The following is a 112511-nucleotide window of genomic DNA, read 5'->3' on the forward strand; positions in this document are numbered from 1 at the left end:
GGGAGAGGGAGCAGAATCAGCGCGGCAGTTCGATGATCGCGTCGAGGCCGCCTTCGGCTCGGTTGACCAGACGGATCTCCCCGCCGGCCTCGCGCACGATCGCCTGCGCCAGCGCCAGCCCCAGCCCGATCCCGCCCGTCTCGCGGTTGCGCGAACTCTCCAGACGCGTGAAGGCGTCGAACACGTCGCCCATCCGGTTCTCCGGAATGCCGGGGCCCTGGTCCGCCACGACGATCGCCACCGACTGCGCACCGGCCTCGACGCGCACCTCCGCCGACACGCCGTATTTCACCGCATTCTCGATCAGGTTGCGCACCGCGCGGCGCATCAGCGACGGGCGCAGGCGCATCCGCAACCGGTCCGCTTCGACGAAGCTCACCTCGCAGCCGAGATCGCGGAAATCCTCGACCACCGCGTCGACCAAAGCGGCCAGATCGACATCGGTCGGTGGCTCGCTCGGTCGGCCGAGCCGCGCAAGCGACAGGATGTCGTCGAGCGTCCGGTTCATCTCCGCCACGGTGTCGATCATCTTCGCGCGATCGGTATCGTCCTCGACCGACTCGATCCGCACCCGCAAAGCCGCCAACGGCGTACGGAGGTCGTGCCCGATCGCGCCGAGCATCCGGTCCTTCTCGTCGAGCATCCCCGTCACGCGCAGCCTGAGCGCATTGAACGCGGTGATCAGCGCGGCGACGTCGTCGGGGCCGCGTGCGGGGAGCGGCGGGCTCGGTTCGCCCGGCCGGAACCGCTCCGCCGCCTCGCGCAGATCGCGCAGCGGTCGCGACATTCGCCGGACGATCCACAGCACCGGCAACAGGACGACGATGTAGAGGATCGCGGTCTGGCTCAGCAATGCGACCAGCAACCGCCAGCCCGGCTGAGGCCAAGGCGCGGTGATCGTCAGCCAGCCGCGGCCGGGCTGTTCGACCGACATCAGCAACGTGGCGCCATCGCGGTTGCTACGGCGGACCCCGGCCCGGCGGCGGGTGTCGCGATCCCAGTCGGTTTCCGCCGTCGTCGGCGGCTGGAGCCCGGTATCGATCCGCCCGACCGTGACGCCCTGGTCCGCGAGTTGGCGGCGCAGCTCCGCGGCCACCTCGGGGTGACGCTCATACCCCGATGGCGGGATCGGATTGGCGGCAAGCCGGCGAACGCGACCGCGGTCTGCAACGAGGGGACGACCGCCATGCGCCTCCCGGTCGAGCGCATCGGCGATCCGCGTCGCGACCGGGCGGGTGGCTTGAGAAAGACGAAATTCGATCCGATCGCGCAGAACCAACCCGAAATTGATCGCCTGCGCGACGAACAGCGCGAGTGCGATCAGTAGCGCCATCTGGCCCGCGAGGCTTCGCGGCCACGGCCGGATCATCGGTAGGGGATCACAGGCGGGTCACTTCCGCGGCGAGCGTATAGCCGCCGCCCCACACCGTCTTGATCAACTCGGGCGTCTTGGCGTCCGCCTCGATCTTGCGGCGCAATCGGCTGACCTGGTTGTCGATCGCGCGATCGAACGCGGCCGCCTCGCGCCCCTGCGTCAGGTCGAGCAACTGGTCGCGGGTGAGCACCTGGCGCGGCCGGGTGACGAGCGCGAGCAGCAGGTTATACTCGCCGGTCGACAGCGGCACCGACACGCCCTCGCGGTCGACCAGCGCGCGCTCGCCCGATTTCAGCACCCAGCCGGCAAAGGCATAGGCGTTCGCCTCGGGCGCATGCTGGCGCGCTCCGCCCGCGGTCGCACGCCGCAGGATCACCTTCACCCGGGTCGCGAGTTCGCGCGGCGAGAACGGCTTCACGACGTAATCGTCGGCGCCCATCTCCAGCCCGATGATCCGGTCGGTCTCCTCGGTGCGGGCGGTCAGCAGGATCACCGGCACGTCGCTGGTCGCGGCGATGTGGCGGCACAGCGACAGCCCGTCCTCGCCCGGCATCATGATGTCGAGGATGACGAGATCGATCGCATACGCGGTCAGCCGCGTCCGCGCGCTCTCCGCATCGCCCGCCTGCGTGACGCGAAACCCCTGTTTGGTGAGGTACGCGGCCAACGGCTCGCGGATCGAGCGCTCGTCGTCGACGAGCAGCAAATGCGGCATATCTCCCATCGGGGCAGTGTCTAGCATGGCGGCTGTCCAGGGGAAGCACCGGGTCGCGGTGCTTCCCCCCTTTCCGGATTATCGAGCAGGGGCGGGCGGGGTGACGCCCTCGCGGCGTTCGCGCCGGTCGACGCGGCGCATCTCGGCGGCATTGGCGCGCTCGGTCGCATCGATCGTGCCGTCGCGGTTGGCGTCCATCCGGTCGAACCGCTTGAGCGCGCGGGCCTCGAACTCCTCGCGCGTCACGCTGCCGTCGCGGTTCGGGTCCATCCCGCGACCCATGCCGTCATGCTTGCGACCGCCCGGCGGGGGCACGGGCACGTCGCGACCGTTCGCCACCATCCGGTCGTGCATCGCGGTGCGATAGGCGCGCATCTCGCCGGCGCTGACGCGGCCATCGCGGTCGGTATCCATCTGCGCGAACCGGGCGTCGGCCTGCGCGATCGCCTCGGCGCGCGTGATGACGCCGTCGCGGTTCGCATCCTGCCGCATCGGCGGACGCGGGTTAGCGGGGCCAGGAGCGGGGGCAGGGGCGGTCTGCGCGCTGGCAGCGGACGTGATCGCGCTGGCGGCGAGCATCAGGGTGAGGACGGTCTTGCGCATGTCGGACTCCGGCTGTGTGGGACGAATTCCCACTGAATGACGCCGGTCTAAACCCCGGTTGTCGCAAGCGTCTGCCGCCGGGCCGCCAATGTGTCGCAAGATATGTCGGGCGCGCAGGGCCCCCCGCCGGCGTCAGGCGAAGATCGCGACGCTCTGCATCTGTTCGGCGACCGGCGTGCCGTCGGCGTTCCAGATCGCCATCCGCTGGCTCGAACTGCCCTCCCGCGTGTAATCGGTGGTCGCGCGCAGCAGCCACCAGCCGTCGCGAGTCACCGGCCGAGGCCCGAGGATGTTGAGCAGCCACGTCATCGAACTGAGCGGGGCGGGGCCGCCGAGCAGCTTCAACGCAGCGGGCGGCAGGCAATCGGCGAGCGCGACCAGTTCGACCATCGGATCGAGCCCGTCACGCTCGACCAGCCGGGCCCAGCGCAGCCACTCGGCGGGGCCGACGCTGTCGTCGCGGCGGTCGAGCAGGTCGAAATTGCGCGAGAACGCCACCGCGCTGTGGCCTCGGAAGGTCTGCGTGTCCGGTCCGGGCATCGGGAAGTCGGGCGCGCCGCCTGTCTGATGATCGACGCGCGATTCGATGGCGCCCATGAATACGAAGGTCGCGCGCAGGCCCAGCCCGGCCGCGCTCTCGACATCCGCCTGGACGAACGCCGCGTTTCGACCGCGCCGCAGCCGGCTCGCACGGATCGTGATGTCACCCGATAGTGGCCCGACGAACGACACCTGCGCCGATCGCAGCGGCGGCAGGTCGGTGTCGGATTTTTGCGCGGCATGGAGCGCGAGCGCCGCGGAGAATCCGCCATAGGCTGTGCGGCCCTGCGTCCAGTTCTCCGGCACGGTGCCGCGCCAGCCGTCCTCGGTCGGCTCCAGGGCGTCGATCGCCTGTTTGAGGGTGGTCATGGGTTTGGCTTTCTCGTCTGCGGGAAATTGCGCGCGTAGAATTCCGATTTCGCCTCCGTCGTCATCCTGACGAAAGTCAGGACCCAGAGCCAAGGATCGGAGCGCTTGTGGCCCTGGGTCCTGACTTTCGTCAGGATGACGGGACTGTCGAGGCGAGCCGGTCGCGGAGTTCGCGCTTCAGGACTTTGCCGATCGCGCTGCGGGGTAGTTCGTCGGCGGCGTGGAGCGCGGACAGTCGCTGCGTCTTGCCGAGCTGCGCGTTCGCCCACGCCAGGATCGAAGGCGCATCCTCGGTCGCGCCATCGCGCGGGACGTAGAAGCCGACCGGCGTTTCGCCCCAGGCGTCGGACGGCATTCCGATCACCGCGCAGTCCGCGACCGCGGGATGCTGCGCCAACACCGCCTCCAGGTCAGACGGATAGATGTTGAACCCGCCCGAGATGATCAGGTCCTTCTTCCGGTCCATCAGCGTGAGGAAGCCGTCCTCGTCGAACCGCCCGACGTCGCCGTGGCGGATGTAGCGATTGCCGTCCGCGTCATACCATTCGGCATCGCGCGTCGCCTCGGAGCGGCCGTGATAGCCGTTCATCATCGCCGGGCTGCGGCCGACGACTTCGCCCATCTCGCCCGACGCGACCTCGTTGCCGTCGTCGTCGATCAGGCGGATCTCGTGGCCGGGCATCGGCTGGCCGACGGTGTGGAGCTTGGTCGGATGCGCGGTGGCGTTCAGCGCGCAGCTCGCGCCGCCCTCGGTCATGCCGTAGAATTCGACCAGGACGCCCGGCCAGCGCGCGACCACGTCGGCCTTCAGCGCGGCGGAGAAGGGCGCGCTGGTGCTGGTCTTGAAGCGGAAGGCCGACAGGTCGAAATCGTCGAAATCGGGCAGCGCCATGATCCGCTGATACTGGACCGGGACCAGCATCGTGTGCGTGGCGCGGTACCGCTCGGCGAGTTCGAGATACGCACGTGCCTCGAACTTCTTCATCAGTACGACGGTACCGCCCCAGCCCAGCGTCGGCAGGAAGCTGACAAGGGTGGTGTTCGAGTAGAGCGGGGTGGCGATCATCGTCACGGCGGTGTCGAACCCGGCGGCAGTGTTGCGCGCGATATGCGCCCAGCGCATCGCGTGGCTCTGGACTATGCCCTTCGGCGTGCCGGTGGTGCCGGACGAGTAGATGATGTTGAACGGGTCTTCGGGGGCGATCGCGACGGGGGTTGGACCTGAGTCTTCCGGAGCGAGCCAGTCCGAGTAAGCTTGTTCCCCCGCGAAGGCGGGGGCCCAGTCTGGGCTCCCGCCTTCGCGGGAGAACAAGATGGCTCGGGCTGAAAGCGTTTGCCCCGCCAACGCCCGCGCATTCTCCGCGTCGAGGAACACCAACGGAGCGCCACTATCGGCGATCATCGCCGCGATCGCCGCCGGCGTGGCGGACGGCGCGATCGGCGTCGCCACGCACCCCGCGCGTACCGCACCAAGGAAAGCAGCCGCATAGTCCGTCGTCGGCGCCGCGACGATCGCCACCGCGGTCGCCGGTGCCACCCCGTCGCGCTGCAATGCCGCCGCGACCCGGTCCATCGTCGAATCGAGCGTCCGATAGTCGATACTGCTCTGCGCGTCGGCAACCGCAGGGCGATCCCCCCGTTCGAGCGCATGCGCATGGATCAGATCGGGCAGGGTGGCGAAGCCCGTGGCGAGCATGTCTGCGGCAGTCGTCATCCGCGCATCGCTAGGCGAACCCGTCCGGCAATGCCATACGGTATATTCGAAAACCGGAATCGAGGAGAGACGGATTTGCTGTTCTACGATAGCGCGCTGCCAGCGCCCAACCCGCGTCGCGTCCGCATCTTCCTCGCCGAAAAGCATGTCCGCGTGCCGATGGCGCAGATCTCGATCCCCAAGGCAGAGCACAAGTCGGCCTCGTTCCTGTCGGTCAACGCGCTGGGTCAGACGCCCGCGCTGGCGTTCGACGACGGCCGCGTGCTGACCGAGAGCGTCGCGATCTGCCGCTATTTCGAGGTGCTGCATCCCGAGCCGCCGCTGTTCGGCCACGGCGCGCACAACATCGCCGAGATCGACATGTGGACGCGGCGGATCGAGCTGCGGCTGATGACGCCGCTGTCGATGGTCTGGCTGCACACGCATCCCTGGACCGCGCGGATCGTCCAGCCGCAATATACCGAGTTCGGCGAGAGCCAGCGCCCGCGCGTGCTGGCGGCGATGACGGAGTTCGATCATGCGCTCGACGGCCGCGACTGGCTCGATGGCGAGCGCTATACGATCGTCGACATCGTCCTGCTGACGACGATCGACTTCGCGAAGTTCGTCGGCATCGCGGTGCCCGACGAACTGACGCACCTGAAGGCGTGGCACGCTCGCGCGTCGGCTCGCCCGAGTGCGCAGGCATGAGCGATGCCTTGCGAGGCGCGGTCGCGGTCGTGACGGGCGGCGGCACCGGGATCGGCGCGGCGGTGGTGCGGCGGCTGGCGGCGCGCGGTGTGTCGTGCGTCATCAATTACGCGACCAGCCGCGAGGAAGCCGAGGCCCTGGCGGTCGAAGTGGGGCAGGGCACGATCGCGGTGCAGGCGGACATCGTCGACGACGCCGCCTGCCGGGCGCTGGCCGAGGCGGCCACCGACGCGTTCGGGCGGATCGACTTCCTCGTCAACAATGCCGGCCGCACGAAGTTCGCCGCGCACGAGGATCTCGATGCGCTCGAGGCCGAGGACTTCCTCGATATCTACCGGCTGAACACGATCGCGCCGTTCCAGATGGTCCGCGCCTGCGCCCCGGCGTTGCGTGCGAGCCCGATGGGCGCGGTCGTCAACGTGGCGAGCGTCGCGGGCGTGTTCGGCATGGGATCATCGGTTGCCTATGCCGCATCGAAGGGCGCGCTGGTGACGATGACGAAGAGCCTGGCGCGTGTCCTGGCGCCGGAGATCCGGGTCAATGCCGTCGCGCCTGGGTATGTCGCGACGGGTTGGTACGAGAAGAAGCTGGGCGAGGAGGGGTTCGCGAAACTCAACGCCAAGGTCGCGGCGTCTGTGCCGATGGGTTTTGCGACCGGGCCCGACGACGTCGCGGGGCCGATCGAGATGCTGCTCGATCCGATGAGCCGGGCGATGACGGGCGAGGTGTTGCTGCTGGATGGCGGCGGGCATCTCGACGTCGCCCTGTCGCGGCGGCCGGGTCGGGACGGGTGAGGGGCGCGGACGTGAATTTGTAAGCGGCTGCAGAAGTTCAATCCTCCCCCGCCAGGGGGGGTGGCGCCGTAGGCGACGGAGGGGGAGGCCACGGAACGATAGTTCGTCGCTTCCGCCCCCTCCGTCTGGCAAGGGCCAGCCACCTCCCCCTGGCGGGGGAGGAGCGTAAGGTAAGGCTAATCTGGGTGAACCAGAGGCCGGTCGAGTATCGAGCGGTTCCGACCCCAAGCTTCCACCCCGGCGAAGGCCGGGGCCCAACTGGCGTGGCTTTAGCAATTACGCGCTTCCGCTGCTCAGCGACGTTCCCCAATTGGGCCCCGGCCTTCGCCGGGGTGGCGTGATCAGTTGGGCGGTGGGGTCATTTCAGACGATTGCCGAGCTGTAGAACATCCCCCTTACCGACCAGCAGCAGTCTGTCCGAACAGCGTCTTCTTCGCCTCGTCGGTCATCGGCGCGCTGGTGTCGTGCACCGCCTTGCCCTTCTCATATGCCGCGATCGTCGCGGGCCGGGCTGCGATCGATTCGAACCAGCGCTTCAAATTCGGGAAATCCTCCAGCCGCTGGCCCTGGATTTCGTACGGCACGATCCACGGATACGCCGCCATGTCGGCGATCGAATATTCGCCTGCGATAAAGTCGCGCCCTGCGAGCCGGCGGTCGAGCACGCCGTACAGCCGGTTGGTCTCCTTCACGTAGCGATCGATCGCGTACGGAATTTTCTCCGGGGCATACCGATTGAAGTGATGATTCTGCCCGAGCATCGGCCCGAGACCGCCCATCTGCCACATCAGCCATTGGTTTACCGCGGTCCGCCCGCGCAGGTCGCCGCCGCCGAACCGTCCGGTCTTCTCCGCCAGATACAGAAGGATCGCACCCGATTCGAAGATCGAGACGGGTTCGCCGCCATCGGCCGGGGTATGATCGACGATCGCCGGCATCCGGTTGTTGGGCGCGATCTTCAGGAAATCGGGCGCGAATTGTTCGCCCGCACCGATGTTTACCGGCTTGATCGTGTACTCGAGCCCCGCTTCTTCGAGAAACAGCGTGATCTTGTGGCCGTTGGGCGTGGGCCAGTAAAACAGGTCGATCATCGGGGTGCTCCGTCGATTGTGTCGTCGTGCAGATGGGGCAGGGCACCGCGTGCAACAAGCGCAACACGGTGGTCGGAATCGCCAAGAATGCGGCGGCGGGCAAAAGTCGCTTTGCAACGCCGCGAATCTATGCGAGGGAGCCGCATACCCGGTATTCAGATTGCCCGGGTGCTCCGCTCCATCGACGATGCGGAGACGAGCCCGGCCACGACGTTGGAGAGGGGATAAGGCGGAAGAGCGACCCGAACGAGGACGCATCTTCCGCCGTCCTTCTCGCGAACCGCCGGCCACACCCCGAAACCCGCAAGACCTCGCTCCCTCGCGACAAATCCGCCCGACATCGTCATGCCCTCGGCTCGTCGCAGATATGCGGGAATTGCAGCTTTAGCTTGTCTGGTACGGTCGCCATGCCCTAGCGTAAGGTCTGTTTCGACTTCGAGGTATTGCCGATGGCCGTCGCGTATCAGTCCCATCCCGAGATCGCCGATGCGTTGGCGATGAAGCGACGGGGCCTGACGCTCGCGCTGCTGACCTTCACCTATTTCTTCAGTTACATGGACCGTCAGATCCTCGCGATCCTGCTCGAGCGGATCAAGGCGGACTTGCTCCTGACCGATACGCAGCTCGGGTTGCTGTCCGGACTGGTGTTCGCGATCTTCTATGCGACGCTCGGTATTCCGGTCGCGCGGCTGGCGGATCGGACCAGCCGCCGCAACATCATCGCCGCCAGCCTGACGATCTGGAGCGCGATGACCGCGCTGTGCGGGCTCGCGCAGAATTTCACGCAGTTGATGCTGTTCCGGATCGGCGTCGGCATCGGCGAGGCGGGGTCGAGCCCGCCCAGCCATTCGATCATCGCCGATCTCTATCCGCCCGAGAAGCGCGCCAGCGCGATGGCGGTGTATTCGCTCGGCGTGGTGCTCGGTGCGGGCTTCGGCACGCTGATCGGCGGCGTGGTCGCGCACTCGTACGGCTGGCGGATCGCGATGATGACGGTCGGCCTGCCGGGAATCGCGCTCGCGGTGCTCGTGCGCCTGTTCATGGTCGAGCCTCGCCGTGGCCTGTCCGATGCCGCCCGCGCGACCGAGGTGAAGCCGATGCCGAGCGTCGCGCAAGGCTTCGCATCGATGTGGGCGAGCGCGCCGGCGCGGCATCTGGTGGTTGGCGTCACGCTCACCTCGATGATCGGCTATGCGCTGACCGGCTGGGGGCCGAGCTACATGCAGCGCTCGCTTGGCGTGTCGATGCTCGATATCTCGCGCTATGTCGCGTTGCCGGGGGCATTGTTCGGCGCGGTCTCGGCGCTTGCTGGCGGCAAGATCGCGGACGTGCTCGCGAAGCGCCACGGGCTGCATGTCCAGGCCTGGGTCGTGCTGGGGATGAAGGGGCTATCGCTGCCGTTCGCGCTGGCCTTCTACCTGATCGACGCGCCGGCGATCGCGATCGGGAGCTATTTCGTCTCGCTGATCTTCGCCAATTCGTATCTCGGGCCGAGCTTCGCGCTGATCCAGCATCTCGCGCCGTTGCAGATCCGCGCGATGTGGGCGGCGATCACGTTGCTGGTGATCAACCTGGTCGGGCTCGGGCTCGGGCCGACGCTGGTGGGGTGGCTGAGCGATCTGTTGAAGCCGGGCTTTGGCGAGGATTCGCTGCGGTATGCGCTGGTGATCATCGTGCTGATGACGCCGTGGGCGCTGTTCCATTACTGGCGCGCGGGGGTTCTGCTGAAGCGGGCGGAGGATGCGGCGCTCTGATAGCCCCCGCTACGGCCGTCATCCCCGCGCAGGCGGGGATCCAGACGCTCGGACGACAATGTCGCCGCACCGTCAGCCGGTAGGGTTTCCCGCCTCCGCGGGAATGACGAAGGGGGGGGCGATGATCGGTTTTTCATCGTGGAGGCCCGTCAGGGTGCGCCGGTCGGCACCCCTTCCAGCATCCAAGCGAGCGCCGTCGCCCGGTCGTCGAACACCGCCATGTCGTCGCGCACCGACGCGATCCGTTTGACCTGTAACCGCGCGAGCTTGCCGTCGGTATACAGCGCCACCTTGCGCGACTTCAGCGGCATAGACACCGCGACGCGTTGCAGCATCGCGATCACCTCCTGCGGCTGGATCGCGGACTTCGAGAAATTGCAGAGCAGCATGTGGCGCTTGCCCGTCGCCAGCACGCGCCGTCCCTCGCGCTCCAGATCGCGCAGGAAGTCCTCGACATGCTCGATGGTCCAGAAGCCGGACGCGTCGACCTCGATAATCCCCGTCGCCAGATCGGTCGTGATGGTGTGCATGCCGCCTCCGTGGAGGCGCTGGGATCAGCCGTCAGCGGTTAACGCGGCGTAACCAAACCGTTCCGGCTGCGAACGTCGACCAGTCCGGGCAGAACGGTCAGGCCTTCGCCATCCGATCGTCGAACAGGCCGTACATCAGCGTCGAGGCATACATCGCGATCGCCCGTTCGCGCGGCATCGTCGACGCCCATTTCCGCATGTCGAACGCCGCGTTCTGGAGCGCCATCAGCGCCTGCGCCGCGATCAGTGCATCGACCGCGCGGATCGAGCCTTCGCCGATGCCGTCCATCATCATGCCGGCGTAGCGCCGCGCGATGCCGTTCGAGCGATCGACCATGGCGTTGCGCACGCCGACCGGCAGGCCGCTCAGCGCCGTGGTGCGCAGCAGCGGCCCACGCTCGGCGAACTGCACGTCGAGCAAGGTCGCGACGGTGCTCGACAGCTTGTGCCAGTAGCTCCCGCCCTCGGCCTCGCCGCGGCTCTGCGCATCGGCGATCGTGTCGAAGCTGCGACGATAGCAGGCGATGACGAGATCGTCCTTCGCATCGAGATGGTGGTAGAAGCTGCCCTTGGTGACGTTCAGCTCGGACGCGATCTTCTGCACCGACGCGCCGCGATAGCCGAGCTCGTTGATCAGGCGCGTAGCGGCCAGCAGGAACGCCTCGCGCCCCGGCTCCGCCTCGTCGTGGCTCAGATCTAGAAGGGTGGGGGACCAGCGCGCATCCTTGCCGGCGATGCCGTGCGCGAACACGTCCATCAGCCGTTCCTCGACGCGACCATATTGATCGGGCTCGTACCGGGTCAGCCAGATCGGCAGCCAGAACGTGTTCTCCAGCAGCACGTGCGCGCGTGCGCCGTTGAGATCGGTCTGCGCACGCGAGGAGGTCGGCCCCCACAACAGGCGCGTCCGGCGGAACACTTCACGCCAGCCCGCCATCAGCCGGCCACGCATCGGCTCCTCGGTCGCGCGCAGATCGGAGAGGACCGCGAACGCCTTCTCCTCGCCGCGCTGGATGCGGGCGAGCCGATCCATGTTGAGCGCGAGATAGCGTCGTACGCGCTCCTCCGGCGTCGCTTCCTCCATCGCGATGTCGAGCATCGCGATCAGCGATTCGAGCGTGTTCTCGAACGCGGCGGCGGCAAGGTCTTCCTTGCGCTTGAAATAATAGGTAACGCTGGTCGTATTGAGCCCGACGCGCCGCGCCACGTCCGCGAACGTCATGCCCTTGGCACTCTGTTCGTTGATCGCTTCTGCCGCCGCGGCGAGGATCGCGTCACGCTTCGCACGGAAGCGCTTGGTCCCCTGTTCGCTCTCGTCGCTGGCCTCTGCCGGAACCTTCATCGAAACACCCTAACAGCTTCGATTTGAAGATACAGTGCTTTTTAGGCGCTTTCAGGGCGGACTTGAAAACATGCTTTGCGGGGCTCTTCACACGCTTTACCGAATGTGCGGTATGGTCTAACCAGCCTCCAAAGCGACGACGAACGGAGAGCCCGCATGGATTTTACGCTGAGCGAACGAGAGACGTATTTCCGGGATCGGGTCCGCGATTTCATCGACCAGAATATCCGCCCGCGTCAGGCCGATTATGACCAGCAGGCGCATGAGGGCGAGCGCTGGAAGGTGATTCCGGTGATCGAGGAGATGAAGGAGAAGGCCAAGGCCGCGGGCCTCTGGAATTTCTTCATGCCACCGCATTCGGGCCAGACCCATGTCGATGATTCGTTCGAGTTCGAAGGCACCCAGCTCACCAATCTCGAATATGCGTTATGCGCGGAGGAGATGGGGAAGATCAGCTGGGCGAGCGAGTGCTTCAACTGTTCCGCGCCCGATACCGGCAACATGGAGGTATTCCACCGCTATGGCACGCGCGAGCAGAAGGACCGGTGGCTCGGGCCGCTGATGCGCGGCGAGATTCGTTCGGCGTTCCTGATGACCGAGCCAGCGGTGGCGTCGTCGGATGCGACCAACATCGAGACGTCGATGGTGCGTGATGGTGATCACTACGTCATCAACGGCACCAAATGGTGGTCGTCGGGCGTCGGCGATCCGCGCTGCAAGATCGCCATCGTCATGGGCAAGACGTCGTTCGAGGGCTCGCGGCACCAGCAGCAGAGCCAGATCCTCGTACCGATGGACACGCCCGGCGTGACGATCAAGCGGATGCTGTCGGTGTATGGCTATGACCATGCGCCGCACGGGCATGGCGAGGTGGTGCTGGAGAATGTCCGCGTGCCGGTCGAGAACGTGCTGCTCGGCGAAGGGCGCGGGTTCGAGATCGCGCAGGGGCGGCTCGGGCCGGGGCGTATCCATCACTGCATGCGGACGATCGGCGTGGCCGAGACCGCGATCGAGGCGATGGCGCGGCGGCTGCTCGACCGCGTCGCGTTCGGCAAGCGGATCGCCGACTTCTCGGTGTGGGAAGAGCGGATCGCGACGGCGCGGATCGACATCGAGATGACTCGTTTGCTCTGCCTCAAGGCGGCGGACATGATGGACAAGGCGGGGAACAAGTCCGCGCAGATAGAGATCTCGATGATCAAGGTCGCCGCGCCGAACATGGCGCTGCGGATTTTGGACGATGCGATCCAGGCGCATGGCGGCGGGGGTGTATCGGGCGACTTCCGGCTCGCGCATGACTGGGCGGCGATGCGGACTCTCCGGTTCGCGGATGGGCCGGACGAGGTCCACAACCGCTCGATCGCACGCAACGAGTTCGGGAAATATGGGGACTTCCGAAAGGGTGGCGTGTCGAGCGGGGATGTCGGGGTGAGCCGGTAAACCCACTCCCCGTTCGTTCGCTCTGAGCGAAGTCGAAGGACGCCCCCCGCCCGTCATCCCAGCGAAAGCTGGGATCTCCCCATTCGGGTCGCAGCGCCCGCCAACCGGGATACCCCAGCTTTCGCTGGGGCGACGGATTTGGTGGGGGCGGACCTCGGAATGACGGGCTGGGTGGAGCGCCCTAACCACAAAGATACGAAAGGCAGACATGAAAGCCGCAGTCCTTTTCGAAGCCAACACCCCGCTCAGCATCGAGGACGTCACCGTCTCGAAGCCGACGGCCCATGAGGTCCTGATCCGCACGATGGCGGTCGGCGTGTGCCGGTCAGATTTGCATTTCGTCGACGGCGCCTATCCGCACGCGATGCCGACGATCCCGGGGCACGAGGCCTGCGGCGTGGTCGAGGCGGTCGGCAACGAAGTGCGCGGCGTGAAGGTCGGCGACCATGTCGTGACCTGTCTCTCGGCGTTCTGCGGCCAGTGCGAGTTCTGCGTCACCGGCCGGATGTCGCTGTGCATCGACGCCAGCGTGCGCCGTCCGAAGGGCGCCGCGCCGCGCCTCATGCTCGGCGACCGCCCGATCGCGCAGATGCTCAACCTCAGCGCCTATGCCGAGATGATGCTGGTCCACGAACACGCTTGCGTCGCGATCGACCGCGACATGCCGATGGACCGCGCGGCGTTGCTCGGCTGCGCGATCACGACCGGGGCGGGGGCGGTGTTCAACACTACGGATGTGACGCCGGGCGAGACGGTCTGCGTGGTCGGTTGTGGCGGCATCGGCCTTGCGGCGGTCAACGCGGCGAAGATCGCGGGCGCGGGGAAGATCATCGCGCTCGATCCGGTGCCTGAAAAGCGCGCAATGGCTGAGAAGCTCGGCGCAACGCATAGCATCGATGCGCTGTCCGATACCGCCGCCGATCAGGTTGTCGAAATCACCAAGGGCGGCGTCCACCATGCGATCGAAGCCGTTGGGCGGACGCAATCGGCGGCGACGGCGGTGAAGGTGTTGCGACGTGGCGGCACCGCGACGATCCTCGGGATGATGCCGCTCGGCGAGGAGGTCGGGCTGTCGGCGATGGACCTGCTGTCGGGCAAGCGGTTGCAGGGCGGCTTCATGGGGTCGAACCGCTTCCCGGTCGACATCCCGCGACTGGTCGACTTCTACATGCGGGGGCTGCTCGATCTCGACACGATTATCGCGGACCGGATGCCGCTGGAGCGGATCAACGATGCGTTCGACGAACTGCGGCGCGGGGACACGACCCGTAGCGTGATCACCTTCTCGTGACGAGCGACGCAGCCACCAGCATGGTCGGCACGATCGCCGTCGGGGACAAGGACCGCCTCGACCTCGACACGCTCGACGCGTGGATGACCGCCAACGTGCCGGGCTATGCCGGGCCGCTCACCTACGCGAAGTTCGCGGGCGGGCAGTCGAACCCGACCTACCGGCTCGATACGCCGGAACGCGCCTATGTCCTGCGGCGGAAACCGTTCGGCCCGATCCTGCCGAGCGCGCACGCCGTCGATCGCGAATATCGGGTGATAGCCGGGCTGCATCCGACCGGCTTTCCCGTGCCGCGTCCCTACGGCCTTTGCGAGGACGCGGACGTCATTGGTTCCGCGTTCTACGTGATGGAAATGGTCGAGGGCCGGACGATCTGGGACGGCGCGATGCCCGGCGCGACACCGGCCGAGCGCACCGCGCACTACGAGGCGATGGTCGATACGCTCGCCGAGCTCCACAACACCGATTACGCGGCGGCGGGGCTCGGGGAGTACGGCAGGCCCGGCAATTATTTCGAGCGCCAGGTCGGTCGCTGGACCAAGCAATACCGTGCCGCCGAGACCGAGCACATGGAGTCGGTCGAGCGGCTGATCGAGTGGCTGCCGCGGACGCTCCCCGAGCAGACGCGGACGTCGATCGTCCACGGCGACTACCGCATCGACAACATGATCTTCGCGCCGTCTGAGCCGAAGGTCATTGCCGTCCTCGATTGGGAATTGTCGACGCTCGGTGATCCGCTTGCGGATTTTTCGTATCTGCTGATGAACTGGGTGACTGAGCCTGAGGGACGCTCCGGCGTGCTCGGCATGACCGGGCCGGAGACGGGGATCCCGACGATCGAGCAGGTCGTGGAGCGCTATTGCGCCGCGACGGGGCGCGACGGGGTGCCCGACCTCAACTGGTATTTCGCCTACAACCTCTTCCGCCTGACCGGGATCGTCCAGGGCATCAAGAAGCGGATCGTCGATGGCACCGCGTCGAGCGCGCAGGCGGAGAAGACGGTCGCGAAGATCCACGGGCTGGCGGATGCGGCGTGGGGGTTCGCGGTGAAGGCGGGGGCTTAGTTCATCCCCCTCCCGCTTGCGGGAGGGGCTAGGGGTGGGCTCGCGCTCGCCACATCGTACGCCGTTTGCGGAGGCCGGGCGCCCACCCCCGGCCCCTCCCGCATGCGGGAGGGGAGAAGCAGGAATGTCGCAGTTCGACCTGACGGGACAAGTCGCCATTGTCACCGGATCGTCACGCGGGATCGGCCTCGCCTCCGCGCGCGAACTCGCCGAGCACGGCGCGAAGATCGTCATCTCCAGTCGCAAGCAGGACGCCTGCGATAGCGTCGCGGCGGAACTCAATGCCAGACACGGAGACGGCACCGCGATCGCCGTCGCCGCCAACATCTCCGACAAGGCTGGGCTTCAGCATCTGGTAGACGAGACCCGCGCGGCGTTCGGCCGCATCGACGTCCTCGTCTGCAACGCCGCCTCGAACCCCTATTACGGACCGCAGGCCGGCATCGCCGACGACCAGTTCCGCAAGATCCTCGACAACAACATCGTCTCCAACCACTGGCTGATCCAGATGGTCGCGCCCGAGATGCTGGAGCGCCGCAACGGCAGCATCATCATCATCTCGTCGATCGGCGGCCTGCGCGGCTCGCCCGTGATCGGCGCGTATTGCATCAGCAAGGCCGCTGACATGCAGCTCGCGCGCAACCTCGCCGTCGAGTTCGGGCCGTCCAACGTCCGCGTGAACTGCATCGCGCCCGGCCTGATCAAGACCGACTTCGCGCGGGCGCTGTGGGAGGACCCGGACCGGATCGAGGCGGCGAACACGCGCGTCCCGCTCCGCCGGATCGGCGAGCCCGAGGAGATCGCCGGCGCGGTCGTCTTCCTCGCCTCGCAGGCCAGCGCCTTCATGACCGGCCAGACGATGGTCATCGACGGCGGCGTCACGATTTAACCGGGAGGACCATGCGATGCGCTTTACCGACAAGTCGATCATCGTCACCGGCGCAGGGTCCGGCATAGGCCGTGCCGCCGCGCTCCTGTTCGCGAGCGAAGGGGGCAGGGTCATCGTCGCGGACAAGACGGAGGGCGCGGACGAAACCGCCCACCTGATCGCGCAAGCCGGCGGCACGGCCAAGGCGATCCGCATTGACGCCGGGCTGGAGGACGACGTGATCCGCACGGTCGCGCTGGCCTGCGACAGCTTCGGCGGGCTCGACGTGATGTTCGCCAATGCGGGTATCTCGGGCGGCATGGCGAACCTGTTCGACACCGACGTCGCGCTGATCACCGAGGTGCTGCGCGTCAACCTGATCGGTCCGTTCCTCGCGATCAAGCACGCCGCGCCGCGCATCGCCGAACGGGGGAGGGGCGCGATCGTCCTTACCGCCAGCGTCGCCGGCATCCGTTCGGGTGCAGGGTCACCGGCGTATTCCGCGTCGAAGGCGGGCGTCATCAACCTCGCCGCCGTCTCCGCGCAGCAACTCACCGGTTCGAACGTCCGCGTCAACGCGATCTGCCCCGGCCTGACCGAGACCGGCATGACCAAGCCCGTGTTCGACTACGCGCGCGAGGCGAACAAGATGGACCGCGTCGGCCGCCTCAATCCGCTCCACCGCGGCGCGCAGCCCGAGGAACTGGCGAAGGTCGCGCTGTTCCTCGCCTCCGACGACGCCAGCTACGTCAACGGCCAGGCGATTGCTGTCGACGGCGGCCTGTCGTCGAGCCACCCGGTGACACGGCAGGAATACGGCAAGACCGCCGCCTGACTTGCGGTTGTAACGGCAAAGCGACAGGATACGCGTGTAACAGGGAGTGTGCGTGATGAGGCTGTTCCGGTCGGTCCTGTCGATTTTGCCGGCCGCGGCCGTATCCGCAGCGGCGCAAGTTCCGCCGCCTGTAATCAGCATACCATTCCCGCATGCCGGACCTTCGGCTGGACCTGCGATCGGGCCGGTCTTCGTGACCTGGACTGCGACGGACATGCGCTGCGGCGGTGCTTCCGTGGCATTCCAACGGCCGCCGGCGGTCATGCCGGCGCTCGGCTGGTCGTCCAGGATCGGCATGAAGCCAGTGGCGTACAGTTTCACGATCGATCCGACCGGCCGTCCGCTGGACATCAAACGCGTCGCGAAAGGGTATGTGGCGGCGGGAGAGGATCTCACGCCCGCGCTGGCGGTCGCGCAGTTCGCGGCCGGTGCCGCGCGGAGCGAGTGCAGCCTGACGTTCGTACCCACGCCACAACCTATCGCTGCCGCACCGGTGGCGTCGGTGATGGCCTATACGATGTTCCCCCAGCAAAGGCCGACGGCGGAGATGTGGGCGCGGGTGAAGACTGCTGGCTCCACCTGCTACGATCCGCCGCCGCAGGTCCGCAACCGCGCGTTTCCGGATTTCGACGCCATCCCGAAGCAACCGGGCCGGCAAAGTTGGAGCATGATCGGCTTCGACATCGACGAGGCCGGCAAGCCTATCCACGTGAAGGCCGTGGCGGGGAACGGCAATGCGGCGCTGGAAGCGGCGTCGATGACCGCGATCGCGGAGTCGCGGTTCGCGCCCGGCACCCGGATCGGCTGCCAATATCCGTATTGGGTCGGGTCTGCGACCATGCCGGCGCCGCCGATGCCGGAGGAAGCGAAATTCCGTGCGACCGGGGCAACCTGTCCTTCCAAAGCCGAATGGGCTGTGGAGCCGAACCTTACCTATCCCGAGCAGTTTCGGCGTCGCGCGGTGGAGGGATGGGCCCTGGTTGGCTACGATGTCGCGCCATGGGGCCAGACGGGCAACGTCCGTGTCCTCGCAGCCCAACCCGCCGAGGAGTTTGGCGAGCAGGCGGTGCGGTTGCTGACGGCGGCGAAGCGGGCACCGTCCGCGACTGGCTATACCGGCTGCGTCGACCGGGTGCATTTCCGGATGGGGCCGACCATGCGGAAGCCGGGCGCGCCGCCCGTCATATTCGATCCCCCGCAACCCGCCTATTGAACCACAGGGTTTGCGCCCGGTCCGCTTGCGTAACGAGTTTGTGGGGACCATTTGGAGCGCGCGGGCGTTTCACGTCCGACCCCATAAAGGAGAAACCCCATGGCTTTCGAACTCCCACCGCTGCCTTACGCCTATGATGCGCTCGAGCCGGTGATCGACCAGGAGACGATGAAGTTTCATCACGACAAGCATCACGCGGCGTACACGGCGAAGCTGAACGAGGGTGTCGAGAAGGATTCGGCGCTGCAGGGCAAGTCGATCGAGGACATCCTCGGCATGATCTCGTCGCAGCCGCCGCTGGTCCGCAACAATGGCGGTGGCTTCTGGAACCACGATTTCTTCTGGAAGACGATGGCGGCCAAGAGCGGCCAGGTGCCATCGGGCAAGTTGGCCGAGGCGATCGACCGCGACTTCGGTGGGCTCGACGCCCTGAAGGAGCAGTTCAACACCAAGGGCGCGGGGCAGTTCGGGTCGGGCTGGGCGTGGCTGATCGCGGATGCGAGCGGCAAGCTGAAGGTGACGAGCACGCCGAACCAGGACAACCCGCTGATGGACGACGCCAAGGAGCCGGGCACGCCGCTGCTGGGTAACGACGTATGGGAGCATGCCTATTACCTGACGTACAAGAACGATCGTCCGGGGTATCTGAAGGCGTGGTGGGATATCGTGAACTGGGACGTCGTGGCTGAGCGTTACGCGAAGGTCGCTGGCTGAGTTAAGTTCCCCTCCCGCTTGCGGGAGGGGCTAGGGGAGGGCGCGACGTACGTACTGGCGTCCGGTTAGTGCGGCACGCCCCTCCCCCAACCCCTCCCGCAGGCGGGAGGGGAGCAGTGATTTACCCTTCGGGCGGCAGGTCGGTGACGGCCTTGTCGCCCGTTTGCAATCCGTGCTTCAGCAGCATCGGGATGTTGGCGAAGGCGAACAGCAACGTCAGCGGGATCGCACCCCAGAGCTTGAAGCCGACCCAGAAATCCCAGGTCGTGTTGCGCCATACCGCTTCGTTCAGCACCGCCATGAACACGAAGAATACCGCCCAGTTGCGCGTCAGCTTGCGCCAGCCATCGGCGGACAGGCCGGGATAGGCGGTGCCGAGCAGCGACTGGAGCAGCGGACGACCGGTGACGAGCCCGAAGGTCAGGATGGCGGCGAACATCGCGTAGATGATCGTCGGCTTCATCTGGATAAAGCGCTGGTCGTGGAAATAGATCGTCAGCCCGCCGAACACGACGATCAGCGCACCCGACAGCCACAGCATCGGCGAGATGTGCCCTGCCTTGACCTTCGACACGATCATCGCGGCGATGGTGGCGATGATGAACGCGGTGGTCGCGGCGACCACGCGGACGATCGGCAGGCCGGGCGTCAGGAAGTTCACCGCGAAGAAAATCGCCAGCGGGCCATAGTCGATGGCCATGCGGAGGCCGGGGGATAGGGGGGGCTTGGTCACTGGGTTATCCAATCGTGCGGGCTAGATCACCCGCAATACGCATACCAAAAACACCGTTCGTCCTGAGCGTAGTCGAAGGACATTGCCACGAGCGAGCGGCCCTTCGACTTCGCTCAGGGCGAACGGAAGAAAAGATCACTTCCGAACGCTCTCGACGCCCGCGATGATCCGGCTGACCTCGTTTGCGTCGAACGGGCGGAGGTCGGTCATGCCCTCGCCGATCCCGATCGCGTGGATCGGCAGGCCGTATTTCTCGGCCGCCGCCACGAGGACGCCGCCGCGCGCGGTGCCGTCGAGCTTGGTCATCACCAGGCCGGTGACGCCCGCGACCTCCTTGAAGACTTCGATCTGCTGGAGCGCGTTCTGGCCAGTCGTCGCATCGAGCACCAGGACGATGTCGTGCGGGCTCTCCGGGTTGATCCGGCCCAGCACGCGGCGGATCTTGGCCAGTTCGTCCATCAGTTCGCGCTTGTTCTGCAAACGCCCGGCGGTATCGACGATCAGCACGTCGATGCCGGTCTCGGTCGCCTTCTTGACCGCATCCCACACCACGCCTGCCGCGTCGCCGCCCTCGGGGCCGGTCACGATCGGCACGCCGACGCGCTCGGCCCAGGTGCGGAGCTGGCCGATCGCGGCGGCGCGGAAGGTGTCGCCCGCCGCCAGCATCACGCCGTAATCCTGCTCCATCAGCAGATGCGCGAGCTTGGCGATCGTGGTGGTCTTGCCCGATCCGTTGACGCCGATGACCAGGATCACCTGAGGGCGCGGGAAGGCGTCGATCTCGATCGGTTTCGCGACCGTGGCGAGGACCTTCTCGACCTCCTCCGCGACGATCACGCGGATGCCGAGCTCCTCCATGTTGCGCTCGAAGCTGCCTTCGGCGAGACGGTGGCGGATCCGGCCTGCGGTCTCGGGGCCCAGATCCGACGCGATCAGCGCTTCCTCGATGTCGTCTAGCGTCGCGTTGTCGAGCCGCGCGCCGCCGAGGCCGGCGAGGTTGCCGACGAGCCGGTCGGAGGTGCGCTTGAAGCCGCCGATCAGCTTGTCGTGCCAGGTTGGGGTGGTGCTCATGATGGTTCTCGTGTTGCGTCGAGGCGGTCGGACGTGGCGCCGGTGATCGTGATGCGGACGATGTCGCCGGGTATGGTGGGTTCGTCCAGCAGGACTTCTGCGAAATTGCCGATATGCCCGCGATCGCCGGGGCGTTCGACGAGCAGATCCTGCGACGTTCCCACCAGCGTTTGGAGCCAGTTCGCTCGCGCCGTTTCGCCGGCTTGGCGGAGTAGGGCGGCGCGCTGGCGGCGGACTTCGGGTTCGACCTGCGGCATCCGCGCGGCGGGGGTGCCGGCGCGGGGCGAATAGGGGAAGATGTGCGGGTGGACGATGTGGCAGTCGTCGATCAGCGCCAGCGTGTTGGCGAACATCGCCGCGTCTTCGGTCGGGAAGCCGGCGATCAGGTCCGCGCCGATCGCGATGTCGGGGCGGGCGGTTTTCAGGCGTTCGACCAGTGCGACGCTCTCGGCGCGCGAATGGCGGCGCTTCATGCGCTTGAGGATCATGTCGTCGCCGGCCTGGAGCGAGAGATGGACGTGCGGCATGATGCGCGCCTCGCCCGTGAGCAGCGCGAAGAGGCGGTCGTCGATCTCGATGCCGTCGAGCGAGGACAGGCGCAGGCGTTCGAGCTTCGGGACATGATGGAGGATGCGCTCGACGAGGTGGCCGAGCGTCGGTGCGCCGGGGAGGTCGGGGCCGTAACTGGTGAGGTCGACGCCGGTGAGGACGATTTCGCGGTGGCCTGAATCGGCCAGGCCGGCGATCCGGTCGACGACCGCCCCGGCGGGGACCGAGCGGCTGGGCCCTCGGCCGAACGGGATCGCGCAGAAGGTACAACGATGGTCGCAGCCGTTCTGGACCTCGACGAAGGCGCGGGCGTGGGCGGAGAAGCTGGCGGCCAGATGGGGCGCGGTCTCGTGGACCTGCATGATGTCGGAGACGACGACCGGGGTTTCGGCCTGCCACGCTTGTGCGGTCAGCTTGTCCGCGTTGCCGATGACGCGATCGACTTCGGGCATGGCGGCGAAGCTGGCGGGGTCGATCTGCGCGGCGCATCCGGTGACGACGATCTGTGCTTCGGGGCGGTCGCGTTTCGCGCGGCGGATGGCGACGCGCGTCGCTTTCACGGCGGCGTTGGTGACGGCGCAGCTGTTGACCACGACCATGTCCCGCCCGGCGACAAGCGCGCGGATGGTCTCGCTTTCGGCGATGTTGAGGCGGCAGCCGAGGCTGATGACCTCTGGCGCGGGGGCGGGTGACATGCGCGCGATTTAGGAGGGGTGGGGGGGGAAGTCCACGCTTTGCGGTTTATGGGCTGCCGTTTGCGGTTTGTGCGCAATGCCCGCCTTCATCGCCGTTCTCCTGCGAACGCAGGAGCCCAGGGTATCAGACGCAGCGCTGCTTGGTCCTGGGCTCCCGCCTTCGCGGGAGAACGGATTTGGAGAGCCCGTCATTCATTATCCACCACCCCGGCGAAGGCCGGGGCCCAATTGGGCATGGTTGCTAACTACGGACTATCCGCGGTTACTGCGACCTTTCCAATTGGGCCCCGGCCTTCGCCGGGGTGGTGCTTGGTAGATGGGGCACGGTGCTCGCAGTCAGCTCGCCAATCGAGGCGCAATCCCCCGTGGTGGCGGCGCATCGCGGTCCGGACGCTGTGCCAGCAGCCGCTTCTCCGCCAGCAACCGCCGGACCTGCGCCGTGCCGAGCGGTCGCCCGTACAGATACCCCTGGCCTTTCGCACACCCGATCGCATGCAGGCGTTCCTCGATCGCGGCGTCCTCGATTCCTTCTGCGGTCGTGGGCAGGTTGAGGCTGTCCCCCAGCCGTACGATCGTGTTCACGATCGCCATGCTCTCGGGGTTGTCGAGGATCGAGCTGACGAAGCTCTTGTCGATCTTGATCCGGTCGAACGGCAGCGCCCGCAAATGCGCCAAGCTCGAATAGCCGGTGCCGAAATCATCGAGCGCGAGGCGGATACCCTGGTTCTTCAGGCTGCCGACGATCGACTGCGCGAGTGGGAGATTGTCGAACAGCGCGGTCTCGGTGATCTCGATTTCGAGCCGGCTGGCGGGAAAGCCCGTCTCAACCAGCGTCTTGATGATCTTCTGCGCGAGCCACGCGTCGCGCAACTGCAGCGGTGACACGTTGACCGACAGCGTCAGCCCTGCGTCCCAGTCCCGCGCGTCGGCGAAGGCCTGGCGCATGATCGACAGCGAGAGTTCGCCGATCATCCCGATCTCCTCGGCGATCGGGATGAAGGCGTCGGGGGCGATCATGCCCCGGACGGGGTGTTCCCAGCGCGCGAGGACTTCGAACCCGGTGATGCGGCCGGTGGTGAGGTCGACCTGCTGCTCGAAATACGGGACGATCTCCTGCGCGGGGATCGCGTTGCGCAGACCTGCCTCGAGTTCGCCGCGCAGTTGCAACGCGCGTTCCATCGCATGGTCGAACCAGGCCCGGCGGTTACGGCCGCTGGTCTTGGCGGCGTGCAGCGCGATGTCGGCTTTGCGCAACAGCGCGTCGATCGAGCCGCAATCGCCGTCGGAGTGCGCGATGCCGATCGAGACGCTGGTATGAATGTCGACGCCGTTGTTGCGGAACGGCAGCGCCAGCGCCGCGATCATGCGTTCGGCGATCCGGTCGGCGACGTTCCTGTGCGCGGAGTCGAACACGAACGCGCAGGCGAATTCGTCCTCGCCAAGCCGCGCCAGCAGGCTGGCCCCCGGCGCGATCGCCGCGATTGTCTCGGCGACATGAGCAAGCAGGAGGTCGCCGACCGCATAGCCGTGCAGGTCGTTGACGCTCTTGAAGTGATCGACGTCGATCGTCAGCATGGCCATCGCCTTGTCGCGTCGACGGGCGCTCGCGAACAACGTTGCGCCATCGTCGGACAGGCTGCGGCGATTGAGGAATCCGGTCAGTGGATCGCGCTGTGCCAGCGCCTGCGCGCGGTGGCCGGCGTCGGTGAGATCGCTCAGTTCCTCGGCCAGCGCGCGGTAGCGGAACCAGCCGAACAGGATCAGCGCGATGTTGAGGAGCATGACGGCGATCAGCGTCCGGTCGACCACTGCGGTGCCGCCGTGCAGATGCGCGATCGTTTTGACGATGACTGCGCCGCCGGTGCAGACGAATAGCAAAATCGCGGCGCCGGTGACGGCGCCGGTCATGAATTCCCGACTGATGTTGCGGGGCGCACGCGTCGCCGCCGGCTTTGCGGTCATGGGAGTGTCCGGTCCTTGATTGGTTGCCGGTGTGCCATGCGAGAGGTGTAGGAGGTGTTAAGGCGGCGTTAGCGCGGGACAGGGCGTGGCGTGGCTGCGATTGGTTGATCACGTTGCGTTAGATTGTTCTCCCGCCTTCGTTGGAGAACAAGGAAGTGAGCGCTCGATAATTCCAACCCACGCCCCGATCTTGCATCTCCGGCCGCATTCCAGTAGGTGGCCCTCCACGTTCCGTTACGGAGCGCATAGGACGAGCATCCAAGGATGCACGCTGGCCGGCGAGGTTTCGCCCGCCGGCGCTTTTGCGTTTGGTTGCGGTGTATGGGAGTATTTCGATGTTCGAAAGCCTGAGCGATCGACTTGGCGGCGTCTTCGACCGCCTTCGCGGCCGGGGTGCGCTGACCGAAGCGGACGTGCGTTCGGCGATGCGCGAGGTGCGCGTCGCGCTGCTCGAAGCCGACGTCGCGCTGCCCGTCGCCCGCGAGTTCGTTGACAGGGCGACCGAGAAGGCGATCGGCCAGAACGTCCTGCGCTCGGTCACGCCGGGGCAGCAGGTCGTCAAGATCGTCAGCGATGCGCTGGTCGAGATGCTCGGTTCCGAGGCCTCGGAGCTCGAGCTGGGCGTCACCCCGCCGGCCGTGATCATGATGGTCGGTCTCCAGGGTTCTGGTAAGACGACCACCACCGCCAAGATCGCCAAGCGGCTGGCGGCAGGGCAGGCCAATTTCGGCCAGGGCGCTCGCGAGCGGAAAAAGGTGCTGATGGCGTCGCTCGACGTCAATCGCCCGAACGCGCAGGAGCAGCTGGCGACGCTCGGCACGCAGATCGACGTCGCGACCTTGCCGATCGTCGCTGGCCAGCAGCCGGTCGATATCGCGCGGCGCGCGATGCAGGCGGCCAAGCTGCAGGGCTATGACGTCCTGATGCTCGACACCGCGGGTCGTTTGCATGTCGACCAGGCGCTGATGGACGAGATGAAGGCGGTCGCCGACGTCGCGAACCCGGCCGAGATCCTGCTCGTGGTCGACTCGCTGACCGGTCAGGACGCGGTCAACGTCGCGCAGAACTTCAGCGACCAGGTGCCGCTGACGGGTATCGTGCTGACCCGCATGGACGGCGATGCCCGCGGCGGCGCGGCGCTATCGATGCGTGCGGTCACCGGCAAGCCGATCAAGTTCGCAGGGACCGGCGAAAAGCTCGATGCACTCGAGGCGTTCCATCCGGAGCGCGTCGCCGGCCGCATCCTCGGCATGGGTGACGTCGTCAGCCTGGTCGAACGCGCCGCGGAGTCTATCCAGCAGGAAGACGCCGAGCGGATGGCCGCCAAGATGGCCAAGGGTCAGTTCGACATGAACGACCTGCGTGCCCAGTTGGCCCAGATGCAGCGGATGGGCGGGCTCGGCGCGCTGGCGGGGATGATCCCCGGCATGAAGAAGGCGCAGGGCGCGGTCGCGTCGGTCGGTGGCGAAAAGGTGCTGGTGCACATGGACGCGATGATCGGATCGATGACGATCAAGGAGCGCAACAAGCCCGAGCTGATCAACGCCAAGCGCAAGATCCGCATCGCCAAGGGCTCCGGCACCACGGTGCAGGAGGTCAACAAGCTGCTCAAGATGCACCTCGAAATGTCGACCGCCATGAAGAAGATCAAGAAGATGGGCGGCATGAAGGGCATGATGGCGATGCTCGGCAAGGGCGGCATGGGTGGCGGCCTTGGCGGCATCGGCAATGCGATCGGCGGGCCGCAGATGGGCGACATGCTCAACAAGGCCGGCGCTGGTGGCCTGCCGGGCGGTGGCGGCGGCGGTTTGCCGGGGCTTGGTGGCCCCAAGATGCCGCAGATGCCGGCCGGTTTCGAAGATTTTCTGAAGAAGAAATAACCTGCCCATGTCCGTCATCCCAGCGAAAGCTGGGATCTCATGCGGATAGGGCGCGACACCAACCACAAGACCCCAGCTTTCGCTGGGGTGACGTTTAAATCCAGAAGGAAAATATCATGGCAATCAACATTCGCCTCGCGCGCGGTGGCTCCAAGAAGCGTCCCTATTACAAGATCGTCGTTGCCGATGCGCGCAGCCCGCGTGACGGCCGCTTCATCGAGAAGATCGGCAACTACAACCCGCTCCTCGCCAAGGACAACGAGCAGCGCGTGCAGCTCGACGCCGACCGCGCGAAGCATTGGCTGAGCGTCGGCGCGCAGCCGACCGACCGCGTCGCCCGCTTCCTCGACCAGGCTGGCGTGCTCGAGCGTTCGGCGCGCAACAACCCGAACAAGGGCAAGCCCGGCGAGAAGGCAACCGAGCGCGCCGAAGAGCGTGCGACCAAGGCGGCTGAAGCTGCCGAGGCCGAAGCGGCTGCAAAGGCTGCACCGGCCAGCGGCAGCAACGAAGAGACCGAGCAGGTCGTCGCTGCCGAAGTCGAAGACGCAACGAGCGCTTCGTAAGACAGGGGGGGGGGCGGGGGGCTTAGTCCCTCCGCCTCTTCTCCGTCATGCCGGGCTTGTTCCGGCATCCACCTATCCGCGAGTCCGAGAGAATTGGGTACGCGGAACGGTGGACCCCGGAACAAGCCCGGGGTGACGAAGGCGCGGGAGGCATCTCCCGGCCCGACTACGGGTGCGCAACCGCACCCGATCGGCGCGTCATGCGTTCTTCTCTCGGTAACCCCGAAAAGGAGCGCATGATGGTCCCCGAATCCGACCCCCGCACAGCCCCCGCACCCGAGGACATCGAAGATGCCACCAACGAAGGCGTCTCCGCCGACGACCCCGCCGAAGGCGCCGACGACACCCCCGGTCCAGACGAAGGCTCCGCGCAAGGCTGACGTCACGCTCGCCGTCGTCATCGGTGCGCACGGCATCGGTGGCGAAGTGCGGCTGAAGGTCTTCGCCGAGAATTTCGGGAGCTATAAGAGCTTCAACAACGGCGCGCTGTCGCTGAAATCCGCCCGCAACGGCAACAACGGCATGATCGCGCGGTTTGCCGAGGTTGTCGATCGCAACGCGGCCGAGGCGATGCGCGGCACTGAGTTGACCGTGCCGCGGGCGTCGTTGCCACCGCTCGAGGACGGCGAATATTATCATACCGACCTGATCGGGCTCGACGTCGTCTCGACCGATGGCGAGGCTATCGGCCATGTCGTCGCGATCGACAATTTCGGTGCGGGCGATGTGATCGAGATCGAGCGCGTTCCCGTCGACGGCAAACCCGGCAAGCGCTTCATGGTGCCGATGCGTGCCGAAGCGGTTCCGGAGTGGGATGCCGACCGCCTCGTCGTCGAAGCGTCCTTCGCCGCGGAATAACAGGCTTTAGCTTCCGCTTCCTTGTTCTCCCGTGAAGGCGGGAGCCCAGTCTGGGTCCCCGCCTTCGCGGGGAAACAATCTGCCTATCTTCGCAACGGCCGTTGCTCGGCGAGCATGTTGCGGATCGTCGTGGCGGCGACGCCGGCTTCGCCCATCGCATGGCTGATCTGGTCGAGGCCCTTCACTACGTCGCCCGCCGCGAACAGCCCGGGGATCGAGGTCCGCTGGTGCGAGTCCACCTCCAGGCAGCCGTCCGCGGACGCGCTCGCACCGGCCGCGACCGCGAGTTCAGACCGGATCACCGAGCCTAAAGCGGGATAGACGCTGTCGAACGTCATACGCCCCTCGACCGTGTCGAGGGCGAGCCTGCCCCCTTGGATCGCGTAGTTGCCGCAAGGACCACCGACCCGGACGATTCCCGCTTCGTCGAGCGCTGCTTCGCATGCCGGATCGAGATCGTGGCCGCCCTCGGGTGCTATCAGCGTTACGTCTCTGGTATAGCCGCGCAGGAACAGTGCCTCGCGCATGCCGTGGTCGCCGGTACCGATGATGCCGACGCGCTTGTCGGTGACTTCGTAGCCGTCGCAGATCGGGCAGTAGCGGAGCAGGCCGGCTTCAAGCGCTTCGTCGTGGATTGCATCGGGCATGTCCGGACGGTTGTTGACCACCCCGGTGGCGAGCAGCACGCTCCGAGCCCGCGCCCTGCGATCGCCCAGACGCACGGTAAAGCCGTCGTCGTCGACCTCGACCGCATCCACCCGCGCCTCCTCGCGCACCGCGCTGTAATTCTCCGCCTGCGCCAGCATCCGGGCTAGCAGGTCCGTCCCGCGGATGCCCTCGGGATAGCCGGCGTGGTTGTGCGTACACGGGATCAGCGCCGCGCGACTGCTCCCGCAATCGAACAGCCGGATCGAGAGGTGGAACCGCGCGAGATAGATCGCCGCGGTGAGACCCGCCGGGCCGGCGCCGATGATGATGCAATCGTCCATTCGCCGCGAGCGTTTCGGCAGCGTAATTGTTCCGTCGCGCCGATCCGTATAGGTGCTGGGCGCAGTAGGCGCCGCACGCTGGCGCAAACGCATAGAGAATTGGACGCTGTGACTTTCGCTGCCACGATATTGAGCTTGTATCCGGAGATGTTTCCGGGGCCGCTGGGGACGTCGCTTGCGGGGCGGGCGCTGGGGGAGGGGCGGTGGTCCTGCCAGCCGGTGCAGATCCGGGACTTTGCAACGGACAAGCACAAGTCGGTGGATGATACGCCGGCGGGGGGTGGGGCCGGGATGGTGCTCCGCGCCGACGTGGTGGCCTCGGCGATCGACAGCGTTGCGGATCGCCGGCCGGTGCTGGCGATGACGCCTCGGGGGAAGCCGCTTACCCAGGAGCGGGTTCGCCAGCTCGCCAAGGGGCCTGGCGTCACCATCCTCTGCGGGCGGTTCGAGGGGTTCGACGAACGGCTGTTCGAGGCGCGGGATATCGAGGAGGTCTCGATCGGCGACTATATCCTGTCGGGCGGCGAGATGGGGGCGCTGGTGCTGCTCGATGCTTGCATTCGGCTGCTGCCCGGCGTAATGGGCGCGGCTTCTAGTGGGGATGACGAGAGCTTCGAAACGGGGCTGCTCGAATATCCGCACTATACCCGACCTCAGATTTGGGAAGGGCGCACGATCCCGCAGGTGCTGCGATCGGGGGATCATGCGAAGATCGCGGCATGGCGCAAACGCCGTGCGGAGATCGATACACGGTCACGGCGACCGGACCTTTGGGAGCGCCATGAGGGCGTTCGGGTCCAGTCGCCCTCTGGCGCGCAGCGACACGAGGACGAGACATGAACCTGTTGCAGACGATCGAAGCCGAGAACATCGCGAAGTTCCTGGCCAACAAGACGATCCCCGATTTCCGCCCCGGCGATACGCTGAAGGTCGGCGTGAAGGTCGTCGAAGGCGAGCGCACGCGTATTCAGAACTACGAGGGCGTGTGCATCGCGCGCTCGAACAAGGGCATGGGCTCGAACTTCACCGTGCGGAAGATGAGCTTCGGCGAGGGCGTCGAGCGCGTCTTCCCGCTCTACTCGCCGAACGTCGATTCGATCGAAGTCGTCCGCAAGGGCGCCGTGCGTCGCGCCAAGCTGTATTACCTGCGTGGCCGTACCGGCAAGGCAGCGCGTATCGCCGAGCGTCGCGACATGCGCCCTGCCAAGGGTACTGCAGCCGCCGAGTAATCGGCGCGCGGCCCGGTTCGGGTTGAAGAAGGGCGCGGGGGCGATGGTCCCCGCGCCCTTTTTCGTTGTGCGCGGGGTGGGGGCCGGTTTCAGGGGTAAGGTGCTGAGAGCGTTGCCGTTTGTTCGTAGTTCGCGTTTATGCTGCAGCACGGAAGTATAGGAAGTGTAGGCGCTGGGAAGCATTTTCGTCGCGGCGGTGACGTAGGAGTGTGAGAGCGGTGTCGAGGTGAAAGGCGCAGGCGCGGGCATCCGGCGACGGTGCGCTTCTCCGGGAGTGTAGGACAGCCGTTTAGCGCGTTGGCTAGTGGCCGTGGCGTCGGCACGGCTCCTCCATTCTTCGGGGCGTGGGAGGTGGTTTTCCGGTCAGACATGGACGCGCGGTGCTGCGCAGGCCGACTTCCGCCTCCTTGTTCTCCCGCGAAGGCGGGAGTCCAGTCTGGGTCCCCGCCTTCGCGGGGAAACAAGGTTCGCATGTTTCGAGGAATCAGCGTCCGTCGTGGATGCAGCGGAGCGCCGAGATTGGATTCACGCGAAGGCGCTAAGGCGCGAAGAGAAGGTAGCAGGGGCGAGCCGATCACTTCTCTTCGCGCCTTAGCGCCTTCGCGTGAACACCTCTTCTCCCTCAGTCCCCCGTCAAGCGTCGCGCCACGTGCCCGGCGCCAGACCCGCCACGGTCCAGTCGCCGATGCTCCAGCGGACCAGCCGCAGCGTAGGGTGGTCTATCGCGGCGGTCATGCGGCGGACTTGCCGATTGCGGCCTTCGCGGATCGTTATCTTCAGCCAGCAATCGGGGATGCTCGCGCGGACCCGGATCGGCGGCACGCGCGGCCAGAGGTCGGGCGCGGCGATCCGCTCGACGTCGGCGCGGGCAGGGCCGTCCTTCAGCAGGACGCCGCCCCGCAACCGATCGAGCGCGTCCTCGCCAGCATCGCCCTCGACCTGCACGAGATAGGTCTTGGCCAGCTTGAACCGTGGGTCCGCGATCCGCGCCTGGAGGCGGCCGTCGTCGGTCAGCAGCAACAGCCCTTCGCTATCCCGGTCTAGCCGCCCCGCCGGATAGACGCCCGGCACATCGACGAACTGCGACAGCGTCGCGCGCGGGGTCGGGCTGTTCACGTCGGTGAACTGGCTGAGCACGTCGTACGGTTTGTTGAACAGGATAATGCGGGGCATGGCGGGGCTTTAGACGGATGCCGATAGAGAGGTCGAGCGACTTAAATTACTCGCTATCGTACAACCACCGACGCAGCCCAGCCAGCGCGCAGTTCTATCATTAATCTGTCAGTGGCACCGCTTTACGATGCGGCCCTTACATAGGTTTCGTCGCCTTGGTCGCCTTGAATTACGCGACCGGCCTGCGACAAAATATTAAGGCCTAGCCCCATCTCTGCCTTGTCTTTTACCACTGCAACCCGGATGGGCGGGTTGGGCAGCTCTCGGAAATCGTGGAACGCTGTGCTAGCCTTATTGACCGAATTGGCGTTGTTCGAGACGGCTTGGAAAACTACCAAGCCCGAAGATAGATGGACGGCGGCCGACATATCCCACTTTTTCGAAGATGCGCCCGTAATTCCCTCGCCGGACTCAACTATCGCGGTTCCAAAGATGCTAGTCAGCCGGGCTTGAAGATAATCTTCAATCACTGCGATGTCGTCGTCGACGAGGCGGCTATAAACGTCTGCAACGACATTTCTTGAAGCCAACGCAACATCGCAAATCGCGCGCATCAGTTCCGTCTCGCCCGTCTCAACGAATATCCGCCGCCGATCGGTTTCGAGTTCCTCCGCTTTTGCCGCCGAAGCGGCTGCTTTAGGGAAGGAGCGTTCGGCGCCAGCGGACTCCAGTTCCCGATAAGCATACCCCCCATCGTCGACATGGAAGCCACCTTGCGAGAGCCGGATCCGGACGGTTGCGGGCGCCCCAGAAGGCATAAAAATCGGAAGAGAAACGTAAGCATAGTCCCCCCATGCGGAAACCCGGACGAGGTCCGAAACCGCCTCCTCAACCGCCTTTCGAACGGTGGAATCTAGAACAGGTATGCTAGCCATGACGAAACATATCGTACTCCCACTTGGGAGGCGGGACAACATGCATGTTATTGATTCTGAACAGTTTACCAATTTCTGTCGTAAGTGACTCAAAACTATCAGGTTCTGGTTCAAAACTCGCAGCTTGGGGCAAATTTCCGCTTCTCATGCGGTGCTTTGAACTTAGCCAATTAAGATCAAATGAGTGGTAATGCGTAACGTTGACTCGCATCCCAGATACCGGCGAGCCCTTTCGTCGTGAGTTAGTGTGCCCCTCACGTGCTGAGCGCCATTCGAACCGTGCAATTGATATCTTTCGGCCCTTTGGCCCGGATACCTTCAGCTCAAACACAACGTTGCGATCGGGTATGTGCTTCAATGCTAATCCGTGAAGCGTAAACGCTTCCTGGATAACTCCTGCGATAGAGAGTGGGGCAATAAACCACATGCCCCCAGTGTCTGGTTCCGGCTCGGACCACCCGGGAAATCCTTCAATGTCTTTTCTGGCCGCGACCAGATCGGGCAATTCCATTCACCGATGCTAGCGACGGTACTTAACCTTGGCGAGTCAGTCTTTTTCACCTTTCTCTACCATAAGGTCAGGTAACGGACATAAGGCATCAAAAAGGCCGCGGTGTTTCCACCGCGGCCCGTTCGTTCAATCAGCAATCCCCGACCCTTACTGGTCGAGGAAACTCCGCATCTTCCTTGACCGCGACGGATGCTTCAGCTTCCGCAGCGCCTTCGCCTCGATCTGGCGGATGCGCTCGCGGGTGACCGAAAACTGCTGGCCGACTTCCTCGAGCGTGTGATCGGTGTTCATGCCGATGCCGAAGCGCATGCGCAGCACGCGCTCTTCGCGCGGCGTCAGCGACGCCAGCACCCGCGTCACCGTCTCCTTCAAGTTCGCCTGGATCGCGGCATCCACCGGGATGATCGCGTTCTTGTCCTCGATGAAGTCGCCGAGATGCGAATCCTCCTCGTCGCCGATCGGCGTTTCGAGGCTGATCGGCTCCTTGGCGATCTTCATCACCTTGCGGACCTTCTCCAGCGGCATGGAGAGGCGCTCGGCCATCTCCTCCGGGGTCGGCTCGCGGCCCTGCTCGTGGAGGAACTGGCGGCTGGTGCGGACCAGCTTGTTGATCGTCTCGATCATGTGGACCGGGATACGGATGGTCCGCGCCTGGTCGGCGATCGAGCGGGTGATCGCCTGGCGAATCCACCACGTCGCATAGGTGCTGAATTTGTAGCCGCGGCGATACTCGAACTTGTCGACCGCCTTCATCAGGCCGATATTGCCCTCTTGGATGAGATCCAGGAACTGCAGGCCGCGGTTCGTGTATTTCTTGGCGATCGAGATCACCAGCCGCAGGTTCGCCTCGACCATCTCCTTCTTGGCGATACGCGCCTCGCGCTCGCCCTTCTGGACCATGTTGACGATCCGGCGGAACTCGGTGAGCGCCATGCCGGTCTGCTGCGTGATGTCGGCGATCTCGGCACGGATGCGCTCGACCGCTTCGCCCTCGTTGGCGACGAACGCGGTCCACTTCTTGTCGACCTTGTTGACCGTCGCCAGCCAGTTCTCGTCGATCTCGTGACCGATATAGCGATCGAGGAAGTCCTTGCGCGGCACCTTGTGGCGCTCCGCGAGGCGCAGCATCTGGCCGCCCAGCGCGGTCAGGCGACGGTTATAGGCATAGAGCTGATCGACCAGATATTCGATCTTGGCGTTGTGGAACTGGACGCTCTCGACCTCGGCGGTGAGCTCCTCGCGCAGCTTCTGGTATTTGCGCTCGTCGGCAGCCGAGAAATCGCCGCCGATGCCCATCGCGTCGACGCGCGACTGCTGTATTTTGCTGAACTTCTTGTAGAGCGCGGTGATGCTGGCGAACCGCTCGAGCGCGATCGGCTTGAGCTGTTCCTCCATCTGCGCGAGGCTGAGGGTGTTGTCCTCCTCCTCGTCGTCCGATGCGCGCGGAGCCCGGCGCTCGCCGTCCTCGTCCTCGTCGGCGGACGGCTCTTCGGGCTCGGCCTCTTCCTTGAACGAAGGGCCGGCGTTCTTCTCGCTGATCTCGCCGTCGTCGGCTTCGCCGTCCTCGGCCATCGCCTCGGGGGCGGGGTCCTTCGACAGCATCGCGTCGAGATCCATGATCTCGCGCAGCTGCATCGTGCCCTCGTTCAGCGCGGTCGACCAGTCGATGATCGCGTTGAAGGTGATCGGCGATTCGCACAGGCCGAGGATCATCGTGTCGCGACCCGCCTCGATGCGCTTGGCGATCGCGATCTCGCCCTCGCGGCTGAGCAGCTCGACCGCGCCCATCTCGCGCAGGTACATGCGGACCGGATCGTCGGTGCGATCGATGGTCTCTTTCTTCTTTTCGATCGCGGGGCCTGTGTCGGCATCCGCGTCGGCGGCCTCCGGCTCGTCCTCGTCGTCCTTGGCGGGCTCGGTCTCGCCGTCCTCGCCGGCTTCGTCGTTCTCGACGATGTTGATGCCCATCTCGCTCAGCGCGGCACTGATGTCCTCGATCTGGTCGGACGACATCTCGCCCTGCGGCAGCGCTTCGTTGAGCTGCTCATAGGTGATGTAGCCGCGCTTCTTGGCGCGCGCGATGACCTTCTTGATCGACGCATCGTTCATGTCGATCAGCGGCGCATCGCCGGTTTCGTTCGTCTCGGCGGGTTCCGCCATGTTCGCCTTAGCCATCAATCGCCCTCGGTACCCAACGCTCGGGCGTCTTCGTTCGACTGTACAAGATTTGCAAGTCGGACTTCCAACGCCTGTTTCTCTCTTACCATAGCCACTTGTCGTTCGAACGCCGCTTCGGTGAAGTGCGTCTGCATCGCCGCGGTCGCCTGCTTGAGTGCCGCGTCTACCTCAGGGCGGGCGACCATGATCGCGATCGCTTCGTCGAGGTCGGCACGGACGCGGGCTGGATCGGCCGTGGTCTGCGTGAACGAATAGGGCATCGTATCGGCTCTCAACAGGTCACTCGCGACTGAATTGAAACCGGACCTCGCCAATATGGTGAGCAAGCGCCCGCTATCAAGCTTCTGGTCCTCAAGTGCAACATCTACGACCGCTTCGAACAATCGCCCGAGCGCGCCGTCGATCATTTGCAGCGAGCCGAGCACCTCCATGTGGCGCGCGATCTCGACCGGGTGGCGGATCAGGCCGGCGAGGACGGCCTTGGCCAATACGCGGTCGATTCCGGTGGCGAGGAAGGCTTTCGCGTCTTCGGTGACTGGTGCGGCGGGGGGCTTCCAGCCTCCCTTGGGGCGTTCGCCTCTGGGCACGAAGGGGGCGCGCACCGGTTTGAAATGCTCGTAGAAGCGGTTCTTGAACTCGGCGTGATATTGTTGCTTCACCGACGGGTCGGCGATGCCTTCCGCGAGTTCGTGGAGGCGGCGCTTGAGGCCGGCGCGCTGTTCGGGGGTGTCGAGTGCCTCGGCGGCGACTTCGGACGCCCAGAGCCGGTCGACGAGCTGCTCGGGGGCTTTGAGCAGCGCTTCGAATGCGGCGGGGCCACCCGAGCGGACGAGATCGTCGGGGTCCTGGCCTTGCGGGAGCGTCACGAAGGCGAGGCTGCGGCCGGGGGCGAGCAGGGGGAGGGCGCGGTGGGCGGCCCGGAGCGATGCCTTCTGGCCGGCGCCGTCGCCGTCGAAGCAGAGCAACGGGACGTCGACCATCCGCCACAGCCGTTCGAGCTGCGCTTCGGTCAGCGCGGTGCCGAGCGGGGCGACCGCTTCGCCGAAGCCGGCCTGGGCGAGCGCGATGACGTCCATATAGCCCTCGACCACCAGCACGCGGCCGGACTTGCGCGAGGCGGGGGCTGCTCGATCGAGATTGTAGAGCGTGCGGCCCTTGTCGAAGAGCGGGGTGTCGGGGGAGTTGAGATACTTCGGCTCGCCACCGTCGAGCACGCGCCCGCCGAACGCGATCGTCCGCCCGCGGGGGTCGCGGATCGGGATCATCAGGCGGCCGCGGAACCGGTCGTACGGGTCCTTGCCTTCGACCGAGATCAGCATGCCGGACTCGACCAGCATCGGGTCGCCGTACTCCTTCAGCGCGGTCTTGAGCTTGCCGCGGCTGTCGGGCGCGAACCCCATGCCGAACGCGCGCGCCGTCTCGGGCTTGATCCCGCGGCGGTCGAGGAGCGCGCGCGCTTCGGTGCCGGGGAGGCCGTTCAGTTGCTCGGTGAACCAGTCGGCGGCGTCGGCCATGACTTCGTGCAGGCCCTTGGCGCGTTCGGCCTTGGCGGCGGACTGGCGGTCCATCGCGGGCATGTCCATGCCCGCCGCCTGAGCGAGTTCCTTGACCGCGTCCATGAAGGGGAGGCCGCGCTGGTCGGTCATCCACTTGATCGCGTCGCCGTGCGCGGAGCAACCGAAGCAGTGGTAGAAGCCCTTGTCGTCGTTGACGTAGAACGACGGGGTCTTCTCGTTGTGGAACGGGCAGCAGCCCTTGTGCTCGCGGCCGGCCTTGGTGAGCTTGGTGGTCTTGCCGACGAGCGCCGAGAGCGAGGTGCGGGCGCGGAGTTCGTCGAGGAATTGTGGGGTTAGGGCCATGGGGTTGCTTTGGTGGGGGTGGTTTGTGCGGCACTGCCCTCCCCCGACCCCTCCCGCAGGCGGGAGGGGAGCAGAAGTGCAGGGCTTTCCCCGGGCGCAACAGCATTCCCCTTCCGCTTGCGGGAGGGGTTAGGGGAGGGGCGTTCCGCAAGCACGCGCCCGATCTCGGCCACCACGCCTTCCATCCGCTCCAGAACGTCGTTGTTCCAGAACCGGATCACGCGGTAGCCTTGGTGTTCGATGAAGCGCGTTCGCCGGGCGTCATCGTCGGAGTGCCAGTCATGCTGTCCGCCGTCGACCTCGATCACGAGCCTGGCGCCACGGGAAACGAAATCGCAGATGAACGGGCCGATCGGGACCTGGCGGTTGAACCTTACGCCGGACGTCCGGCGTGCGGCGAGGTGCTGCCACAACGCGCTCTCGGCACGCGTGGGGTTGGTGCGGAGTGCTCGGATGCGGGTGCGTTGTTCCAATGCTCCGTCTCCTGTGTGGCGCTGCCCTCCCCCGACCCCTCCCGCAGGCGGGAGGGGAGCAGAATTTACGACAGCGCTGCCTTTACCAGGCCGCTCGCCTTGCTCATGTCCAGCTCGCTCGCGTGGCGCGCCTTCAGTTCGGCCATCACGCGGCCCATGTCCTTCATGCCGGTCGCGCCGAGTTCCGTCTTGATCGCCTCGATCGCCGCCGACGTCTCCGCTTCGCTCATCTGCTGCGGCAGGAAGCGTTCGATCACCGCGACCTCGGCGGTCTCCGCATCGGCGAGTTCCTGGCGGCCGCCCTTCGCGAACATCTCGATCGACTCGCGGCGCTGCTTGACCATCTTCTGGAGCACTTCGATTACCAGCGCGTCGTCGCTCTCGGGCGCCTTCCCCGTCCGCGCCTCGATGTCGCGGTTCTTGATTGCGGCCTGGATCAACGAGATAGCGTTGCGGCTCTGCTTGTCGCCGGCCTTCATGGCGGTCAGCTGCGCGGCCTTGATGTCGTCGCGAATCATGTACTGGTCTTTCAGGCGGTTCGGGATAGCCCGACGGGATAGCGCGTCCGCCGTCCGTTTAACAGATTGACGCTGCGGCGCGCCGGCCTTAGCGGACACCACTTAGCGACATCGTCAACGTAAAGAGAGTGCCCAGCCTGATGGCCGACACCAATCCACTAGCCATGCCTGCTGGAGCTACCGGCGTCCTGGTCCTCGCCAATGGCGACGTGATCTGGGGTCGCGGGTTCGGCGCAGAGGGCAGTGCGGTCGGCGAAGTGTGCTTCCACACCGCGATGACCGGCTATCAGGAGGTGCTGACCGACCCGTCCTTCGCCGGGCAGATGATCTGCTTCACGTTTCCGCACATCGGCAATGTCGGCGCGAACCCCGACGACGTCGAGGCGGACGACCCGCATGCGCTCGGCATCATCGTCCGCGAGGACGTGACGCAGCCGTCGAGCTTCCGCGCGGTCGAGGGGCTGGACGGCTGGATGAAGCGGCATGCGCGGATCGGGCTTTCGGGCGTCGACACGCGCGCGCTGACGCGGCGGATCCGGGTGGCGGGGGCGCCTAATGGCGTGATCGCGCATTCGGCTAGCGGCGAGTTCGACGTGCCCGCGCTGCTGGCGATGGCGCGCGCGTGGCCGGGGCTGGAGGGGATGGACCTCGCCAAGGATGTGTCGACCGAGATGCATTATGGCTGGGGTGAGGATGCTCCGGGCGGGACGTGGAAGCTGGGCTTCGGCTATTCTCCTTCCCCCCTCCCGCAAGCGGGAGGGGCCGGGGGTGGGCTCCCGGCGTCCTCGACAGACAACGGCGCAGTAGATCCTTCTTCCACCGCCACCCCGACAGGCGAGCGCGCGCCCACCCCCAACCCCCTCCCGCTTGCGGGAGGGGGCTCAAGTGAAGCCCGCCCCCACGTCGTCGCGATCGATTATGGCTCGAAGCGCAACATCTTCCGCAACCTCGTCGCGGCCGGCGCCAAGGTATCCGTCGTAAGCGCGACCGCCAGCTTCGACGACGTGATGGCGCTCGCCCCCGACGGCATCTTCCTGTCGAACGGCCCCGGCGACCCCGCCGCGACCGCCGAATACGCCGTCCCGGTGATCCGCCAGTTGCTCGAGACGGGCAAGCCGCTGTTCGGCATCTGCCTCGGCCACCAGTTGCTCGGCCTCGCGGTCGGCGCGACCACGACCAAGATGTTCCAGGGCCACCGCGGCGCCAACCACCCGGTCAAGCGCCTGTCCGACGGCGCGGTCGAGATCACCAGCATGAACCACGGCTTCGCGGTCGAGCGTGAGAGCCTGCCGGCCAACGTCCGCGAGACGCACGTGTCGCTGTTCGATGGGTCGAACGCTGGGCTGGAACTGACCGACAAGCCGGCGTTCTCAGTGCAGTATCACCCCGAGGCGAGCCCGGGGCCGCAGGACAGCCTGTATCTGTTCGAGCGGTTTGTGGCGATGCTGCGGTGAAGGTGCAAATCGTACCTGATATTCCCAGCGAGTTCCCGCAGTGGATTCGCTTGGCTCAGGTGCTGAGTCAGGAGGATGTCATTGCCACTTTGATGTTCAAAGCGCGCGCCCATTCGCAGATGAATCATCAGGATGCAGCCGACGCTATAATCGCACTCTTTGCTTGGCGTGATGTTACTGGATACTCCTCCATTGCCGATAAAAATAAGCAAGCGAGAATGTTTGACCTTAATGAAATGTCAGATGTTTTGGGCATTGATGTTGGGCCGGGCGCCGTGGCGAGTATTGGTAATACTCTAGAACAATCAGACTATATAATGCATGATTCTCCTCCTGAGGCCGTGGGGGACGATGCTTACTACGCTTACCTAAACGGAGGTGGCTTGGAGCGCGGTCTATCAGTTTTGGGGCGCATGTATGAAGAGCGGGTTTTTCCCGCTCGGAATAGCATTCCGACGGCCTTTGGAACTGTTTCGCTTAATCATAACGATCCGAAAGTAGTGAGTGCCATAAATCTTACTGAGCAGGCGCTTGAAGCTATTCGTGCTTCTAATTCAATTAGCGATGATGATAAGCAGACTTGGCTTTCGCATATTGATGCTGGGCTTGCGCTTATAAAAAAACCAAAAATATACTTGTCTGCAATATCTTTGCTTCTGATTCAGCCACTTTACAGCGCATATTCGTCCATCCTTGAAGACAGCGCCAAGCCGATTATCGCGGCGGCCCTTCACGCACTAAAAACTTTGATAGGTTTCTAATGCCAAAACGCACCGACATCTCCTCGATCCTCGTCATCGGCGCAGGACCTATCGTCATCGGCCAGGCGTGCGAGTTCGATTATTCGGGCACGCAGGCGATCAAGGCGTTGAAGGAGGAGGGCTATCGTATCGTCCTCGTCAATTCGAACCCCGCCACGATCATGACCGATCCCGAGCTGGCCGACGCGACCTATGTCGAGCCGATCACGCCGGCGATCGTCGCCAAGATCATCGAGAAGGAGCGCCCCGACGCGATCCTGCCGACGATGGGCGGGCAGACCGCGTTGAATACCGCGCTCGCGCTGTTCCATGACGGAACGCTCGAGAAGTTCGGCGTGACGATGATCGGGGCGGATGCCGATGCGATCGACATGGCGGAGGACCGGCTGAAGTTCCGCGATGCGATGGACCGGATCGGGCTGGAAAGCGCACGCTCGGCGATCGCACATACTGTCGAGGAAGCGCTCGAAGGCCTTGAGAAGACAGGGCTTCCGTCGATCATCCGGCCGAGCTTCACGATGGGCGGCTCGGGCGGCGGCATCGCGTACAACCGCGAGGAGTTCATCGCGATCGTCCGCAACGGGCTCGATTTGTCGCCGACCACCGAGGTGCTGATCGAGGAATCGCTGCTCGGCTGGAAAGAATACGAGATGGAGGTGGTGCGCGATCGCAACGACAACGCGATCATCATCTGCTCGATCGAGAACGTCGATCCGATGGGCGTCCATACCGGCGACTCGATCACGGTCGCGCCGGCGCTGACGCTGACCGACAAGGAATACCAGATCATGCGCAACGCATCGATCGCGGTGTTGCGCGAAATCGGTGTCGAAACAGGCGGTTCGAACGTGCAGTTCGCAGTCAATCCGAAGGACGGCCGGCTGGTCGTCATCGAGATGAACCCACGCGTTTCGCGCTCGTCCGCGCTGGCGTCGAAGGCGACCGGCTTCCCGATCGCGAAGGTCGCGGCAAAGCTGGCGGTCGGCTACACGCTCGACGAGATCGAGAACGATATCACCGGCGCTACGCCGGCCGCGTTCGAGCCGACGATCGATTACGTCGTCACCAAGATCCCGCGGTTCGCGTTCGAGAAGTTCAAGGGCGCGTCGAGCACGCTCGGCACCGCGATGAAGTCGGTCGGCGAGGTGATGGCGATCGGTCGCAACATCCACGAGTCGATGCAGAAGGCGTTGCGCGGGCTCGAGACGGGCTTGTCGGGGTTCAACCAGGTCGATCATCTGGTCGGCGCACCGCGGGCGGAGATCGAGGCGGCGCTGGCCGTCGCGACGCCGGACCGGTTGCTGGTGGCGGCGCAGGCTTTGCGTGAGGGCTTCACGGTTGCCGAGGTGCATGCGATCGCCAAATATGATCCGTGGTTCCTGGAGCGGATCGCCGAGATCATCGCGGCCGAGGCCGAGGTGATGAAGGACGGCCTGCCGATCGACGCGGCCGGCATGCGGCGGCTGAAAAGCATGGGGTTCAGCGACAAAAGGCTCGCGTGGCTGGCGCTGCAATCCGCCAATCTGCGGGGCATGAACCGCGGGATCGCGCGCGGCTCGGGGCTGATCCACGAGGTCGTCAAGGCGATGACCGGCGGCGTGACCGAGGAGGAGGTGCGCCAGCATCGCTTGAAGCTCGGCGTGCGGCCGGTGTTCAAGCGGATCGATACGTGCGCGGCCGAATTCGATGCGAAGACGCCGTATATGTATTCGACCTATGAGGCGCCGAGCTTCGGCGAGCCCGAGAACGAGTCCGAGCCTACGGATCGGAAGAAGATCGTGATCCTGGGCGGCGGGCCGAACCGGATCGGGCAGGGGATCGAGTTCGATTATTGTTGCTGCCATGCGTGCTTCGCGCTGGCGGATGCGGGCTATGAGACGATCATGGTCAACTGCAACCCGGAGACGGTCAGCACCGATTACGACACCAGCGACCGGCTGTATTTCGAGCCGCTGACCGCCGAGGACGTGCTGGAGATCCTGCATGTCGAGGCGTCGAAGGGCGAACTGGTCGGCGTGATCGTGCAGTTCGGTGGGCAGACGCCGCTGAACCTTGCGCGCTCGCTGGAGGCTGCGGGCATTCCGATCCTGGGGACGACGCCGGACGCGATCGATCTGGCGGAGGACCGTGAGCGGTTCGCGGCGCTGATCACTAAGCTCGGGTTGCGGCAGCCGGCCAATGGCCTGGCGCGGAGCCGGGACGAGGCGGTCGCGGCGGCGGAGCGGATCGGCTATCCGGTGCTGATGCGGCCTTCGTACGTGCTGGGCGGACGGGCGATGGAGATCGTCGATACGCTCGGGCAGCTCGAACATTATATCGCGACCGCGGTGCAGGTGTCGGGGGACTCGCCGGTGCTGATCGACCAGTATCTGCGCGATGCGATCGAGGTCGATGTCGACGCGATCTGCGACGGGACCGATGTGGTGGTCGCGGGCGTGTTGCAGCATATCGAAGAGGCGGGCGTCCATTCGGGCGACTCGGCGTGCTCGATCCCGCCTTACTCGCTGTCGGCTGAGATCATCGCGGAGATCGAGCGACAGACGGTGGCGCTGGCGCATGCTCTGTCGGTCGTGGGGCTGATGAACATCCAGTTCGCGGTGAAGGACGGGCTGGTCTACCTCATCGAGGTGAACCCGCGTGCGTCGCGCACCGTGCCGTTCGTCGCCAAGGCGATCGGCGTGCCCATCGCCAAGATCGCGGCACGCGTGATGGCGGGCGAAAAGCTGAAGGACCTGCCGAAGATCGACCGGCATATCGACTATTATGCGGTGAAGGAGGCGGTGTTCCCCTTCAACAAGTTCCCCGGCGTCGATCCGGTGCTGTCACCGGAAATGAAGTCCACCGGCGAAGTCATGGGAATCGATCCCGATTTCACGATCGCGTTCGCCAAGGCCCAGCTTGGCGCGGGGACGATCCTGCCGACCAAGGGCAACGTCTTCGTCAGCGTGAAGGACGGCGACAAGGCGATGATCGTCGAGGCGGTCAAGGCGCTGGTCGATACCGGCTTCTCGATCGTCGCGACCGGTGGCACCGCGGATCATCTGGCGCTTGCCGGTTTGCCGGTCGAGAAGGTCAACAAGGTCGCGCAGGGGCGGCCGCATATCGTCGACCGGATCAAGGACGGCGATATCGCGCTGATCTTCAATACGACCGAGGGGTGGCAGAGCCTGAAGGACTCGCAGCCGATCCGCGCGTCGGCGCTGGGACAACGCATTCCGTACTTCACGACGGCACCGGCTTCGCTCGAGGCGGCGAAGGCGATTGCCAAGCTTTCGACGCACAGCCTTGAAGTACGGCCCCTGCAATCCTATTATTCGCAGTCGCACAACTGATCCCGACATAAGCGTGATGTGTGGGCGGGGCCGTTATGGCGCCCCGCGCGGGGTAATGGATTTGGGGACGAGATGATGGCGACCGTCGAAAAGATGCCGATGCTGCAGGAAGGCTATGAGACGCTCAGTGCGGATCTCAAGCGCCTGAAGGCCGAACGTCCGACGATCGTCGACGCGATCGAAGAGGCGCGTGCGCATGGCGATCTGAGCGAGAACGCGGAATATCATGCCGCCAAGGAGCGTCAGGGCCAGGTCGAGGCTTCGATCTCCGACATCGAGGACAAGCTGTCTCGCGCGCAGATCATCGACCCGAAGGACCTGTCGGGCGACAAGGTCGTGTTCGGCGCGACGGTGACGTTGCTCGACGAGAACGATAAGCCGGTGAAGTATCAAATCGTCGGCCAGACCGAGGCGAATGCCAAGACCGGCCGCATCTCGTACAACTCGCCGCTGGGTCGCGGGCTGATCGGGCGCAAGCTTGATGAGGAGGTCGAGGTTACGGTGCCGGCCGGCGAGCGCTATTACGTCGTCTCCAAGATCGAGTTCATCTGAGCCCATGAATTTTTTCGAGACGCGGGCGACGGCGATCATCACGATCGTGACGGTCATCGTCTCGGGATTTCTGGTGCTGAGCGGGTCGCTTGGGTATTGGGCGGTGAACGCCGGGTTCATTCCGTTGCGGATGACCGACCTCGGTATTCCCAGCGACCATATGTTTATCGTGCCGGCCTGGGCGACGCCGCTGACCGCGACGTTGATCCATGGCGGCTGGGCGCACATCGCGCTGAACCTCGTGATGCTGGTCTATTGCGGGCAGTTCGCCGAGCGGGCGCTGGGGACGGTCGGGTTGGTCGTTCTGTACGTGGTTGGTGCGTATGCGGCGGCGGCGGGGCATTGGGCGTTCGGGCCTGAGTCCACTGCGCCGATGATTGGTGCTTCGGGCGCGATTTCGGCGGTCGTTGGGGCTTATGCGCTCTTGTATGGCGAGCGGCGGGCGCAGGCGATCGGGCCGGTGCCGGCTGGGGTCGTGCATGTGGTTTGGCTCGCGGCGGCGTGGATTGGGATCCAGTTGTTGATGGGGTTGGCCGGGTTTGGCGCTTCGGTCGGGGCTAGTGGGCCGATTGCGATTGGCGCGCATATCGGCGGGTTCTTGGCGGGGCTGGTGCTGGCTCGGCCGTTGTTGCTCTGGCATTACCGGGCGGCTTGAGCCTTCCATTCCCGTTCGTCCTGAGTAGCTGCTGAGCTTGTCGAAGCGGCGTATCGAAGGATGGGTTGGCATGCTGGGCCTGTGCTTCGATACGAGCCCTCGATACGCTCCTTGCGGAGCTACTCGGTCTCTACTCGGCACGAACGGGGGTGGGGGAGAACCGCTGCTGTGGCTGCTATTTGGCGAGACCGCGGGAGTTAGCAGCCATAGTCCTGCTTGGCGTGCCCTCACCTATCGCCGCCTTCGGCGTCTCTCCCTCTCCCGAACGGGAGAGGGACCGGGGCGTTCGCTCATGCGAACTTGATCATTAAGCCGTCATCCCCGCGAAGGCGGGGATGCATAGTCTGTGTCGTTGCGATTGGACCGCGACGGTAGCCTGTATGGGTTCCCGTCTCCGCGGGAATGACGACGGCCGCGGTAGCCGGGTCAGGTCGCAGGCGTGCCCGTGAGATTCGGCTCGAGCATGCGGTGCAGATGCACGACCACGAACTTCATCTCGGCATCATCAACCGTACGCTGCGCTGCAGCACGCCAGGCTTTCTCGGCGCTGGCATAGTCGGGGAACACGCCGACGAATTCGATCGCGTTCAGATCGTTGAAATCCAGGGTGCGCGGGTCGCTGACGCGGCCGCCGAATACGAGGTGGAGCTTGCTCATGCGCTTGCTTTCCTAGGGAGGGGGTTGCCGCCTCCCTAGCGTGTTCGACCCGCGGTTTGAACCCTTCCTTCTATTTAGACAGCTGGCTTTTGCGAAACGGCCTTCGCACCTGCGGTACCCGCCGTGCTGAGCGCCTTCACCACGCCTTCGAGCAGACCCTTGGCCTGGCCGCGCGCATTGTCCTTGGTGAGGCCAAGTTCGCCGAGTTCCGACTGGCCGGCGGCCTTGGCGGCGGCGGTGGCGGCGACGACGGTCTCGCTCAGGCGCTTGCCGACCGGGGCGAGCAATTCCTTCTCGCGCGCCGAACGCGGGATCAGCGCGCCGGCGAGCGCACCGACGGCGAGGCCGCCGACGAGGATGCCGAGCGGGTTGGATTCGAGATTGTTGACGACGCGCTTGGTCTTCTCGCGCGAGACTTCGAGAACCTCGGAGGCCTTGTCGCCGGCCTCGTGATAGACCTTCGACGCGGTCTCGCGGACGGTGTCGAGGCCTTCGCGCAGGCGGCTTTCAGTCTCGTGGGCGGCTTCGTTGGCGGTGGTCTTGGCGTCGGTCATGGGACGGTCCTTCTGATGGCAAGCTGCTCGCCGTTCAATGCAATGAGGGTTAAACGCGAGCCGGGACTTCATGGTTTCAAGGCTTTTAGCGGCCGCGGCGGAATAGACCGACGATTCGGTGGCGGGCGAGGAACAGTCCGGCGACCGCAGCGAAGCCGGCGGTGGGGCCGGGATTGCGCTTCACCGTCTCGACGCTCGCGGTCAGCGCGGCGGTGCCGGCATCGGCAACGTCGCGACTGGCGTTCAGCGCGAGCCGACGCGGATTGAGCCGGTCCTGCAACTGCCCGACCGTCATCATGACGCGCTGGCGGGCGAGGGCGGCTTCGATCTCTGCGGCGGCGACTTTGGCGGATGTCATGATACGGGCTCGCTCTTGGTCTGAAGCTTCGACTTGCCGATCATCGCCAGGATGCCGGCGAGTGCCAGCACCACGATGACGACGATCGCGGTCGCCCATCCAGGCCCTACCAGCGTCGCCAGCGTCAAGATCGCACCGACCAGCAGTGCGATCAGCGCGGCCAGCGCCAACGTACCGGCGACGGCGAAGAACATCGCCGCCGACTTGTACGCATTCGCCGTCTCACCGAACTTCGCCTTGTAGACAGCCACTTCGGCCGTCGCGAGACTCTTCGTTTCGCTCGCCAACCGGCCGACGATCGACGAAAGGCTCTCGTCGTCGCCGGTCAGCATCACGGGATCGGACAAGGGCTCAGGCCTTCGGGTTTGCGTCGACGCCCGACTGGACCAGTCGCGCGATGACGAAGCCGATTGCGGCGGCAGCACCGACCGCGATCGCCGGCGATTTACGCACCAGCTCGCGGGCGTCGTCGACCAACTCGTCGATGTCCTTCGCCTTCACCTGGTCGGCGAACCCCGAGACGCTGTCGGCGGCGCTGCGGGCATAGCCGCCGTACTGCGAGCCGAGCTTCTCGTCGACCTGGCCGGCGGCGTCGGTCAGCAGCTGGGCAATCTGCTCCAGTGCGCCGCTGGCACGGGCCTTGCCGTCCTCGGCGAAGGTGCGCGCCTTGTCGGCGGCCTGCGCGCTGTACTTGCTGGCGCTTTCCTTGATCGCCTGCTTGGCGTCGGCGGTCTTGCCGGAGACGTTGCCCGCCTCGTTCTCGATCGTCTTGCCGAGCTCGGTACCGACGTGGTTCGCGGTCGTTTTCAGGTCGTTGACGGTATCGTTTACGCTGGAGTCGGCCATGACGGTCCCTTTCAGAATTGTTACGCCCTCAACACCGCCGCCGGAGCACGGTTCCCGAACCGTCGCGCGATTGCACGACACTGTTCTCGGATATCCGCGCGATTGCCCGCAATGGCGCGAGACGGTAGAGGCGGCGCGAACGACCCGGCACCGGGATTTGTAGGAGCATCGTTACGTGACCGCAATCATCGACCTTCATGCACGCCAGATCCTCGACAGCCGTGGCAATCCGACCGTCGAGGTCGACGTGCTGCTCGAAGACGGCAGCTTCGGCCGCGCCGCAGTCCCGTCGGGCGCCTCGACCGGCGCACACGAGGCGGTCGAGCGGCGTGACGGCGACAAGACCCGCTGGGGCGGCAAGGGCGTCGATGGCGCGGTCGATGCGGTCAACGACGAGATCACCGACACCGTGCTCGGCATGGACGCGGAGGACCAGTCGGACCTCGACCGCGCGATGATCGAGCTGGACGGCACCGAGAACAAGGGGCGGCTGGGCGCGAACGCGATCCTCGGCGTCAGCCTCGCGGTCGCCAAGGCCGCGGCCGAGGCGCGGGGCCTGCCGCTGTATCGCTATATCGGCGGCGTGCAGGCGCATCTGCTGCCGGTGCCGATGATGAACATCATCAACGGCGGCGAGCATGCCGACAACCCGATCGATTTCCAGGAATTCATGATCGTGCCGGTCGGCGCGCCGAACATCCTGGAGGCGGTCCGCTGCGGCTCGGAAATCTTCCATACGCTGAAGAAGGGCCTGAGCGAGAAGGGCCTGTCGACCAGCGTCGGCGACGAGGGCGGTTTCGCGCCGAACATTGGCAGCACGACCGAGGCGCTCGACTTCATCATGTCGAGCATCGAGAAGGCGGGCTACAAGCCCGGCGAGGACGTGATGCTCGCGCTCGATTGCGCCGCGACCGAATTCTACAAGAACGGCAAGTACGACATCTCTGGCGAGGGCAGGATCCTCGATAGCGGCGAGATGGCGGAGTATCTCGCCGACCTGACGCGGCGCTACCCGATCTTCTCGATCGAGGACGGCATGGGCGAGGACGATTGGGAGGGCTGGAAGGCGCTCACCGACCTGATTGGGGACAAGGTTCAGCTGGTCGGCGACGATCTGTTCGTGACCAACCCGAAGCGTCTGAAGCGCGGGATCGACCAGGGTATCGCGAATTCGCTGCTGGTGAAGGTCAACCAGATCGGCACGTTGACCGAGACGCTGGAAGCGGTGTCGATGGCGCAGCGCGCGAAGTACACCGCGGTGATGTCGCATCGTTCGGGCGAGACCGAGGATTCAACGATCGCCGATCTCGCGGTCGCGACCAATTGCGGTCAGATCAAGACGGGCAGCCTGGCGCGGTCGGACCGGTTGGCGAAGTACAACCAGCTGATCCGTATCGAGGAAGAGCTGGGCGATGCGGCGCGGTACGCGGGTCGCGATATTCTGATCGGGGGCTGATTGACCCACCCCATCCGTCATGCCGGGCCCTTCGACTAGCTCAGGAGGGCCTTGTTCCGGCATCCACGGTCCCGCATAATCGAGAGACTCGAGTGTGCGGAGCGGTGGACCCCGGAACAAGTCCGGGGTGACGGAGGACTACCGGAGGACGACATGGCACGCGTGACGACGAAGACCAGCAAGTTGCGGAAGACGATGCGGAAGGCCGCGTGGCCGGCGCTCGGGCTGACGCTGATGGCGTTCTTCGGCGCGTATGCCGTGCTCGGGCCGAACGGGATGTTTGCGTACGGGGATTACAAGCGCCAGCTTGCGAAGCGGGAGCGGGACTATGCCGTGCTCGATCGCAAGCGCGAGGTTCTGAAGAACCGGGTGGCGTTGCTGAACCCGGATCATGCGAACCCGGATATGGTGGATGAAATGGTGCGCAAGGAACTGAACGTCGCGCATCCAGACGAAGTGATCGTGCCGCTGGGGAACTAGTCCTTCGATCCTCCCTGGAAGGGAGGGAATCTTCTGCTCCCATCCCTGAAAGGGAGGGGCTGGGGGTGGGTTGGCCGGCTTGAGCCGCTACCGATCGAATATGCGGAAGCCGACCCACCCCCGACCCCTCCCTTTCAGGGAGGGGGGAAGAGCGGGGAGGATTTCGGTTGATGTTACCGACCCAGGAAGGTCAGCAGGTCGTTGGTGAAACGCTCGCTTTCCGTGACCGTCAGGCCGTGCGGGGCGCCGTCATATTCCACCAGCTGCGAGCCGGCGATGCCCTTGGCAGCAGCACGGCCGGTGGCGTCGATCGGTACCGTCTTGTCGCTCGTCCCGTGCACGACCAGCGTCGGTACGCGGAACGCGGCGAGGTCACCGCGGAAGTCGGTGTGGCCGAATGACTTGGCGCATTCCAGCGTCGGATGCAGGCCGGCCTGCATCGCCAGGCCCCAGGCCCAGTCCACGACCTCGTCGCTGACCGGCGAGGTGATGAAGCCGACCCCGAAGAACTGCTGGAGGAAGGTCTTGAAGAACGCCGGGCGGTCGTCCTCGATACCGGCGCCGATCGTGGCGAGCGTCTCCGCGTCGACGCCGTGCGGATTGTCGTCGGTCTTGAGCATGTATGGTACCACCGACGCGATCAGCCCCGCGGCGACCACGCCCTTGCCGTCGTAGCGGCTCATGTAGCGCGCGATCTCGCCGCCACCCATCGAGAAGCCGACGATCGTCGCGTCGGTGTTCGCGCCGGTCGCTTCCATCACGTCGGCGAGATCGTCGGTGAGCGTGTCGTAGTCGTAGCCGCTCCACGGCTGGCCCGAGCGGCCGAACCCGCGCCGGTCATAGGCGATCACGCGGAAGCCGGCATGGGCCAACGCCATCGCCTGCGCGTCCCAGCTGTCGGCATTGAGCGGCCAGCCATGGGTGAGGACGACCGGGCGTCCGCTGCCCCAATCCTTGACGTAAATATCGGTACCGTCACGGGTTTTCACGTAGGGCATGAAGCTCTCCAGTCGTTCGAACAGGTGCGCGGTCAACGGCCCAGCGCGGGCGCCGTTCCGCGCACTGGCGCGACGCGGCTTCGACTGGCAGCATGGGGGCGACGAATCGGAATTGGAGACGGGATGCGGATCGGACTTTTGACGACGGCGCTTGGCGCGGTCCTCGCCTTGGGCGCGTGTGGCCCCGCGCAGACTCCTTCGAACACGCAGGCTCCGGACGCGCCTGCACCCGCCGCGAAGAGCGACTGGGCGGGGTTCCGCGATGGCTTCATCGACGGCTGGTTCAAAATCGATCCGGCGAACGCGGTCTATCAGGGCAAGCACGAATATGACGGCGGGCTGGGCGACTGGAGCGCGGCCGGGCTGAAGCGGCAGGCCGATTTCCTGCACGCTGCGATCGACAAGGCGGGGGCGTTCAAGGACCTGAAGCCGGCCGAGGCGTTCGAGCGCGACTATCTGGTGCAGGTCGCCAAGGGGAAGCTGTTCTGGCTGGAGGACGCCGACCAGCCGCATCATAACCCGTCCTGGTATGTCGGCGCGGGGCTCGATCCGAACGTCTATATCGCGCGCAACTATGCCGATGCGCCGACGCGGATGAAGGCGTTGACCGCGTTCTTCCAGAAGATCCCGGCGGCGGCGGGCAACATCAAGGCGAACCTGAAGGCGCCGATGCCGCTGAGCTACGTCAATTTCGGTGCGGCGGCGTTCAACGGCTTTGCGGATTATTACAGCGGCGACGCGGTGAAGGCGTTTGCCGGCGTGAAGGATGCGGCGGCGCAGAAGCAGCTGACCGACGCGGCGACGGCGGCGGCGGCGGCAATGCGCGATCTGGGGACGTGGACCGAGGGCCAGCGGGCGACTGCGACGCAGGACTTCGCGCTGGGGGCGGACAAGTTCTCGCGGATGGTGGCGATGACGGAGGGCGTCGATACGCCGCTCGACCAGCTCGAGGCGGCGGGTGTCGCCGACCTGAAGCGCAACCAGGCGGCGCTGGCGCAGGCGTGCGGGGTGTTTGCCAAGGGGCTTTCGATCGCCGGCTGCATGGCGAAGATGAATGCGAACAAGCCGGTCGGTGGGCCGGTCGCGGAGGCTCGGCGACAGATCCCGACCTTGCGCAAGTTCGTGGTCGATCATGACCTGGTGACGATCCCCGGGACCGAGCAGGCGCTGGTCGAGGAATCGCCGCCGTACAACCGGCAGAACTCGGCGTATATCGATCCGCCCGGGCCGTTCGATAAGGGCGTGCCGTCGATCTACTATATCTCGCCGCCCGACCCGAGCTGGACCAAGGCGGTGCAGGACGCGTTCGTGCCGGGGAAGGACGACCTGCTGTTTACCTCGGTCCACGAGGTGATGCCCGGGCATTTCGTCCAGTTCCTGCATGCGAACCGCTCGCCGTCGCTCTTCGGGCGGCTGTTCGTGGGGTATGCGTTCGCCGAGGGGTGGGCGCATTATGCCGAGGAGATGATGTGGGAAGCTGGGCTCAACAACGGCGATCCCGAGACGCATGTCGGGCAGATCTCGAACGCGTTGTTGCGCGATTGCCGGTATCTGTCCGCGATCCGCATGCATGCTAAGGGGATGACGCAGGAGCAGTCGTTCCGGATGTTCGTCGACGAGTGTTACCAGGACGAGGGGAATGCCCGGCAACAGGCGGCGCGGGGGACGTATGATCCGGCGTATCTGAACTATACGATGGGGAAGCTGATGATCCGCAAGTTGCGGGCGGACTGGACCGCGACGCGGGGTGGGCGGAAGGCTTGGAAGGCGTTCCATGACCAGTTCCTGAGTTATGGGGGGCCGCCGATTCCGTTGGTGCGGGCGGCGATGATGGGGGAGGCTGAGGCGACCGCGGCGTTTTGATTTGAGCTGCGACGTTCACCTTAATACGCCACCCCGGCGAAGGCCGGGGCCCAGTTGGGGAACGTCGCTAACGAAGCGCGGTCCACCGTTACGCCGGCCATTCCAACTGGGCCCCGGCCTCCGCCGGGGAGGTGGCGTTTGGTACGGCGGTCACAGGCAACAGCATGCGTCCCCGCGAAGGCGGGGACCCAGTCTGGGCACCCGCCTTCGCGAGTGAACATTCTTCTTCTTGCTGCTCCCTCTCCCCCTTCCGGGGAGAGGGCTGGGGTGAGGGGCTGTTCCGGGCGGTGCGCTGCTGGGCTGCCCCTCACCCCGACCCTCTCCCCGGAGGGGAGAGGGAGAAGGTCACCTTGCTTGGGAGGCCGGCTGCACGTCCTGCGTTTCCTCGGTCGGCGGGTTGCGGATCGAGGGGCGGAGGCGGCTCAGGCTGCATAGACCTGCGACGAGCGCGAGGCCGGCGGCCACGAGCGGCGGCGTCATGCCCGCGCCCACGCCCATCGCCAGCAACGCCGCCACCAACGTCGCGCCGGTGGTCTGGCCCACCAGCCGCACCGTCGAGACAAGCCCGCCAGCCGCCGCCGCCCGCTCCCGCGGCGCACTCCCGATGATCAACCGCGCATTCGGCGCCATGAACATCCCGAACCCCGACCCGCACAGCGCCATCCGCCACGCGATGTCGAAATACCCCGGATCCGCCGGCATGTACGCGATCAGCAGCAGCGCGCAGATCGACACCCCCATGCCGATCCCGCCGAGCAGACCCGCCGGATAGCGATCCGACAACCAGCCGGAGAGCGGCGCGACGACCATGTTCGCGAGCGGCCATGGCGCGATCGCGGCGCCGACCTCCGCCGCGCTGAACCCATAAGCGTGCGTCAGGCGGAACGGGGTCGACAGCAACAGCGTCATCTGCGCGATGAACGCGGTGTACGCCCCGATCGCCGATAGCGCGAGCACCGGCCTAGCGAGCAGATCGATCGGCAGGATCGGCTTGGTCTCGCCCTGTTCGCGCTTCACGAAGAACCAGCCGATCACCGCGCCGGTCGCAACGATTGCGGCGGAGACGATCGGGCTGTCGCCGTGGACCGCGCTCTCCGCACCACCGATGACGAGACCGATCATCGCCGCGCACATGACTGCGCCGAGTACGTCGAACGGCTCGTCACGGCGTTGCGGTTCGGGGAGCGCGCGGCCGAGCACGAGGCTGGCGATCGCGAACGGCACCGCGCTGGCGAACACCCACGGCCATGGCGCGATGGCGAGCACGAGCCCGCCGATCGTCGGTGCGAGGGCCGCCGAACTGGAGACGACGACCGAGTTGATCCCGAGCCCGCGGCCAAGCTGCTTGGCGGGATAGATCGAGCGGATCAGCGCCGACGAGACGCTCAGCGCCGCCGCCGCACCGAGGGCCTGCGCGGCGCGGACGACGAGCAGGAAGGGCAGGCTCTTCGCGAAGAAACACAGCAGGGTCGCGACCGTGAACAGCAGCTGGCCGTACTGATACATCCGCTTCAGCCCGATCCGGTCGCCGAGCCCAGAGAAGGGGAGCAGCGCCATTGCGAGGATCAGCTGGTACACGGTGACCACGGTCACCACCGCGCTGTTGCCGACGTCGAGGTCGCGAGCGATCGTCGGCAGCGCGACGGTGGCGATGCCGCCGTCGATGATCGTCAGCGCGGTACCCGCGGAGATCGCCGCGATGGCAACGAAGCGGCGGGGCTTGGGCAGGCCATCCTGCATTTTCTTCAACTCGCTTCGTCACCCCGGACTTGTTCCGGGGACCACCGTGCCGCACAATCGACGCGATTTGTTATGCGGATCGGTGGACCCCGGAACAAGTCCGGGGTGACGGCAAGGAGTTGGGTATGCGTGGTTTTTGCTTTTCGGCGGCAGCAGTGATGCTTGCGGGTACGTCGGCCATTGCCCAAGTCGCACCGATGACCAAAACGAACACCGCCGCCGACCCGTATCTCTGGCTCGAGGACAAGGACGGCGCAGGCCCATTGGCCTGGGTCGAGGCGGAGAATGCCAAGACGCTCCCGCGGCTCCAGAACGATCCGCGCTACAAGACCTTTTATGCCGAGGCGCTGGCGATCGCGTCGGCGAAGGATCGCATCCCGATGCCGAACCAGCTGTTCGGGCGGATCTATAATTTCTGGCGCGATGCCGAGCATCCGCAGGGCATCTGGCGGTGGACCAGCGAGGCGGGGTACGCGCAGGCGGACCCGGCGTGGACGACCACGCTTGATCTCGATGCGCTGAGCAAGGCCGAGGGCAAGAAATGGGTGTGGAAGGGCGCGTCCTGCTTGCCGCCCGAGGAGCGGCTGTGCCTGGTCGCGCTGTCGGAGGGCGGCGAGGACGCCGTCACCTACCGTGAGTTCGACCTGAAGGCGGGGCAGTTCGTCACCGGCGGCTTCGTGCTGCCGACGTCGAAGCAGGGCGCGACGTGGATCGACGCCGACACGCTGATGGTGTCGCGCGACTGGGGAGCGGGATCGATGACCGCATCGGGCTATCCGTTCGTCGTCAAGGAGGTGAAGCGCGACCAGCCGCTGACCGCCGCGCGCGAGATCTTCCGCGGCGAGGCGTCGGACCAGCTCGGCACCTATGCCGACGTGATGACCGACGGGCAGGGCAACCGCGTGGTGATGATCCAGCGCCGCCAGACCTTCTTCGGCGGCGAAAAGCATGTCGTGACGGGGAGCGGGATCAAGCCGGCCGGCCTGGTGAAGCTCGACGTCCCGGCGCGCGTGTTTCCGGCGGGCATGGTCGACGGACAGGTGATCTTCTCGACCAGCGAGGCGTGGGGCCAGATCCCGGCGGGCGCGATCGCGTCGGCGCCGCTGGCCGAGGTGCGCAAGGGGCGGTTCACGCCGACGCTGGTGTTCGCGCCGACCGCGCGGCAATCGGTCGACGGCGTTTCGGTGACGCGCGATCATGTCGTGGCGAGCGTCTATGACAATGTCCGCGGCCGCGCGGTGGTGTTCACGCATGCCGATAACGGCTGGACGTCGCGGGCGGTGGCGCTGCCCGACAACGCCTCGGTCGACGTGGCGAGCACGACCGATCGCAGCAATGCGCTGTTCGTGCAGGTGACGAGCTTCCTCCAGCCGACGACGCTCTGGTCGCTCGATGCGGGGCCGGCGGGCGTGCCGAAGCAGGTCAAGGCGCTGCCCGCCAAGTTCGATGCGTCGAACGCGGAGGTCGAGCAGTTCGAGGCGACCTCGAAGGATGGGACCAAAATTCCGTATTTCGTCGTTCACCGGAAGGGCGTGGCGCTCGACGGGACGACGCCGACGATCATGACCGCCTATGGCGGGTTCGAATCGTCGATGACGCCCTATTATTCGGGGGTGACGGGCAAGCTGTGGATCGAGCGCGGCGGCAGCTTCGTGCTTGCCAATATCCGCGGCGGCGGCGAGTTCGGGCCGAAATGGCATGATGCCGGGCGCAAGACCAAGCGGCAGGTGATCTACGACGATTTCGCCGCGGTCGGGCAGGACCTGATCGCGCGGAAGCTGACGAGCCCGGAGAAGCTCGGCATCTATGGCGGTTCGAACGGCGGGCTGCTGATGGGCGTCGAGTTCAACCAACATCCGGACTTGTGGAAGGCGGTGGTGATCCAGGTGCCGCTGCTCGACATGATCCGCTATGAGCAGATCGCGGCAGGCGCGTCGTGGGTCGACGAATATGGCTCGGTGACGGTGCCGGAGGAGAAGGCGTTCCTCGAGACGATCTCGCCGTATCAGAACATTAGGAAGGGCGTCGCGTATCCGGAGCCGTATATCTGGACGACCACCAAGGATGACCGCGTCGGGCCGCAGCATGCGCGCAAGTTCGCCGCGCGGCTGAAGGAATACGGGCTGCCGTATCTGTTCTACGAGGATACTGCGGGCGGCCATTCGGGCGATGCGGATATCGAGCAGGGTGCCCGGTTGCAGGCGCTGCAGATGACGTATTTCGCGCAGAAGCTGCTGAGCCCGGCGAAGTAAAAGCTGCGATCCTCCCCCGCCAGGGGGGGTGGCGCCGAAGGCGACGGAGGGGGAGGACACGGAAACCAAAGTTGGCGCGTTCCTCCCCCTCCGTCAGGCTGCGCCTGCCACCTCCCCCTTGCGGGGGAGGATCAAGCCATCAGCGGCAGCGGACCTGGTTGTTGCTCTGCTCCACCGCGCGCCCCGCGAGACCACCCGCGGCCGCGCCCAGCAGCGAGCCGACGATCCGCGAACGGCCGCCATCGATCACGTTGCCGAGAATGCCGCCGCCGGCTGCACCGATGATCAGCCCGGTCGTGCCGTCGTTGCGCTTGCAGTAATAGCGGCCATCCTGACCCGCATAGACGCGGTCGTTGGTCGCCAGCACGCGCTCCTGATAGTTCGGGCCGGCGCGGTAATAGCGCGAGGGGTCGTAATTGCCCTCGTCGCGCTCGTCCGGATAGGCCTCCTGATAGTCGCCGCTGCGATCCGGCGCGGTGCGATAGCCGCCCTGTGGCGCATAGCCGCCGCGGTTGCCGCGCACCGACTGGTAGCGATCGAATTCCGTGCGGAAGATCTGCAACTCGCTGTCGAGCCGCGCCTGCGCCGCCGCGAACCGCGCATCGTCGGCCTGCGACTGCGCGAGCGCGGGCGTGGCAACGGACAGGCACGTCGCCGCAATCACCGCAGCCGTACCGAAGAAACGCTTCATGATCCAAATCCTCGTCAAAGGTTCACATGCAGGGACGGGCGGCGGCGTCATGCCACCGCCCGCCTGGTGCCGGCGCATCATACTACGCGCCGGATCGGCTTGCATCAGCGGCAGATCTGCACGCGACGATGGTTGCGCCATTCGGTGCGGCAACGGCGATTGTTGTTGTTCCAGTTGCGACGATCATTGCCGCGACCGCGATAGCGCCGGTCGTCATGGCGATCGCCACGATGATCGTTGCGGCGGAAATCACGGCGATCGCCGCGGTGGTCACCCCGGTGGTCGTTATCCCGGTACTGCTGGCTGTGCCCGCGATCGCGCTGCGCTTCTGCGGGGGCGGCGGCACCGAGGCCGAGTGTCGCGAAGGCCAACCCGGCGGCGATGAGATGCGTAAACTTCATGAGATGTCCTCTCGAACCCGACAATCGGGATGCGCCGTTGATACGGATATCGAGAGACATCGTTCCTGAACGGGGTTGTCGGCTCCCGTACAGGTTCGCTGCGCCCGGCATCGATTCACGCGGTGATGCCACGATCTTACGCCATGACATCACGGGCTTTCCTGCCTCAATTCGCCTTGACGAGATCGCCGGCGACTACCGGACTGCGGCGGTAAGACGGCGTTGATGCCGCTCGATCGCGATCAGGAGAAAGAAGAACATCAGGATCACGAACCCGCCGCCGATCGCCAGCGCCGTGACCAAGCCGGTCCGCCCCTGATACTGGCCGGCAACGATCGTGTTGCGCTCGGATTCCGCGGTGGCCGCATTGCTGGAGCGGCGTTCGTTCAGGACCGTGAAGAAGCGATCCTGATAGCCCTTGAACACTTTCCCAGGCGCCTCGACGTCGGTCGGAAAGCGCATCTCGTACACTTTCTCCATGTACGGGATTTCGACACGCCGGGTCGCGGGGCAGCCGATCGGCGGCTCGTACCAGGCCGTGCAGGTGGTCGCATACATATCCCACCCCCGTCGCGTTTCGGTTCGCGTCCGTCGGACCTGGGTCGCGATGCGCGACTTCGTCGCCGTCTTGTACCGGTTCAGGCGGCCGACGGTCCGGGGATCCTTCGCGGCGTTCCCCATAGTCGTGAGCAGCGCCGCCAGATCGGCCTTGTCGCGCGTGAAATCGAGATCGCCGCGGCGGATGGCATCCAGCCGCCCGGCGGAGTCGATCGTCAGGTCGTCGAATTCACCGAGCGACAACGCCTTGTCGTCGGCACGCTTGAACGGCGCGAAGCTCCGCTGGTACAGCGCGAAATAGCGTTTGGCGAAGGCGTCGTAATAGCTGCGACGTTGAAGATTAAGCTGGTCTTCGCGATCCTTCGCGCTGGTGTCGACCACGCTCTTGCCGTCCGCGGGGATCAGGTCCGCGGCCGCCACGGTCGCGGGGGCTTCGACGACCGATGCCGGCGACCGCATGACCTTGGCGAGGTTGATGCCCGCATAGCCGATCGCGACGATGATCAGGATGGTCGCCACCACCAGCACGCTCGCGCGCAGGATACGCAGGTAGATGATCTCCACGCGATCGAGCGCATTGCCGATCCGCTCGCCAACTGGCTGGCGATCGATGATGTAGTCCATGATAGTCCCCCCGGAATATTCGTCCGCGGGGTTCGCGCCGTTTTCACGCGGTCGTCAATCGATCGGGCGGGGGAGAAGGATCGCTTGTCGATCTATGATGTGGCGCCTGCCCGTCACCGGCTGCCCGTCACCGGGCGATTGCAGCTGGATCGGGAGGGCGAGCGCAGCGGGCGGCGTGGATCGCCGCCCGCTGCGTACACGGTGTCTCAGGCGAGCGTCAGGCCGACGTCGACATTGCCGCGGGTCGCATTCGAATAGGGGCAGATCTGATGCGCGGCATCGACCAGTTGCTGCGCCTGATCGCGTTCCAGACCCGGCAGCGAGACGGTCAGATCGGCCGTGATACCGAAGCCGCCTTCCGTGCGGGGGCCGATGCCGACCTTCGCCGTGACCGCGACGTCGGCGGGCACCTTCATCTTCAGCTGCTGGCCGGCCACCTTCAATGCGCCGATGAAGCAGGCGGAATAGCCGGCCGCGAACAGCTGCTCGGGGTTGCTGCCGTCGCCGCCGGCGCCGCCCAGTGCCTTCGGCGTCGACAACGCGACGTCGATGCGGCCATCCTGCGAGCGGGCGTGACCATCACGACCGCCGGTCGCGGTGGCTTCGGTGGTGTATTTGACGTCGACGGACATGCTGTATCTCCATATTGTTTATCGCGATAAATATCTAGGTGCGCGTACTGGCTATGTCCAGAAGAAAGTTTGCCGCGATAAGTATTTTCGTGGTAAGGGAGTTGCAGAAGGAGCCTTGCCGTGTCCGACCCCCTGCCGCTCGACGGTCCCCTGCCGCTCGACGAGCAGCTCTGCTTTTCGCTCTACGCCGCGACGATCGCGATCAATCGCGCGTACAAGCCGGTGCTCGATCGCCTCGGCATCACCTATCCGCAGTTCCTCGTGCTCCAGACTTTGAACGAGGCGGAGGACGGCCGCTCGATCGGTGCGATCGCCGAACGGCTCGCGCTCGAGCCGAGCACGATCACGCCGCTGGCGAAGCGGCTCGAAGCGGCCGGGCTCGCCACCCGAATCCGCAATCCGGCCGACGAACGCGAGGTGCGTGTGCGCCTGACCGAGACGGGCAGGGCGCGCTGGGCGGAGACGGGATGCCTCGGGCCGCTGATCGTCGAGCGCTCGGGGATGACGCCGGCCCGGCTGGCGTCGCTCAATGCCGAAGTCGCGGCGCTCCGCCGTGCGCTGGCGGGGTGAGCGGCGTTTACAGTCCGTGCCAGCGGAGCGGTTCAGGCAGGTCGACGGCGGCATAATCGACCTGGAGCACGCGTCGGCGACGGGGAGGATCTGCGGCGCGAGAGCCGTGGACGATCGGCGTCGCGTAGAGCCAGACATCGCCGCGGTTCGCAAGGCACGCGCGCTCGCCGCGGTCCTCGACGACGTGCTTGATACTCGCTTCCGGTAGGCGGCCGAGCCGGTGAGATCCGGGCACGATGCGAAGCGGGGCATTCGTCGCGTCGATCGGGTCGATGTGCACGCGGATCGTGACCATCCGCTCCAGAATGGCGAAGGGCGGTTCGACCTGGATCAGGCCGGCTTTCACCGTCCAGGGACCGAACCCGTCGGCGTCGGCACGCTGCTCGACGACGATCGTGCGGTCCTGATGCCAGCCGAGCGCCCAGTTCCGCGCTGCCGTCTTGTCGAACAGCACGGCTCGAACGGCGTGCGCATCGGGGCCCAACGCCGATGCGGCAATGCTGCCAATGGGACCGTCCACCGCGAGCATGGCGCGCAGGACAGGCGCGGACCCGATCCTCACGCCCGGGACGTCGCTGGGTAGGTCTGCGATCGCCTGTTCGATCGAAAGGCATGCGGCGGTATCCAAGGCACCCGCAAAGATCTGCGCGCCGTCTTCTTCGAAGCGCAGATCGGTATCCAGGGGCTGGGTCTTCGGGGTCATCCGATCAGGCCGGCGGGTTGCCCGATCCGCCGTTGAGTGCAGCGGGCTGTTTGTGGGCATCGGTGGAGGTGGTTCGGGCAGGCGCTGCATCCGTGCTGCTTCCGGCGAGCATGCCGTTCAACGAACTGCCGGTCATGCCGAGTTCCGCCATCAGGCCATCGATCAGCGGGCCACCGACGCGGTAGCGCATCGCGGCCGCCACCGCGGCATCGGCGAGATTGCCCTGACCGCCGCCGGACGCGCCATCGCTGCCGCCGTCACCGTGTAGCCCTCGGGCATCGAGGATGCTGATCTTGTCGATGTTCTCCATCGGCTTGCTCGCTGCGGCGATGATCGCGGGCAGGGCTTCGAGCATCGCGCGGCGGATCAGCAACGCGGTCTGCGCGTCGCTCAGGAGGTTGGTCGCCTCGTTGAGCGATGCCTGACCTGCCGCATCGACCTTGAACGCCGCCTCGCGACCTTCCGCTCGCGCCTTCTCGGCATCGGCTTCGGCAGTCGCCTCGGTGCGCAGGGCACTCGCGCGGGCCTCCGCGGCTTCCTTCTCGGCGGTCGCGGCGACGGTGATGCCGACAGCCTCTTCCTGCGCGCGTTGGGTGGCGGCGATCACCGCGACGTTCTTGTTGCGGTTAGCGATTTCGGTCGCCTTGGCCGTGGCGACGCTTTCCTCCGCCCGGACGGCGAGTGCGCGCGCTTCGTTGGCGGCGGCGGTGGCGGTCGATTCCTCCTCGGACTTCTGCGCGGTCTGCACGGCGGTCGTGATGCGCGCGATCTCGATGGTGCGGTCGCGCTCGATCGTCGCGGTCTGGATCGCACCGTCGCGGGCAATGGTGGCGGTCTGGATCACCTTGTCGGCCTCGGTCTGCGCGACGGTCTGCGCCTGGGTGGCGGTGATCCGCGCGATCTCCGCGAGGCGGGTCTGCTCAGCTTCAGCGGTGGCGATCGCGGTGGCCTGTTCTGCGCGGCGGGCCGACAGCGTCTGCTCCTGGGTCAGGCGCGCCTGTTCCGCGGCCTGCGCGATCTCGAGCGACTGGTTGTTCGCGTCGAGGTTCCGCTGCTCGATCTCGACGCGGTTGGTCGCGACGATGTCGTTGCGGATCTTCTTGCGCTCCTCGATCGTCCGCGTGAGCACGGTCAGCCCCTCGGCATCGAACGCGTTGTTCTCGTTGAAATGCTCGAACGCGGTCTGGTCGAAATGCGTGATGCTGACGGATTCGAGCTGGAAGCCGTTCATGTCCAGATCGGTCATCAGCGCCTCCTGCACCTTCTGGATGAAGTCGGCGCGGTTGGCGTGGAGGTGCTCCATCGTCATCGTCGCAGCAACCGAGCGCAGCGCGGACACGAGCTTGCCGTCGAGCAGCGACTTCACCGCGTCGGGGCTGTTGACCGAATCGCCGAGCGTCTGCGCGGCGGCGGCGATCGACTCCGCGTCGGGCTTCACCTTGATGTGGAACAGCCCGACGACGTCGACGCGCAGCTTGTCGAGCGTGATCAGCGCATCCTTGTTGAGGCGCGACACCTCCAGCTTCACGGTGGTCAGGCGGACCTGCATCAGCTCGTGGAGCACCGGGATGACCATGATGCCGCCGTTGAGCACGACCTTTTCGCCGCCGAAGCCGGTTCGGATCAGCGCCACGTCCTTGGTCGCGCGGCGGTAGAGCCGGGTCAGGATGATGCCGATCACCACCAGTGCGAACAGCACGATGCCGGCGTAGATCAGGACGTTCAGAAGCTGTGCGGGCATGAAACCCTCCCCGGTGATGATTGTGGTCAGATCGACTGCAGGAGCGCGTTGGCTTCGGGCAGCGCGTAGAAGAGTTTGCCGTCGCGGCGGACGATCAGCGCGGTTTCGCCGGCGGCGATCGCGTCGGTGTCGTCATGCGGTTCGACCATGATGAAATGCGCCTGGCCGTGCTGGTCGACGATTTTCGCGCGGGCCGGCGATCCTCTGCGGGCGGTGCCTTCGAGGATGGTGCCGCGGCGGCGGAGAAAGTCGTCGGTCGAGATCACGCTGGTCTCGAAACCGGGCATGATCCGGGCGAGGCCGTTGGCGGCGAGCGTGTTGAGCAGGCTGCCGGCTATCAGCGCGCCACCCGAGGCGAGGCTCCAGTGCAGCGGGCCGCCGATCAATGCTGTCGCGCCCTGCTGAATGGCAATCCCTGAAAGCGTGAAGCAGCCGAGCAACGAGGTGAGCCAGATCAGGATCGGTAGTTCATGGCCGAGGCCGAGCCAGTCGAGCACGCTGCCGCCATCCGCTTCGGCATGAACGTCCGCGTGGAGATCGAGATGGCCGAACCCAAGGCCGATCGCCTCGATCAGCCCGATCCCGATCATGATGACGAACGCGATCGCGAACGGCGCATAGGCGGGCGTCAGGAAGATCGCGAACATGGGCCGTGGCGCTGGTGAGGACTCTGGTTCTGCATCGGCGAACGGGTAGCGGACAGACAACAACGCTTCGTTACGAAACGCCGGCCGATCCGGTCTTTGCACGCCATGCATCGATACCCCCAGACCGAGGCTAGCCCGACCCCGAGGCGTTCGCAACGCGGGGCGAGGGAAACCGGCCGGGTTTGGATTCATCCTCTGCACAGGATCTGCACGACAAGCGAACGGACCGCACACGGACCTCGCGATCCGACGCTCACGGGAGCGCGGCAAAGCTGTCCTCGACAATCGGGGAGCGCGAAGATGAACCGTAATGGAAGACTGATGGCCAAGATCGGCGCTGCCCTGGCGCTGATCGTCCTGGCGGAGATATTGATCGACGACGGCAATGGCGCGGTTGTTGGTGGGTTCGCGTTCGCCTGGATCACCGCCCTGTTGCTGACGCGACGGGGGATCTGGAACGACGGATCGGCGCGACTGGCGTTGTTTGCCGGCGCCGGATTGGCGGCGGTGCTCGTCGACGATCCGAGCTTCCTCGGCTGGGTTCTGTTCTGGACGGCTGTCTCGCTTGCCGCACTCCTGCCGCGGCACAGGTTCGACGATGCTCTCGCTTGGGCGCGCAGGCTCGGCTGGCACGCGATGTCTGCCGTCGTTGCGCCGTTTAAGGACGCTGCGCGGCTGTCGATGGTCCGCCAGCGTCGAGGGCCATCCGCGCGATCGGGGCTGTCGTCGCGTTGCCCTTGATGGGCGGCGCGACGTTCCTTGGGCAGTTCGCGAGCGCCAACCCGCTGATCGGCCGGGCGTTTTCGCAAATCGTGCTGCCGGATCTGTGGGCGACGACGTGGCGCACGCTGTTCGGGCTCTGCGTGTTGGTCGCGATCTGGGCAAGCTTGCGGCCAAGTCCTTACACGACGGGACCATCGCGTTCCGGCGATCGCTCGATCGGTACGGTGTTTGAGCCAGGGGTCGCGACGCTGATCCTGTCGCTCGTGACGTTCAATACGATTTTCGCGGTCGAGAATATGCTCGACATCGTGTTCCTGTGGAGCGGCGCGGGACTGCCATCCGGCGTGACGATGGCGGACTATGCGCACCGTGGCGCGTATTCGTTGATCGTGACCGCATTGCTTGCCGCGGTGTTCGTGCTGCTGGCATTACGTCCGGGCAGTGCAGCCGCGGCGAGCCCGCTGGTGCGACGCCTGGTGACGGTCTGGATTGTGCAGAACCTGCTGCTGGTCGCGTCGAGTGCATTGCGAACGCTCGATTATGTCGACGCCTACGGGATGACGGTACTGCGACTGTCCGCGCTCGCATGGATGGGCCTGGTCGCCACGGGACTGGCGTTGATCGGCTGGCAGCTGCTAGCGGGGAAGTCCGCCGCGTGGCTGATCAACGCCAATGGGCTGGCGGCGACGGCCGTGCTCATGATGGCCAGCATCGCCGATCTCGGCGCGACGGCGGCGGCGTGGAACGTGCGTACGGTGCTTGCCAAGGGCAAGGCGGGACCGCCGCTCGACCTGTGTTACATGGCGCAACTCGGGTCGTCGTCGCTGGTGTCGCTGGCAGTGCTGGAGCAGTACGCGCGGGACCCGCGACTGCGCGAACGCCTGACGTATCTGCGGTGGGAAAATCAGATCGAAACGGCAAACGCGCAGGCCGATTGGCATCTCTGGACGCCGCGCGACGCGAGGCGCCTTACGACGGTGCGCGCGATGGTCGGTGGCAAGGCGCCGCGTTTGCGATCGGCGCCGGATGGACGAAGCTGCGACGGGCTGATCCTGCCGCCCCCAATGGTCGAGGAGCCGTCGGCGCCGCTACCGACTCCTGCGCCGCAGATGCCTGCACCGCCGCCACATTCACGCCCAACGCCATCACCAAAGCCGTTGACGCCGGGCGCGCAACAATGATCCTGTGCCCGATGCCCCGCACCATTCTGGTCGTCGATGACGATCCTCATATCCGCCAGCTGCTCGTGTTCGCGTTCGACAAGGCCGGGCTCGGCGCGATCGAGGCGGCGGACGGCGAAGCCGCGCTGGCGCTCGTTGCGACGCACGTGCCCGACCTTGTGGTGCTCGACATCAACATGCCGCGGATGGACGGGCTGGAGGTGTGCCGGCGCCTCCGCGGTGGAGAGGGCGGGGCGGACATACCGATCCTTTTCCTGTCGAGCCGCGACGACGAGATCGACCGGGTGCTCGGCATCGAACTCGGCGCCGACGACTATGTTGTGAAGCCGTTTTCGCCGCGCGAGGTGGTAGCGCGGGTGATGGCGATCCTGCGCCGCACGTCCGCGCGGGCACCGAACACCGAGGACGGGCGCGATCTGTCGCACGGTCGGTTGCGGCTCGACCTGGAAGGCTGGCGCGCGCTCTGGGGCGAGGTCGAGATCGCGCTGACCGTTACCGAGTTCCAGATCCTGCGGCTGCTCGCGTCGATGCCGGGTCGGGTATTCAGCCGCGACGCGATCATCGACCGGCTGCACGGCCCCGGTTTCGCGGTCACGGACCGCACGATCGACAGCCATATCCGCAACCTGCGCGGCAAGTTCGCAAAAGCGGGCGCCGACGACTTGATCGAGACGCGGGCAGGGATCGGCTATCGTCTCGGATCGTGCACGGGCGCATAATGGGCAGGGTCAAGGACTGGGCGAAACGCCACTGGCCCCGGTTGCGATTGCGGACGATCCTGTTTGCGACATTGTTCCTGGTCGCCGCGCTACCCGGGTTCGGCGCGGTGTTCCTGCGTGTCTACGAGAACACGCTCGTTCGCCAGACCGGGGCGGAACTGGTCGCGCAGGGAGCGGCGCTGTCCGCGACCGCGGCGGCGCTCTGGCCTGCCGCACCGCTCGGTCGGGTTGCGCCTCGCGAGGTTTCAGGCGGGGACAACCCCTATAGCGTGCAGGCGCCCGCATCCGGCATCGACCTCAGCACGACGCCGATCCGCGCGGAGCGGCCACCGGCTGCGGCCGGCGCGAGACCATTCCCCGATGCAGTGGCCGCCGCCACGCGACTTTCGCCCATCATGGAGGCGACGCGGTCCACCACGCTGGCCTCGATCATCCTCCTCGATCGCAACGGCAGCATCGTCGCCGGGAGTTCGGCCGTCGGCAGCTACGCCGCACTCCCCGAAGTTGCCGCTGCATTTACTGGGCGCGCCACGACTATGCTCCGTCGCAACGGCGCATACCGCGCGACTTATCGTTTCGAATGGCTGTCCCGCGCCGCGGCGATCCGTGTCCATCACGCGCGTCCGATCGTCGTCGGCGACCGCGTGGTCGGCGTGCTCCTGTTGTCGCGTTCCGCCCGTGCCCTGTTCCGGGGATTGTATGAAGACCGCGGCAAGATAGCGCTGGGCATCGCTGCGATCTTCGGGCTGCTCGTGGTGCTGAGCGGCGTCATTTCCCGAGGCGTCACGCGCCCGATCGAGCAACTCGGCGCGGCGACGCGCGCAGTCGCAAGCGGACGCGGTCGTGTCCCCGATCCGCCACCGACCGCGGCGATCGAGATCCAGGGCCTCTACGACGATTTCGCGGTGATGGCGGCGGCGATCGAGCGTCGTTCGCGCTATCTCCGCGACTTTGCTCACGCGGTCAGCCACGAGTTCAAGACCCCGCTCGCCGGCATCCGCGGTGCGGTGGAATTGCTTCAGGATCACCCTGACATGGCGCCGGAGGATCGACGTCGTTTCCTCGCCAACGCCGATGCGGATGCCCGCCGTCTCGCGTTGCTGGTGACGCGGCTGCTCGATCTCGCGCGCGCCGACATGGCTGAGCCGGGTGAAGAAAGAACCGATGCCGCCCGGGTCGTCGCGCGGGTTGCAGATGCTTCGCGAACGGCCGGTTTCTCGATCGAAATCGTTGGCTTAGCCGTCCTGCCAATCGTAACTGTACCAGCAACGACTTTGGAAGCCGTACTCGCGACGCTTCTGGAAAACAGCAAGCAGGCTGGTGCCCGATCCGTGACGATCCAGTTGTCGACCACGGATACTCAATTGGAAGTGCGCGTGAATGACGACGGGCCCGGCGTTCCACTCGCCGATCGAGAGCGGCTGTTCGAGCCTTTCTTCACAACGAAGCGAGATACAGGTGGCACCGGCCTCGGGCTCGCAATATCCCGTTCTCTGATTGAAGCTCAAAAGGGCAGTTTGGCTATTTCAGATAGCGAGATAACTGCCTTTGTTATCCGTCTTCCGTTGGCGCATTAGTATATGACGAGCGCAATTAGGTTCACGCGCCAATCATGCAAACTGATCCTGGGCTGGGCTCTTGAGCGAGTCGATCACCTTACCCCGCATTACGGATGCGACAGTTTTGGCAAAAACCGCAGAAAAACGAGGATTGTTGTCGGCATTATAGGCATCAAAACGGCGAAATCGATACATCTGCGATACCAGCGCGATACCAAGATCCGGCGTCTGGCGACTACGGCTTTTGACACGGCGGATGCGCACCCGCGAAATCGCTGAATGCGCCGAACCTGCTTGACGTATCGACACCTGCCTTCGCGGCATCCCCGCGCCCTTTGTTTGATACCTCCCAGACGTATGACTTGTTGTTGTCGAACTTGGGGACGGCGTTCGGAATAGCGGCCGCCTCCTTCGCACTGATTTCCGGCACCTCGACACGGCGGCTCTTGACCATGCGCGCCGTGACGCCGTCGAACGACGAGATCCGCCAATAGGAAATGCCGCCAAGTCGCCGATCCATGGGGTCGGATGAGAACGACCAGCGGAAGCCCTTGCCGGCCGCTGGTACTTTGATCGTCGTCGCGTAGCAGGTGAACGACGGGTACTCGTTGGCCCAAGGCACATCCTGCGGCTGATCCTTTGGCCGCTTCATCTCGTCCGGAGGCGGAAAGCCAGCGCCGAAGAGATAGTGCGTGTGCCCCTCCGTCGCGTCGCCGTCCCAGTCGACCTTACCTTCGCCCTCGACACCGAGCACGAGAAGTCGGTTCGCCTCGTCGAATCGCCAGCTGGTATGTGTCGCTTCGACGACGGGGTATTGCTGTCGCCAATAGGCGACCAGCGCCTTGTCGGCGTCGGCGGGTGCGAGGCCAGCAAGCTGCGCGCGCATCCCGAAGATCTCGTCGCCGCGCAGCGTGACCTGGATGCGGTATTTGCCGGGCTTGTCGAAACCGGCGGACGCATCTACCTCGACCGCCTGGATGCGGCTCGGCAAACGCGGCACGATGGGCGCGATCCGCTCAAGCGCAGCCCCGCTCGCGCGCAGCGGTAGGCCCCAGCGCGACGGCGGCGGTTCCAGCCCAGTCAGCGATCGGTCGCCGAGCCTCGTGCCGTCGAGCCAGACCGACGCAGCCCCGATCGTCGCGCGCACGACGACGTGATCGAACACCGCAGGTGTGGGAAGGCGCTCGTCGGTGCCATCGCCGCCCTTGCTCGCGACCAGCACGGGTTCGGACGCGATGCCCAGCTCGTGCAGCAGCGCGATCAGAAGCACCGTTTTCGCCTTGCAATCGCCGAACCGGCGGCGCCACGTTTCGTCGACGTTCGCCGGTTGATAATTGCCGCCATCCAGACCGACGTAAACGTAGCGGATTCGATCCTGGACCAGTTGCAACGCCGCCATCGCGCGTTGCGCCGGATCGTTCGTCGCGGCGGCGATCTTCGCCGCCTCCGCTTTCACCGGGGAGGTCGTGCCGAGCGTTCCTGCACGCACGAACGGCGCGCTGAACGTCCGCGAGACTGCCGGCCAATCGCTGTAACCACTGAACTGCATCAGCCTCGCGATCGAATACCGCAGCGGTGCACCGTCCGGGATCGTCACGGATGCCGGATCCGACAAGGTGAGCTGGCGCTCGGTTTCCAAGCCCATATCGCGGACCACTGGCTGGGGCAGATCGGGTGACGCTCGAAAGGCGATACCTGCCCCCGTCGGCGCGATCAGCCGCACTCGGTACGCGCCGCGAACGCCCGCCACCGGGAACTGCATGAAACCTTGCGGCCTCTCGCCGAGGCTGGTCTGGCGCCGAACCGTCGTGATCGCAAATTCGAGCACGTCGCCGACCTGAAGACCCGCAATCTGCAACGTCGCCGTCAGGTTGCCGTCGAGCGCGGACTGTTCGAGATTGTTTTCGCGCTGGATGACCGTGAACTTCTGCGTGGCGAGCACGTCGATGGTCTGGTCATCTCGCATGATCGCCAGACGATGGACGATCATTTCTTCATTCGCGGGCGACCATGTCATCGTCAGATTGCCGGCGGCCAAGGCTTCCGGTGTCAGGAGCGCCAGCTTGGTCGCCTGATATTCTTCTTGGCCCCGGTCCGTCACGCGGACCTGCTGGTCGGCCGAGATGAGGCGCAGCGGAGCCCCTGGCGGCGTCGGCGCGTCGCTTCCCTTGGGCGCCGCTATCACCCATGCTGGCGCCGGCGCATACCGCACGACACGCACCGGCGCTCGATCCGCCCCATGCACCACAGTCGTACCGCACAGCGCGACGATCGGCGCCGTTCCGCGCCACATTGAGCCCCTGAACACATCAATCCCCCGAATGCCGCTGCAGCTTAGCTGGCGCGCTACGTACCGCAACATCTGACCGACCACGCTGCCAGCCGCAAGCCACCCAACTGGACCTAATCTTGCGCTGTTCGAGTTCGTCTCGTCCCAAGCGGGAAAAGCGTCTTCAGCCGATCGACCGTGTGACGCCACTTGGGCGTCTTCGGCGCGCAGACGCTGTTCTGGTTGCCGAACATGCCGACCTCGTGGATCGCCGCATCGAGGCCGACGGTGGCGACCCATTCGACGGGGACGAAATATTCGCAGCGGTCGAGATCGTCGATGAACTCCCGGTGGTAGCCGGCCGTCAGGACGTCCGCCGCCATATGCGTTCATGGACCCGGCATTGATTAAGCTTCTGCATGCCGGCTGGATCGCCACCTGCCGATTAACTGAATCGTCAGACCGCTGAGACTGTAGGGGCACTGGAGTGAGTGTGGTGGGACCAGAATGTCGTTGGCCTGCTGACGCAGGATCGTAGTGGCGATCTCAGCTTCGGATATGACCCGGCATGGGCAACAGCAGGCCGTTGCCGCGCTCCCTGCCGCTACGCGATCAGCCCTTCAACCGCGCGGCCTGCCGTCCGTTCTTCGGGGGATTGCTGCCCGAGGCCGACCAGCAGCAAGGCGCCGCGGCGGCACTGGGTGTTTCGGTTGCCAATGACTTTACCTTGCTGGATCGCCTCGGTGGCGATGTCGCAGGCGCGATCATGCTATTACCGTCAGGGTAGGGCCCACCGGAACGCTCGACGACTGGCGCACCGCGAGGTCGATACGTCTTTCGAGGCATGTCGGAACACACGTCGGCTCATCTGCGATACGCGAATGATACGCTTGTAACTACGTCACTCGCCGCCTGATCTCAGAAAAGGTGACTTTTCAACAGGTTGCGCTGGTGGAGCCGAGGGGAATCGAACCCCTGACCTCTGCAGTGCGATTGCAGCGCTCTCCCATCTGAGCTACGGCCCCGCGCGGTTGGCCATAGGCCATGGTCGCGGCTTTAACGGGTCGATTTCGGGGATGCAACTGGCTTGGCGGGCCGGTATTTCCTAAGCCGTTGGGGTGGTTCTCCGCTCGGCGAGACGACGACACAATCCCGGTCAGGCGCGTCGTCGCAGCGTTGCGTCGTGTCGCCGTCAAGTCACGGCAAATACAGGAACAATCGACAGGCTGGGCGTTTGTAGTCCTCGGAATGTACGGGAACGCGATCGACTAAATCGATCGACGGGACCGGCAGCCGCAGGACAGCAATTAGGAGCTTCCCATGGTCTACGAACGCAATACCCGGGATCGTCAGTCTGGCGATTATTACGGTCGGCCGAACTCGCAGGATTATGGTCGCGATTTCCGGTCCGATGGCGGTGACTACGGCCGATCCAGTGCGCGCGATTACGCAGCCGCCGGTGAATTCGACCGCGACAACCGCGGACGCGACGATCAGAGGAGCCGCGATCAATATGGTCGCGATCAGAGTCGCGATCAGGGCGGCCGCGATTATTACGGCGGTCACAACGATCGCCAGCAGCCATCGGGCGGAGATCGCTATGGTCAGTCGCGTTATGGCTCGGGCCAGGGCTATGGCCAGCAGGGCTATGGTCGGCAGGATCCGGGTCAGCAGCGTTATGGTCAGCAGGGCTACGGCCAGCGCAGCCAGGGTTCGGGCGATACCGAATATCACGGCAGCTACGCGTCGGACGGTCGCCGGTTCGAGGATGTAGGGCGCAATCGTCATGCGGACGACGACAATCGCAACCCGCAGCGTGGTGACAACCGTGGTTATGGCCGCCAGCCGCAGGGCTATGACTATGATGATCGCGGTTTTATCGCGCGCGCAGGCGACGAGGTGCGCTCGTGGTTCGGCGATGACGAGGCGGAGCGTCGTCGCGAGGCCGATGCGCGCTATGACGAGCGTTCCTATGGTAATCCGGATAGCCGTTCGTTCGGTAACCGGTCGTCGAACACGCACGACGATCATTATCATAGCTGGCGCAGCACGCAGATCGCGGCGCTCGACCGCGACTATGACGAGTATCGCAACGAGAACCGCTCGAAATTCGAGAACGAGTTTTCGTCGTGGCGCACCGAGCGGCAGGGCCAGCGTAGCTCGCTGTCGCAGGTTACCGAGCATATGGAAGTCGTCGGGTCCGACGGCAGCCATGTCGGGACGGTCGACAAGGTGAAGGGCGACCGGATCCTGTTGACCAAGAACGACCGCGATGCGGGTGGCGTGCATCACTCGATTCCGTCGCGCTGGATCAAGACCGTCGATGGCAAAGTGACGCTGTCGAAGTCGGCCGACGAAGCCAAGGCGGCGTGGAAAGAGGAAGAGCGCAACTCGGCGATGTTCGAGTATGGCGACCGCACCGGTGGCGACAAGAAGGACGCCGGGACCACCACGGGCTATGCTTCGAATGCCCAGGCCGGCAACGGCACGGTCAATCGCGATCAGACCACCACCGGCGCCGGCCCCACCACCGGTACGGCGACCGATGCGCTCGGCAAGTCGGGTTCGGGCACCTACTGATCGCCTGAACATAGCGGCCGGCATCGCGTGATGCTGGCCGGGAAGGAGCCCGGGCGGGAACGTCCGGGCTTTTTTGCGGGTTGCGCTGCGGGTATGTTCCGCCATACCCACAACACGAATATTCTAGACAGGAGCAAATTTATGGCCCGTGCATGGAGCCTGAAGGCACGTCCGCAAGGCATGCCGAAGCATACCGATTTCGCCATGATCGATCTCGACACGGCCGCGCTCGGCGCCGGCGAGGTGCGGATCGCCAATCGCTGGCTGTCGGTCGATCCGTATATGCGCGGGCGGATGAACGACGTGAAGAGCTATGTCCCGCCATTCGCGCTGGGCGAGGCGATGCAGGGCGGTGCGGTCGGCGAAGTGGTCGAGAGCAACGACGACGGCATCAAGGTCGGCGACATGGTGCTGCACATGGCGGGCTGGCGCGACGAGGCGGTCGTGCCCGCCGCGCAGGTGCAGAAGCTGCCTGCGCTCGATGTGCCGGCGCAGGCGTTCCTCGGGCAGCTCGGCATGCCGGGGATGACTGGGTATTTCGGGCTGTTGCAGGTTGCCGAGGCGAAGGCGGGCGACACGGTGTTCGTGTCGGCGGCGGCGGGTGCGGTCGGATCGACCGTCGTGCAGGTCGCGAAGGCCAAGGGCATGACGGTGATCGGCTCGGCTGGCGGCGCGGAGAAATGCGCGTGGGTGAAGTCGCTCGGGGCCGATGCGGTGATCGACTACAAGAGCGACGTTCCGGTGGTGAAGGCGCTGGGCCAGGCCGCGCCGAAGGGCATCGACGTGTATTTCGACAATGTCGGTGGCGAGCATCTCGACGCGGCGCTGGCGCATGCGAACATGCACGCGCGGTTCGCGGTCTGCGGGATGATCGACGTGTATAACAGCGGGGCGGCGACGCAGTTGAAGTATCTCGCGCGGCTGATCGGTAACCGGATCCAGATCCGCGGGTTCATCGTCAGCGACTACATGAATCGCGCCGAGGAGTTCTACAAGGACATGGGCGGGATGCGGGCGGCGGGGACGCTGAAGCGGCAGGAAACGGTGCACGAGGGGCTCGAGACGATGCCGGATGCGTTTCTGGGGCTGTTCTCGGGTGGAAATACCGGGAAGATGCTCGTCAAGGTTTGAACGACAGTCGCTTGGCGTTCGATCCTCCCTCGCAAGGGGGAGGTGGCGCCGAAGGCGACGGTGGGGGCGGACTGCGCAACCGAGGTTATTCCTGCCTCACCCTCCGTCTGGCGAGTGCCAGCCACCTCCCCCTGGCGGGGGAGGATTAGTGAGGGGTGGTTTTACCCTCGTCACCCCGGACTAGTTCCGGGGTCCACGGTGCCGCGAAGCGATGGCTGGCGAGTTTGCGGGACGGTGGATGCCGGAACGAGCCCGGCATGACGGGGTGGGTAGTCGTCCGCCCTAAAGCCACTTCGCCTGCTTGAATTTCACGTACAGCGCCGAGCACACCACCGCGATCACCCCCAGTACGACGAAATACCCGTATTCCGTCTTCAGCTCGGGCATGTGCTCGAAGTTCATGCCGTAGATCCCGGCGATCGCGGTCGGCACGGCGAGGATCGCGGCCCAGGCCGCGAGCTGGCGGGTGATCGCGCCGGTGCGTTGCTGTTCGAGCAGGTTGCTGAATTCGAACACCGACGTCAGCACTTCGCGCAGGCCCTCGACCATCGTCTGCACGCGGCGGACGTGGTCGAGCACGTCGCTGAAATACGGTTTCGCCTCCACGTCGATGCACGGCAAGTCCAGCCGGACGATCTTGCCCGCGACCTCGCCCATTGGTCCGAGGATGCGCTGGAAGCGGATCATTTCTCGACGCAAGCCGAATATCCGGACGATCTCGTCGCGGCCGAGAAACGCGTCGATCGTGCGTTGTTCCATCGCCAGCACCTCGTCCTCGATGCTTTCCATGATCGGCAGGTAGCCGTCGACGACATAGTCGAGGATCGCGTGGAGGACATAGTCGACGCCGTTGATCAGCAAGGTCGGCGCGGCTTCGAGCTGTTCGCGTAGAGCTTTATGAGACCGCGCCGAGCCGTGGCGGACGCTGATGATGTGGCTGTGACCGACGAAGATCGCGGTCTCGCCATACGCGATCTTGTCCTGCTCCAGCTGGGCGGTGCGCGCGACCACGAACAGCTGGTCGCCATACACGTCGACCTTGGGCAGCTGGTCCGCCTTGATCGCGTCCTCCACTGCCAGCGGATGGAGGTTGTACTGCTCCTTGAGCGTCCGCATTTCCTCGGCCGACGGGTCGCAGATGCCGATCCAGACGAACTCCGAACGATCCGCGGGGCAATCGACCTTTTCGTCGATCGAGACCGCGCGGACGCGCTTGCCATGGCGATAGAGATACGCGGCGACGACCGTCATGGAGCCTCAAGGATTACGCTAACGAGGCCGCGCCGGTATCAGAACGCCGGCAGCACCGCACCCCGATAATGCTGCTCGATGAAGGTCTTGGTGGCGGGACTGCGAAGCGCGGCGATCAGTTTCACCACCCGCGGGTCCTTTTCGTTGCCGGGGAGGCCGACAACGAAATTTACGTAGGGGCTGTTCTTGTCCTCGATCGCGAGCGCGTCGCGGACCGGGTTGAGCTTCGCGTCGAGCGCGTAGTTGGTGTTGATCAGCGCGAGATCGACCTCGCCGAGCGTCCGGGGCAGGGTGGCGCCTTCCAGTTCCTTGAAGTTCAGGTTCTTCGGGTTGGTGGCGATGTCGTTGAGGCTCGACAGCGGGTTGGTCGGGTTTCGGAGCGTGATCAGCCCGGCCTTCTGGAGCAGCAGCAGCGCGCGGCCGCCGTTGCTGGGCTCGTTCGGGATCGCGACGGTGGCGCCGTTGGGGATCTGCGCGATCGACTTCCACTTGCGCGAATAGGCGCCGAGCGGTTCGACATGGACGCCGGCATAGGTCACGAGATGCGTGCCGCGCGAGGCGTTGAACTGGTCGAGATACGGCTTGGTCTCGAAATAGCTGACGTCGATCTGCTTCTGCTCGACCTGGAGATTGGGTTGGACATAGTCGTTGAAGACGCGGATCTGGAGGTCGACGCCTTGCTTTGCGAGCGTCGGCTTGATCGATTCCAGGATCTCGGCGTGCGGCACCGCGGTCGCGGCGATCGTCAGCGTCTTGCCGTCGTTAGTCTGCTTGCTACCGCAGGCGGCGAGGGCGAGCAGCGAGAACGAGGCGAGCACAGTGCGGCGGTTCATGGCGGTTCCTAGCGGCGGGTGAAGTGGCGGGCGAGCGCGTCGCCGGCATATTGGATGATCTGGACGAGCACGACCAGCAGCACGACGGTGACGACCATGACGTCGGTCTGGAAGCGCTGATACCCGAACCGGATCGCGAGATCGCCGAGCCCGCCCGCGCCGACCACGCCGGCCATTGCGGTGAACGAGACGAGCGCGACCGCGGTGACGGTGGCACCGGCGATCAGGCCGGGAAGGGCTTCGGGGATCAGCGCGCCGGTGACGATCTGGCGCGTGGTGGCGCCCATCGCCTGCACCGCCTCGATGGTGGTGCGGTCGATTTCCTTGAGCGACCCCTCGACAAGGCGCGCGTAGAACGGCGCCGCGCCGACGACGAGCGGCGGGATCGCGCCGGCAACGCCTAGCGATGTGCCGACGAGCATGACGGTGAGCGGGATCATCACGATCAGCAGGATGATGAACGGTACGGAGCGGAGAATGTTGACAATGACGCCGAGCACGACGTTGGCGACTCGGTTCTGCGACAGGCGGCCTTGCCCGGTGAGGTAGAGCAGGACGCCGAGGGGCAAGCCGAACGCGATCGTCAGCACGAGCGATCCACTGAGCATAATCAGCGTGTCGAGGCACGCCTGGCCGATGTCCGACCAGTCGATGTTGGCGAAGAAGCTCATGCCGCCAGCGTTGCCAGCATGCGCTTGGTCGCCGGGTGCTTGGCGTCGGCGAAAATCTCCGTGACGGCGCCCGTCTCGACGATGCGGCCGCGTTCGAGGACGGCTACGCGGTCGCAGGCGTAGCGGACGACGTCCATTTCGTGGGTGATCAGCACGATCGTCAGGCCGAGGTCTCGGTTGAGTTCGCGGAGGAGGGTCAGGACCGATCGGGTCGTTTCTGGATCCAGCGCGCTGGTCGCTTCGTCACACAGGAGGATGTCGGGATCGGTAGCGAGCGCGCGGGCGATGCCGACGCGTTGCTTCTGGCCGCCGGAGAGTTGGGCGGGGTATTTGGTGGCGTGATCGGCGAGGTCTACGCGGTCGAGCAATGCTGCGACTTTCGTCTCGCGCTCGGCCTTTGCGACACCAGCGAGCACGAGCGGGAACGCGACGTTCGCCGCGACCGTGCGGGAGGATAGCAATCCGAAGTTCTGGAAGATCATGCCGATCCGGCGACGCAGCGCGCGCAGGTTCGCCGCCGACAACGCGGCTACGTCGACGCCATCGACCTCTACCCGGCCCGAAGTCGGGCGTTCGAGCGCGTTGATCAGGCGGATCAGCGTCGACTTGCCCGCGCCGGACTGGCCGATGACGCCGAACACACCGCGTGCCGGAATCTCCAGCGAGATCCCGTCCAGGGCAGCCGCTTCGCTTGCCGGGTAGGTTTTAACGATGTCGGTGAGGCGGATCATGTGGTGCCCATGACCTGCACTGCGAACCGCTCCATTTCCTCGGCCTGCGGGCTCATCTGGAGCAGCAGCAGGTCGAGACCGGCCGCCTCGTACTCGGCGACGCGCTCCTTCAACTGTTCGGGCGTGCCGACCAGATTGGGGCGCAGGCCGCGGTTGGAGACGGAATATTCCTGGATCTTCATCTCGCGTTCGAGCTGCGTGCCCGACAGCCACTGGTCGAAATTGGCATAGCCCGCGGGGAGTTCGGTGACGCTGGTGATGCGCTCGAGCTCGCGTTTCGCCTCGGCCTCGCTGTCGCGGACGATCGCGTAGGCGGCCATGCCGTACTGCATCGGTGCGCCGCCGGCCGCTTCACGGCGCGCGGCCATGTCGGCGATCTTCGGGGCGATCGCCTCCGCCGGGTCGCCGTGCATGACATAGGCGTCGCACTGCGCGGCGATCATCGCCTTGGCCTTCTCGCTCTCGCCGCCGGCATAGACGGTCGGGCGCTTGGCGGGCTTGGGCGAGCAGATCGCTTGCTGCGTGGTGTAGAACTGGCCCGCGAAGTCGAACCGTTCCTGCGTCCACAACCCGTCGACAACGGTCAGCCACTCCGCCGTGCGCGCGTAGCGGTCGTCGTGCTGGTCGAACTGGAGGCCGTATTGCTTCGCCTCGTCCGCCCACCAGGACGACACGACGTTGAGCGCGAGGCGGCCGCCCGAAATCCGATCGATATTCGCCGCCGCCTTGGCGAACAGCGCGGGGTGGTGGAAGTTCGGGCGGACCGCGACCATCAGTTCGATACTGTCGGTCACCGCCGCGAGTGCCGCCGCGGTCGACCACGCATCGAGCGCGGGCTGTTCAATGCCCTTGATATCGTTGAGGTTCAGCTCGGCGATCAGCGTCAGGTCATAGCCCCAGCGCTCGGCATTCTGCGTCAGCGCCTTGGTATAGGCCCAACTCGCCTCCATCCCCTCGTCGGGAATGTTGCGAAGCCAGCCGCCGAAGACGGGAGTCCAGTAACCGTAGCGCATCAGCGGGCCTTCTCGATGTGTTCGATCAGGTAATCGACGAGGCGGTCGTGCGGATCCCAGCCGAGCATTTCGAGGGGCTTGGCGACGAAGTTCGACAGTGCGTTGATGTCGTAGAAGCGCGCGACACCGTCACGGTCGTCGATCATCACCTCGACCCCGCCGACGTCGAGATCGACCGCGCGGGCGATCGCTTCGGCCGCGTCTCTCAAGGTCTGCGAGGGCTCGACCGCGGCCATCTTGATGCCAGAGCCGGGGACGACGCACGCGTCCGCCGGGCAGAGATCGAACGCGCCGCCGCCTGCGACCTCGATCGCGTAGAGGAATTTGCGGTCGAGCGTTTCGATCCGGGTGATCGCGCCGTCGCGGACGGGGACGTATTCCTGGACCAGCAACACGCCGTCGACGCTGCTTGGCAGTCCGGCATCGGCGACGGCGGTGCGCAGTTCGTCGAGGCTGTCGAAGCGGATGATGCCTGCGCCCGATCCGCCGATGTTGGCCTTCACGACCAACGGGAAGCGGAGCGTCTGCGCGGCGGGGACGACATCGGCGGCGCGGTGGACGACGCGCGTTTCGGGGATCGCGAGGCCGAGCGAGGCGATCAGCGACAATTGGCGCGCCTTGGAGGCGTCGATCGCGAGGACGTCGGTGCCGTTGATTACGCGCGCGCCTGCGCGGCGCCAGTGATCGAGCATCGCCATCGTGTCGAAGATCGGATGCTCGTCGCTTCGCAGGAAGCTCGACATCGCGATCCGGTTGAAGACGACGGGGGCGGGGGGGCTCTGGTCAGCGGGGTTCCAGAACCCGTCCGGCGTCGCGCGCGTGACCGCAACGCTGCGGCGGTCGAGCGCGGCGAACAGCGGTTCGAACCAGAGCGGGTGCTCGTAGAGAATGGCGAGATCGGTCATCGCCCACCGGATACGCATTGCGCGCGGGCGTGCAAACCCAAGCAAAACTTTGCCGGGCGCAATATCGTGTCGCGGGGTCGCTGACAGCGAGGCGGCGGCGGGGTAGCGTGGGGGATGATCTCCAGATTCGTCACGCTCGCCCTTGCCGTTTTCGGCGCCGTTTCCGTTTCCGCGCAGGAGGCTCCGCCTGCGCCGCCGCCTGTTGCTCCGGCGACCGTCTCGATCGTGATGACGACCAGCGAGGGGCCGATCACGCTGGCGCTGGAGAAGGATCGCGCGCCGCTGACGACCGCGAATTTCCTGCGCTATGTCGACCAGAAGCGGCTCGACGGGGTGACCTTCTACCGCGCGATGAAGCTGGGTGCGGATGCGGGGTTGATCCAGGGTGGGCCTCACGGCGAGGTGAAACGCCTGCTGCCGCCGGTGAAGCATGAGCCGACCAGCCAGACGGGGTTGTCGCATGTCGATGGCACGATCTCGCTCGCGCGGTTTGCGCCGGGGAGTGCGACGGCGGATTTCTTCATTACCGTTGGCCCGGTGCTGTCGTTGGACGCGAACCCGACGGGGACTGGTGACACGGCTGGGTTTGCGGCGTTTGGGCATGTTGTCGAGGGGATGGACGTGGTGAAACGCATCCTCGCCGCGCCGACTTCGCCGACTGCCGGGGTGGGGGTGATGAAGGGGCAGATGATTGCTGCGCCGGTTAAGATTTTGACGGTGCGGCGGGTGAAGTAGGGAACGACCTTACTTCGCCCTGGAATCCAACCACCCCGGCGAAGGCCGGGGCCCAGTTGGGGGACGTCGCCAACTAAGCGCTGCGTTTCGTTACTGCGACCTTTCCAACTGGGCCCCGGCCTTCGCCGGGGTGGCGGCTGGTAGGGGGGCCTATCGTGAACCAAACTTGTTTCCCCGCGAAGGCGGGGACCCAGACTGGGCTCCCGCCTTCGCGGGAGAACAAGGAGGGGAGTGGTGCTCTCCGCCCGTCAGGCCGGCGCCATCACCCGGATGATCCCCGCCGCGACCTTCGCCGTCACCGGGGTCTTCGCCAGCACCTCCCCATCGATCGAGATCGGCAGTGGCGGGATCGTGTTGATCTTCAAGCTCTTGCCCCTGAAATCCCGCACCTTCTCATGCCGCGAGTCGAGCCGGAACACGCTCGAGACCCAGTTCTGCACCAGCCGCCGCTTCACATGCCCCATAACCGCCTGCACCACGATCTCGCCCGAATCGACCGCCGCGGCATCCACCAGTTCGGTGCCGCCATGATACGGCCCGTTCGAGATCCGCACCTCGACGACGCGGATCTTCACCGCGGTCGGGCCCTCGCCGACGATCAGCGTGAACGGCCGGAAGCGCAGATATTGATACGTTGCCCAGGCCAGATAGCCGACCTTGCCAAAGACCTTCTTCAACCCGTGCGGCACGGTCTCCGCGATCTTCGGGCTGATCCCCATCGCGGCGCAGTTCGCGAAATAATCGCCGTCGATCATGCCGAGATCGATCCGGCGCGGCTTGCCGGTGCGGATGACTTCGACCGCGCCCTCGATGTTCAGGGGGATGCCGAGCGTGCGTGCGAAGCTGTTGGCGGTGCCGAGCGGGAGCACGCCGAGGATCACGTCGTGGCCGACCATCAGGTCGACCAGCCCGCTGACCGTGCCGTCGCCGCCGCCGAGAATCAGCAGGTCCGGCTTCTTCGCCAGCGCCCGCAACACCGTCGCTTCGAGGTCCTTCGGATCCTCAACCGCATGAGCGTCGACCTCGTAGGGCAGTCCCGACATTGCCGAGCAGGCACGCTTGAACAGCTTCTGGCCCTTGCGCGACTTCGCGTTGACGACGAGCGCGGCGGACGTGATCGTATCGTTCGACATAAGGCCCCCAACGCACGGCATGCGGTTTCGCACCCGTAACGCTCTTGGGTAAAGCTTGATCCGCCCGCGTCCATCCCGCAAAGCCCGGGCATGACCGCAAGCTATCCCGCGCTTCGCCTCCGTCGCACCCGCGCCTCCGCCTGGAGCCGCCGCCTCCATGCCGAGACCGTGCTGACTCCCGCCGACCTGATCTGGCCGCTGTTCGTCACCGAAGGAGCCGGCGTCGAGCAACCGATCGCCAGCCTGCCCGGCGTCTCGCGCTGGTCGGTCGACGGGATCGTCGCGCGCGGCCGCGAGGCGCGCGATCTCGGCATCCCGTGCATCGCGCTGTTCCCGTACACGCAGGTCGAGCGGCGCACCGAGGATGGCCGCGAGGCGCTGAACCCCGACAATCTGATGTGCCAGGCGATCCGTGCATTGAAGGACGCAGTCCCCGAGGTGGGCGTGCTGACCGACGTTGCGCTCGATCCGTACACGAGCCACGGCCATGACGGTCTGGTCGACGCGGCCGGCTATGTCGTCAACGATACCACCGCCGAGATGCTGGTCGCGCAGGCGCTCAACCAGGCGAATGCGGGCGCGGACATCATCGCGCCGTCGGACATGATGGACGGCCGGATCGGCATGATCCGCGATGCGCTGGAGGCGGACTCGCACCACAACGTCCAGATCATGTCCTACGCCGCCAAATATGCGAGCGCGTTCTACGGTCCGTTCCGCGATGCGGTCGGCTCGCGCGGGCTGTTGAAGGGCGACAAGAAGACGTACCAGATGGACAATGCCAACGCCGAGGAGGCCCTGCGCGAGGTCGCGATGGACCTGGCCGAGGGCGCCGACACGGTGATGGTCAAGCCCGGCCTGCCGTATCTCGACATCATCGTCCGCGTCCGCCAGGCGTTCGAGGTGCCGGTGTTCGCCTACCAGGTGTCGGGCGAGTATGCGATGATCGAGCACGCCGTCGCCGCCGGTGCTGCCGAGCGCGACGTCATGGTGCTGGAGACGCTGATGTCGTTCAAGCGCGCGGGTTGCTCGGGCGTGCTGACCTACCACGCGGCGCACGCGGCCAAATTGCTCGGGTGATGATCGAGACCGAGCGGTTGATCTTGCGCGGTTGGCACGACGACGATGCCGCCGCGCATCACGCGATGTGCGCCGATCCGGCGGTGATGGCGTATCTCGGGCCGGCGCCTTCGCTGGCTGACTCCCCCGAGCGAGTTGCGCGCAAACGGAAGTTTGCAAGCCGGCTCGACACTCGATGTTTCGGCGCGAGGCAGTGCCAAATCCGCCCCGTCACCCCGGACTGGTTCCGGGGTCCACGGCGCCGCATACTCAGCACTTACAATTTTGCGGAACCGTGGATGCCGGAACAAGCCCGGCATGACGGGGGAAAGAGGCTGGCTTCATCGTATCAAGCCGAACCTCGATCAGCGCCAGCCGTTTATGGAGCAGGTAACGGCGATTTCGATCACCCCAAACTCGCGGAAAACGACTCTCTCCGCCGCCACATCCTCTACCGGATCGACCGTCCCGCTCATGTCTGAAGCCTTATCGAAGGAAGAGCGGCCCCTGATGGCGCGCTGGTGCCGGACGATGTTCGTGGCGACGATCCTGACCGGATCGTTCCTGCTGTTCCTCGTCCAGCCGATGGTCGCGCGGATGGCGTTGCCGCGGCTGGGCGGCGCGCCGGCGGTGTGGAACTCGGCGATGCTGGTGTACCAGGCGTTGCTGCTCGCCGGCTATGCGTACGCGCATTGGCTCGGGCGGGTGCGGCCGCGCGCGCAGGCGGCGATCCACCTCGGCGTGCTGGTCGTCGCGGCCTTGTGGCTGCCGATCGGGCTGGTCGCGATGGCGCCGTCGGCGGAGGCGCAGCCGGCGCTCTGGGTGCCCTGGCTGCTCGGGCTGTCGATCGGGCCGTTGTTCTTCGCGGTCTCCGCGCAGGCGCCCTTGATCCAGCGCTGGTTCAGTGCGGCGAGCGGCGGCGACGATCCCTATGCGCTGTACGCGGCGTCCAATCTCGGCAGTTTCGCAGGGCTGATCGCGTACCCGCTGCTGGTCGAGCCGCTGATGGCGGTCCACGGCCAGAGCCTGCTGTGGAGCGGGGGCTATCTGCTGCTGATCGTGCTGGTGCTCGCCTGTGCCACCCGCCTGCCCAGGACGGCGGCGGTCGACCACGTCGCCGCGACCAGCCCGCCGCCGGGCGCCCGGCGGATCGCGCACTGGATCGCGCTGGCGCTCGTGCCCTCAGGGATGATGCTGGCGACATCGACCTATATCTCGACCGATATCGTTGCGATGCCGTTGCTGTGGGTGATCCCGCTCGGGCTGTATCTGCTGAGCTTCAGCGTGGCGTTCGCGAACGATCGCTGGCTCGCCGACCTGCTGATGCGGATCGCGCCGATCACGATCCTGCTGTTCGGCGGCATCATCATGGGCGGCATGAACGAGCGCCCGGTCTTCAGCGCAGCCATCGCGCTGCTGCTGCTGTTCATGATCTCGGTCGCGCTGCACACCGCGCTGTACCGCAAGCGTCCGGCGCCCGATCGGCTGACCGGCTTCTATCTCGCGATGTCGGCGGGCGGCGCGCTGGGCGGGGTGTTCGCCGCGCTGGTCGCACCGGTGGTGTTCGACTGGACCTATGAATACCCGCTGCTGATCCTAGCCGCGGGTGCGCTGGTGCCGCAAATGTATCTGCTCGGCCAGTTCCGGAACCTGTGGATGACGAAGGGGCGGACCAAGTGGATCGCGCTGACGGCGATCACCGTCGTGATGGCGATCGTCGCCGGGCTGCGCATCGCCGATTCCAGCGCGGTGTTCGACGAGAGCCGGCAGGGCCTAGATTTCCTCGTCATCGCCACGCTGGGCTTTGCCGTGATCGGTGCGCGCCTGCCGTACATGATCGTGCTGGCCGGCTCGCTGGTCCTGTTCGGTGGCTATCGCGCGCTCGAACTCTCGATCGATCCGGGCGCGCGGGTGCGAAGCTATTTCGGCGTCTATACCGTCCGCGACGAGCCCGGACCCAATGGCGGCCTGCGCGAACTCGATCACGGTACGACCGTGCACGGCATCCAGCTGCGGGGTTCGCCCGAGCGCGAGCGGACGCCGACCACCTATTACGCGGCCGGCTCTGGCGTCGGGCAGGCGATGCAGGCGGCGCCCGCGCTGTACGGCCCGGGTGCTCGGATCGGCGTCGTCGGGCTCGGGACGGGCACGTTGTCGTGTTACGCAAGGCCGGGCCAGCGCTGGCGGTTCTACGAGATCGACCCGGCAGTGGTGCGGATCGCGCGCGACACCGGTCAGTTCACCTATCTGTCGCGGTGCCTGCCGAACCCGGAGATCCGGATGGGCGACGCGCGCGTGGCGCTTGCCCACGATGCGTCGAACAGCCTCGATCTGCTCGCGCTGGATGCGTTCTCGTCGGATTCGGTGCCGATGCACCTGATGACGCGCGAGGCGTTCGCGACCTATGGCCGGGTGCTGGCGCGCGACGGATTGCTGCTGGTGCATATCTCGAACCGCTTCATCGATCTCGAACCGGTGATCGCGGCGGCGGCGCGGGAGGGCGGCTGGATCGCGGTCGGGCTGAAATACCGCCCGTCGAGCCTGCTCGTCGACCGCGCCTCGGCGTCGGACTGGGTGGCGTTGTCGCGCGATCCGCGCGGGATCGCGGCGTTGCGGTCGAAGGATCTGGATTGGACCGCGCTGACGCCGCGGAAGGGCTTTGCGGCATGGACCGACGATTACTCGACGATCCTGCCGTTGTTGAAGGGGTTCTAAACTTCTGATCCTCCCCCGCCAGGGGGAGGTGGCGCGAAGCGACGGAGGGGGAGGACACGGAACGAGGGTTGCGCTTACCGCCCCCTCCGTCTGGCAAGCGCCAGCCACCTCCCCCTGGCGGGGGAGGATCGAGGGGGTGCATTACGCTGCCGGCATGCTCGCCTGGATGCGGCCGATCGTTTCGCTTTGGCGATCCGTCTCCGCCTGCGCCTTCGCCCGGATCGTCGCGAGTGCCGGATAATCCGGCTGCAGCTTCGCCGCACGGTCGGTGGCCAGCGCCTCGATATCGGTCACCAGCGACGAACTCTGCGCGCGCCAGTCGTCGAGCCCGGCGAGCGCGGTCTGCGCGGTGATCCACGCATCGCTGCCGACCGCCGCACCGCGTGCCGATCGTGCCAGCGCCTCCGCCTTGGCCGCATCGCGCGTGAAGCCCGTCGTGATCGCATCGAGCTTGCCCGAGATCGCCGCGATCTCCTTGTCGAGCGCCGGATCGGGTGCCGCGACCGCAGTCTTCACCTCGGGCTCGGCGAACCCGAGCTTCTCGACCGGGCGCAGACCGAGCGACGGGTGGGTGTTCGGATCCTTGCTGCACGCACCGGTTGCCAGGACCCCGGTTGCGAGGACCAGCGCGAACGATGCGAAGCGGAGCGAAAAGGCGTGTTTCATGCCTGCCGCTCTATGCCGGCGGGCGCTCGTGCACAACTTTCTCGCGGCAAACCCTTGCGCCCCCGAAAATGCCTGCTATCAGCGCCCCTCCAGTGCACCCATAGCTCAGCTGGATAGAGCATCAGACTACGAATCTGAGGGTCGGGCGTTCGAATCGCTCTGGGTGCACCAGGATTTTCCGCTTCATAGCGGGCTTGTCGAACCGGACACGGTACGGCGATGCACCCATAGCTCAGCTGGATAGAGCATCAGACTACGAATCTGAGGGTCGGGCGTTCGAATCGCTCTGGGTGCACCATTCTTCATCATCGGGTCTTGAGCCACGCGGCGATGCGATCGAGCAGTCGTGAGGTCGCATCGACGCGTCCGCCGTATTGCAGGAAGGCGTGGATCATGCCGTCGAACCGGTGGTGATCGACCGCGACTCCGGCTTTGCGCAGGCGTCGGCCGTACGCTTCGCCTTCGTCACGCAACGGATCGTTCTCGCATGTTACGAGCAGGGTCGGGGGCAAGGCGCTCAGGTCCTCCGCCAGGATCGGCGAGGCCCGCGGATCGGTCCGCGCGTCCGGCGATGCGAGGTACAGGTCGATCTGCCGCTCCAGCGAGGCGGCGTCGATGATGTTGCCGTCCTCGCTCCTGCGCGAGAGATAGTCGGCATCGCTGCGCAGGTCGGTGTTCGGGTAGAGCAGGATTTGGCCGCTCAGCGCCGGACCGTTTTCCGCTACGGCGCGTGCAGCGAGAACGGTTGCGAGCGTGCCGCCGATGCTGTCGCCCGACACGACGATCCGCGATGCGTCGATATCGAGCGCTGCGGCTTGCGCGACGAGCCCCGTCAAGGCGGTCCGGCTATCGTCGAGTTGCGCGGGGAAGCGGTGTTCGGGCGCGAGACGGTAGGCGGGGGCGGCGACCAGCCAGCCGGTGCGGTTGGCCAGCGCGCGCAACGCCGGGTCGTGACCGTCGATCGACCCCGCGATCGCGCCGCCGCCGTGGATGTGGAGCAGCAGCGGCAAGGGCCCCGGCTTCGGCCGATACAGGCGCAGGACCAGCGGCCCCGTTTCGGACGGCAACAGGAGGTGCGTGATCGCGTGCACGGGTTCGGGGTCGCCCGAGAACGTCTTGAGCAGGGTTGTCTGATAGCGGAAATCCGCCAACCACTGCGCGTCGTTCGCCATGGGGTCGGCGTCCGGCGCCAGTGTCGCGATCATATCGAGTATCGTCCGGGCCTGTCGATCCACCTGCATCTCCTTCGGACTTGGGACGTTCGACGGTTGCGACGGGTTCCCGGATGCGCGCACTGCGACTTTGGACATGGCTGCGCGTTCGGCCCACAACAGATGCGAAGGAGATCGTGATGAAGCGGACGGGCAAGGGCTTGATTGGTGGTGCGGTGCTGGCGGCGATGTCGGGGATCGGGCTGTCGCTCTATTCGAGCCGGGTCGCGCGCAAGGCCGAGGAACTGGTGCCCGCGGAAGGGCGCTTCCTCGATGTCGCTGGCGCACGGCTGCACTATTTAGACGTCGGCTCCGGTCCGACGATCGTCATGGTCCACGGCCTCGGCGGGCAGTTGCGCAATTTCAGCTACGCGCTCGTCGACCAGTTGAAGGAAGACTATCGCGTGATCGTCGTCGACCGGCCGGGCTCGGGTTACTCGGTCGCGACCGGCGCCACGACGCCGGGGATCATCGCGCAGGGGGCGATCATTGCCGACTTCATCCAGAAGCTCGGGCTCGATCGGCCGCTGTTCGTCGGCCATTCGCTGGGCGGCGCGATCGGGCTGGCAGTGGGCCTCGACCATCCGCATCTGGTCCGGGCACTCGCGCTGATCGCGCCGCTGACGCAGCCGCTGGAGCAGGTGCCCGAGAGTTTCCGCGGTCTGGCGCGGATTCCGTCGGGTGCGCGGCTGGCGTTCGCGCAGGTGCTGGGCACGCCGCTGAGCCGCCTGACCGCGAAGAAGACGCTCGAAGGCGTGTTCGCGCCCGAGGCGGTCCCCGAGGATTTCGTGACGCGGGGCGGCGGCGCGCTGTCGGCGCGGCCGATCGCGATTGCGGCGGCGGCGGCGGACCTTGCCGGGGCGAACGACGACGTGAAGGCGATGGTCGGGCGGTATGCGGAGATCGGCGTGCCGACGCGGATCTTGTTCGGGCGGCAGGATGCGATCCTCGATCCTGCCTGGAATGGTCACCGGACGGCGGCGGTGGTTCCGGGGGCGAAGATCGACACGATCGAGGGCGGGCACATGATCCCGATTACCGCGCCTGAGGCGTGCGCGCGGTTTGTGCGGGCTGCGTTCGCGGCGGGGTGAGGGTGGCTTCTGGGTTGAGCCTGCCCGACCAACAAAACACCACCCCGGCGAAGGCCGGGGCCCAATTGGGAAGGCCGTCGTAACTGAATACGGCGCTCCGTTAGCGACGTTCCCCAATTGGGCCCGGCCTTCGCCGGGGTAGTGGCATCCTAGTCAGCAGCCGCGCAAACCGTGACCGAGCGAGTGGCAACTCCCACTACCTTGTTCTCCCGCGAAGGCGGGAGCCCAGACTGTGTCCCCGCCTTCGCGGGGACACATGGTTTGGTTGGGGTTATCCCGCGACCGGGAGCTTCACTTCGCCCGCTTCGTCGCGCTCCAGCGGGCCGTAGGAGAGCACCGTCTCCAGCAACAACGGCCCGCCATAAATGTGCGGGAACAGCTGCCCGCCGCGCGACTCTTCCCACGTCACGTCGTCGCCGAGCGCTTCGAGGTCGACTGCCGCGACGTGCAGGTCCGACTGGCCGGCGAAGTGCTTGTCGACCGTCTCGGTCAGCTGTCGGGCGGTCGAGAGGTGGATATAGCCATCGGCCAGATCCACCGGCGCACCCGCAAAGCTCCCGCTCTCCAGCGTCGCCAGCTGCTCCCCCGTCAGCACCTTGTACGCGATCGGATCGCGGCTCATTCGCCGTCCTCCGGTCCCGCCGCGGTGTCGTCGCCGATGATCGCGCCGGTATCGGGTGCGATCTCCGGGGTCGCGTCGGCCAGGTTGACCTCGGCCTCGTCCTCGGTTTCCTCGATCCGTGCGGCCGAGACGACATGCTCGCCCTTGGCCACGTCGAACAGCTTCACACCGGCCGAATTGCGGCTGATCACGCGGAGCGACGCCAGCGTGGTGCGGATCAGTTTCGCCTGGTTGGTCACCAGCATCAGCTGATGGCCCTTGGCCGCGGCAAAGCTCGCCACCACCGGGCCGTTACGCGTGATGTTGTCGATGTTGGTGATGCCCTGGCCGCCGCGACCGGTGCGACGGTAATCATAGGCGCTCGACAGCTTGCCATAGCCATTTTCGCAGACCGTCAGGATGAACTGTTCGCGGTCCTTGAGATCGTTGTAGCGCTCGTCACCCATGCCGTGGTCGCCCTCGCGCTCGCCCTTCCACGGTGCGAACTTGAGATACGTCTCGCGCTCGTCCGGCGTGGCGCCGACGCGGTGCAGGACCGACAGCGAGATCACCTCGTCGTCGTTCTTCAGCGTGATGCCGCGCACGCCGGTCGAGGTGCGGCTCTGGAACTCGCGGACGTCGTCGCCGGCAAAGCGGATCGCCTTGCCGCACTTGGTCGCGAGCAGAACGTCGTCATGCTCGCTGAGCAGCGCGACGCCGATCAGCTTGTCCTCGGAGCCTTCCTCGAACCGCATCGCGATCTTGCCGTTCGACGGCACGTTGGTGAACGCGTCCATCGCGTTGCGTCGCACGAGCCCGCGCTGCGTCGCGAACATCACGTGCAGGCGGCTCCACTCGCTCAAATCCTCCGGCAGCGGGAGTACGGTCGAGATCGTCTCGCCCGGCGCCAGCGGCAGCAGGTTGATCATCGGCCGGCCACGCGTGGCCGGGCCACCCTCGGGCAGGCGCCAGACCTTGTAGCGATACACCTTGCCGAGGTTCGAGAAGAACAGCACCGGGGTGTGCGTCGAGGTGACGAACAGCTCGGTGACGACGTCCTCGTCCTTCGTCGACATGCCCGCGCGACCCTTGCCGCCGCGGGCCTGCGCACGGAACGTGTCGAGGCTGGTGCGCTTGATATAGCCCTGCATGGTCACGGTGACGACCATGTCCTCGCGCTCGATCAAATCCTCGTCGTCGATTCCGTTGGCGGCTGCGGCGATCTCGGACCGGCGCGGGGTGGCGAATTCGTCGCGGATCGCGATCAGCTCGCCGCGCATCACTTCGTACAGCTTCGCACGGTCGCCGAGGATGTGGAGCAGTTCGCCGATCGTCGCGGCGAGCGCCTTCAGCTCGTCACCGATCTCGTCGCGGCCGAGCAAAGTCAGACGGTGCAGGCGGAGATCTAGGATCGCGCGGACCTGCGGCTCGGACAGCTTGTAGATGCCCTCCTGCTGCTTGTCCTCGACCGCCTCGACCAGCGCGATGTACGGCGCGATCTCTTCGACCGGCCATTCGCGTGCGAGCAATTTGCCGCGCGCTTCGGCGGGGCTCGACGAGCCACGGATGATCTTGACGACTTCGTCGAGGTTGGTGACCGCGATGACGAGACCGAGCAAGAGATGCGCGCGCTCGCGTGCCTTGGCGAGTTCGAACTTCGAGCGGCGGGTGATGACCTGCTCGCGGAAGGTGATGAACGCGCCGATGATGTCGCGCAGGTTGAGCAGTTCGGGACGACCGCCGCGGATCGCCAGCATGTTGGCGGGAAAGCTCGACTGCGCGGGCGTGTGCCGCCAGAGCTGGTTGAGCACCACGTCGGGGGTCGCGTCGCGCTTCAGGTCGATGACGATGCGGACGCCCATCCGGCTCGATTCGTCGCGGATGTCGCTGACGCCTTCGATGCGCTTGTCCTTGGCGGCTTCGGCGATCTTCTCGACCAGGCCGTTCTTGCCGGTCTGGAACGGGATTTCGGTCAGGACGATCGAGCGACGGTCGCCCTTGCCCTCCTCGACGATATGGCGCGAGCGGACGATGATCGAGCCGCGGCCGGTTTCGTACGCCGACTTGGCGCCCGCGCGGCCTAGAATGATCGCGCCGGTCGGGAAATCGGGACCGGGGACGATCTCGAACAGTTCCTCGGTCGTGATCGCGCCATTGTCCATGTACGCGAGGCACGCGTCGATCACTTCGCCGAGATTGTGCGGCGGAATGTTGGTCGCCATGCCGACCGCGATGCCGCCCGCGCCGTTGACCAGCAGGTTCGGGAACCGCGCCGGCAGCACCGAAGGTTCACGCTCCGAGCCGTCGTAATTGGGCGTGAAGTCGACCGTGTCCTTGTCGAGATCGCCGAGCAGCGCGTTCGCCACCTTGCCAAGACGTGCCTCGGTGTAGCGCATCGCGGCGGGCGGATCGGGATCCATCGAGCCGAAGTTGCCCTGGCCGTCGATCAGCGGCACGCGCATCGACCAGTCCTGCGTCATGCGGGCCAAGGCGTCGTAGATCGAGCTGTCGCCGTGCGGATGGTATTTACCCATCACGTCACCGACGATGCGCGCGGACTTGCGGTAGGGCTTGCCGGCGACGAAGCCGCTCTCGTGCGCGCCGTACAGGATGCGGCGATGGACGGGCTTCAGGCCGTCGCGGACGTCGGGCAGGGCGCGCGCGACGATGACGCTCATCGCATAGTCGAGATAGCTCGACTTCATCTCGTCGACGATCGAGATCGTGGCGATGCCGGCGGGCTCGCCGCCGGTGGGTTCGGCGAGTGTGGTCTCGTCGGTCAAATCTGAACGCTTTCGGCTTGTGTCGGTATGATGACACACCTTAGCCGAGGGGGTGGCGCCTTACCACCCCCGCGCACGCGTACGCACGCGAGAGGAGGAGGTTTCATCGTTAATTTGCAGGTTATTTGCAGGCGGTCTTGGTCTTGTTGCCGGCGAGCGAGCAATCATAGGTGACGGTCTTGCCGTTCGCGAGCTTGGCGGTGACCATGCGGCCTTTCCTGACGGTCGTGGTGCGCTTGGCGACCTTGGTGTTGCCCATCGGCGTGGTCGTCCTGGTGGTGGTCGTGTGCGTCGCGACGGTCTTCGGCTGGACGGTCTTGGCCTGCGTCGCGGCGATCGCGGCGCCGCCGGACAGGAGCGCGCCGCCGGCGAGGATCGCGAGGGGGAGTGACTTGGTCATGGGGTATCCTCTCGTTTCGGCCTTGGTGGACGATAAGCGGAGGATGCACCGGGGGACCTGACTGCGTGATGGCAGGCAGGTGAAATCCGCGTCATGGACGGGGACTTACTTCTTACCCCTCCCTGGAAGGGAGGGGCAGGGGGTGGGTCGGCGTCCGCAATGGCGAGCGGTGGTGGTCTGCAACCGGCCGACCCACCCCCAACCCCTCCCTTCCAGGGAGGAGGGCAGTTAGGGCGTTACCTCGACGCCATCCCACGCGAACAGCTTGCCGCTATCCGGCGCACGCAGGCCGTCGATCACGTCGAGCAGCTGCACCGCCGCGCGGTCGGCCTTGAACAGGTTGCCGGGCGTGACATTCCCCTGGAACGGCTTCGACAGCCCGGTGTCTACCGTGCCCGGATGTAACCCCACCACGATCCCGCTCGAATTGCGCCGCTTGTCCTCGATCGAAATCGTCTTCACCAACTGGTTCAGCGCCGCCTTCGACGCGCGGTAGCCGTACCAGCCGCCCAGCTTGTTATCGCCGATGCTGCCGACCCGCGCCGAGAGAACCGCGAACACGATCCGCCCCGCCTTCGGCATCGTTGGCAGGAAGTGTTTCGCCACCAGCGCCGGCCCGATCGCGTTGATCGCGAAGTTGCGCGCCATCCACGCCGGATCGAGCTCGCGCATCGCCTTCTCGGGCCCCTTGTCGCCGTCGTGCAGCAACCCCGTCGCGACGATCACCAGCGTCGGTGACCCGACCCGCAAAGCCGCCGCCGCAATGCTCGCCTCGTCCTCCAGGTCGAGATGCCGATCGCCGTTCTCCGACCGCGCGAACCCGTAGACCTTCTCGAACGCACCCTCGTCGATCAGCGCCTCTTCCAGCGCCTTGCCGATTCCGCCCGAGACGCCGATGACGACCGCGCTGCTCACTTGCGCACGAACCGAAACTGCGCGTCGCTGCTGCCCGCCGCGTCATAGGCGTAGCCGTCGCTGTCGAAGCCCTTGATCCCCTCGATGTCCTCGACGCGGTGCTCGACCAGCCACCGGGCGACCATGCCGCGCGCCTTCTTCGCATGGAAGCTGACGAACTTCTGCGCTTCGCCCTCGCGGAAGTCGATCGCGACCACCCGTATGGAGGACGGCAATTTCCCGTCCGCCGCCGCCCAATATTCCTGGCTGGCAAGATTCAGGATCGTCCCCGATCCCTCCGCCTCGACGTCGTCCGCCAGCAGCTTCGCGATCCGGTCGCCCCACCAGTCGGTCAGCTTCGTCTTCCGCGGCGCCCAGCGCGTGCCCATTTCCAGTCGGTAAGGCCGCATCAGATCGAGCGGCCGGAGCAGGCCGTACAGCCCCGATAGCATCCGCACATGATCCTGCGCATAATCCACCGCCGCCTCGTCGAGCGTCTTGGCCTCCAGCCCGGTATAGACGTCGCCCGCAAACGCGAACATCGCCGGCCGCTCGGGCAGGGTGTCGAAATCGCGATACCGGTCGGCGTTGAGCTTCGCCAGCGCCGGCGAGATATGCATCAGTTCCGACAGCTTCTTCTGCGTCAGGTGTGCGGCGGCGTGCGCCAGCGTCTTTGCCTCGTCGGCGAACCTCGGCGTGGTGGGCTCGAGCTTGGGCAGTACGCTCTCGTAATCGAGCGTCTTGGCGGGTGATAGGACAGCGATCATGGCCGCGATCTAGCTATGGCGGGGGGCGCGTTCAATTGCCGTTCACGCGCAATCGCACATCTGCGGGATCCAAGCCGCTCGCTTGAACGTATGCATGGCGGACCATATAGCGTCGTCGCGCGCCGCCAACCTGAGGGTGCCGACGCAAAGGGAGAGTTTCCGCATGAAGACCATTTCGAAGCTTGCACTGATTGCGGCGTTCGCCACCGGCACGAGCGGCCTCGCGCTGTCGGCGCCTGCGTTCGCCAAGGACAAGAAGGCCGATGCCGCGCCGGCGATGAAGCTGAGCCCGGAAGTGCAGAAGCCCGGCGTCGCCGCGCAGACCGCGCTCGCCGCCAAGGATTACGCCGGTGCGCAGACCGCGATCGACCAGATCGATGCCGCCGCCAAGACCGATTACGAGAAGTATATCGGCGCAGCCCTGCGCTATCAGCTCGAGAACGAGAAGCTGGTAGCGGCACAGACAGCCAACCCCAACGCGCCGATCAACGAGACGACGCTCGCCGGGCCGCTCGATGCGCTGATCGCCAATGCGGCGACGCCGGCCGCCGATCGTGGCCGCTACGCGTATCGCCGTGGTGCGCTCGCCTTCAACGGCAAGCAGTATCCGATCGCGCTCCAGTATTTCGCGAAGGCCAAGGAACTTGGCTACAACGATCCGAACCTGTCGTTGCAGATCATCAAGGCGAAGATGGACAGCGGCGACGTCGCCGGTGCGACCGCCGATCTCGACGCCAGCATCGCGCAGATGACCGCGGCGGGCCAGAAGGCTCCCGAGGAATATTACCGCTATGCGGTCGCCAAGTCGTATGCCGCCAAGCGCAACGCCGACACGATGGCGTGGCTGAAGAAGTGGATCACCGCCTATCCGACCGCGAAGAACTGGCGCGACGTGCTGATCCTGTCGGGTATCCAGCAGAACGCGCTGATCCCGCTCGACGAAGCGCAGAAGGTCGACATCTTCCGCTTGATGCGCGCCACCAACTCGCTCGCCGACCAGACCGACTATCTGCAATATGCCGATAGCGTGAACCGTCGCGGCCTGCCGAGCGAGGCGCAGGCCGTGCTCAAGGAAGGCATGGCGCAGGGCAAGATTCCGGCGTCGAACACGATGGCCAAGGGGCTGCTCGCCGACGCGACCAAGAACATCGCCGCCGACGGTCCGCTTGCTGGTCTGGAAAAGCGCGCGACGACTGCGGCCAACGGCAAGCTCGCCGCGGGTACGGCCGATGCGTATCTCGGCCAGAACAACTACGCCAAGGCGGTCGAACTGTACCGCGTGGCGTTGCAGAAGGGCGGCGTCGACGCCGACGACGTCAACCTCCACATGGGCATCGCGCTCGCTCGCTCGGGCGACAAGGCGGGTGCTGCAACCGCGTTCGCCGCGGTCAAGGGTTCGCCCAAGGCGGATGTCGCCGGCCTGTGGAACACTTGGCTCGGCGCACCGGCCGCGTAAGCGACCCGGTCTATGTCGAGAGGAAACGGGGCGGCAGCAATGCCGCCCCGTTTTCGTTTGGGGTGTTGCTAGTGCGGGATGCTGTGTCGGATGCTCCCTGAAAGACGAGCCGTCCGACTCCCCTCCCTGAAAGGGAGGGGCAGGGGGTGGGTAGGCTGGCTCGTGTCCGCGAGGTCTGAACCCCGCGGAAACCGACCCACCCCAACCCCTCCCTTCCAGGGAGGGGCGAAAAGTACGTCCAACCGCCTCGATCCTCCCCCGCCAGGGGGAGGTGGCGCCGAAGGCGACGGAGGGGGAGGGCACGGAACAACGGTTTCCCCTACCGCCCCCTCCGTCTGGCAAGCGCCAGCCACCTCCCCCTTGCGGGGGAGGATCAAGCGCCAGGCCTAATCCACCACTGCCGGTATCCAGAAAACGCCTTCGCCGTGCGGATCGTTACCCCCTGTTCCTTGATGGAGCACGTCCGACTCCCCTCCCAAAGGGAGGGGCAGGGGGGTAGGCTGGCTCGTGTCCATGAGGTCTGAACCCCCGCGGAAACCGACCCACCCCAACCCCTCCCGTCCAGGGAGGGGCGAAAAGTAGTCCAACCGCCTCGATCCTCCCCCGCCAGGGGGAGGTGGCGCCGAAGGCGACGGAGGGGGAGGACGCGCAACAGCAGTTTCCCTTACCGCCTCCTCCGTCTGGCAAGCGCCAGCCACCTCCCCCTTGCGGAGGAGGATCGAGGGCCAAGCCTAGTCCACCACCACCGGTATCCCCGACAGCGCCTTGGCCGTGCGGATCGTCAGCGACGTCTTCACGCTCGCCACGTTGGGCGCCGGCGTCAGGTGCGTCGTCAGGATCTCCTGGAAACTCTTCAGGTCCGCCGCGACGATCTTCAGGATGAAGTCGATCTCGCCGTTGAGCATGTGGCATTCCCGGATTTCCGGAATATCCGCGATATGATGCTCGAACGCGGCGAGGTCATGCTCGGCCTGGCTGCGCAGCGACACCATCGCGAACACCGTGATCGGGAAGCCCAGGCGACCCGCATCGAGATCGGCATGATAGCCGCGAATAGCCCCCGCCTCCTCGAGCGCGCGGACGCGGCGCAGGCAAGGCGGCGCGGTAAGGCCCACTTGGTCGGCCAGGTCGACATTGGTCATCCGACCGTCGGCCTGCAACAGCGACAGGATCTGACGATCGATCCGGTCAAAACTCATTTCACGCAACTCCCGATAGGCATCGCAAACCAAGCGATTCATTCCTCATAGCGATAAGATTGTTGCGGCGAAACGCAATTGTCCCACTATGCGACGAACCTTCTGTCCTGCCAAAATGGCCTGTTCCGTCGCCAGGGGGGCGGCGTTAAGGAATCGGTACGGATAGCGTGGTAGGCCCATGACAACCGGGGAGCGATGTGCGGTTCGACGATAGCCTGAAGACGATCCTCGCTGCCGACATGGCCACCGGTTTCGGCGCGCAATCCGCGTGGCGTCAACTGGTGGACCTGATGGGTCGCGGTCGGGCGGCGGTCGACGAACCGGCCATCGCGCGACTGCGCCTGTTGCGCCAGGCGGTGCCGGTCGAGGTTCGCGCCGCCAGCGCCCGCGCGCTCGCCTTCGCCCGGCCCGATGCGAACCTAGTCGGGTTCTTCGCCGAGGATGCGCTGGCGATCGCCGCGCCCGTGCTGCGGACCGCAACGCTGGAGCCCGACGAATGGCTGGCGATCCTGCCGCGCCTGACGCCCGCCAGCCGTTCGGTGCTGCGCCATCGCCGCGACCTGCCGGCGGAGGTCCAGCGTGGCTTGCAGAGTTTCGGTCCGGTCGACTTCGTGCTGCCGCAACCCGATGCGCCGGTCGAGGCGGAGCCGACGCTTGTGGAGCCGACGCTTGTGGAGCCGACGCTTGTGGAGCCGATCGCTGCCGCGCCGGTGCTGGCCGAAGAGCCGCCTGTCGTTGAAGAACCCGTTGCTGAGGGGTTCGATCCACCCCCGATCGACGTGCCCCCTGCCACAGCGCCCGAACCGTCGCTCTACTCCGCGCCCCTCAGCGAAACCCCGTTCATGGCGCTGGGCGCGGTTGCCCGAGGGCTGCCGTTCGTCGCCGAGGCGTTTCGCCATGCCAAGCTGGCCGAGACCGAACCGCCCGTCGTCGAACCGACCGGACCTGCGCCGGCGGACCGGTTCGAGATTTCCGACCTCGTCGCGCGGATCGAGGCGTTCAACCGCGACCGTATCGTCGACGTCGCCACCCCGACGCCGGCGGCGGCCGAAATCGAGAGCTTCCGCTTCGAAACCGACGCGCAAGGCATCATCCGGATGGTCGACGGGGTCGCGCGCTCGGCGCTGGTCGGCGTGTCGCTCGCCTATGCCGCGCAGCAGGGCGAGGCGCATCTCGACGGCGTCGCGGCCGGCGCATTCCGCCGCCGCTCGCGGTTCAGCGACGCGCGGCTCGAAGTCGGCGGACTGTCCGACGCATTCGGATCATGGCGGCTGTCGGGCGTGCCCGCGTTCGAACATGCGTCGGGCCGCTTCATCGGTTTCCGCGGCACCGCGCGCCGCCCGCGTCGCGACGAGACCGCCCACCCGGGGCGTGTGCCAGTGCGCCCATCGTCGCCGGTCGCGGATTCGCTCCGCCAGCTCGTCCACGAACTGCGCACGCCGACCAATGCGATCGCCGGGTTCGCCGAGCTGATCGAGACGCAATTGCTGGGGCCCGTTTCGCCGACCTATCGCGACCGTGCCTCTGCGATCCGCACGCAGGCGGGCGATCTGCTCGCCGCGATCGACGACCTCGATACCGCCGCACGGATCGAAGGCCATGCGCTCGACCTGCGACCGACGACGGTGCCGGTCCGTGCGTTGCTCGATCGCGTCACGAAGGATCTGCAGCCGCTCGCGACGTTGCGCGGGGCAAGCCTGTCCGTGGCGATGCCGGCGGGCGACTGCGATATCCTCGGCGACGATCGCGCAGTCGAGCGGATGGTCGGGCGCCTGCTTGCCGCGCTGGTTTCGGCCGGACGGCAGGGGGAGCAGCTCGGGATCGTCGTGCGGCCGGTGGCCGACACGATCACGATCGAGTTTGACCGCCCCGCCGCGCTCGCCGCGCATGCGACCGACGTGCTGCTCAGCATCGATGCCGAACAGGAAAGCGACGGCGCGCCGCTGCTCGGCACCGGCTTCGCACTGCGCCTCGCGCAGAATCTCGCGGTCGAACTCGGCGGCGTCCTGACGATCGGCGCGGAACGCCTGACGCTGCAACTCCCCGCCGCCGATGTCGCGGAAGCGGAGCGTACCGCCGACGACCAGCGGTGACCTACCGCCCGCCGCGGCCGACCGACGCGCAGCGGGTGGTCTGGCCCGACGAGTTCGGCACGCGCTTCACCGTCTTCGTCGATGTCGAGGAAGAGTTCGACTGGCGCGCTCCCCATGATCCCCGCAACCGCGCGACGACCGCGATGGCGGCATTCCCCGACGCGCATCGCCGGTTCGCCGAGCGTGGCGTCGCGCTCAACTGCATGATCGACCACCCGATCGCCACCGACCCGGCTTCGGTCGCGATCCTGTCGCGCGTCGTCGAGGATGGGCGGTCGGAGATCGGCACGCAGTTGCATGCCTGGGTCAATCCGCCGTTCGAGGGGGCAGCGACATCGGCGGCGAGCTATGCGGGCAACCTGCCGCGGGCGCTGGAGGCCGCCAAGCTCGAGACGCTGACGTCCGCGATCACTACCGCATTCGGCATGGCCCCGCGTGCATATCGCGCCGGTCGTTACGGCATCGGGCCGCATAGTTTCGACCTGCTGGCGGCGCTCGGCTACCGGATCGATAGTTCGGTTCGTCCCGGTTACGATTATAGCGGCGATGGCGGCCCGGACTTTTCGATGGCGGATGCGGGTGCGTATCGCGACCGCGGCATCGTCGAACTGCCGCTGACCACCGTTTTCACCGGCCGCGCGCGACGGGGCGGTGCCGGGCTGTACCGTGCGCTGGGCCATGTGCCGAAAGGCAGGGGGGCGTTCGCGCGCGCGCGCCTGTTGTCGCGGATCGCGCTGACCCCCGAGGACATGCCGATCGCCGCCGCGCTCGAGGCGGTGGCGGTTGCGGCAGGCGAGGGGCTGCGCCTGCTCAACCTGTCGTTCCATTCGCCGTCGCTCGCGCCCGGCCACACGCCTTACGTCCGCGACGCTGCGGATTTGAAGCGATTCCATGCCTGGTGGACGACGATGCTCGACGAGTTCGACCGTCGCGGCATCCGCAACGCCTCGCTTGACGAGATCATCGCGGCGTTGGGGTGAGGCCCTGCCAAACGGGAGGGATGGGCGCTGCTGGGTTATCGGTTGTTTCCCCGCGAAGGCGGGGACCCAGACTGGGCTCCCGCCTTCGCGGGAGAACAAGACGCAGGCGCGAGGCGGATCGCGTTAAGCGTTGTCAGCCTGTCGGACCGATCGACGAACTCAACGGCCGTAGTGTCCGCATCGCAACGCCTCGACTCCGACGCGCTCCCCTCCCTGGAAGGGAGGGGCAGGGGGTGGGTCGGTTTCCGCATATTCGACCATCTGGGCTCAAGCTGGCCTACCCACCCCCAACCCCTCCCTTTCAGGGAGGGGGGATCGTTGCGCTTCGGGGCGGCTACCCGGACGATCTGCTGCCTCCGCGATCGCCCAGAACGAAAAAGGGCGGCCCGTTGCCGGACCGCCCTTCTGATACGCAGATACTGAAAGCGAGATTAGCGCTTCGAGAACTGGAAGCTACGACGGGCCTTCGCCTTGCCGTACTTCTTACGCTCGACGACGCGGCTGTCGCGGGTCAGGAAGCCTGCTGCCTTCACCGAGGCGCGCAGCACCGGCTCGAAGCGGGTCAGCGCCTGGCTGATGCCGTGCTTGACCGCGCCGGCCTGGCCCGAAAGACCACCGCCCTTGACGGTGCAGACGACGTCGTACTGACCTTCGCGCTCGGTGATCCCGAACACCTGGTTGATCACGAGACGCAGCGTCGGACGTGCGAAATACACTTCCTGGTCACGACCGTTGATCGTGATCTTGCCGGTGCCGGGCTTGACCCAGACGCGGGCGACGGCGTCCTTGCGACGGCCGGTCGCATAGGCGCGGCCCTGCTTGTCGAGGATCTGCTCGCGCAGCGGCATCGGCTCGCGGACGGGCTCGTTCGAGACCGGTGCTGCGAGATCGCCTTCGCTGGTCGGCAGAGCCTGCTCGGCGGGGGCAGCCGGCGCGGGCTGGTTGGTCAGGCTCGCGAGATCGGCGAGCGACTGGCGGTTGTCGGACATTATGCGCCCACCTTGTTCTTGCGGTTCATGCTGCCGATGTCGAGCACGGCAGGGTTCTGTGCCTCGTGCGGATGCTCGGTGCCCTTGAAGATACGCAGGTTGCGCATCTGCTCACGACCCAGCGGGCCGCGCGGGATCATGCGCTCAACGGCCTTTTCGAGAACGCGCTCCGGGAAGCGGCCGTCGAGGACCTTGGCGGCAGTGATGCCCTTGATGCCGCCGGCATAACCGGTGTGCTTGTAATAGATCTTCTTCGCGGCCTTGTTGCCGGTGAAGCGGATCTTGTCGGCATTGATCACGACGACGTTGTCACCGCAATCGACATGCGGGGTGAACGACACCTTGTGCTTGCCGCGCAGGACGTTGGCGATGATCGATGCAGCACGGCCGACGACGAGACCTTCCGCGTCGACGATATGCCACTGCTTGTCCACCTCTGCCGGCTTCGCCGACTTGGTGGTCTTCATGAGCGCCTTCATGGGCGTTAGACCTTCCAGATTGAATGCAAGCGCACCAAGGGGAGGCCCCGCAGCGCGAATGCCGGCCTAATGCTGAAAGGGGGGCTTCAAGTCAAGCTTTCCGCCGGTTTCCTGACGGGTATTATTATACCCGCTGCTTTAGGCGGGTCCCGATGCGCGGCGCCGTGCCGACCGCGTGGGCGGCGAACATCGCGGCGATCAGGAGCAGAGCTGAATTGCCCTGATGCGCGACCGCGACGTCGATCTGCACGCCGGTCATCAGCGTGGCGATGCCGAGCATGATCTGCAGCGTGACGAGCCCGACGACGAAGAACCCCGCGCTGCTGCCGGTCTTGGTCGCCTTGATCGCCAGCCAGATCAGCCCGGCGGCGGCGGCGAACGCGAACCAGCGGTGGATGAACTGGACGACGATCGGGTTGTCGACCGCGTTGCTCCAGGCGGGGTTCACCATCGGCACGTCGGCGGGGAACAGCCCGTCGCCCATCAGCGGCCAGCTGGCGAACGCATAGCCGGCGTCGAGCCCGGCGGTGAACGCGCCGTAGACGAGCTGCACGAACAGCAGCGCCAGCGCGAGGATCGCCACGGGCGCAAGGCGGGCAGGGGCGGCGAGCGGATTGCGGTGCAGCGCCATCAGGTCGAGCGCGGTCCATACGATCCCGGCAAGGATCGTCAGCGCGGTCAGCAGATGCACGGCGAGCCGGATATGGCTGACGTCGGTGCGCACCGACAGGCCCGAGGCAACCATCCACCACCCGATCGCGCCCTGGAATGCACCAAGCGCCAGCAGCGCCGACAGCCGCCAGCCATAGCCGACCGGGATTCGCTTGCGGATCGCGAACCAGATCAGCGGCGCCGCGAAGGCGAGGCCGATCAGCCGACCCCATAACCGGTGCAGATATTCCCAGAAGAAGATCGCCTTGAACCCGCCGAGCGTCATGTCCGCATTGAACGCGGCATATTCCGGGATGCGCTTGTAGGCGTCGAACTCGGCCTGCCACTGCGCGTCGTTGAGCGGCGGGATGATCCCGCTGATCGGCTTCCACTGCGTGATCGACAGCCCCGACTCGGTCAGGCGCGTGATCCCGCCGATGACGACCATCGCGACGATCAGCGCCGCCACCGTATACAGCCACAGGGCGACCGCACGAGGACGGGCTTTGGTGAGAAAGGCGGCGCTGGGTTGAAGCATGGCTGCGTATTACTCCCCTGAAGGGCGCGGCGCCATCGCTTCGTGGTGCGCCATTGCTTCATGTTGTTGACGGAGGTTCGGGCGCCGGGATCAGCGCGCCACGCTTCTCCTCCTTGTTCTCCCGAAGGCGGGAGCCCAGGCTGGGCTCCCGCCTTCGCGGGAGAACATCGAAGAGGGAATGCCGCTTCAAAACCCATCAACTCGCCAAGAAAATCGAGGATGTAATGTTGTATCCTGTCAACGAGCCGTCTATATCCAACAAACGATGACGCCCTCGGCCACGCATACCCACCGTTTCGCCGGTCTCGATCGCTATGCGATCGGGCTGTCGGGCCTGTGCATGGTGCATTGCTTGGCGACGTCGGTGCTGGTCGCGCTGATGTCGACCGCGAGTGGGTTCCTGCTCGATCCGATCTTTCACGAGGTCGGCCTGACGATCGCGATCGGCCTCGGTGCGCTGGCGCTTGGCCGCGGCGTACTCAATCACGGCTACATGATGCCCGCTGCGATGGGCGCGCTCGGGCTCGGGATCATGGCGGGCGCGATGACTTTGCCGCACGACAGCGGCGGCGAGACGTTGTGGACGATCGTCGGCGTCGGCCTGCTCGCGTTCGGCCACGATCTCAACCGTCGCGCCGACAGCTGAGCGGGTTGCTGGAACACCTCCGGCATCCTACTTCATCCAGCATGGCGCACGCTCACAACCACACCGAACCGCAGGGCGCCGATCTCACCATCGCAGCGCAGACGACGCTGGAAAAAGCCGGCGAGCAATGGACGTCGATGCGCGCGAGCGTGTTCGCGGCGCTCGCAAGTTTCGAGAAACCCGCCTCCGCCTACGATATCGCCGAGGCTGTTTCGAAATCCGAAGGCCGGCGGGTTGCGGCGAACAGCGTGTACCGCATCCTCGACCTGTTCGTCGGCGCGAACCTCGCGCGGCGGGTCGAGAGCGCCAATGCCTATGTCGCCAATGCGCATCCGGATTGCCTGCACGACTGCATCTTCCTGGTCTGCGACTCGTGCGGCCAGACCACGCATCTCGACAACGACACGATTACTAAAGGCGTCCGCAATGCAGCGGAGGCAGCAGGCTTTTCGCCGGTGCGCCCGGTCATCGAAGTGCGCGGTCGCTGTGCGGAGTGCGAGCCGCGCTAGGCGCTGACCCCGCGCACGTAACTCCGTAATGAGCCGTCCCTCCCTGAAAGGGAGGGGTAGGGGTAGGGGTGGGTCGGTCGGTTTGGCCAACATCGCCTGATACGGAAGCCGACCCACCCCCAACCCCTCCCTTCCAGGGAGGGGAGCAGAAGGGGAGCCGTCAGCCCAGATCCTTCCCCATCCGGATCATCGGCACCGGCACGTCCCCCGGCGTCTCGATTCGTTCGATCGGCAAATACCCGCACGCCCGGTACAGCGGCTCCCCCGCCAGCGTCGCCATCATCTCCGCCCGCACAAACCCCGCCTCGCGCGCAGCCGCTTCGCAAACCGACAGCACCAAGCGTCCGACACCCCGCCGCACGAAATCGGGATCGGTATACATCGCCCGGATTCGCGCCGCATCGCGCGCCGGGTCCAGCAGCGCCGAATCACGCAACGCGGTACTGTGATCGCCGCCATAGAGTGTTGCCCGCCGGCTCCACCCGCCACATCCGGCCAGCCGCCCGTCCGCCTCCACCAGCACATACGTCCCGTCCGCGATCAGCTGCGTATCCAGCCCCATCACCGCGCGGCTCGCCTCGACCTGCGCCGGCGTGAGAAAATCCTCCTGCAACGCGCCGATCGCCCGCGTCATCAGCGCCGCGATCGCCGGGATATCCGCCTCGACGGCAACACGGTGCGTAAAGTTCATAATTGTGCACTTCCCGAGCAATTTCAGCGCGAATGCTAGCTTAGGACACGGTAACAATCGACACGATACCCGCGCTGCATTAAGCCTGCATGATGGCCGACCTTCCCTCGACACCGCTGCTCGATACCGTTTCGACGCCCGACGACCTCCGCAAGCTGAAGCCCGATCAGCTCCGACAACTCGCCGACGAGCTGCGTACCGAGACGATCTCCGCGGTCGGCACCACCGGCGGCCATCTCGGCTCGGGTCTTGGCGTGGTCGAGCTGACCACCGCGATCCACTACGTCTTCGACACGCCGCGCGACCGGCTGGTGTGGGACGTCGGCCACCAATGCTATCCGCACAAGATCCTGACCGGGCGCCGCGACCGCATCCGCACGCTCCGCCAGGGTGGCGGACTCAGCGGTTTCACCAAGCGCAGCGAGAGCGAATACGACCCGTTCGGCGCGGCGCATTCCTCGACGTCGATCTCGGCGGCGCTGGGCTTTGCGGTCGCCAACAAGATCGCCGGCACACCGGGCAAGGGCATCGCCGTGATCGGCGACGGCGCGATGTCTGCGGGCATGGCGTACGAGGCGATGAACAACGCCGAGCAGGCCGGCAACCGCCTGGTCGTGATCCTCAACGACAACGACATGTCGATCGCGCCGCCGGTCGGTGGCCTCTCGGCGTACCTGTCGCGGATCGTGTCGAGTCGCGAATTCCTCGGCATCCGCGAGCTGGCGAAGAAGCTCGCGCGTCGCCTGCCGCGCCCGTTCCACAACGCCGCGCGGAAAACCGACGAGTTCGCGCGCGGCATGACGATGGGCGGCACGTTGTTCGAGGAACTCGGCTTTTACTACGTTGGCCCGATCGACGGTCATAATCTCGACCATCTGATCCCGGTGCTCGAGAATGTCCGCGATGCGGAGGAGGGGCCGATCCTCGTCCATGTCGTCACCAAGAAGGGCAAGGGCTATGCCCCCGCCGAGGCCGCCGCGGACAAATATCACGGCGTCCAGAAGTTCGACGTGATCTCCGGCGTGCAGACCAAGGCGCCGCCGGGGCCGCCGCAATACCAGAACGTGTTCGGCGCGCAGCTCGTCGCCGAGGCCGCGAAGGATCCGCGGATCTGTGCGATCACCGCGGCGATGCCGTCGGGCACCGGGCTCGATGCGTTCGCCAAGGCGTATCCCGACCGGTTCTTCGACGTCGGTATCGCAGAGCAGCACGGCGTGACCTTCGCGGCTGGCCTCGCGGCACAAGGCATGCGCCCGTTCTGCGCGATCTATTCGACGTTCCTCCAGCGCGCCTACGATCAGGTCGTGCACGACGTCGCGATCCAGAACCTGCCGGTCCGCTTCGCGATCGACCGTGCGGGTCTCGTGGGCGCGGACGGTGCGACCCATGCCGGGTCGTTCGACGTCACCTACCTCGCGACGCTGCCGAACTTCGTCGTGATGGCGGCGGCGGACGAGGCGGAATTGGTCCACATGACGCACACTGCGGCGCAGTATGACGCCGGCCCGATCGCGGTGCGGTATCCGCGCGGCAACGGCACCGGCGTCGCGCTGCCCGAGATCCCGCAGCTGCTGGAGATCGGCAAGGGCCGCATCGTGCGCGAGGGCAAGACCGTCGCGATCCTGTCGCTCGGCACGCGTCTCGAGGAGGCGCTCAAGGCCGCAGAGGTTCTCGAAGCCAAGGGGCTGTCGACGACGGTCGCCGATCTGCGCTTCGCCAAGCCGCTCGACGTCGACCTGATCCGCAAGCTGCTGACCACGCACGAGGTCGCGGTGACGATCGAGGAGAACTCGGTCGGCGGCTTCGGCGCGCACGTGCTGACGATGGCGTCGGACGAGGGGCTGATCGATGGCGGGCTCAAGCTGCGCACGCTGCGCCTGCCCGACGTGTACCAGGATCAGGACAAGCCCGAGATCCAGTATGCCGAAGCGGGCCTCGACGCGACTGCGCTGGTCGACACGGTGCTCAAGGCGCTTCGCCACAATTCGGGCGGGGTCGCCGAAGCGCGCGCATGACCGGGCCGACCAAGGCCATCGCGATCATCGCGCTCGCGGTGATCGTGATGGTGTCGCTGAATATCGCGATGTGGCGGCGGATGCGAGGTGGCTTGGCGGCGGCGAAGGTCGAGCAGGCGGATCGTGAGCGGGACGCTGTCGATCGGGTAGAGGATCCCGCGCCGAACTAAGGCGCCCATCCAGGTCTTTCCACGGCTTTTGTATTTTCCACGGCCTTTGTATCGCGCCGCCTTCTTCCCCCCTCCCTGAAAGGGAGGGGCCGGGGGTGGGTCGGCTTCCGCATGCTCGACGGGTGGGGCTCAAGCGGCCAACCCACCCCCAACCCCTCCCTTCCAGGGAGGGGCGTAAGGTGAGGCCCCCGCTCAGGCCAACCACCCCCCCGTGAACCCAGCACGCTGCAACCCGCGCCGGATATGCGGATTGCCGCGCATCGTCGACCATACCAGCCCGGTCCGCCAATTCTCCATCATCACGACGATCGCGCCCTGGTCGATGCCCAGATAGTCGTTGTCGACCCAGCCCATCTTCGGATCGATGCTGCCGTGCTTCAGCGGTGCGGACGGCGCCGTCAACGTCGGGTTGAACGAGTCGAGGAACCCGTATTTGCCGTAGATCTGCGTGCCGTAGCGCCCGTGCATCGTCTCGATCGCGCGCCGTGCCAGTTCCGGCTCGAACGCCATCGACGCGGCGGCCGCCGTGGGCGCCAGCGTACCGTCGTCGCGATCGTCAGGCCCTCGTGCGGAATAGCTGAAGAACTCGCGCTTGCGGCCGCCGATGTCGATCGTGAAATCGCCCGGCCCGTCGCATGCGGTCAGTCCCCAGACGTCGGGGCCATAGCCCGTCCAGCCGCCTGGATTGGCGATCGCGTAATTGCGCTGCGCGCGCACGGCACGACGGCTGTTCTCGAAATAATCGATGCCCTTCTTCGCCATGTAGCGGTCGCGGATGCCGCGGAAGTCGATCCAGCAATGGCTGTATTGGTGTACGAACAGCGGCGCGAAATGGACGTGCGGCTCGCCCCATTTATCGCTCCACTGCGCATCGAAGCGGTCGGTCCATGCGTCCCAGGTTTCGGCCGGCAAGGCATGCGTCGGCGAGCCGAGCGCCAGCACGTACAGCAGCAGCGCCTCGTTATAGATGTTCCAGTCGTGCGGGATGAAGCCGCTTTCGGGATGCCAGCCCATCGACATGAAAGGCGTGCGCGGCACGATCCAGCTCCAGTCGACCGCGGCGTAGAGCTGGTCGGCGAGCGCCCGAATCCGGACCTCGCCGGGATGATCCGAATCGAACCAGCTCTGCGCGAACAGCACCCCGCCGATCAGCAGCGCGGTATCGATCGTCGACAGCTCCGCGCGGGCGAACCTGTGCCCCTTGGTCGTGCCGAGGAAATGGTAGAACAGGCCCTTATAGCCGCTGTCGTCGCTCTTGCTGTCGCCCTGCGGCGCGGCGGCGAAGAACTCCAGCGTGGCGAGCGTGCGGGTCCGCGCCTCGTCGCGCGTGATCCAGCCATTGACCACGCCGATCGGATAAGCCGTCAGCGCGAACCCGACCGCCGCGATCGATGCGAAGGACGGCGTCGGCCAGCGATCCGGCGCAAGTCCGGTCGCGGGGTCCGTCGTCTCCCAAAAGAAGCGGAAACTGCGCTGGTGGAGATCGGCGAGCAGCGCGGTCGGCATCGCCGTGCCCGTTGCCGTACCGGTTGTGGTGGCACCGCTCCCGAGCCGGGTAGCGGACGGCATGGCGCAGCCGGCCATAAGTCCCGCCAGGCCCAACGTCGTGTGGCCCAGCATCTGCCTGCGATCGATCATGACGTCCTTCGGTTACTGATAAGCAAATACGAGCGGGACGCGGCATGGCCGCGCCCCGCAGCAGAGTTTTAGAACGAGAAGCCCGCCGACAGCTTGATCGTGCGCGGCGCGTTGCCGCCCGTGCTGTAGGTCGAGCGCTTGCCATAGTTCGGATCGAGCGGACTGTTGTTGAAGTCGGTGTAATTCCGGTCGTTCATCACGTTCAGGATATCGAGCCGCATCCGGATCTTCGTCTGGTCGGTGATGAAGCCGAGCGGGACGAATTTGGTGAACGCGAAATCCAGCTGACGGCGACCCCAGAGATCGCCGAGCCCATCCGCCTCCCGCCCGACCAGCGTCCGGGTGAACGGATCCGAATTGTCGATAAACGACTTCAGATAGATCGGCGATTCGATCTGGAACTTGGTCGAGAAGGTCACGCCGATCGGGGTGTCGACGCTGCCCGCGATAACGAACCGGTGGCGCGGCACGCCCGAAGAGCGGAGCGTCGGATAATCCGAGAGCTGCGCGTAATCGAGCGAATAGGTCTCGCCGAACTGCCGGTTCTCGTCCGCCTGCGTGTAGGTGTAGGTCGCGTCGATGCTCCACGGCGAGGCTGCCGAATAGGTCTTGGTCAGCTTGAAATAGACCGCGTCGGAATTGGTCTTCAGGCCATTGGTGCCGAGGATGATCGAGCCATAGCCATTGGGCGAGAACGAGAACGGCGACTGGGGGACGTCCGACACGCTGGCGGGATCGTTGAAGAAGAAGCTGCCGTCCGGACGGCGATTGCCGAGCAGGAACGCGAACCCGTCATTGCTCTCGATATGCGTGAAGCCGACCTCGAGCTCGACCGGCGAGAAGCGTCCGCGCAGGCCGAGGCTGAACTGGTCCGAATAGGGCAGCTTCAGGTCGTTGTTCATCATGACGATCGCGCGCCCGCCGCCGGTCGCCGAGTTGGCCAGCTGCTGGCGTCCGGCCTCGGTCAGGTAGGACGGGTCCCAAGCGATACAGGTCTGGCTCGGCACGCACGGGTTGAGCGAGTCGTTGCCGATGAAGTTGAACGTGCGGACCTGGTACGCGCCCTGGCTGACCTCCTGCTGGAGGAAGTCGAACTGGTTGCGGTCATACGACCGGCCATAGCCGCCGAACATAGAGAAGCGGCCTGCGTCGTCGAAGCGATAGGTGAAGCCGAGACGAGGCTGCCATGCGCCCTTGAACGCCTTCCGGTTATTGCCGTTCGAGATATAGTCGTTGATGTCGTAATCGGCGTTGACGAGGTTGGGATAATTGGCGGGCGACACCGCCGCGATGTTCTCCGCCGAGGTGACATAGTCCAGATAGGCCGGCGTCCGCTCGTAATCCCAGCGCAGCCCGAGGTTGAGCGTCAGGTGGCTGGTGACGTCCCAATCGTCCTGTGCGTAGAAGCCGATCTGGAAATTCTTCGACCGGACGCCGGGATTGCCCGAGCCGACCGGCGCACCGAACTGGAGCTGATAGGGCAGCGTATCGTTGAACGCGACACCGGGGATCGCGTTGACGTCATAGGTATATTGCGGGTTGGTCAGGTTCTGCTCGAGCGTGTTGAGCTTCACCCATTTCGCCTTGGCACCGACCTTGATCGTGTGGCCCTGAAGGCCGGTGAAGGTGAAGTCGTCCTGGACGGTCCAGCCCTTCTGGCCCTTGGTCTGGAAATTGCCGCCGGCGCCGGCGCGGAGCAGGTCGGTGCGCTGCGTGCCGTTGCCGATCCGCTGCGTCGCCTGGAAGAACTGCGTGATGCCGTCGGTCGCAGGCGTCGGCGAGAAGACCACGTCCTCATACGACACGCGCGCGTCGTTGATCCACTTGTCGCCGGTGTGCTGCCAGCGCAGCAGTCCGCGCTTGTCGACGACCTTGTTGAGCGTCGACGTGCTCGCGGCATTGATGCCGGTCGCGTTCTGCAGGCCGGATTCGTTGCGATACTTGCCCGACAGCTCGATCAGGTCGTTGTCGGTCGGCACGATATCGATCTTGCCGAAGTAGAGGTCTTCCTTGAAATTCTGCGCGAAGGTGCCGAAATTATCCTGGTACTGGGCCGGGATCGACGAGACCGGATAGCCGTTCTCGGGCCGCACGTCGTACGGGCTGGAGATGCGCTTGCCTTCATAGGTGAAGAAGAAGTGCGCCTTGTCCTTGATGATCGGGCCGCCGAGTGCCGCACCGAACTGCTTGTTGCTGGTGTCGACCTTGGAAATCGTGGTCGGGAAGATCTCGCTGGGCCGACGATCGCGCAGGTTCTGGTTGGTGAAGTCGAAAAAGCCTTCGCCGTGGAACTCGTTCGTGCCCGACTTGGTCACCGCGGTGATCGCGACCGAGCTGACCTGGTCGAACTCCGCCTTGTAGTTCGACGACAGCACCTGATACTCGCCGATGCCGAGCTGCGGGAACGGGTTGCCGGGCGAGGAATCCTGGCCGGTGATGCCGTTCTTGAGGACATAGTCCTTCTGGCTGACGCCATCGATGAAGACGTTGACGGTGCGGCTGTCCTGGCCGCCGCCCTGGATGCGCGACGCGCCACTGGCGTCCTCGATGAACCGCACGCCCGGCGCCAGATCGGCAAAGGCGAGGAAGTTGCGGTTGTTCTGCGGCAACTGCTCGATCAGGCGCGACGAGATGACGCTGCCGACCTGGCCGCCCGACAGCGAACGGATGCGGTTGCCGGTGACGACGATCTCGTCGCCGCTGGAGGCTGTGTCGGCATCCGGGGCGGCACCGGGTTCCGCGCCCTCGGGCGTGGTGCCCTGGCTCGCGGTGGGCGCGGTGGCGGTGGGGGCCGACAGGTCGAGGTCGAGGCCCGCCACCTGACCGACACGCAGCGTGAGCGCGTCCGAATTGCGCGTGCCGTTGCGCTGCTTGATTTCGAGACGATAGGTGCCCGCGCGCAGCGAGGCGAAGTTGTACGCGCCGCTGGCGTCGGCCGGCACGGTACGCCGCAAGCCGGTGGAAATCTCGACTGCGGTGACCTCGACGACCGGATTGTCGGCCGGCGCGGTGATCGTGCCGCGGAGCGACGCCTGGCCGACCTGCGCAGCCGCCGGGGCAGGCGCATAGAGCAGCCCGCCGGACAGCGCAGTCAGCGAGACGACCGCCGCACGCAACATCATTGTGTTCATGGTAGTTCCCCTATTCCCGATTTGTCGGGCTTCTCGTTGTGGACGTTTGAAAAATTGTGGTCGGTGGAGGCGTGGAGCCTGGGGCCGGTGGACTCGCGCACCATCACGATCGGCACGCGCTGCTCGACACCGCCATCGTCGTCGCCCGCGATCGCCTTCACCAGCCGCGCGACCGCGCTGGCGCCGAAGCTGGCGATGTCGATGCTGGCCGAGGTCAGCGACGGCGAGATGAGGCGGGTGAGGGGGATGTCGTCGAAGCCGCAGATCGCGACCTGATCGGGTACCGCGACGCCAGCACGCTTGAGCACCATCATCGCGCCGATCGCCATCATGTCGTTGGCAGCGAAGATCGCATCGAACGCCGCACCCTCCTCGATCAGGGTCGCGGCGGCGGCGGCACCCGACGGTTCCTTGAAGTCGCCGGGCAGCACGCGCAGCGAAATGCCGGCGCGCGCGCACGCGTCCTGCGCGCCGCGCAGGCGCTCGTCGGCATCGATGTTGCCCACGGGCCCGGCGATGTGGACCAGCTGCCGCCGGCCGGTCGCGATCAGATGCTCGACCAGCGCCGATGCTCCGGCAACGTTGTCGATGCGCAGTTCGGTACGTCCCGATTGCCCCGGCGCGCAGTTCACCAGGACCGCGGGCATGCCGCGCGGTAGATGCACCAGCAGTTCGTCCGCCGACACCTGCGGTGCCATCACCACCAGCCCATCGACCCGACCGCGCATCGCGTGCAGTGCCGCGACGCCGCGCTGCGCATCGCCATGCATCACCATCATCATGCAATACAGGCCGCGCTCGGACGCCTCGCGGTCCATGCCGCGCAACAATTCGGAAAAGAATTCGCCGTGCAGGTCGGGAACGACGACGCCGATCATCCCCGACTTTGCCGAGCTCAAATGGCGCGCCGCGGCGTGGGGGACATAGCCGAGCCGCAAGGCTACCGCCTCGATGTGCTCCCGCACTTCTGCCCGGACGTTGCTGTGTCCGTTCAGCGCGCGCGACACCGTCGCCACCGACACCGCGGCCTCGCGGGCGATATCACGGACAGTAGCGTGCGGCATGAAGCGTCAGGATCCTCTCTGGCGCCGATCTGCATGGTGCGATCGACATCTTGTTCTTGATGTAACCGGTTACATGATCCAGAAGCGGGGATCAAGAACCTTGCGACGATCGTCCTTCCGGGTGATCGCTACAGGCATGGACAGGGGTGAGTGGATGACGGCGGCAGTTTCGGAACGGATGATTTCACGACGGGCGATGATGATGGGCGCCGCCGCAGTGACGGCCTGGACGGCGAGTCCCGCGCGCGCGCTGCTGCAGCAGGCGAGCGGCGGTACGGCGGCATTGCCCGCGTCGGTCGAGGCGCTGATCGGCCGGATGACGGTGATCGAGAAGGCCGGCCAGCTGACGCTGATGGCGGCAGCCTGGGCTGGCGGCGCGGCGACCTCGCTCAACCCGGCGGGTGGTTCGTCCAGCTTCGACGGACAATTGGCGGAGGTGCGCGGCGGCCGGCTCGGCGGCGTTTTCAACGGCAATGGCGCGGTCATGGCCAAGCGGATGCAGACCATAGCGATGCGCGAGTCGCGGCTGAAGATCCCGCTATTGTTCGCGGCCGACGTCATCCACGGGCTTCGAACCGTGTTTCCGGTACCGCTGGCCGAGGCGGCGAGTTTCGATCCGGAGCTGGCCCGGCGCACCGCGCGCGCGGCGGGGGCCGAGGCTGCTGCGTCGGGGATCGACTGGACCTTCGCGCCGATGGTCGACATCGCCCATGATGCGCGCTGGGGTCGCGGCGTCGAGGGCGCGGGCGAGGACGTCCTGCTCGGCCGGCTGATGGCGGCCGCCCGCGTCCGCGGGTTCCAGGGCGAGCGCGGTCTCTCGGCCCCCGATGCGGTCGCGTCGTGCGCCAAGCATTTCGCCGCCTATGGCGCGGCCGAGGCGGGACTGGATTATAACTCGGTCGACATTTCCGAACGCACGTTGCGTGAGACCTATTTCCCGCCCTTCCAGTCCGCCTTCGCGGCGGGCTCACCGACCGTCATGGCCTCGTTCAACGAGATCAACGGCGTCCCCGCCACAGCCAACCCCTGGCTGCTCACCGATGTCCTGCGCCGCGAATGGGGTTTCGGCGGACTGGTCGTGTCGGACTATACCGGCGACGAGGAACTGATCGCGCACGGTTTTGCCGTCGACGCCCGCGAGGCGACCAAGCTCGCCTTCATGGCCGGCGTCGACATGAGCATGCAGAGCGGGTTCTACCTGAAACACCTGCCCGATTTGGTCGCGTCGGGTGAGGTCCCGATGGCCCGTCTCGACGAGGCGGTGCGCCGCGTGCTCGCGCTGAAGGTCCAGCTCGGGCTGTTCGACGATCCGTTCCGCCGGATCGACCCGCGCCGCGAGAAGACCCGCATCCGCACGCCCGAGAACCTGGCGCTCGCCCGCGAGGCCGGCGCCAAGTCGATCGTCCTGCTCAAGAACGACGGCGACCTCCTGCCATTGCCGCGTACGGGCAAGCGGATCGCGTTGATCGGCCCGTTCGCGGCGGGGCAGCACGACCTGATCGGCCCGTGGAACGTCTATGGCACCGACGCCGAGGCGGTCGACCTCGCGACCGGCGTCCGCGCCACCGTCGCCGATCCCTCGCTGGTCAGCATCGCGCTCGGCTCGGGCGTCGATGAACCGCTGGCCGGTGGCATTCCGGCTGCAGTCGCCGCCGCGCAAGGCGCCGACATCGTCGTGCTGGCGGTCGGCGAGAGCCAGCGCATGTCGGGCGAGGCACAGTCGCGCGTCGACATCGTCATTCCCGATGCGCAAATGGCGCTGGCGAAAGCCGTCGCGGCGACCGGCAAGCCGATCGTCGTCCTGCTCCGCACTGGCCGCGCGCTCGCGCTCAGCGGTGCGGTCCTCGACGCACCCGCGATCCTCGTGACCTGGTTCCTCGGCTCGCAGGACGGACCGGCGATCGCCGACATTCTGTTCGGCAAGACCGGACCCTCCGCGCGCCTGCCGGTCTCGTTCCCGCATGCGACCGGGCAGGAGCCCTATCACTATGATCACAAGAGCACGGGTCGCCCTAACCCGCCGGGGCCGCTGACCGAATACAAGGCGCATTACCGCGAGTTCGCCAACGACGCGCTGTTCCCGTTCGGCCACGGCCTGACCTATGGCGCGATCGACTATGCCGGGCTCGATCTCGGCACCGGCCGGATGGCGGGCGACGGTGCGCTCACCGTGCGCGTCACGGTCGGCAATGCCGGCAGGCATGCCGCCGAGGAAACCGTCCAGCTCTACATCCGCGATCTCGCGGCTAGCATCACCCGGCCGGTGCGCGAGTTGAAGGCGTTCCGCAAGATCGCGTTGAAGCCCGGCGAACGGCAGGTCGTGACGTTCACCCTGCGCAAGGCCGACCTGATGTTCGTCGGCGGCGACCTCAAGCCGACGGTGGAGCCCGGCCGGTTCCAGGTCTGGGTCGCCCCGTCGGCACAGGCCGAGGGCGTCTCTGGCGAGTTCACGCTCGCCTGACGGTCGCCAGCGTATCGCGGCGAAGCGGGAGGGCGATCACCGCCACCAGCATCGCCGCGATCAGCACCGCCGGTCCCGCCAGCATCAGCCAGCGGATCGCGTACAGGCTGTCGGCGCCTTGGGCGGCCCCGGCGACGAAGCCGTTCGCCTGATACACCGCGCCGATCGCGAACCCCGCCCCGGCCAGCGCCACCTTCTGCACCAGCGCGAACGTGCCGAAGGCGAGCGCCTCGACCCGCGTGCCGCTCTGCGCTTCGCCCCAGTCGACCGCATCGGGCAACAGTGTCCACGCCGCCACCGAGAAGCCGACGAACGCCGCCTGCATCGCCAGCAGAAACGCGGCCGTCGCGGTGGTATCGGGCGTTCCGATCAGCGCGAACCCGGCGGGGAACAGGAGCGCGAACGAGCCCGCACCGATCCACGCGATCCGCGCGCCCCGTGCTCTTGCGAGCGCCGTCCAGAGCGGTACCGCGGCGAGGCTGCCGAGCGCCATGCCGGCCAGCGCCTGCGGGCCAGCGGGCGCATCGTGCAGCACGTAGCGGAAGAAATAGAGTACCGACTGGCTGGTCAGCGCGGTCGCCGCGCCGCCCGCTGCCG

104 protein-coding genes and 3 tRNA genes (1 of these 107 running past the window's edge) are annotated in these 112511 nt (G+C 66.0%); 47 read left to right on the plus strand and 60 right to left on the minus strand.

From position 1 onward, the window contains the following. Positions 1-16 precede the first annotated feature (16 nt). From NLI89_RS03530 to NLI89_RS03550, 5 genes are all read right to left on the minus strand, one after another. On the minus strand, positions 17-1369 hold the full coding sequence (locus tag NLI89_RS03530) for a sensor histidine kinase (RefSeq protein WP_254685762.1): 1353 nt from the start codon (positions 1367-1369) through the stop codon (positions 17-19). A 10-nt stretch (positions 1370-1379) separates the two neighbouring features. Further along, a complete protein-coding gene (locus NLI89_RS03535) occupies positions 1380-2099 on the minus strand; it encodes a response regulator (RefSeq protein ID WP_056411068.1) in 720 nt (239 codons plus the stop codon). Positions 2100-2168: 69 nt separating this feature from the next. Then, positions 2169-2693 carry an EF-hand domain-containing protein gene (locus tag NLI89_RS03540; RefSeq protein WP_254685763.1) on the minus strand — a complete coding sequence of 175 codons (525 nt, stop codon included), beginning with the start codon at positions 2691-2693 and terminating at the stop codon, positions 2169-2171. Positions 2694-2825: 132 nt separating this feature from the next. Next, on the minus strand, positions 2826-3602 hold the full coding sequence (locus NLI89_RS03545; protein WP_254685764.1) for an acyl-CoA thioesterase: 777 nt from the start codon (positions 3600-3602) through the stop codon (positions 2826-2828). Positions 3603-3732: 130 nt separating this feature from the next. Further along, the gene (locus NLI89_RS03550) at positions 3733-5316 is read right to left on the minus strand and encodes a class I adenylate-forming enzyme family protein (protein WP_254685765.1); all 1584 of its coding nucleotides are present in this window, start codon (positions 5314-5316) and stop codon (positions 3733-3735) included. Between the two features lie 75 nt (positions 5317-5391). On the opposite strand from NLI89_RS03550, the gene NLI89_RS03555 reads away from it, so the two are divergent. Together NLI89_RS03555 and NLI89_RS03560 are read left to right on the plus strand one after the other, a co-directional pair. Then, positions 5392-6006: a glutathione S-transferase family protein gene (locus NLI89_RS03555; RefSeq protein WP_254685766.1), complete on the plus strand. Its 615-nt coding sequence runs from the start codon at positions 5392-5394 to the stop codon at positions 6004-6006. Next, a complete protein-coding gene (locus NLI89_RS03560) occupies positions 6003-6800 on the plus strand; it encodes an SDR family NAD(P)-dependent oxidoreductase (RefSeq protein WP_254685767.1) in 798 nt (265 codons plus the stop codon). Before NLI89_RS03555 ends, NLI89_RS03560 begins: the two co-directional genes overlap by 4 nt. 395 nt (positions 6801-7195) lie before the next feature. On the opposite strand, the gene NLI89_RS03565 is transcribed toward NLI89_RS03560, so the two are convergent. After that, positions 7196-7891 (minus strand): glutathione binding-like protein, encoded by a 696-nt coding sequence (locus NLI89_RS03565; RefSeq protein ID WP_254685768.1) that lies wholly within the window; start codon positions 7889-7891, stop codon positions 7196-7198. A gap of 449 nt (positions 7892-8340) precedes the next feature. On the opposite strand from NLI89_RS03565, the gene NLI89_RS03570 reads away from it, so the two are divergent. After that, positions 8341-9645, plus strand: coding sequence for a spinster family MFS transporter (locus NLI89_RS03570; RefSeq protein ID WP_254685769.1), 1305 nt, complete (start codon positions 8341-8343; stop codon positions 9643-9645). A 149-nt stretch (positions 9646-9794) separates the two neighbouring features. On the opposite strand, the gene NLI89_RS03575 is transcribed toward NLI89_RS03570, so the two are convergent. Together NLI89_RS03575 and NLI89_RS03580 are read right to left on the minus strand one after the other, a co-directional pair. Then, on the minus strand, positions 9795-10175 hold the full coding sequence (locus NLI89_RS03575; protein WP_254685770.1) for a hypothetical protein: 381 nt from the start codon (positions 10173-10175) through the stop codon (positions 9795-9797). Between the two features lie 97 nt (positions 10176-10272). Further along, entirely contained in the window at positions 10273-11517 is a 1245-nt protein-coding gene (locus tag NLI89_RS03580) for a TetR/AcrR family transcriptional regulator (RefSeq protein WP_254685771.1), read from the minus strand. Positions 11518-11673: 156 nt separating this feature from the next. Between NLI89_RS03580 and NLI89_RS03585 the strand changes: the two genes are divergently transcribed. The 7 genes from NLI89_RS03585 (at position 11674) to NLI89_RS03615 (ending at position 18942) form a co-directional block, all read left to right on the plus strand. Then, entirely contained in the window at positions 11674-12957 is a 1284-nt protein-coding gene (locus tag NLI89_RS03585) for an acyl-CoA dehydrogenase family protein (protein ID WP_254685772.1), read from the plus strand. A gap of 208 nt (positions 12958-13165) precedes the next feature. Continuing rightward, the gene (locus tag NLI89_RS03590; RefSeq protein ID WP_254685773.1) at positions 13166-14248 is read left to right on the plus strand and encodes a Zn-dependent alcohol dehydrogenase; all 1083 of its coding nucleotides are present in this window, start codon (positions 13166-13168) and stop codon (positions 14246-14248) included. A 20-nt stretch (positions 14249-14268) separates the two neighbouring features. Continuing rightward, the gene (locus NLI89_RS03595; RefSeq protein ID WP_254685896.1) at positions 14269-15312 is read left to right on the plus strand and encodes a phosphotransferase family protein; all 1044 of its coding nucleotides are present in this window, start codon (positions 14269-14271) and stop codon (positions 15310-15312) included. A 124-nt stretch (positions 15313-15436) separates the two neighbouring features. Further along, positions 15437-16201 carry an SDR family oxidoreductase gene (locus tag NLI89_RS03600; RefSeq protein ID WP_254685774.1) on the plus strand — a complete coding sequence of 255 codons (765 nt, stop codon included), beginning with the start codon at positions 15437-15439 and terminating at the stop codon, positions 16199-16201. A gap of 16 nt (positions 16202-16217) precedes the next feature. Then, the gene (locus NLI89_RS03605; protein ID WP_254685775.1) at positions 16218-17015 is read left to right on the plus strand and encodes an SDR family NAD(P)-dependent oxidoreductase; all 798 of its coding nucleotides are present in this window, start codon (positions 16218-16220) and stop codon (positions 17013-17015) included. Between the two features lie 235 nt (positions 17016-17250). Further along, positions 17251-18228 (plus strand): TonB family protein, encoded by a 978-nt coding sequence (locus tag NLI89_RS21855; protein ID WP_254685776.1) that lies wholly within the window; start codon positions 17251-17253, stop codon positions 18226-18228. Positions 18229-18327: 99 nt separating this feature from the next. Next, positions 18328-18942 carry a superoxide dismutase gene (locus NLI89_RS03615; protein WP_254685777.1) on the plus strand — a complete coding sequence of 205 codons (615 nt, stop codon included), beginning with the start codon at positions 18328-18330 and terminating at the stop codon, positions 18940-18942. Between the two features lie 121 nt (positions 18943-19063). On the opposite strand, the gene NLI89_RS03620 is transcribed toward NLI89_RS03615, so the two are convergent. From NLI89_RS03620 to NLI89_RS03635, 4 genes are all read right to left on the minus strand, one after another. Further along, the gene (locus tag NLI89_RS03620) at positions 19064-19675 is read right to left on the minus strand and encodes a septation protein A (RefSeq protein ID WP_368077235.1); all 612 of its coding nucleotides are present in this window, start codon (positions 19673-19675) and stop codon (positions 19064-19066) included. Between the two features lie 135 nt (positions 19676-19810). Next, positions 19811-20746 (minus strand): signal recognition particle-docking protein FtsY, encoded by a 936-nt coding sequence (ftsY, locus tag NLI89_RS03625; RefSeq protein ID WP_132740487.1) that lies wholly within the window; start codon positions 20744-20746, stop codon positions 19811-19813. Further along, a complete protein-coding gene (gene mtaB, locus NLI89_RS03630) occupies positions 20743-21990 on the minus strand; it encodes a tRNA (N(6)-L-threonylcarbamoyladenosine(37)-C(2))-methylthiotransferase MtaB (protein ID WP_254685778.1) in 1248 nt (415 codons plus the stop codon). Before mtaB ends, ftsY begins: the two co-directional genes overlap by 4 nt. A gap of 336 nt (positions 21991-22326) precedes the next feature. Then, the gene (locus tag NLI89_RS03635) at positions 22327-23952 is read right to left on the minus strand and encodes a putative bifunctional diguanylate cyclase/phosphodiesterase (protein ID WP_254685779.1); all 1626 of its coding nucleotides are present in this window, start codon (positions 23950-23952) and stop codon (positions 22327-22329) included. Positions 23953-24287: 335 nt separating this feature from the next. Between NLI89_RS03635 and ffh the strand changes: the two genes are divergently transcribed. From ffh to rimM, 3 genes are all read left to right on the plus strand, one after another. After that, complete coding sequence (gene ffh / locus NLI89_RS03640) at positions 24288-25832, plus strand: signal recognition particle protein (protein WP_254685780.1); 1545 nt, start codon at positions 24288-24290, stop codon at positions 25830-25832. A gap of 116 nt (positions 25833-25948) precedes the next feature. Then, on the plus strand, positions 25949-26395 hold the full coding sequence (gene rpsP, locus NLI89_RS03645) for a 30S ribosomal protein S16 (protein WP_254685781.1): 447 nt from the start codon (positions 25949-25951) through the stop codon (positions 26393-26395). A gap of 291 nt (positions 26396-26686) precedes the next feature. Further along, complete coding sequence (gene rimM / locus NLI89_RS03650; protein WP_254685782.1) at positions 26687-27253, plus strand: ribosome maturation factor RimM; 567 nt, start codon at positions 26687-26689, stop codon at positions 27251-27253. A gap of 83 nt (positions 27254-27336) precedes the next feature. Here rimM and NLI89_RS03655 read toward each other — a convergent pair whose 3' ends face one another. Beyond that, positions 27337-28242, minus strand: coding sequence for an NAD(P)/FAD-dependent oxidoreductase (locus NLI89_RS03655; RefSeq protein ID WP_254685783.1), 906 nt, complete (start codon positions 28240-28242; stop codon positions 27337-27339). Between the two features lie 108 nt (positions 28243-28350). On the opposite strand from NLI89_RS03655, the gene trmD reads away from it, so the two are divergent. Together trmD and rplS are read left to right on the plus strand one after the other, a co-directional pair. Next, entirely contained in the window at positions 28351-29082 is a 732-nt protein-coding gene (gene trmD, locus NLI89_RS03660; RefSeq protein WP_254685784.1) for a tRNA (guanosine(37)-N1)-methyltransferase TrmD, read from the plus strand. Beyond that, positions 29079-29471 carry a 50S ribosomal protein L19 gene (rplS, locus tag NLI89_RS03665; protein ID WP_031395442.1) on the plus strand — a complete coding sequence of 131 codons (393 nt, stop codon included), beginning with the start codon at positions 29079-29081 and terminating at the stop codon, positions 29469-29471. The genes trmD and rplS overlap by 4 nt, the downstream gene beginning before the upstream one ends. Before the next feature lie 633 nt (positions 29472-30104). Here the strand turns inward: rplS and NLI89_RS03670 are convergent. The 6 genes from NLI89_RS03670 to NLI89_RS03695 form a co-directional block, all read right to left on the minus strand. Next, on the minus strand, positions 30105-30644 hold the full coding sequence (locus NLI89_RS03670) for a pseudouridine synthase (protein ID WP_254685785.1): 540 nt from the start codon (positions 30642-30644) through the stop codon (positions 30105-30107). Between the two features lie 122 nt (positions 30645-30766). Further along, on the minus strand, positions 30767-31519 hold the full coding sequence (locus NLI89_RS03675; protein ID WP_254685786.1) for a hypothetical protein: 753 nt from the start codon (positions 31517-31519) through the stop codon (positions 30767-30769). Between the two features lie 658 nt (positions 31520-32177). Further along, positions 32178-34205, minus strand: a complete 2028-nt coding sequence (gene rpoD / locus NLI89_RS03680; RefSeq protein WP_056062280.1) for an RNA polymerase sigma factor RpoD — start codon at positions 34203-34205, stop codon at positions 32178-32180. Next, positions 34205-36067 carry a DNA primase gene (dnaG, locus tag NLI89_RS03685; protein WP_254685787.1) on the minus strand — a complete coding sequence of 621 codons (1863 nt, stop codon included), beginning with the start codon at positions 36065-36067 and terminating at the stop codon, positions 34205-34207. Before dnaG ends, rpoD begins: the two co-directional genes overlap by 1 nt. Next, on the minus strand, positions 36058-36540 hold the full coding sequence (locus NLI89_RS03690; RefSeq protein WP_368077236.1) for an endonuclease domain-containing protein: 483 nt from the start codon (positions 36538-36540) through the stop codon (positions 36058-36060). The genes dnaG and NLI89_RS03690 overlap by 10 nt, the downstream gene beginning before the upstream one ends. 65 nt (positions 36541-36605) lie before the next feature. Next, positions 36606-37058 carry a GatB/YqeY domain-containing protein gene (locus NLI89_RS03695; RefSeq protein WP_254685788.1) on the minus strand — a complete coding sequence of 151 codons (453 nt, stop codon included), beginning with the start codon at positions 37056-37058 and terminating at the stop codon, positions 36606-36608. A 140-nt stretch (positions 37059-37198) separates the two neighbouring features. On the opposite strand from NLI89_RS03695, the gene NLI89_RS03700 reads away from it, so the two are divergent. From NLI89_RS03700 to NLI89_RS03720, 5 genes are all read left to right on the plus strand, one after another. Then, complete coding sequence (locus NLI89_RS03700; protein ID WP_254685789.1) at positions 37199-38512, plus strand: carbamoyl phosphate synthase small subunit; 1314 nt, start codon at positions 37199-37201, stop codon at positions 38510-38512. Further along, a complete protein-coding gene (locus tag NLI89_RS03705) occupies positions 38509-39273 on the plus strand; it encodes a hypothetical protein (protein ID WP_254685790.1) in 765 nt (254 codons plus the stop codon). Before NLI89_RS03700 ends, NLI89_RS03705 begins: the two co-directional genes overlap by 4 nt. Next, positions 39273-42605 carry a carbamoyl-phosphate synthase large subunit gene (gene carB, locus NLI89_RS03710; RefSeq protein ID WP_254685791.1) on the plus strand — a complete coding sequence of 1111 codons (3333 nt, stop codon included), beginning with the start codon at positions 39273-39275 and terminating at the stop codon, positions 42603-42605. Before NLI89_RS03705 ends, carB begins: the two co-directional genes overlap by 1 nt. Before the next feature lie 75 nt (positions 42606-42680). Further along, positions 42681-43157 (plus strand): transcription elongation factor GreA, encoded by a 477-nt coding sequence (gene greA / locus NLI89_RS03715; protein WP_056052861.1) that lies wholly within the window; start codon positions 42681-42683, stop codon positions 43155-43157. A gap of 4 nt (positions 43158-43161) precedes the next feature. After that, a complete protein-coding gene (locus tag NLI89_RS03720; protein WP_254685792.1) occupies positions 43162-43812 on the plus strand; it encodes a rhomboid family intramembrane serine protease in 651 nt (216 codons plus the stop codon). Between the two features lie 426 nt (positions 43813-44238). Here NLI89_RS03720 and NLI89_RS03725 read toward each other — a convergent pair whose 3' ends face one another. The 5 genes from NLI89_RS03725 to NLI89_RS03745 form a co-directional block, all read right to left on the minus strand. Then, positions 44239-44469 (minus strand): DUF4170 domain-containing protein, encoded by a 231-nt coding sequence (locus NLI89_RS03725; RefSeq protein ID WP_254685793.1) that lies wholly within the window; start codon positions 44467-44469, stop codon positions 44239-44241. A gap of 74 nt (positions 44470-44543) precedes the next feature. Then, positions 44544-45023 (minus strand): hypothetical protein, encoded by a 480-nt coding sequence (locus tag NLI89_RS03730; RefSeq protein WP_254685794.1) that lies wholly within the window; start codon positions 45021-45023, stop codon positions 44544-44546. A gap of 85 nt (positions 45024-45108) precedes the next feature. Then, on the minus strand, positions 45109-45381 hold the full coding sequence (locus NLI89_RS03735) for a phosphatase (protein ID WP_248521723.1): 273 nt from the start codon (positions 45379-45381) through the stop codon (positions 45109-45111). Next, positions 45378-45728: a phage holin family protein gene (locus NLI89_RS03740; RefSeq protein WP_254685795.1), complete on the minus strand. Its 351-nt coding sequence runs from the start codon at positions 45726-45728 to the stop codon at positions 45378-45380. The genes NLI89_RS03735 and NLI89_RS03740 overlap by 4 nt, the downstream gene beginning before the upstream one ends. Before the next feature lie 4 nt (positions 45729-45732). Next, positions 45733-46227 (minus strand): hypothetical protein, encoded by a 495-nt coding sequence (locus NLI89_RS03745; RefSeq protein WP_254685796.1) that lies wholly within the window; start codon positions 46225-46227, stop codon positions 45733-45735. A gap of 175 nt (positions 46228-46402) precedes the next feature. Between NLI89_RS03745 and eno the strand changes: the two genes are divergently transcribed. Further along, complete coding sequence (gene eno, locus NLI89_RS03750; RefSeq protein ID WP_254685797.1) at positions 46403-47683, plus strand: phosphopyruvate hydratase; 1281 nt, start codon at positions 46403-46405, stop codon at positions 47681-47683. A 153-nt stretch (positions 47684-47836) separates the two neighbouring features. Next, positions 47837-48163: an FtsB family cell division protein gene (locus tag NLI89_RS03755; protein WP_235982846.1), complete on the plus strand. Its 327-nt coding sequence runs from the start codon at positions 47837-47839 to the stop codon at positions 48161-48163. A 173-nt stretch (positions 48164-48336) separates the two neighbouring features. On the opposite strand, the gene NLI89_RS03760 is transcribed toward NLI89_RS03755, so the two are convergent. After that, positions 48337-49161, minus strand: coding sequence for an alpha/beta fold hydrolase (locus NLI89_RS03760; protein ID WP_254685798.1), 825 nt, complete (start codon positions 49159-49161; stop codon positions 48337-48339). 123 nt (positions 49162-49284) lie between these two features. Here NLI89_RS03760 and NLI89_RS03765 point away from each other — a divergent pair, with 123 nt between their 5' ends. Continuing rightward, complete coding sequence (locus tag NLI89_RS03765; protein WP_254685799.1) at positions 49285-51024, plus strand: DUF885 domain-containing protein; 1740 nt, start codon at positions 49285-49287, stop codon at positions 51022-51024. Between the two features lie 345 nt (positions 51025-51369). Here NLI89_RS03765 and NLI89_RS03770 read toward each other — a convergent pair whose 3' ends face one another. Beyond that, the gene (locus NLI89_RS03770; protein WP_254685898.1) at positions 51370-52764 is read right to left on the minus strand and encodes an MFS transporter; all 1395 of its coding nucleotides are present in this window, start codon (positions 52762-52764) and stop codon (positions 51370-51372) included. Positions 52765-52889: 125 nt separating this feature from the next. Here NLI89_RS03770 and NLI89_RS03775 point away from each other — a divergent pair, with 125 nt between their 5' ends. Further along, positions 52890-55016: a prolyl oligopeptidase family serine peptidase gene (locus NLI89_RS03775; protein ID WP_439144469.1), complete on the plus strand. Its 2127-nt coding sequence runs from the start codon at positions 52890-52892 to the stop codon at positions 55014-55016. 139 nt (positions 55017-55155) lie between these two features. On the opposite strand, the gene NLI89_RS03780 is transcribed toward NLI89_RS03775, so the two are convergent. From NLI89_RS03780 to NLI89_RS03795, 4 genes are all read right to left on the minus strand, one after another. After that, positions 55156-55707, minus strand: a complete 552-nt coding sequence (locus NLI89_RS03780) for a glycine zipper 2TM domain-containing protein (protein ID WP_254685801.1) — start codon at positions 55705-55707, stop codon at positions 55156-55158. A gap of 104 nt (positions 55708-55811) precedes the next feature. Further along, positions 55812-56108 (minus strand): hypothetical protein, encoded by a 297-nt coding sequence (locus NLI89_RS03785; RefSeq protein WP_254685802.1) that lies wholly within the window; start codon positions 56106-56108, stop codon positions 55812-55814. 195 nt (positions 56109-56303) lie between these two features. Next, positions 56304-57290 carry a hypothetical protein gene (locus NLI89_RS03790; RefSeq protein WP_254685803.1) on the minus strand — a complete coding sequence of 329 codons (987 nt, stop codon included), beginning with the start codon at positions 57288-57290 and terminating at the stop codon, positions 56304-56306. Positions 57291-57496: 206 nt separating this feature from the next. Beyond that, positions 57497-57922, minus strand: coding sequence for an organic hydroperoxide resistance protein (locus NLI89_RS03795; protein WP_254685804.1), 426 nt, complete (start codon positions 57920-57922; stop codon positions 57497-57499). 120 nt (positions 57923-58042) lie between these two features. Here NLI89_RS03795 and NLI89_RS03800 point away from each other — a divergent pair, with 120 nt between their 5' ends. Next, positions 58043-58492 (plus strand): MarR family winged helix-turn-helix transcriptional regulator, encoded by a 450-nt coding sequence (locus NLI89_RS03800; RefSeq protein WP_254685805.1) that lies wholly within the window; start codon positions 58043-58045, stop codon positions 58490-58492. A gap of 7 nt (positions 58493-58499) precedes the next feature. Here NLI89_RS03800 and NLI89_RS03805 read toward each other — a convergent pair whose 3' ends face one another. The 3 genes from NLI89_RS03805 to NLI89_RS03815 are packed head-to-tail and all read right to left on the minus strand — an operon-like array spanning position 58500 to position 61583. Further along, positions 58500-59195: a phytanoyl-CoA dioxygenase family protein gene (locus NLI89_RS03805; protein WP_254685806.1), complete on the minus strand. Its 696-nt coding sequence runs from the start codon at positions 59193-59195 to the stop codon at positions 58500-58502. Positions 59196-59199: 4 nt separating this feature from the next. Then, entirely contained in the window at positions 59200-60936 is a 1737-nt protein-coding gene (locus NLI89_RS03810) for a flotillin family protein (RefSeq protein ID WP_254685807.1), read from the minus strand. A 26-nt stretch (positions 60937-60962) separates the two neighbouring features. After that, the gene (locus NLI89_RS03815; RefSeq protein ID WP_254685808.1) at positions 60963-61583 is read right to left on the minus strand and encodes an OB-fold-containig protein; all 621 of its coding nucleotides are present in this window, start codon (positions 61581-61583) and stop codon (positions 60963-60965) included. 300 nt (positions 61584-61883) lie between these two features. Here NLI89_RS03815 and NLI89_RS03820 point away from each other — a divergent pair, with 300 nt between their 5' ends. From NLI89_RS03820 to NLI89_RS03835, 4 genes are read left to right on the plus strand one after another with little or no spacing between them, the layout of a single operon-like run. After that, positions 61884-62324: a hypothetical protein gene (locus NLI89_RS03820; RefSeq protein ID WP_254685809.1), complete on the plus strand. Its 441-nt coding sequence runs from the start codon at positions 61884-61886 to the stop codon at positions 62322-62324. Then, positions 62324-63487 (plus strand): DUF4153 domain-containing protein, encoded by a 1164-nt coding sequence (locus tag NLI89_RS03825; protein ID WP_254685899.1) that lies wholly within the window; start codon positions 62324-62326, stop codon positions 63485-63487. The genes NLI89_RS03820 and NLI89_RS03825 overlap by 1 nt, the downstream gene beginning before the upstream one ends. 11 nt (positions 63488-63498) lie before the next feature. After that, a complete protein-coding gene (locus tag NLI89_RS03830) occupies positions 63499-64206 on the plus strand; it encodes a response regulator transcription factor (RefSeq protein ID WP_254685810.1) in 708 nt (235 codons plus the stop codon). Continuing rightward, positions 64206-65783: a sensor histidine kinase gene (locus tag NLI89_RS03835; RefSeq protein ID WP_254685811.1), complete on the plus strand. Its 1578-nt coding sequence runs from the start codon at positions 64206-64208 to the stop codon at positions 65781-65783. Before NLI89_RS03830 ends, NLI89_RS03835 begins: the two co-directional genes overlap by 1 nt. A gap of 33 nt (positions 65784-65816) precedes the next feature. On the opposite strand, the gene NLI89_RS03840 is transcribed toward NLI89_RS03835, so the two are convergent. From NLI89_RS03840 to NLI89_RS03850, 3 genes are all read right to left on the minus strand, one after another. Continuing rightward, complete coding sequence (locus NLI89_RS03840) at positions 65817-66029, minus strand: hypothetical protein (protein ID WP_254685812.1); 213 nt, start codon at positions 66027-66029, stop codon at positions 65817-65819. Continuing rightward, positions 66001-68058, minus strand: coding sequence for a DUF3857 domain-containing protein (locus NLI89_RS03845; RefSeq protein ID WP_254685813.1), 2058 nt, complete (start codon positions 68056-68058; stop codon positions 66001-66003). Before NLI89_RS03845 ends, NLI89_RS03840 begins: the two co-directional genes overlap by 29 nt. A 110-nt stretch (positions 68059-68168) precedes the next feature. Further along, a complete protein-coding gene (locus tag NLI89_RS03850) occupies positions 68169-68417 on the minus strand; it encodes a hypothetical protein (protein WP_254685814.1) in 249 nt (82 codons plus the stop codon). 185 nt (positions 68418-68602) lie between these two features. Here NLI89_RS03850 and NLI89_RS03855 point away from each other — a divergent pair, with 185 nt between their 5' ends. Then, positions 68603-68821 (plus strand): HipA N-terminal domain-containing protein, encoded by a 219-nt coding sequence (locus NLI89_RS03855; RefSeq protein ID WP_254685815.1) that lies wholly within the window; start codon positions 68603-68605, stop codon positions 68819-68821. Between the two features lie 162 nt (positions 68822-68983). Here the strand turns inward: NLI89_RS03855 and NLI89_RS03860 are convergent. Then, positions 68984-69059, minus strand: a tRNA-Ala gene (locus tag NLI89_RS03860). A gap of 295 nt (positions 69060-69354) precedes the next feature. On the opposite strand from NLI89_RS03860, the gene NLI89_RS03865 reads away from it, so the two are divergent. Together NLI89_RS03865 and NLI89_RS03870 are read left to right on the plus strand one after the other, a co-directional pair. Further along, complete coding sequence (locus NLI89_RS03865; RefSeq protein WP_254685816.1) at positions 69355-70614, plus strand: DUF2171 domain-containing protein; 1260 nt, start codon at positions 69355-69357, stop codon at positions 70612-70614. Between the two features lie 141 nt (positions 70615-70755). Then, positions 70756-71745: an NADP-dependent oxidoreductase gene (locus NLI89_RS03870; RefSeq protein WP_254685817.1), complete on the plus strand. Its 990-nt coding sequence runs from the start codon at positions 70756-70758 to the stop codon at positions 71743-71745. 282 nt (positions 71746-72027) lie between these two features. Here NLI89_RS03870 and NLI89_RS03875 read toward each other — a convergent pair whose 3' ends face one another. From NLI89_RS03875 to NLI89_RS03900, 6 genes are read right to left on the minus strand one after another with little or no spacing between them, the layout of a single operon-like run. Beyond that, a complete protein-coding gene (locus NLI89_RS03875; RefSeq protein WP_254685818.1) occupies positions 72028-72996 on the minus strand; it encodes a magnesium and cobalt transport protein CorA in 969 nt (322 codons plus the stop codon). 38 nt (positions 72997-73034) lie between these two features. Continuing rightward, on the minus strand, positions 73035-73829 hold the full coding sequence (locus NLI89_RS03880; protein WP_254685819.1) for a MetQ/NlpA family ABC transporter substrate-binding protein: 795 nt from the start codon (positions 73827-73829) through the stop codon (positions 73035-73037). An 8-nt stretch (positions 73830-73837) separates the two neighbouring features. After that, entirely contained in the window at positions 73838-74500 is a 663-nt protein-coding gene (locus NLI89_RS03885; protein WP_254685820.1) for a methionine ABC transporter permease, read from the minus strand. Further along, a complete protein-coding gene (locus NLI89_RS03890) occupies positions 74497-75231 on the minus strand; it encodes a methionine ABC transporter ATP-binding protein (protein ID WP_254685821.1) in 735 nt (244 codons plus the stop codon). Before NLI89_RS03890 ends, NLI89_RS03885 begins: the two co-directional genes overlap by 4 nt. Next, entirely contained in the window at positions 75228-76244 is a 1017-nt protein-coding gene (locus tag NLI89_RS03895) for an LLM class flavin-dependent oxidoreductase (protein WP_254685822.1), read from the minus strand. Before NLI89_RS03895 ends, NLI89_RS03890 begins: the two co-directional genes overlap by 4 nt. After that, on the minus strand, positions 76244-77167 hold the full coding sequence (locus NLI89_RS03900) for an ATP-grasp domain-containing protein (RefSeq protein ID WP_254685823.1): 924 nt from the start codon (positions 77165-77167) through the stop codon (positions 76244-76246). The genes NLI89_RS03895 and NLI89_RS03900 overlap by 1 nt, the downstream gene beginning before the upstream one ends. Positions 77168-77263: 96 nt before the next feature. On the opposite strand from NLI89_RS03900, the gene NLI89_RS03905 reads away from it, so the two are divergent. Then, complete coding sequence (locus NLI89_RS03905) at positions 77264-77884, plus strand: peptidylprolyl isomerase (protein WP_254685824.1); 621 nt, start codon at positions 77264-77266, stop codon at positions 77882-77884. A gap of 248 nt (positions 77885-78132) precedes the next feature. On the opposite strand, the gene NLI89_RS03910 is transcribed toward NLI89_RS03905, so the two are convergent. After that, positions 78133-79017, minus strand: a complete 885-nt coding sequence (locus tag NLI89_RS03910; protein ID WP_254685825.1) for a diacylglycerol/lipid kinase family protein — start codon at positions 79015-79017, stop codon at positions 78133-78135. A 90-nt stretch (positions 79018-79107) separates the two neighbouring features. Here NLI89_RS03910 and hemB point away from each other — a divergent pair, with 90 nt between their 5' ends. The 3 genes from hemB to NLI89_RS03925 are packed head-to-tail and all read left to right on the plus strand — an operon-like array spanning position 79108 to position 82791. Beyond that, positions 79108-80097 (plus strand): porphobilinogen synthase, encoded by a 990-nt coding sequence (hemB, locus tag NLI89_RS03915; RefSeq protein ID WP_254685826.1) that lies wholly within the window; start codon positions 79108-79110, stop codon positions 80095-80097. Then, positions 80097-80558 (plus strand): GNAT family N-acetyltransferase, encoded by a 462-nt coding sequence (locus NLI89_RS03920; RefSeq protein ID WP_254685827.1) that lies wholly within the window; start codon positions 80097-80099, stop codon positions 80556-80558. Before hemB ends, NLI89_RS03920 begins: the two co-directional genes overlap by 1 nt. Next, positions 80551-82791, plus strand: a complete 2241-nt coding sequence (locus tag NLI89_RS03925; RefSeq protein ID WP_254685828.1) for a fused MFS/spermidine synthase — start codon at positions 80551-80553, stop codon at positions 82789-82791. The genes NLI89_RS03920 and NLI89_RS03925 overlap by 8 nt, the downstream gene beginning before the upstream one ends. Positions 82792-82932: 141 nt before the next feature. Here NLI89_RS03925 and NLI89_RS03930 read toward each other — a convergent pair whose 3' ends face one another. Continuing rightward, positions 82933-83457 carry a hypothetical protein gene (locus NLI89_RS03930; protein ID WP_254685829.1) on the minus strand — a complete coding sequence of 175 codons (525 nt, stop codon included), beginning with the start codon at positions 83455-83457 and terminating at the stop codon, positions 82933-82935. A 94-nt stretch (positions 83458-83551) separates the two neighbouring features. Between NLI89_RS03930 and NLI89_RS03935 the strand changes: the two genes are divergently transcribed. Beyond that, positions 83552-83628, plus strand: a tRNA-Arg gene (locus tag NLI89_RS03935). Between the two features lie 50 nt (positions 83629-83678). Further along, a tRNA-Arg gene (locus tag NLI89_RS03940) sits at positions 83679-83755 on the plus strand. Between the two features lie 7 nt (positions 83756-83762). Here NLI89_RS03940 and NLI89_RS03945 read toward each other — a convergent pair. Next, positions 83763-84692, minus strand: a complete 930-nt coding sequence (locus NLI89_RS03945; protein WP_254685830.1) for an alpha/beta hydrolase — start codon at positions 84690-84692, stop codon at positions 83763-83765. Between the two features lie 116 nt (positions 84693-84808). Between NLI89_RS03945 and NLI89_RS03950 the strand changes: the two genes are divergently transcribed. Further along, positions 84809-85759, plus strand: a complete 951-nt coding sequence (locus NLI89_RS03950; protein ID WP_254685831.1) for an alpha/beta fold hydrolase — start codon at positions 84809-84811, stop codon at positions 85757-85759. A gap of 271 nt (positions 85760-86030) precedes the next feature. On the opposite strand, the gene NLI89_RS03955 is transcribed toward NLI89_RS03950, so the two are convergent. From NLI89_RS03955 to yaaA, 5 genes are all read right to left on the minus strand, one after another. After that, the gene (locus NLI89_RS03955) at positions 86031-86381 is read right to left on the minus strand and encodes a DUF952 domain-containing protein (protein ID WP_254685832.1); all 351 of its coding nucleotides are present in this window, start codon (positions 86379-86381) and stop codon (positions 86031-86033) included. Beyond that, a complete protein-coding gene (gene gyrA / locus NLI89_RS03960; RefSeq protein WP_254685833.1) occupies positions 86378-89143 on the minus strand; it encodes a DNA gyrase subunit A in 2766 nt (921 codons plus the stop codon). The genes NLI89_RS03955 and gyrA overlap by 4 nt, the downstream gene beginning before the upstream one ends. A gap of 121 nt (positions 89144-89264) precedes the next feature. Continuing rightward, the gene (locus NLI89_RS03965; protein ID WP_254685834.1) at positions 89265-89543 is read right to left on the minus strand and encodes a hypothetical protein; all 279 of its coding nucleotides are present in this window, start codon (positions 89541-89543) and stop codon (positions 89265-89267) included. A 228-nt stretch (positions 89544-89771) separates the two neighbouring features. Further along, positions 89772-90458 (minus strand): SDR family NAD(P)-dependent oxidoreductase, encoded by a 687-nt coding sequence (locus NLI89_RS03970; protein WP_254685835.1) that lies wholly within the window; start codon positions 90456-90458, stop codon positions 89772-89774. Next, a complete protein-coding gene (yaaA, locus tag NLI89_RS03975; RefSeq protein ID WP_254685836.1) occupies positions 90455-91204 on the minus strand; it encodes a peroxide stress protein YaaA in 750 nt (249 codons plus the stop codon). Before yaaA ends, NLI89_RS03970 begins: the two co-directional genes overlap by 4 nt. Before the next feature lie 163 nt (positions 91205-91367). Here yaaA and NLI89_RS03980 point away from each other — a divergent pair, with 163 nt between their 5' ends. Then, positions 91368-92660, plus strand: coding sequence for a hypothetical protein (locus NLI89_RS03980; protein ID WP_187503502.1), 1293 nt, complete (start codon positions 91368-91370; stop codon positions 92658-92660). 731 nt (positions 92661-93391) lie between these two features. Here NLI89_RS03980 and NLI89_RS03985 read toward each other — a convergent pair. Next, positions 93392-93859, minus strand: coding sequence for an Lrp/AsnC family transcriptional regulator (locus NLI89_RS03985; RefSeq protein ID WP_128453226.1), 468 nt, complete (start codon positions 93857-93859; stop codon positions 93392-93394). Between the two features lie 197 nt (positions 93860-94056). Here NLI89_RS03985 and NLI89_RS03990 point away from each other — a divergent pair, with 197 nt between their 5' ends. Both NLI89_RS03990 and NLI89_RS03995 read left to right on the plus strand, forming a co-directional pair. After that, entirely contained in the window at positions 94057-95952 is a 1896-nt protein-coding gene (locus tag NLI89_RS03990) for a sensor histidine kinase (RefSeq protein WP_254685837.1), read from the plus strand. Continuing rightward, complete coding sequence (locus NLI89_RS03995; RefSeq protein ID WP_254685838.1) at positions 95949-96932, plus strand: polysaccharide deacetylase family protein; 984 nt, start codon at positions 95949-95951, stop codon at positions 96930-96932. The genes NLI89_RS03990 and NLI89_RS03995 overlap by 4 nt, the downstream gene beginning before the upstream one ends. Positions 96933-97363: 431 nt before the next feature. Here the strand turns inward: NLI89_RS03995 and rpsI are convergent, their stop codons facing one another. The 3 genes from rpsI to NLI89_RS04010 form a co-directional block, all read right to left on the minus strand. Continuing rightward, positions 97364-97921, minus strand: a complete 558-nt coding sequence (gene rpsI, locus NLI89_RS04000) for a 30S ribosomal protein S9 (RefSeq protein ID WP_082443995.1) — start codon at positions 97919-97921, stop codon at positions 97364-97366. Further along, entirely contained in the window at positions 97921-98400 is a 480-nt protein-coding gene (gene rplM / locus NLI89_RS04005) for a 50S ribosomal protein L13 (protein ID WP_082441436.1), read from the minus strand. The genes rpsI and rplM overlap by 1 nt, the downstream gene beginning before the upstream one ends. Positions 98401-98524: 124 nt before the next feature. Then, complete coding sequence (locus NLI89_RS04010) at positions 98525-99589, minus strand: COX15/CtaA family protein (RefSeq protein ID WP_254685839.1); 1065 nt, start codon at positions 99587-99589, stop codon at positions 98525-98527. Between the two features lie 265 nt (positions 99590-99854). Here NLI89_RS04010 and NLI89_RS04015 point away from each other — a divergent pair, with 265 nt between their 5' ends. Continuing rightward, positions 99855-100235 (plus strand): MerC domain-containing protein, encoded by a 381-nt coding sequence (locus tag NLI89_RS04015; RefSeq protein WP_254685840.1) that lies wholly within the window; start codon positions 99855-99857, stop codon positions 100233-100235. A gap of 41 nt (positions 100236-100276) precedes the next feature. After that, positions 100277-100744 (plus strand): Fur family transcriptional regulator, encoded by a 468-nt coding sequence (locus NLI89_RS04020; protein WP_254685841.1) that lies wholly within the window; start codon positions 100277-100279, stop codon positions 100742-100744. Positions 100745-100904: 160 nt separating this feature from the next. On the opposite strand, the gene NLI89_RS04025 is transcribed toward NLI89_RS04020, so the two are convergent. Then, complete coding sequence (locus NLI89_RS04025) at positions 100905-101435, minus strand: GNAT family N-acetyltransferase (RefSeq protein WP_254685842.1); 531 nt, start codon at positions 101433-101435, stop codon at positions 100905-100907. 92 nt (positions 101436-101527) lie between these two features. Here NLI89_RS04025 and dxs point away from each other — a divergent pair, with 92 nt between their 5' ends. Continuing rightward, positions 101528-103450 carry a 1-deoxy-D-xylulose-5-phosphate synthase gene (gene dxs, locus NLI89_RS04030; protein WP_254685843.1) on the plus strand — a complete coding sequence of 641 codons (1923 nt, stop codon included), beginning with the start codon at positions 101528-101530 and terminating at the stop codon, positions 103448-103450. Beyond that, positions 103447-103620 carry a hypothetical protein gene (locus NLI89_RS04035; RefSeq protein WP_254685844.1) on the plus strand — a complete coding sequence of 58 codons (174 nt, stop codon included), beginning with the start codon at positions 103447-103449 and terminating at the stop codon, positions 103618-103620. The genes dxs and NLI89_RS04035 overlap by 4 nt, the downstream gene beginning before the upstream one ends. Before the next feature lie 192 nt (positions 103621-103812). Here the strand turns inward: NLI89_RS04035 and NLI89_RS04040 are convergent, their stop codons facing one another. The 3 genes from NLI89_RS04040 to NLI89_RS04050 form a co-directional block, all read right to left on the minus strand. Beyond that, entirely contained in the window at positions 103813-105258 is a 1446-nt protein-coding gene (locus tag NLI89_RS04040) for a glucoamylase family protein (protein ID WP_254685845.1), read from the minus strand. 68 nt (positions 105259-105326) lie between these two features. Continuing rightward, positions 105327-108389: a TonB-dependent receptor gene (locus NLI89_RS04045; RefSeq protein WP_254685846.1), complete on the minus strand. Its 3063-nt coding sequence runs from the start codon at positions 108387-108389 to the stop codon at positions 105327-105329. Further along, positions 108386-109453 carry a LacI family DNA-binding transcriptional regulator gene (locus tag NLI89_RS04050; RefSeq protein WP_254685847.1) on the minus strand — a complete coding sequence of 356 codons (1068 nt, stop codon included), beginning with the start codon at positions 109451-109453 and terminating at the stop codon, positions 108386-108388. Before NLI89_RS04050 ends, NLI89_RS04045 begins: the two co-directional genes overlap by 4 nt. 154 nt (positions 109454-109607) lie before the next feature. On the opposite strand from NLI89_RS04050, the gene NLI89_RS04055 reads away from it, so the two are divergent. Beyond that, a complete protein-coding gene (locus tag NLI89_RS04055; protein WP_254685848.1) occupies positions 109608-111914 on the plus strand; it encodes a glycoside hydrolase family 3 N-terminal domain-containing protein in 2307 nt (768 codons plus the stop codon). Here NLI89_RS04055 and NLI89_RS04060 read toward each other — a convergent pair. After that, positions 111901-112511, minus strand: partial view of an MFS transporter gene (locus NLI89_RS04060; RefSeq protein ID WP_254685849.1) — the final stretch only. It continues 739 nt past the right edge of the window; only the last 611 of its 1350 coding nucleotides appear in the window; its start codon lies off the right edge, out of view; it ends in the stop codon at positions 111901-111903. The genes NLI89_RS04055 and NLI89_RS04060 overlap by 14 nt on opposite strands.

It is taken from the genome of Sphingomonas faeni, from assembly GCF_024273235.1.
Classification (GTDB): Bacteria; Pseudomonadota; Alphaproteobacteria; order Sphingomonadales; family Sphingomonadaceae; genus Sphingomonas; species Sphingomonas faeni_A.

Coding starts and splice junctions, on each gene's coding strand:
- NLI89_RS03905 (WP_254685824.1), top strand. CDS start 77,264: ATGATCTCCAGATTCGTCACGCTCGCCCTTGCCGTTTTCGGCGCCGTT.
- NLI89_RS04045 (WP_254685846.1), bottom strand. CDS start 108,389: ATGAACACAATGATGTTGCGTGCGGCGGTCGTCTCGCTGACTGCGCTG.
- carB (WP_254685791.1), top strand. CDS start 39,273: ATGCCAAAACGCACCGACATCTCCTCGATCCTCGTCATCGGCGCAGGA.
- NLI89_RS03810 (WP_254685807.1), bottom strand. CDS start 60,936: ATGCCCGCACAGCTTCTGAACGTCCTGATCTACGCCGGCATCGTGCTG.
- NLI89_RS03725 (WP_254685793.1), bottom strand. CDS start 44,469: ATGAGCAAGCTCCACCTCGTATTCGGCGGCCGCGTCAGCGACCCGCGC.
- NLI89_RS03745 (WP_254685796.1), bottom strand. CDS start 46,227: ATGGCCGACTCCAGCGTAAACGATACCGTCAACGACCTGAAAACGACC.
- NLI89_RS03930 (WP_254685829.1), bottom strand. CDS start 83,457: ATGAAACACGCCTTTTCGCTCCGCTTCGCATCGTTCGCGCTGGTCCTC.
- NLI89_RS03605 (WP_254685775.1), top strand. CDS start 16,218: ATGCGCTTTACCGACAAGTCGATCATCGTCACCGGCGCAGGGTCCGGC.
- NLI89_RS03575 (WP_254685770.1), bottom strand. CDS start 10,175: ATGCACACCATCACGACCGATCTGGCGACGGGGATTATCGAGGTCGAC.
- NLI89_RS03675 (WP_254685786.1), bottom strand. CDS start 31,519: ATGGCTAGCATACCTGTTCTAGATTCCACCGTTCGAAAGGCGGTTGAG.
- NLI89_RS03950 (WP_254685831.1), top strand. CDS start 84,809: ATGAAGCGGACGGGCAAGGGCTTGATTGGTGGTGCGGTGCTGGCGGCG.
- NLI89_RS03535 (WP_056411068.1), bottom strand. CDS start 2,099: ATGGGAGATATGCCGCATTTGCTGCTCGTCGACGACGAGCGCTCGATC.
- NLI89_RS03880 (WP_254685819.1), bottom strand. CDS start 73,829: ATGAACCGCCGCACTGTGCTCGCCTCGTTCTCGCTGCTCGCCCTCGCC.
- NLI89_RS03530 (WP_254685762.1), bottom strand. CDS start 1,369: ATGATCCGGCCGTGGCCGCGAAGCCTCGCGGGCCAGATGGCGCTACTG.
- NLI89_RS03580 (WP_254685771.1), bottom strand. CDS start 11,517: ATGAAGGTTCCGGCAGAGGCCAGCGACGAGAGCGAACAGGGGACCAAG.
- NLI89_RS03965 (WP_254685834.1), bottom strand. CDS start 89,543: ATGACCAAGTCACTCCCCCTCGCGATCCTCGCCGGCGGCGCGCTCCTG.
- NLI89_RS03780 (WP_254685801.1), bottom strand. CDS start 55,707: ATGAAGCGTTTCTTCGGTACGGCTGCGGTGATTGCGGCGACGTGCCTG.
- NLI89_RS03760 (WP_254685798.1), bottom strand. CDS start 49,161: ATGCCCTACGTGAAAACCCGTGACGGTACCGATATTTACGTCAAGGAT.
- NLI89_RS03920 (WP_254685827.1), top strand. CDS start 80,097: ATGATCGAGACCGAGCGGTTGATCTTGCGCGGTTGGCACGACGACGAT.
- NLI89_RS03870 (WP_254685817.1), top strand. CDS start 70,756: ATGGCCCGTGCATGGAGCCTGAAGGCACGTCCGCAAGGCATGCCGAAG.
- ftsY (WP_132740487.1), bottom strand. CDS start 20,746: ATGAGCACCACCCCAACCTGGCACGACAAGCTGATCGGCGGCTTCAAG.
- NLI89_RS03825 (WP_254685899.1), top strand. CDS start 62,324: ATGGGCGGCGCGACGTTCCTTGGGCAGTTCGCGAGCGCCAACCCGCTG.
- NLI89_RS03900 (WP_254685823.1), bottom strand. CDS start 77,167: ATGCGTATCCGGTGGGCGATGACCGATCTCGCCATTCTCTACGAGCAC.
- NLI89_RS03585 (WP_254685772.1), top strand. CDS start 11,674: ATGGATTTTACGCTGAGCGAACGAGAGACGTATTTCCGGGATCGGGTC.
- NLI89_RS03595 (WP_254685896.1), top strand. CDS start 14,269: ATGGTCGGCACGATCGCCGTCGGGGACAAGGACCGCCTCGACCTCGAC.
- NLI89_RS03570 (WP_254685769.1), top strand. CDS start 8,341: ATGGCCGTCGCGTATCAGTCCCATCCCGAGATCGCCGATGCGTTGGCG.
- rplS (WP_031395442.1), top strand. CDS start 29,079: ATGAACCTGTTGCAGACGATCGAAGCCGAGAACATCGCGAAGTTCCTG.
- rplM (WP_082441436.1), bottom strand. CDS start 98,400: ATGAAGGCGCTCATGAAGACCACCAAGTCGGCGAAGCCGGCAGAGGTG.
- rpsI (WP_082443995.1), bottom strand. CDS start 97,921: ATGTCCGACAACCGCCAGTCGCTCGCCGATCTCGCGAGCCTGACCAAC.
- NLI89_RS04055 (WP_254685848.1), top strand. CDS start 109,608: ATGACGGCGGCAGTTTCGGAACGGATGATTTCACGACGGGCGATGATG.
- NLI89_RS03895 (WP_254685822.1), bottom strand. CDS start 76,244: ATGCGCTACGGTTACTGGACTCCCGTCTTCGGCGGCTGGCTTCGCAAC.
- NLI89_RS04040 (WP_254685845.1), bottom strand. CDS start 105,258: ATGATCGATCGCAGGCAGATGCTGGGCCACACGACGTTGGGCCTGGCG.
- yaaA (WP_254685836.1), bottom strand. CDS start 91,204: ATGATCGCTGTCCTATCACCCGCCAAGACGCTCGATTACGAGAGCGTA.
- NLI89_RS04015 (WP_254685840.1), top strand. CDS start 99,855: ATGACGCCCTCGGCCACGCATACCCACCGTTTCGCCGGTCTCGATCGC.
- NLI89_RS03720 (WP_254685792.1), top strand. CDS start 43,162: ATGAATTTTTTCGAGACGCGGGCGACGGCGATCATCACGATCGTGACG.
- NLI89_RS03890 (WP_254685821.1), bottom strand. CDS start 75,231: ATGATCCGCCTCACCGACATCGTTAAAACCTACCCGGCAAGCGAAGCG.
- NLI89_RS03765 (WP_254685799.1), top strand. CDS start 49,285: ATGCGGATCGGACTTTTGACGACGGCGCTTGGCGCGGTCCTCGCCTTG.
- NLI89_RS03855 (WP_254685815.1), top strand. CDS start 68,603: ATGGGCAACAGCAGGCCGTTGCCGCGCTCCCTGCCGCTACGCGATCAG.
- NLI89_RS03550 (WP_254685765.1), bottom strand. CDS start 5,316: ATGACGACTGCCGCAGACATGCTCGCCACGGGCTTCGCCACCCTGCCC.
- mtaB (WP_254685778.1), bottom strand. CDS start 21,990: ATGTCACCCGCCCCCGCGCCAGAGGTCATCAGCCTCGGCTGCCGCCTC.
- NLI89_RS03955 (WP_254685832.1), bottom strand. CDS start 86,381: ATGAGCCGCGATCCGATCGCGTACAAGGTGCTGACGGGGGAGCAGCTG.
- NLI89_RS03815 (WP_254685808.1), bottom strand. CDS start 61,583: ATGTTCGCGATCTTCCTGACGCCCGCCTATGCGCCGTTCGCGATCGCG.
- NLI89_RS04020 (WP_254685841.1), top strand. CDS start 100,277: ATGGCGCACGCTCACAACCACACCGAACCGCAGGGCGCCGATCTCACC.
- dnaG (WP_254685787.1), bottom strand. CDS start 36,067: ATGGCCCTAACCCCACAATTCCTCGACGAACTCCGCGCCCGCACCTCG.
- NLI89_RS03615 (WP_254685777.1), top strand. CDS start 18,328: ATGGCTTTCGAACTCCCACCGCTGCCTTACGCCTATGATGCGCTCGAG.
- NLI89_RS03635 (WP_254685779.1), bottom strand. CDS start 23,952: ATGACCGCAAAGCCGGCGGCGACGCGTGCGCCCCGCAACATCAGTCGG.
- NLI89_RS03925 (WP_254685828.1), top strand. CDS start 80,551: ATGTCTGAAGCCTTATCGAAGGAAGAGCGGCCCCTGATGGCGCGCTGG.
- NLI89_RS03820 (WP_254685809.1), top strand. CDS start 61,884: ATGAACCGTAATGGAAGACTGATGGCCAAGATCGGCGCTGCCCTGGCG.
- dxs (WP_254685843.1), top strand. CDS start 101,528: ATGGCCGACCTTCCCTCGACACCGCTGCTCGATACCGTTTCGACGCCC.
- NLI89_RS04035 (WP_254685844.1), top strand. CDS start 103,447: ATGACCGGGCCGACCAAGGCCATCGCGATCATCGCGCTCGCGGTGATC.
- NLI89_RS03805 (WP_254685806.1), bottom strand. CDS start 59,195: ATGACCCCGAAGACCCAGCCCCTGGATACCGATCTGCGCTTCGAAGAA.
- NLI89_RS03785 (WP_254685802.1), bottom strand. CDS start 56,108: ATGAAGTTTACGCATCTCATCGCCGCCGGGTTGGCCTTCGCGACACTC.
- NLI89_RS03540 (WP_254685763.1), bottom strand. CDS start 2,693: ATGCGCAAGACCGTCCTCACCCTGATGCTCGCCGCCAGCGCGATCACG.
- greA (WP_056052861.1), top strand. CDS start 42,681: ATGGCGACCGTCGAAAAGATGCCGATGCTGCAGGAAGGCTATGAGACG.
- NLI89_RS03830 (WP_254685810.1), top strand. CDS start 63,499: ATGCCCCGCACCATTCTGGTCGTCGATGACGATCCTCATATCCGCCAG.
- NLI89_RS03850 (WP_254685814.1), bottom strand. CDS start 68,417: ATGGCGGCGGACGTCCTGACGGCCGGCTACCACCGGGAGTTCATCGAC.
- NLI89_RS03600 (WP_254685774.1), top strand. CDS start 15,437: ATGTCGCAGTTCGACCTGACGGGACAAGTCGCCATTGTCACCGGATCG.
- NLI89_RS03695 (WP_254685788.1), bottom strand. CDS start 37,058: ATGATTCGCGACGACATCAAGGCCGCGCAGCTGACCGCCATGAAGGCC.
- NLI89_RS03775 (WP_439144469.1), top strand. CDS start 52,890: ATGCGTGGTTTTTGCTTTTCGGCGGCAGCAGTGATGCTTGCGGGTACG.
- NLI89_RS03845 (WP_254685813.1), bottom strand. CDS start 68,058: ATGTGGCGCGGAACGGCGCCGATCGTCGCGCTGTGCGGTACGACTGTG.
- NLI89_RS03670 (WP_254685785.1), bottom strand. CDS start 30,644: ATGCCCCGCATTATCCTGTTCAACAAACCGTACGACGTGCTCAGCCAG.
- NLI89_RS03700 (WP_254685789.1), top strand. CDS start 37,199: ATGGCCGACACCAATCCACTAGCCATGCCTGCTGGAGCTACCGGCGTC.
- NLI89_RS03770 (WP_254685898.1), bottom strand. CDS start 52,764: ATGCAGGATGGCCTGCCCAAGCCCCGCCGCTTCGTTGCCATCGCGGCG.
- NLI89_RS03865 (WP_254685816.1), top strand. CDS start 69,355: ATGGTCTACGAACGCAATACCCGGGATCGTCAGTCTGGCGATTATTAC.
- rpoD (WP_056062280.1), bottom strand. CDS start 34,205: ATGGCTAAGGCGAACATGGCGGAACCCGCCGAGACGAACGAAACCGGC.
- NLI89_RS03545 (WP_254685764.1), bottom strand. CDS start 3,602: ATGACCACCCTCAAACAGGCGATCGACGCCCTGGAGCCGACCGAGGAC.
- NLI89_RS03655 (WP_254685783.1), bottom strand. CDS start 28,242: ATGGACGATTGCATCATCATCGGCGCCGGCCCGGCGGGTCTCACCGCG.
- ffh (WP_254685780.1), top strand. CDS start 24,288: ATGTTCGAAAGCCTGAGCGATCGACTTGGCGGCGTCTTCGACCGCCTT.
- NLI89_RS03755 (WP_235982846.1), top strand. CDS start 47,837: ATGGCACGCGTGACGACGAAGACCAGCAAGTTGCGGAAGACGATGCGG.
- NLI89_RS03735 (WP_248521723.1), bottom strand. CDS start 45,381: ATGACATCCGCCAAAGTCGCCGCCGCAGAGATCGAAGCCGCCCTCGCC.
- rimM (WP_254685782.1), top strand. CDS start 26,687: ATGCCACCAACGAAGGCGTCTCCGCCGACGACCCCGCCGAAGGCGCCG.
- NLI89_RS04050 (WP_254685847.1), bottom strand. CDS start 109,453: ATGCCGCACGCTACTGTCCGTGATATCGCCCGCGAGGCCGCGGTGTCG.
- NLI89_RS03885 (WP_254685820.1), bottom strand. CDS start 74,500: ATGAGCTTCTTCGCCAACATCGACTGGTCGGACATCGGCCAGGCGTGC.
- NLI89_RS03795 (WP_254685804.1), bottom strand. CDS start 57,922: ATGTCCGTCGACGTCAAATACACCACCGAAGCCACCGCGACCGGCGGT.
- NLI89_RS03910 (WP_254685825.1), bottom strand. CDS start 79,017: ATGTCGAACGATACGATCACGTCCGCCGCGCTCGTCGTCAACGCGAAG.
- NLI89_RS03875 (WP_254685818.1), bottom strand. CDS start 72,996: ATGACGGTCGTCGCCGCGTATCTCTATCGCCATGGCAAGCGCGTCCGC.
- NLI89_RS04010 (WP_254685839.1), bottom strand. CDS start 99,589: ATGCTTCAACCCAGCGCCGCCTTTCTCACCAAAGCCCGTCCTCGTGCG.
- hemB (WP_254685826.1), top strand. CDS start 79,108: ATGACCGCAAGCTATCCCGCGCTTCGCCTCCGTCGCACCCGCGCCTCC.
- NLI89_RS03590 (WP_254685773.1), top strand. CDS start 13,166: ATGAAAGCCGCAGTCCTTTTCGAAGCCAACACCCCGCTCAGCATCGAG.
- NLI89_RS03565 (WP_254685768.1), bottom strand. CDS start 7,891: ATGATCGACCTGTTTTACTGGCCCACGCCCAACGGCCACAAGATCACG.
- NLI89_RS04025 (WP_254685842.1), bottom strand. CDS start 101,435: ATGAACTTTACGCACCGTGTTGCCGTCGAGGCGGATATCCCGGCGATC.
- NLI89_RS03985 (WP_128453226.1), bottom strand. CDS start 93,859: ATGAGTTTTGACCGGATCGATCGTCAGATCCTGTCGCTGTTGCAGGCC.
- NLI89_RS03980 (WP_187503502.1), top strand. CDS start 91,368: ATGAAGACCATTTCGAAGCTTGCACTGATTGCGGCGTTCGCCACCGGC.
- NLI89_RS03835 (WP_254685811.1), top strand. CDS start 64,206: ATGGGCAGGGTCAAGGACTGGGCGAAACGCCACTGGCCCCGGTTGCGA.
- rpsP (WP_254685781.1), top strand. CDS start 25,949: ATGGCAATCAACATTCGCCTCGCGCGCGGTGGCTCCAAGAAGCGTCCC.
- NLI89_RS03730 (WP_254685794.1), bottom strand. CDS start 45,023: ATGACCGACGCCAAGACCACCGCCAACGAAGCCGCCCACGAGACTGAA.
- NLI89_RS03790 (WP_254685803.1), bottom strand. CDS start 57,290: ATGGACTACATCATCGATCGCCAGCCAGTTGGCGAGCGGATCGGCAAT.
- NLI89_RS03560 (WP_254685767.1), top strand. CDS start 6,003: ATGAGCGATGCCTTGCGAGGCGCGGTCGCGGTCGTGACGGGCGGCGGC.